Here is a 112,572-nt window from a genome sequence, read left to right on the forward strand (position 1 = left end):
AGGGCATAGAGAAGTCGGAACATCCCCCGACCTAGTCGCCCCGACCGGCCCCAATCAAGCGAAAGCGTTCATCATTCTTAACAAAACACTAACGCTGTGATGTTTCCCACGCAGGATTGATCCAAGGCGCATCATTGGCAGGCGGCAACGGATGCCGCTGCAGCACATGATCGGCCACCTTTTCGCCCACCATGATCGAGGGCGCGTTCAGATTGCCATTGGTGATACGCGGAAAGACCGAACTGTCGGCAACACGCAGCCCATCAACGCCAATCACCCGCGCCTGAGGGTCAACAACAGCCATCGGATCATCCGCGCGCCCCATTTTACAGGTGCCGCATGGGTGATAAGCGCTTTCGACATGCTGCCGGATGAACGCGTCAAGCGCCTCATCGCTTTGCGCCGCATCGCCCGGCTGGATTTCATGACCCCGATAAGGATCAAAGGCAGGCTGGGCAAAAATTTCGCGTGTCAGCCGGATACAGGTGCGAAAATCGGCCCAATCCTGCGGGTCGGACATATAATTAAACTGGATCCGAGGCGGCGCATTTGGATCAGCCGCGCGCAGCGTGACCTGCCCCCGCGAGGCGGATCGCATGGGACCGACATGGGCCTGAAACCCGTGTCCTTCAGGGGCCACCTTGCCATCATAACTGACGGCGATGGGCAGAAAATGGAACTGGATATCGGGGTAGTCGACCCCGGAACGCGACCGGATGAAACCTGCGCTTTCAAACTGGTTTGAACTGCCCAGACCCGTTTTCCAAAGCAGCCATTCGGCCCCAATCCGGGCCTTGCCGCGTAGGTTCCAATAGGAAAACAGGGTGACGGGCTTGGTCGCTGCCTGCTGGATGTAAAGCTCTAGATGGTCTTGCAGGTTCTGACCAACGCCCGGGCGATCCGAAATCACGTCGATCCCATGTTCGGCCAGATGGGCAGCAGGACCGATGCCAGACAGCATCAGCAGCTTTGGCGAATTGAGCGAGGATGCAGCGACGATCACCTCGGTATTTGCGCCGATAATCTCGGTCTTGCCGCCGCGGCTGATCTCAACCCCGGTGGCGCGGCCATCCTCGATGATCACCCGGCGCGCAAAGGCGCGGATCAGATTGCAATTGGGCCGTCGCAAGGCCGGACGCAGATAGGCGCTGGCCGCTGACCAACGCCGCCCTTTGTAGATTGTCGCATCAAAAGGGCCGAAGCCTTCTTGCTGTTCGCCGTTGTAATCACCGGTGATCGGATAGCCCGCTTCGGCGCCTGCGGCGACAAAGGCACGGGTCAGCGGGTTGGTGCGCGGGCCGCGCGTGACATGCAGCGGGCCGTCATTGCCGCGCCAATCAGGGTTGCCGCCATGCCCGCCATCATGCCAATGCTCCATCCGTTTGAAATAGGGCAGCACATCGGCATAAGACCAACCCTGCGCCCCCATCTCTGCCCAATGATCAAAATCGCGGGCATGACCGCGCACATAGATCATCCCGTTGATTGAAGACGACCCCCCAATGACCTTACCGCGCGGCGTAACCAGCTGGCGGCCGTCCAAATGCGGCTCGGGTTCGGTTTTGAGCCCCCAATCATAGCGCTTCATATTCATCGGATAAGACAGCGCGGCGGGCATCTGAATGAACGGGCCGCGATCGGACCCGCCATATTCAATCACCAAAACCTGCTTGCCCGCCTCGGCAAGGCGGTAAGCCATCGCGCAGCCTGCCGATCCGGCACCGATGATCACATAGTCTGCGCGCAACTAGAACGGTGCCTCCAGATCGCCCATGCGCACGTAAACACCCTTGATCTGGCTGTAATGTTCAATCGCCGCCTTTGAGTTTTCACGCCCGACGCCCGATAGTTTTGAGCCCCCAAAGGGCGCTTCGACCGGCGCATCATTATAGGTGTTGATATAGCATGTCCCGGCCTCAAACCCAGCAGCCATCCGGTGGGCGCGGGTCAGATCGCTGGTAAAGACCCCGGCGGCCAGGCCAAAGGCGGTATCATTGGCGCGGCGCAGCGCCTCTTCCTCGGTTTCGAAATCCAGAACGGACATCACCGGACCAAAGATTTCATCCGTCGCGATGGTCATATCGTCGGTGACATCGGCAAAGACGGTTGGCTGCAAAAAGAACCCGTCCCCGTCCACGCGTTGCCCGCCTGTGACCAAGGTCGCGCCCTCTTCCTGACCTTTGGCGATAAAGCCTTCGACGATATCGCGCTGGCGTTCGGATACCATGGGGCCAAAATTGACCTCGGGGTCTTGCGGATCGCCCATTTTCACATCGGCCAGACGTTCGGCAAGTCGCTTCAGGAACGCATCCTTGATCCCTTTTTGCACAAAGACACGAGTCCCGTTTGAGCAAACCTGCCCAGACGAATAGAAATTGCCCAAGATCGCACCCGATACGGCATTTTCCAGATCGGCGTCATCAAAAATGACAAGGGGCGATTTGCCGCCCAGCTCCATCGTGACATGACGCACGCCATCGGCTGCGGCCGCATAGACCTTGCGGCCCGTTGGGACTGACCCAGTCAGGGACACTTTGTCGACGCGCGCATCCGTGATCAGCGAGGCGCCCACCGCACCATAACCCTGGACGACGTTGTAAACCCCTGCAGGCGCACCGGCCTCATGCAGGATTTCGGCCACTTTCAAGGCGCAAAGGGGCGTAGTCTCAGAAGGCTTAAAGATCATCGCATTCCCGCAAGCCAGCGCAGGCGCGCCTTTCCAGCATGCGATCTGGGTCGGGTAGTTCCATGCGCCGATCCCAACGCAGACCCCTAAAGGTTCGCGCCGAGTATAGACGAAATCCTCGCCCAGCGGGATATGTTCGCCGGTCACGCTGGCGATCAAGCCGCCGAAATATTCCAGTGAATCCGCCCCCGATGTCGCGTCAACGACGCTGGTTTCCTGATAGGGTTTGCCGGTGTCGTATGTTTCAAGCACGGACAGATCATGGTTCCGCTCGCGCATGATCTGGGCGGCACGGCGCAAGACGCGCCCGCGTTCGGTGGGGGACCAGGCCGCCCATTCTTTTTGCGCCCGCTGGGCACTGGCCAGCGCCTGCTCAAGGATTGCCGGGGTCGCCGCATGCAGCGTGGCAATCACTGCACCGGTCGCGGGATAGATCACCTCAATGAGCTCTCCGGCGGTGTCTTCGACATAGTCGCCATCGATGAAATGGCTGGCTTTGGGCTGTGTGTTCATGGGTCGGATGCCTTTAGCGATAGTGGGGCGGATAGGTGAATGATTATTCCCCGCGGGGGAAGCGTTGGTTTTCCTCAACCACGTTGAGATCCATGTGATTGCGCATGTAACGTTCAGAAGCCTTTTGCAAGGGTTGGTAATCCCATGGATAGTAATTGCCGTTGCGCAAGGCCTCATAGACAACCCAGCGGCAGGCCTGGCTATGCCGGATATCAGCGTCAAACTGGGCCAGATCCCAACGGGCTTCGGATTTGGCACGCAGCTGGGTCACGGTGCCTTGATGGGCAGGGACATCTGCCAGATTTGTCAGCTCTGCCGGATCAGCCTCAAGATCGAACAGTTGATCGGGGTCCAGCGCGCAGCGGTTATATTTCCACTTGCCGTAACGCAGCGACACCAGCGGGGCATAAGACCCCTCGGCGGCGTATTCCATCGCAACGGGCGTATCGCGGCTGCCGCCTTGGCCCAATGGCACAAGGGTTTCGCCTTGGGTCCAAGGCATGACCTCCGCCATATCGATGCCGGCCAAGTCGCATAAGGTCGGCGCCACATCAATTGTGCTGACGGGCGTATCCACCCGCCCTGGGGCCATGCCCGGTGCCGCGATCATCAGCGGCACGCGCGATGATCCTTCATAGAAGGACATCTTGAACCACAACCCCCGTTCCCCCAGCATATCGCCGTGATCGGACACGAACATGATGATCGGCTCCTGCCCGGTATCTTTCAGCACCTGCAACAGCTGCGCCACCTTGTCATCAAGGTAAGAAATATTGGCAAAATAGGCATGGCGGGCACGTTTCACCTGATCTTCGGTGATCGTGAAATTCTCATGATCATTCGCATCCAGAATGCGCTGGGAATGGGGGTCTTGGTCTGCATAGGGGATCGGGCCAACCTGCGGCAGCAGTTGATCGCAGTCTTCATAAAGGTCCCAATATTTCCGGCGTGCGACGTAAGGATCATGCGGATGGGTAAAACTGACGGTCAGACACCAGGGCCGCGCGTCATGCCCGCGCGCCAGATCATAAAGCTTGGCGCAGGCGTGATGGGCGACATCGTCATCATATTCCATCTGGTTGGTGATCTCGGCCAGGCCCGCCCCGGTGACCGAGCCCATATTGTGATACCACCAATCAATCCGCTCGCCCGGTTTGCGATAATCGGGGGTCCAACCGAAATCAGCGGGGTAGATATCGGTGGTCAGACGCTCTTCGAAGCCATGCAGCTGATCGGGGCCGACAAAGTGCATCTTGCCCGACAGGCAGGTCTGATAGCCCGCACGGCGCAGGTGATGGGCGTAGGTGGGGATGCTGGATGCAAATTCCGCCGCATTGTCATAGACGCCGGTGCGCGATGGCAATTGACCCGACATAAACGCAGCGCGGCCAGGCGCGCAGAGCGGTGACGCCGTGTAGGCATTGGCAAAACGGGTCGACCGGGCCGCGAGCGCCTTCAGATGCGGGGCATGCAGCCAATCCGCCGGACCATCAGGAAACAGGGTACCGTTCAGCTGGTCCACCATGATGATCAGGATATTCGGCTTAGACATCATGCGCCCCAATGGATGCGCCGCAACCGCTGATGGACCGGGCCGGGACAATCGTGGCTTTCACAAAGGCCGCGCGCCGGATAGGCTCTTTTCCAAGCTCGGGCATTTCATCCTCTTCACGGTCCGCTCTGAGCAGATAAATCGTTCTGTTATTGACTCGTCAATCATCAAAAGAAATCGGAGCCTTAAATGACATTTAAACCGACAATATCCGCCCTCGCCCTATGCGCCGCCGCCCCTGTATGGGCTGATTGCGACACCGTGACGTTTTCTGACGTGGGCTGGACAGATATCACCGCCACAACCGCCGCAACCAGCGTCGTGCTTGAGGCGCTTGGCTATGAGACCGATATCAAAGTGCTCTCGGTCCCGGTGACCTATATTTCATTGGCCGAAGGGGATGTGGATGTGTTCCTGGGTAACTGGATGCCCACGATGGAGGCCGATATCGCCCCCTACCGCGACGCGGGCACGGTCGACACTGTGCGCGCCAATCTGGAAGGGGCCAAATATACGCTTGCCGTGAATAAGGCGGCGGCGGACATGGGCATCGCTGACTTTGCGGATCTGGCCGCAAATGCGGATGCGTTGGATGGCAAAATCTACGGGATTGAGCCGGGCAATGATGGCAACCGCCTGATCATGGATATGATTGCCGAAAATGCCTTTGGTCTGGAAGATTTCGAAGTTGTCGAAAGCTCTGAGCAAGGGATGCTTGCGCAAGTTGACCGGGCCTCCGGCCGGGATGAGCCGATCGTCTTTCTGGGGTGGGAGCCGCACCCGATGAATGCCAATTTTGACATGGCTTATCTGACGGGTGGTGATGATTGGTTTGGCCCGAACCTTGGCGGAGCGACTGTTTACACCAACACTGCCGCAGGCTTTGCCGACAGCTGCCCGAACCTGGGCCAGCTACTGAACAATCTGGAATTTTCGCTGGCCATGGAAAATGAGATCATGGGCGCGATCCTCAATGACGGGGAAGATCCGGCTGATGCGGCCAGCGCATGGCTTGCGGGCAATCCAGACAGTTTTACGGCCTGGCTTGACGGGGTCACCACCAAAGATGGCGGCGATGCCGTCGCGGCGGTCAAAACAGCGCTTGGGCAATAGGTGATCTGGCGGGGGCAGCCCCCCGCCTTTTCGGGCAAAGGATAGCGCTGCATGGATTGGTTGACCGACAACAAGATCCCGGTCGGAGATGTCGCCGAAACCGTTTTCGATTGGATGAATGACAATCTGGCCGTCCTGTTTGACTGGCTGTCAAACGTGATGGAGGCGCTGATTGACGCGATCCTTTGGGTGCTTGAAACCCCGCATCCTTTCCTGGTGATCGCGGCTTTTGCCGGGCTGACATGGGCGTTGCAGCGTAGCTGGAAGACCACGGGTTTTGTGGTCTTGGGCTTTTTGTTCATCATCAATCAAGACTACTGGGAAGAAACGATGCAGTCACTGACGTTGGTCTTGTCGGCCTGCGTTGTGTGCATGGGGATCGGTGTGCCCATCGGGATTGCAGCCGCGCACCGGCCCCGGCTTTACCGCGCCATGGTGCCGGTGCTTGATCTGATGCAAACGCTGCCCACATTCGTCTATCTGATCCCAGCAATTGTCTTTTTCGGGATCGGTATGGTGCCGGGGCTGATCGCCACCGTGATTTTTGTGCTGCCCGCCCCTATCCGGCTGACCTATCTGGGGATCGCATCAACGCCCACAGCATTGCTGGAAGCCGCCGAGGCTTTCGGGGCAAGTAAACGGCAAGTGCTGTTCAAAGTTGAACTGCCATCGGCGTTGCCGCAGATCATGGCGGGGCTGAACCAGACGATCATGCTGTCGCTATCGATGGTGGTGATCGCCGCGCTGGTCGGGGCTAGTGGGCTTGGTGTGCCAGTGATCCGGGCGCTGAACACCGTGAACACATCTTTGGGGTTTGAAAGCGGTTTTGTGATCGTGGTCGTGGCGATCATGCTGGACCGCATGTTGAGGGTCAGACAAAAATGATCAATGGGCGCTGCCATTGCGGCAAAGTAGAATTCACCGTGCAATTGTCAGACGGGATCGCCAGCGCGCGGCGCTGTGATTGCTCGCTCTGTTTACGGCGGGGGGCGGTCGCGGTTACGGCGGCCAAAGACGCCATCACATATACCGCTGGCGAAGAATTCCTGACGCTCTATCAATTTGGGACCGGCGTGGCGAAGCATTATTTCTGCAAAATCTGCGGGATTTACACGCATCACAACCGGCGCTCGAACCCCGATGAGATCGGCGTGAACCTGGCATGCCTTGACGGGCAAACCCCGCTTTTGCCCGAAATCATCGTCAATGACGGACAAAACCACCCCACTGATGTCGGGTATAATGGCACGGTCGGGGTTCTGCGCTTTGTCGCGGAAAAAGGCACCGAATGAGCGCTGTTGCCTTCGATAACGTTTCGATCGTGTTTGGCGACGCGCCTAAAAAGGCACTGCCACTGATGGATCAAGGATTGGACCGGGGGGCGATTCAATTGCAAACGGGCCAAGTCCTGGGGGTGCATGATTGCACGCTCAGCGTTGATACGGGTGAGATTTTGGTGCTGATGGGCCTGTCAGGTTCGGGCAAATCCACGCTTTTGCGGGCGGTCAACGGGCTGAACCCGGTCATCCGCGGGGATATCCGCATCAATGACGGTGATTGGCAGTGCAATATCGCAAACTGCACCGCATCTGATTTGCAGCGGGTGCGGCGCGAATGCGTCTCGATGGTGTTTCAGCAATTCGGGCTTCTGCCCTGGCGCAGCGTGCGCGAAAATGTTGGGCTGGGGCTTGAGCTGGCCGGCATGGACAAGGCCGCGCGGCGCAAACGGGTTGATCAAGAACTGGACATGGTCGGCCTTGCGGACCGGGCCGATGCGCTGGTGGGCGAGCTGTCGGGCGGGATGCAACAGCGGGTCGGGCTGGCGCGGGCTTTTGCGACGGATGCGCCAATCCTGTTGATGGATGAGCCCTTCTCGGCGCTCGATCCGTTGATCCGCACGCGGCTGCAGGATGAGCTGCTGGATCTGCAAAAACAGCGGGGCCGGACGATCATCTTTGTCAGCCACGATCTGGACGAGGCGTTCAAGATCGGCAACCGGATCGCGATCATGGAGGGCGGCCGGATCGTGCAAACTGGAACCCCGCGCCAGATCTTCACAAACCCGGTCAACAATTATGTGGCTGACTTTGTGGCACATATGAACCCGCTGGGCGTACTAACCGCTCGGGATGTCATGACCAGCGGCGGTGCAACCGGCCCTCGTGTAGACGCCGAAACACCGGTCCAAGACATCTTGAAACAGATCGGAAATGGCACGCTTCAGGTGATCGAGAACGGCGCGCTTATTGGGCGCGTCACACAGGCATCTTTACTGGCACGGCTAACCCCATCCAGCGCTGTTGAAAGTGATGAGCAGATCACATGATAAATAGCGACATGCTGTCCTTACATAGTCAATCAAAGGCCTATGTTTAACGCTTTTCTATTCATTCGCCTTTAGCTATCCTCTTTGACATGACGCTGTATTGGACCTGCCTGCTGATCTTTGGATTGTTAACCTTGGTCTTTGCACTACCCAGCGTCGCTGGATTATCTATCGTTTGGACATTTGGATTAGCATTTTTTGCTATTCTCATCGTGGTACACTTATTTGTCGTCTTATTTTTGTTCCTGCCGTTGGCACTTGCTCCGGAGGGATGGAAGATAGCAGGGTTTCTGGCAAGCTTGGCGCTGATTGGCACCTACGCATTCGTTCCCGCACTGATCGGAAAACGTCAAAGCGCGCAACTTCTTGCGATGGTCAGCGAACTTGATATCCCGTCTGCAGCCCAACCATCAGACGCACGTAGCTTCGAATTGGTGTTCAGCAATGCGGCGCCCGCCAACCCGCGCTCGCGGGCGGTTTACGCACTTTTGGTTGGCGGTGACGCAGATTGGGTCCGCATCGTATATTCCAACAATAAAAGCTACACTTTCGAATTAGACGCAGACGCGGAAGAACCAACAACGGTGATCGTTTCCCCAACTGATCAACAGGCCGATATTATTGTATCCGTGATGCCGTTTGAGGATGACGCCCTATCAGAAACCGTTGAAAACAGTCCTTTCATTGATCGTCTCATCGTCCATGACGCGCAGGTCAGAACACATTCTGAAACCTTGTATCGTAGGGTTGCCTTGCAGATCGATAGCCCAACTACCCCAACTCTGCTGCATCCTGATGTTGAAAATTTAATGGTCAATGCCGCACGGTATGTTGACCATGGCTATTTGATCTCAAAGGCGCGTATCGGCACGTCCGGCATCACGCATTTGGATGCATTGCAGGCTATGGGATGGGGCATGGAAAAATAGGCCTTTACGATTTCCGCAGATTGCACGTCACGGGGTATTGATACCCGGCACGAAAAAGGATCCGTCGATAGTTAGGCTTTTTGGTGCTTCTTCATCGCCTGGAATGGCCGCCTGAAAGTGGCACGCCAAACAAGTTCGATATTTGCTTAGTCACCCGTCGGTTCGGACATCCAATCGCATGTCATCGCACCTTCTCGATCCAGTCTATACCGGGTGGCCGAACTGCCCTGTTCGACCAAAGATGAACCATAGAACGCGTTTGTACAATTATTGTCGGAAAGACGGAACCTATTCGTCTCAATCACTATGCTTTCAAAGTCGCTTTCGATGACATCAAAGCCGCCGCCATCACAATCCAAGTTAAATCTTTGCGACACGTCGTAATTGACTGCGTTCACAGCAAATTCTGACATCTGCGCCCCACCAAAGCCGTCGCGTCTGGCGTGCCCCTGATTTGCGAAGAGAACCCGAACCGCCGCCGTAATAATGCCATCTCTGTGAATGAATAGGATACTCATTTTATCCACAACCTGCTCAGGGTTTTGTGCTAGATGCGCATCCGAATAATCTCTTGTGTAACACCCCATCGGAACATGTTGTGCAATCGCAGATGTTGCTGTCGTAAGAATGATAGCAAGCACCGGGATGTACCGCATTTTCCACTCAAATACTGATCTGTTTGAAAAAACGCCTGTTCGGTCAGAAAACATATTTTACGGCCCCGCCCCCTAATCAAACCTTCGTTGCAGACACAACCGGGGTCACTGACCGCCGGGCGACGGCTTCGCGCCAGGTGATGAAGGTCACTGATCCCAGGATCACCGCGCCGCCCAATACCACCCAGCCATCCACTGGTTCGCCGAAAACGACAGCGCCTAGGATCACCGCCCATACCAGCTGCAGAAAAGTCACTGGTTGAGTCACGGTCAAGGGCGCCGCGGCAAAGGCCAGTGTCATCGTGTAATGCCCCGCCGTTGCAAAGCAGGCCACCAGGAACAACCAACCAAGCTGAGGTAGGGTGGGTGTAACCCACACGGCCCAAGCAAAAGGGGAAAGCCCGATTGTGACCGTGATCGACAACATGCCAACCACCACAGCCGCGCTGACCTCGCCCGATAGCTGCTTGGCAATCAGATAGCCCGCAGCAAAGAACAACGCCGTGCCCAACATGGCGATATGACCAATCTCAATCGCCTTCATGCCCGGGCGCAGGATGATCAGGGCGCCGATCAGCGCGACAATGACAGCGGCAAGGCGGCGCGGCGGTAGCCTTTCGCCCATGAACAGTGCCGCCCCGATCGTGATATAAACGGGCGATAGGTAATTCATGGCCGTTACCTCGGCGATGGGAATGCGCGCCATGGCAAAGAACCACAAGATAACCGCGAGCGTATGCACCGCCCCGCGCAGGCCAAAAAGCCTGATCTGCCGGCCCGTCAGCCGGGCTGCCACAATGGGGCGGATCATCGGGATCAGAAAAACAAGCCCCAGCACATAGCGCAAAAATGCGGCCTGCGCGGCAGGCACCCCGTCACCCACATGTTTGACCACGGCGGTGACTGCAACAAACATCACCCCGGTCAGGGCCATCCAAAGAATGCCCGCTAAAGGGCGCGATGCTTGGGGAGATTGCATGCGCCATGGGTGGCACCAAGCGCAGGTCAGGTCCACCCCTTTTTGCACAATTTACCGATCACTCAAGCAGGCGGCCCAAACCTGAGCAGGCCGGGTAGCCATAGCCCCACCGCCAAGGCAGCCCCGTACAAGGCCGCCCGCCAAGGCGGACTGCCGCAAACATCCCCCCCGCAATCCGTTCATACGCCCAAGCGATCTGATCCGGGGTCAGATTGTAAGTCGCGGCCAATTCATCGCGCCGGGTCGCCTGGGTGGCCATCACACAAGCCTCTAATGCGCGGTCAGCGGCAAGACGGGCGTCAAAGCTAGCGCTGATATCCGCTGCGCTGCCCGCATTGTGATAGGCCCGATCATGGGTAACGCAGCAGCTTTCCCATGGCGGGGCCGCCTGATGCGCGGCAGCGAAGGCCGGGAACCGGGCAGACACGACACGCCATGCGCCGGATAAACCGCCGCTGCATCCGTCCGTTTCAAACGGAGCCAAAGCGCTGCCCGGTTCGGCAATGCGGCTCATCAACGCCTCATGACCGGGTTCTTCAAGCCATCGCATCAAGTCCCAATCCTGCGCCTGCCCGGCGCTTCCACATAGGATCAAGGCCAAAACCAGCCGTATCTGTCGGATCGTGCTTCTCATGACCAGAGGCTAGCATCAGACGGGGCGGCCAACAACGCGCCTGCACATCCGGTGGGCATCCCGCTCATTTTGACGCGCATCGCAACGACATAGGCGTTTTCGCTCTGGCGTCATCTTGAGCAAGCGCATACCACGGGATCTATGAAAATACTCTTTCTTGGCGATGTCATGGGCCGCGCAGGCCGGGCTGCAATCACAAACCACCTGCCCCGCTTGCGGACAGAATGGAAGCTCGATTTTGTGGTGGTGAACGGGGAAAACGCGACCTCAGGGATGGGGCTATCGGGGGATCACGCACAACTGATCCTGGATGCGGGGGCCGATGTGATCACCCTTGGCGATCACGCGTTTGACCAAAAAGACATGCTGAAATTCATCGCCCAGGAACCCCGGGTGATCCGACCGATCAATTTCTCAAAGGCCGCCCCCGGCGTTGGCGCACGGGTTTTCAATGCGCCAGGCGGGCGCAAAGTGCTCGTGGCGCAGGTGCTCGGCCAAGTCTTCATGAAACGGCCCTTTGACGACCCGTTCTCAGCGCTGGACGGCGTACTGAAACAATACCCGATGGGCGGGCAAGTACAGGCCAGCCTGATCGATATCCACTGCGAGGCCACATCCGAGAAAATGGCCACCGGCCATTTCTGCGACGGGCGGGCCAGCATCGTTGTTGGGACACATACGCATGTGCCGACCGCCGATGCGATGATCTTGCCGGGCGGGACGGCCTATCAATCAGACGCCGGCATGTGCGGCGACTACAATTCGGTGATCGGCATGGAGAAAACCGAACCGCTGCGCCGGTTCATCACCGGGATGCCCAAAGCACGGTTCACGCCCGCCACTGAGGAGGCCACACTCTCGGGTTTATACGTCGAAACCGACAACATGACGGGCAAAGCCACGCGGGTTGAGATGGTGCGCCAAGGCGGCAGGCTTGCGCCTGCAGGACCTGCATGATCACAGAACGGGTACGGCTGACCTGCACCTTGATCCTGCTGGGCGCAGGCTGGGGGCTCACCCAACCGCTGATCAAAATCACCGTCAGCGCAGGCTACCAGCCTTTCGGACTGATCTTTTGGCAAATGCTGATCGGGACTGTGGTGCTGGGCGCGCTGCGTTGGCGAACGCTGGGTCGGCTGCCCGTGCATGGCAAAACAATCGGCGTCTGGCTGATGATCGCGAGCATTGGAACATTGATCCCCAGCGCGACCAGCTATAAAGCCGCGTTCCACTTGCCCGCAGGGGTCATGTCCATCGTGATCGCCACGATCCCGATGATGGCCTTTCCCATTGCGCTGGCACTTGGGAATGACAGGTTTTCGCTGCGACGGCTGGCGGGGCTGTCAATCGGGCTGATCGGGGTCGGGTTCATCGCCCTGCCCGACAGCAGCCTGCCCGACCGGGGGATGATCGCCTTTCTGCCTTTGGCGCTGATCGCCCCTTTCTGCTACGCCATCGAAGGGAACGTGGTGGCCAAATGGGGGACGGCGGGGCTGGACCCGGTGCAAGTGCTCTTCGGAGCCTCGGCCATCGGCACGATCATCGCCCTGCCCCTCGCACTGGGCAGCGGGCATTTCTTTGTACCACGCCCACCATTCATTTTGGCAAACCTGGCGTTCCTGCTTAGCTCGGCCATCCATGTGCTTGTCTACACCGGCTACGTCTGGCTGATCGGGCGGGCGGGGGCCGTTTTCGCAGGGCAAATTAGCTATCTGGTGACCGGAACAGGGGTGCTCTGGGCGATGCTGCTTTTGGGGGAAAGCTACAGCTTGTGGATTTGGATAGCGCTTCTGTGCATGGGGTTCGGGCTGATGCTGGTCCAACCCCGCCATGCAAATGCCGAAATATCAAATGCAGAAAATGCGACCGCTGGCCTTTGAATGCAAGCTTTACGGGCGTAGCATTGAGATCGCAGACAGAGAGCGTTTCATAGACCTGATCTCTGACGAAGATATCGCACCATTTATGGAGCGCTTCTTTTCACAATCAGTCGAAAATTTCTTGGCGATTTATGACGCTGAACAGCTGGCTGCGATGGCCGGACTTTTGCGGTCATTCGAGGACGTTCCCGCAAATGCCAATTTCCGAAACGGACGAACCAATCGAAATCGCTGCGAAGGAACTGATCGCGCAAATGGACGCCTTTGTGACCTTTATGGATGTCTATGGCACAGAACGATTTGCGCAGGATTTCGTGGCTGGTCTCGGGATATTGTTTGCCCTCATCGCCTATGACCACGAGATTGCCGAGCTACGACCCGCACCCGACAATCCGGTCACCCTATCTGCCATACAGGCGGACGGCATTTTGCAATTTGCCAATCGCGTGCAGCAACAAACCTTGCTAGTGGAATTGCAGGGCTCGGACGACACCGATTTCACGAACAACACGGGCGGCATACGCTTCATCAGGCCCCCAGCACGAGATCGATAAAACCATTTGCAAGAGGGCTGCATTTTGGAACAGGGAGCATCGCCATCGCGCGCTCAACAGCTGTGCCCATGAATCCTATCAACCCGGCGCGGTCATCGTAGTTCGCGTAATCCGGCCTTAGCGACGTTGTTTTTATTCGGCCGCTTTGCCGCACAAAGCCGATATTTATGCTATAGTGAGGTTACGAGATGGAGGTTCACATGGCGCAGTTCAGGTACCTGGTGTCAGATGTCGACGAAGCGGTAGGTTTTTATCGCGACAAACTTGGACTTCAATTGGTCGAACAATACGGTCCTGCCATGGCAATCCTACGTACGGGTGATCTTGACTTGTGGGTCGCTGGCCCGATGGCATCTGCGTCTAAGCCAATGCCAGATGGAACAAAGCCTTCCCCTGGCGGGTGGAATAGATGTGTGTTGACCGTCACAAATCTGGTTGAGAAAGTTGCGACCCTTCAAGGAGAAAATGTCCATTTTCGGAATGAAATCGTCGAGGGGCCCGGTGGTAAGCAAATACTCTGTGAAGATCCTTCAGGAAATGTCATCGAGCTGTTCGAACCCTCCTGAATAAAGAAATAGTTTGAAAATTCTGGTGCGTTAAGGGCTTATTGCCGTCATGCGCTATATCTCTCCTCAATGACCACTTCCCGGCTGCGCGCTGTATTTGTGCACCCCGTCTTGTTGGCATTGCGCACCTGCAACGCGCGCGCGGCGGGTGCATTCATGGGTTGCCCATTCGGGCCCGGTCGGCAAGATTGCCCCTATGGGTGATCTGTTCCAGCTAACACAAACACAACAAGCCGTGCTGACCATGTTCGTCGTGCTGGGCATGTTCGCCATGTTCCTGCGCGAGGTCTACCCGACCGAGGTTGTGGCCATGATCGGCGTGTCGGTTCTGCTGGTCACGGGGGTGCTGCCCTATGACGCGGCCGTTATGGCACTGGCCAACCCCGCCCCTTGGACGATTGCCGCGATGTTCATCATCGTCGGGGCGTTGGTGCGGACTGGCGCGCTGAATGCGATGACACAAATCGCGGAAAAACAGGCGCGCAAAAGCCCTGCGCGGGCTATCGGCGGTGGGCTCGTTTTTGTGGCCTTCGCCAGCGCGATCATGAACAACACACCGCTGGTGGTCGTGATGATCCCGGTCTTTGTGCAATTGGCACGGACCTTGGGCACCTCGGCCTCTAAACTGTTGATCCCGCTCTCTTATGCAGCCATCGTCGGGGGTACGATGACGCTGCTGGGAACCTCAACAAACCTCCTGGTGGATGGGGTAGCACGATCGTCGGGTATGGCGCCTTTTGGTATCCTGGAAATCATGCCCGTTGGGATCGTGGTGGTCAGCTGGACCTTCGCCTATCTCTATTTTGCGGGACCGCGCCTGCTGCCCGACCGGTCAAGCATGGCGACAATGCTGTCGGACCGGTCCAAAAAGAAATTCTTCTCCGAGGCGGTCATCCCCCCCGATAGCAACCTGATCGGGCGGGAAGCCACGGACGTGAAACTGTTCCAGCGCGACGGGGTGCGGCTGATTGATGTGGTGCGCGGGGATACGTCCCTGCGGCGAAACCTTAAGGCTGTGACGCTGCAGGTGGGCGACCGGGTTGTGCTGCGGACCGAGATGACCGAACTACTCTCCCTGCAAAACAACAAAGAACTGCGGCGGGTTGATCAACTGTCTGCCGTGGAAACCTCAACGGTCGAAGTGCTGATCACACCCAACTGCAAGATGGTCGGACGCCGAATGGGCGCAATGCGGCTACGGCGGCGCTATGCGGTCTATCCGCTGGCCGTACACCGGCGGGATGCGAACCTGAGCAAGCAAATCGACGACATCACGGTGCGGGTTGGAGATACGCTGCTACTCGAAGGGGCCCCCGAAGACATCCAGCGCTTAGGCGAAGACATGAACCTTGGCGACGTGTCGACACCATCGCAACGGGCCTATCGGCGCGGGCATGCGCCCGTGGCACTGCTCGTGCTGCTGGGGGTTGTGACACTGGCAGCACTTGGGATCGCGCCGATCCTGATGCTGGCAATGATCGGGGTCACAATCGTGCTGATGACCGGCTGCATCGACGCGGATGAGGCATTTTCCTACGTCGATGGCCGCCTGCTGGCGCTGATCTTCGCGATGCTTGGGGTGGGGTCCGCGCTGCAATCCTCGGGCGCTGTGGGGATCATCGCAGACACGCTGTCGCCCATCATGCTGGTGCTGCCGCCGTTCTTCGTGGTGCTGTCGGTTTACCTGCTTTCCAGCGTCCTGACAGAACTGGTGTCCAACAACGCAGTGGCCGTGGTGATGACACCCATCGCCATCGGCTTGGGCACAGCCCTCGGAGTCGACCCGCGCCCGCTTGTCGTTGCGGTGATGGTGGCGGCCAGCGCAAGCTTCGCGACCCCCATCGGCTACCAAACGAACACGCTGGTTTACGGGCCGGGCGGGTATAAATTCTCAGACTTTCTGCGCTTTGGGATCCCACTGAACCTGTCGCTTGCGCCCATCGTGTCCTTTGTCATCCCGTTCATCTGGCCTCTGTAGGAACAGCGGCCTGACCGGTAATCAACAACGCAGCACCCGACGCGGGCTTGCAGCCTGAACCGCGCTTGCCTTATAGAGGCGCAGATTGACACGCACGCAGACGAGGTTTGACGATGGCCGGCCACTCCAAATGGGCAAATATTCAGCACCGCAAAGGGCGGCAGGACAAGCTGCGCTCCAAGCTGTTTTCCAAGCTGGCCAAGGAAATCACAGTCGCTGCCAAAATGGGGGACCCGGACCCCGACAAAAACCCGCGCCTGCGGCTGGCCGTGAAAGAGGCCAAGTCAAATTCAGTCCCTAAGGATGTGATCGAACGGGCGATCAAGAAATCGCAAGGCGGGGATGCGGAAAACTACGATGAAATCCGTTATGAAGGCTATGGGCCGGGCGGGGTTGCTGTGATCGTCGAAGCGATGACCGACAACCGGAACCGGACGGCCTCAACCGTGCGGTCCACCTTTTCCAAAAACGGTGGCAGCCTGGGGGAAACCGGCTCAGTCGGGTATATGTTCGACCGCAAAGGCGAGGTGGTTTATCCCGGCGCGGTTGGGGATGCGGACACCGTGATGATGGCCGCAATCGAAGCCGGCGCGGAAGACGTACAAAGCGATGAAGACAATCATGTGATCTACTGCGCAGATACCGACCTGAACGAAGTGTCAAACGCGCTAGAAGCGGATTTAGGCGAATCCGACTCGACCAAGCTGATCTGGAAGCCGAACATGACCACCGAGGTGGACGCCGAAGGGCTGACCAAGCTGATGAAGCTGCTGGACACGCTGGAAGAAGACGACGACGTACAGCGGGTGACGACCAATTTTGAAGCATCAGACGAAGTTATGGCGGCGTTTGCTGAGGAATAGACCGACAGCGCGATCCCCTGCCAGCGGTCCTTGGCGCAGACAGCCGCGAAAGGCAGCTTTAAGCCCATCTTGACGGATTTCTGCATCGCGGCGAAAGTCAGCTGTATTGTGGGATATCCACTCGTGAGGCGATCAGATGATACTCGACTTATTTGCGACAACCTTTGTGGCAGGGCTTTTGTATGTCTTCATTCCGGGGCCAGCGACGCTAGCGGCTCTGAGCCTTTCCGCAGGTCCTGGACGCATGGCTTGCGCGGTTTTCTTGTCATGTCATTTGCTTGGTGATCTGGCTTGGACGATACTCGCAATCTCGGCGATCATCGGCGTTTCACAGGCTGGACCTTTGCTCTTCGATGTATTGGGACTCGCCTGCGGGGCCTATCTCATCTGGCTTGGCGTCAAGGCGCTTCGCGGTCACGGCGCGAACGGAGCCGCCATTGTAGATGTGCCCTGGAAATCAGGACTCATCTTTGGATTCACAAACCCCAAAGCGTATCCGTTCGCACTGGCGATGTTTGCGGCCGTTTTTGCAAGGTTCGAAGACGCTATGGCCTTCCAGAATGTGGTCCCTCTCGTGCTTGCTGCATTCCTTGGATACTGCGCGGCGACTGTGGGCGTCGTGTTTTGGACGGGTCTGCCCGTTACACGACGTTTTTTCGGGCGACACAGCCGTTTGATCACACGCGCAATCGGTGTGATTTTCATTGCAGCAGGCGCAAAGTCGGTAGGTGGGGCTTTGAGTAACATGCGACTGCGCGCTTAATGCATAGTCACTCCTGCAAGCTTCTGACCTCAGAGTAACGACATGACATCATATCTACCTTTGAAAAACGAAACCGTTTTGGTTACCGGCGCGACGGGCGGGATTGGTCGTGCAATCGTTCTTCGCGTTGCAGAACTGGGTGGTCATCCAATCCTCCACTACCGTAGCAATGAAGGTGACGCGCAAGCTCTCTTGGAGGCGATAGATGGCCATGGAACCCTGGTTAGGGCCGATCTGGCCGAAGAGCATGGCGCAAAAGATCTTTGGGAGGCTGCGGAAAACAGCGTCGGTCGCATCGGGTCGCTGGTGAATAACGCAGGTATCCGCGCGACAACGCGGATCGAAGATGATTTCGATGAGTGGTCGCAGGCTTGGGAGGCTGATTTACGGGTCAATCTTCGCGCGCCTGCTGATCTGTGCCGCATGGCCATCAAACACTTTCGCGCACATGACGGTGACGCATCATCAACATCGCCAGCCGCGCGGCGCCAAGGGGCTACACCGCCGATCACATGCCTTACGGTGCGTCCAAGGCAGGCCTGCTAAATTTGACCAAGACGATTGCTCGCTCGTTCGGCGGTGAGGGCATTATCGCGATCGGTATTGCGCCGGGCTTTGTACGAACCGAAATGGCTGAGGATTTCATTCGCGCCAAGGGCAAGGATGCCGCCGTTGGAGATATCCCGATCGGAGAAATGGTAGAACCTAGTGAAGTTGCAGAACTGGTATGCTTCGCCCTTCGGCCAGATCAAAGGTCACTCAGTGGTGCAACACTGGACATAAATGGTGCGAGCTATGTCAGATAACCGATAGCTGCCATTGAAGATGCTTGCGTGTGCGACCGCTAGGTCCGCACTCCCGTCGTTGCGGTATTATCTAACGAATGGCAAGCCTGCATTTGAAACGACGAAATACAATTGTAGCAAGCAACACTGATCGCCGACCGGTGGGGCGGGACGACAATCACACCAGCGCCTGCGGCTTGCTTCCGGTCTGTAGCAGCACGTACGTACCCACTCTGTACAAGTTCTGTACGCATTCCATATCGCGATTTCAGCCATCCGAGGTAATCACGCCATGTTCTGTCACGACCAGATCGAGCGGCTGATCTGTCGGCTCTAAAGGCAGATTTGGGTCCTCTTGCGCCGCATAGGCAAAGCCGATGGCCAGGGTCGGACGCGCCGCGCGCAGCTGCTGCAATGTCCGGTCATAAAACCCGCCGCCATAGCCCAGCCGGCCCCCGGACCGGTCAAAGGCAACCAGCGGCACGATGACGATTTCCGGGGTCATTTCGACGCCTGTCTCGGGGATCATGGCCCCGAATTCACCGGTGATCAGAGAGCATCCTGGTTCCCATGTCCGAAACGTCAAAGGCTGCCCCTTGCCCATGATCACAGGCACCCCGACAGGGCCGTGGGCGGCGGCTTCTTCCATGGCGGCGATCGGGTCGATCTCGGTCCGCATGGCCATGTAACCGCTTAGCGGCACACCGCGATAACCGGCCAGAACCTCGCTCAGATATCCTGAATTGCCGTGGCCCAAAGCATGCGCGTCTTTGCGTCTGGCAAAAGCGGCTTTGCGGGCGGCAGATTTATCCATCACAACAGCCAGACCGCTGCCAGCCCCAAAAAGGCAAAGAAACCAACAATATCCGTGACGGTCGTGACAAATGCACCCGAGGCCAGCGCCGGGTCCACGCCGGTCTTTTCCAGCAAAACCGGGATCACCGTGCCCGCCAACCCGGCCACAACCATGTTGATCACCATCGCCACTGCGATCACGACGCCCAACATGGGCGATCCAAACCAGACCAGCCCAACCGCGCCCATGACAACAGCAAAGATCAACCCGTTGATCAGACCCACCAGCACCTCGCGCCGGATCACGCGCCACATATTGGCCGTTGTCAAATCGCGGGTCGCCAAAGCGCGCACGGCCACCGTTAGCGATTGCGTGCCCGCATTACCGCCCATGGACGCCACAATGGGCATCAGAACCGCAAGCGCCACAAGCCCGGCGATGGTTTCCTCAAACAATGCGATGACCAGCGACGCCAAAATTGCCGTGATCAGGTTGACCGCGAGCCAGGGAAAGCGCCGTTTGGTCGTGTCGATCACCTTATCCGACAAACGCCCCTCGCCTACACCAGCCAAGCGCAAAATATCTTCCTCGGCCTCTTCTTCGAGAAAGACCATCGCGTCATCAATCGTGATCACCCCAACGACCCGGTCGTCATCATCAACCACGGGGGCGGTGATCATGTGATAGTGGTTGATCGCCTGCGCGACCTCTTCGACATCCTGTGCGACGTGAAAGGTGCGAAACGTCGGCTCGGTCAGCTCATTCAACGGCATATCACGCGGATGGCTGAGGATACGACCCAGGGTCACGTAACCCACCGCCTTCAGGCGCGGATCGACAAGGATGATGTGGTAAAACTGGTCGGGCAGCACCACGTCAGAGCGCAGATAGTCAATGGCATCGCCCACGGTCCAATGTTCCGGCGCGCGCACCAGTTCCGATTGCATATGGCGGCCGGCCGATTCCTCGGGATAGGTCAGCGCCTGTTCGACAACGACCCGGTCACCGGCATCAAGCGCCTCAAGCACGGCCTCTTGCTGGGGTTCATCAAGATATTCGACCAGATCGACAACATCGTCACTGTCCAGCTCGCGCACCGCCTCGGCCAGTTCTTCGGGGGCGAGCTGTTCGATAACCTCTTCGCGCAGGCTTTCGTCAAGCTCGGACAGCACATCGCCTTCCAGCCCGCCGGACCACAGCGACAGAACATCCGGGCGGTATTTACCATCGATCTGTTCGAGCAAATGGGCCACGTCCGCCGGATGCAGCGGATCAAGAAGCCGGTCCAGATTAGCGCTTGAACGCGCTTTGACGGCCTCAAGGACATCAGCAAGCAATCGGTCGGTGATACCAAACGCTTCTTCGGTGTTGTCTAATGTTTCTGCCATAATGCGCCCTCGCTTAATCGCAACATAATGGATCGGTGCGGTTCTACAACGCGCATTCACCGATTTACCCCACCATAAGGGCACCATATGGTAAGCGCATGACAAAACAGCTTCTTTTGGGCCAGACCCTTGGTTTTTCCGGCAATCCATTGACCACTGAATGGGCCGATGTGACAGAGCATGACAGTGCAGGCGGCGTGTTGATCGCGGACGGCCGGATTGCGGCCACTGGAAATGGTGCGGCCCTGCGTTCGGCCCATCCTGATGCAACCGTTACAGATTATGGGGACGCGCTGATCAGCCCGGGTTTTGTGGATGCCCATATGCATTATCCGCAAACCGGCATTATCGCCAGCTGGGGCAAGCAGCTGATTGACTGGCTGAACAGCTATACATTCCCAGAAGAGGCCCGCTTTGCCGATCAAGGCTATGCCCGCCAGATAGCGGGCCAGACATTGGACCTTGCCCTCGCCCATGGCACGACCACGCTGACCAGCTTTTGCACGATCCACCCGGGCAGTGTGACCGCTTTCTTTGAAGCCGCTGCCACCCGCAATATGGCCGTTATCGCAGGCAAGACCTGCATGGATCGCAATGCCCCTGATGATCTGCATGACACGGCGCAATCGGCCTATGATGACAGCAAGGCCTTGCTTGACGAATGGCATGGCAAGGGACGGGCAAACTATGCGATCACGCCGCGCTTTTCACCGACCTCAACACCTGCGCAGCTTGAGGCACTGGGGGCGCTTTGGGCCGAAAACCCCGGCATACTGATGCAAACCCATCTGAGCGAACAGCTGCCCGAAATCGCCTGGGTAAAAGAGCTGTTCCCCCAGTCCCGCGATTATCTGGATACTTATGAAGCCTTTGGTCTGCTTGGACCTGGCGGGCTTTATGGCCACGCGATCCATCTGGAACAGCGCGAGATTGACCGCCTGTCCGAAATTGATGCCAGTGTCGTGCATTGTCCGACCTCAAATACCTTTATCGGCTCGGGTCTGTTTGATCTGATGGGGCTGGCGCAGGCGGGTCTGCGCATTGGCCTGGCCACCGATACGGGCGGCGGGTCGTCCTTTTCCATGCTGCGCGTGATGGCTGCCGCTTATGAAATTGGCCAGTTGCGCGGGACTGCGCTGCACCCTGCCCAATTGATGTGGTTGGCCACGGAGGGATCGGCACAATCGCTGCATATGGGCGGACAAATCGGGCATCTGGGTGCCGGCGCCATGGCGGACATCACCGTGCTTGATCTGGCCTCTACCCCGGCGATTGCCCAGCGTCATGGGCTCGCCCGCGATATTTGGGACGCCCTGTTTCCAACGATCATGATGGGCGATGATCGCGCGATCAAAGATGTTTGGGTGGCTGGACAGCGCGTGGACGCTTAGCAGCCCCGCGACAGGACCAGCACCCAGGTATTACCGCTGCGCCCTAGCCCGTAGCCATCATATTGTGCGCCAAGCATATTGCGCCGGTGCCCTGACGAATCCTGCCAAGAGCTGAACACTTGTGCCTCGGATGTTTGTCCGCGCGCGATGTTTTCAGCCACGGCCCGATATTGGCAACCGGTGGCGGCAACCCGCGCCGCCATATCATTGCCGTTCGGACCACCCGGGGATTGATGCGAGAAGTAGCCGCGCTGGTTCATATCTTCGGCGTGCAATTGCGCGGCCTGGCGCAACAGGGCGTTCGGCTGCACCGCGCCCCGTCCTTGGGCGGCACGAAATGCGTTCAGATCAGCGCCAAAGCTGCCGGTCAGACCGACGGACGGGCTGCCGCCCCCTGATGTGACCTGTGTCGCACTGCCTGTCGATTGGCATGCCGTCAGCAGGCAAAGCCCTGCAGCGAGAAGAAAGCGTTTCATTGCGGCTCCGGTTATTACGTCTCAATCCGGGGTTATCAGCGCAATGGGTGATCATGAAGGCAGCTTTTGGGCGATTGGCGGCAGGCCGCGCCTTATTCGGCCAATCTTTGCGCAAGTGTGTTTTGCCGGGCAATCAGCTGGGCCGTATCGATGGTTGTCATCTGCCCGTCACGCACGATCTGTCGCCCTTCGACAATCAGGTCTCTGACCTTCAATGGCCCCGCCAGCAAGAGGGCAGCCGGATCCCATGACCCCGCATTTTCAATGGCTTGCGTATCCCACAGCGCGATATCAGCCCGTTTACCAACTGCGATCTGACCGCAATCATCGCGGCCCAACACCGCCGCGCCGCCGCGTGTTGCGATCTCAAGCGCTTCGCGGGCGGACATGGCATCGGCCCCGTTTTGCACCCGTTGCATCAGCATGGCCTGCCGTGCCTCGCCGACCAGATTACCCACATCATTCGAGGCAGAACCATCAACACCTAGCCCAACGGGAACCCCGGCATCGCGCATCGCGCGCACAGGCGCGATCCCCGATCCAAGTCTGCAATTGGAACAGGGGCAATGCGCCACGCCCGTATGGGTCCGGGCGAAAAGATCGATTTCCTGACCATCAAGTTTCACACAATGCGCGTGCCAGACGTCATCACCTGTCCAGCCCAGATCCTCGGCATATTGGCCGGGGCGGCAGCCGAACTTTTCCAATGAATATGCGATGTCTTCGTCATTTTCGGCCAGATGTGTATGCATCATCACCCCCTTATCGCGGGCCAAAACAGCCGCGTCGCGCATCAGATCCCGGCTGACCGAAAAGGGGCTACATGGTGCAACGCCAACGCGGACCATCGCACCGGGCGCAGGATTATGGAAAGTGTCAATCACCCGGATACTGTCGTTCAGGATCGCGGCTTCATCTTCAACCAGCGCATCTGGCGGCAGGCCGCCATCGCTTTCACCAATGCTCATCGCGCCGCGCGTGGCATGAAAGCGCAGCCCCACTTCGGATGCGGCCGCGATCGTGTCATCCAGACGGGCGCCGTTGGGATACAGATACAAATGATCCGAGGTCATCGTGCAGCCGGACAAAGCCAGCTCAACCAGACCAACCTGGGCTGAGACAAACATCTCTTCGGGCCCAAAAAGTGCCCAGATCGGGTAGAGCCGCTGCAACCACCCAAAAAGCAACGCATCCTGTGCCCCAGGCACAGCGCGGGTCAAGGTTTGATAAAGGTGATGATGGGTGTTGATCAGCCCCGGCGTGACCACCGTACGGCGCGCATCAATGATCGTGGCGTTGTCTGGTGCAAGGCCAGAGCCGATCTGCGCAATCACCCCGTCCTGCAAAAGCAGGTCGGTATCCTCAAGCTCGCGCCGGGTATCATCCATCGTCAGGATGTGACGGGCATTTTTGATCAGAATATTAACCATGCAGACTATCTTGCAGGATTTCCATCGCAGCGGCATGCAGCGCCGGCGTGGCCGCTGCGAGCGCCCGGCCGCCGTTATGCACGGGACCGCCTTGCCAATCGGTGACGATCCCACCTGCCGCAGTGATCACCGCAATCGGGGCTTGGATATCGTAGGCATTCAGGCCCGCCTCGATCACCAGATCGACCTGACCAGCGGCGAGCAGCGCATAACCGTAGCAGTCCATGCCATAGCGGGTCAGTTTTGCTTGGGATGCGACGGCGTGAAAAGCACGCCCTTCAGCCTTGCTGCCAACTTCAGGAAAGGTGGTCAAAACCGTCGCATCAGCCAGGTCGCGCCCGCTGCGGCAGGCCAAATCGCGGGTCCCTTGTGGGCCTGTGACAGTTGCCTGGCCAAACCCACCGGCAAAACGTTCTGAAATGTAAGGTTGATCAATGATCCCGTATTTTGGCCCGGTCTTGTCAGCGACCGAGATCAGGACACCCCAAGTCGGCGTGCCGCTGATATACCCCCGGGTGCCATCGATGGGATCCAGCACCCAAGTCAAACCCGTTGTGCCGGGCTTATGGCCGTATTCTTCGCCCAATATCGCGTCATCTGGACGCTCGCGGGCCAAAACAGTGCGCATGGCCTGTTCGGCCGCACGATCAGCGACCGTGACCGGATCAAATGCCCCATCGCCCTTGTCATCTGCGACAAGGGCTGGCGCACGAAAATGCATGAGTGTTTCAGGCCTGGCTGCATCAGCCAGAAGATGGGCCACCCGGATCAACTCTGCCTGGCCCGTCGCATCGATCATCATGTGCAAATCCCAATCTGCGCCGCATTCACATTCTGCGGTAACGCGGTGCAGTCAGGCGGGTCAAGGCCGGATCAGGCGGCCTCGCTCAATACGCGGGCAAGGTCAAAAAGGCGGCGACGCTGATTTTCAGGGATCGCATAATAGGACCGGAGCAGTTCCAGCGCCTCTTTATCGGTCAGGATGTCGCCCGGCATGTCGCCCTGAGCGCTATCAGCCGAAGGTTGAGCATCCAAACCTTCAAAGAAGAAGGATACAGGCACCTGCAGCACGTTTGCGATGTCCCAAAGACGGGATGCGCTGACGCGGTTCATGCCTGTTTCGTATTTTTGAATCTGCTGAAATTTGATCCCAACATTTTCAGCCAGCTGTTGCTGCGTCGTTCCATTCATCCAACGGCGATGGCGAATACGCTTGCCTACATGGACGTCTACCGGATGTTTCATTTTCTTTTCCTCAGTTTCAAAGTCCACAGCAGATCATCTGCTGGGTCTCATAGCAGTTCTGACCACTTGCTTCTGAAAAGACCAAGTGTTGTCCCGCCAGAGGTGCATGACACTGATCGCACATAACACGCAACGGTTGCAGTCGCAGACCTGACCTTTAAGACAGGTTCTGATGCCGGATTTTTCACAAAACGACCAAAAGAACGGCATTTTTGCCCTATCGGATCATGTCACGATAAAGGTTAATAAAGTCATACTATAAAGGAATCGTGTAAAATGCGTGCATTTCAGGTCACCGACTTCAACGCGCCCCCTAACCTTGCGCGTGTAGAGCTGCCCACACCCAAAACCGGCGAAGTTTTGCTTGAAATTGCCGCATGCGGGCTGAATTTCGCCGATCTTTTGATGGCCGATGGGACATATCAAGACACCCCCGCGCCGCCGTTCACCCTGGGGATGGAGGTCTGCGGCACCGTCATCGCCCATGGCCCGGATGTGACTGCCCCCGCCATCGGCACCCGTGTTGCCGTCTTTGGCGGTCAGGGCGGGATGGCCGACAAGGGGGTTTTTCCAGCCGCGCTTTGCAGGCCTGTCCCAGATCAAATGCCTGCCGAAACGGCCGCCGGTTTCATGGTCGCCTATGGAACATCGCATTTGGCGTTGACCCGCCGCGCGCAACTTAAAGCAGGCGAAACGCTTCTTGTTTTGGGGGCTGCTGGCGGCGTTGGATTGACCGCTGTTGAGATCGGCAAAGCCATGGGTGCCACTGTCATCGCCGTCGCCCGCGGCGCCGATAAGCTGGCCGTTGCACGGGCCGCAGGCGCAGATCATCTGATCGACAGTCACACCGAGGATGTCAAAGCCGCCGTCAAAGCACTGGGCGGTGCGGATGTGGTCTATGACCCCGTTGGCGGCGCATTGTTCAAAGCAGCGCTTGGCGCTTGCAATCGCGAAGCCCGCATCATTGTGATTGGCTTTGCCAGCGGCGATATCCCCCAGATCCCGGCCAATATCGTCTTGGTGAAGAACATCACCGTGATCGGGTTTTATTGGGGCGGCTATCTGGGTTTTAACCGCAAAGCGCTGACCGACAGCCTGGCCGAGCTGATGGCATGGTATGCAGCGGGACGATTGAAGCCGCATATCAGCCATGTGATCCCGCTTGAAAATGCCGCCGATGCGCTTGCGCTGATGCGCACCCGTCAATCGACGGGCAAAGTGGTCATTACGCCGTAACCGGCGCCTTCAAGGCATGAAACCCATCGCGAATGAAGCGTGACAGATCGGACACAACCGGGCCATCATCAAGATTAGCTTGATAAATATTCACGCTCATGCGGCGAAGTTCTGGCAGATTGCCGCCATGGGCAATCTGTTCGAAATGTCGCGGCTCGGTACCCTCAAGCATCGTGTGAACAGCCAAATCCGCGCTGACGGTCGCCTCAATCGTGCGCGTGGAATCGCTTTCAACGGCCATTTCCCAAGGCACACCGGCCTCATCCAGTCGCCGTTGGACGAATTGACGAAAAATGCAACGCTGCTCATAAGCCAGACGCAAAGGGCGCTGTTTCCAGGCTTGCCCATCAGGTGCACCGACCCAGACGAGCGGGATCTCGGCGATCGTCTCGCCGCCGACACCAACACGATCTTCTGTCGTTAGGATCACATCAATTTCGCCGCGATTGAATTCCTCAATCAGTTTGCGCGTAAATGACGACACAAGATGAACACGCATCCGTGGATAGGCGGCCGCAAAGCGGCGCAGCACCTGCGGAATAACCGGATAAACAATGTCATGAGGCACACCCAGCGTGACCTCGCCCTCAAATTCGCGGGCGGTCAGCTTGCCATAGATTTCGTCATTTAAGATCAGCATCCGGCGCGCATAGCTGAGCAGCTGCTCACCCTGCGAAGTCAGCGCAATGGTCCGCGCGGACCGATCCAGCAATACCGCATTCAGCGATTCCTCCAGCCGTTTGAGCTGCATGGAAACCGCTGATTGGGTCAGGTTCAGCAAACCTGCCGCCTTTGTCACGCCGCCGGTATCGGCCACGGCAACAAAAGACCGCAGAGCTGTCATGTCGAGATTTCTAGCCATCACAATCCTTGATGTTTCACTTTCCAAACATTCATTTTCATAATGATATACATCCCCCTACATATCAAGCATCAAAATGAATCAACGCGAATACATCACGAAAGGATATGAAATGACCATTTCAGTCAGCCACGCGCAAACATCATGCCTTGCGCCTCGCGCAGATCACCCGACCCTGTTGCAGCGGATCGCCAACATGGCCTCAGTTTACCGGCAGCGCAAAGCCCTGCGCAGCTTGGAGCCTCATCTGCTTGCAGATATCGGGATCACGCAAACCGAGGCCGCCCAAGAAAGCGCAAAACCGGTTTGGAATGTGCCTGCACATTGGTCGCATTAAGCGGCCAATCGTGCAGCCTGCGACAATCCCGCCCGAAACAATTGGAAAACCCCGATTTTCGCGATCACGCACTTGAAAATCCGGCCATACCTGCCAATATCAGCCACTAAGGATGCCGTTTTGCGGCGCCGCTGTTTTAACTGGAGGTTTCAATGGCTCAATATGAGGCAATAAGAACGGTCGGCGGGGTCCGCACGGCCGAAATCGACGAAGGGCTTCGCGCCCACATGAACAAAGTCTACGGCACAATGTCTGTAGGTATGTTCATTACATTCGCTGCGGCTTGGGCGATTTCCGGGTTGGCCGTCAGCAATGGCCAGATTACCGCACTGGGTGAGGCAATTTATTTCTCGCCGTTGAGATGGGTGATCATGTTCGCGCCTTTGGCGTTTGTGTTTGGCCTGTCGGCAATGATCAACCGCATGTCTGCGGCAACGGCGCAGTTTGTGTTCTACTCATTTGCAGCCGTCATGGGGCTTTCGCTTAGCTCGATCTTCCTGATCTACACCGGCGTGTCGATTATTCAGGTCTTCCTGATCACATCGATTGCCTTCGCTGGCCTGTCGATTTGGGGCTACACAACCAAGAAAGACATCTCAGGTTGGGGTTCATTCCTGATCATGGGCGTGATCGGTCTGATCGTGGCATCAATCGTTAACCTGTTCATGCAGTCCGAAGCAATCATGTATGCGATTTCGATGATTGGTGTTCTGATCTTTGCTGGCCTGACAGCGTATGACACGCAAAAGATCAAGACTGACTACATTGCGCATGCGGCGCATGGCGATAGCGAATGGCTTGGGAAGGCCGCGATTATGGGTGCGTTGAACCTGTATCTGGACTTCATCAACATGTTCATCTTTCTGCTGCAACTGTTCGGCAGCCGCGAATAATAATTTCGCACAGAAAATCTGATTGGGCCCCATGCAACGATATTGCATGGGGTTCTTTTTTTGCCCGGTACGGTTATCAATTGCCCTGATGCGTGGCTTTCAATTTAATTATTGAACAATGTTCAATTTATTGATAACTTGGGTCAAGAGGAGAAGATCATCTTGACTGTTCTGGACAGCGCCACAGCCCCGCTCACAACGCTTGAACGCCCGGACCTGAAACATATTCCAGGGCCCAGGACACTGCCGTTCATCGGTAAGACAATCAGTTTCGCGCTTGACCCTTACGGCACTTATTTTGATCAAGTCGCACGCTTTGGTGATGTCTTTCGTATGACCGTGTTCGGGGAAACCTGGGCCGTTTTGGCAGGCCCTGATGCGCTTGCACATGTCTACCTGAACCGCGAAAACATCTTTTCGGCGCAGAACGGGTTGAAAGCCTTTGCGCCCATTTTTTCGGGCGGCCTGTTACATCGGGACGACCTTGATCATCGGGCCCATCGCCGTGTGATGCAGGCGGCATTTCGGGCCCCTGCCCTTCGCAATTATCTGGACCTGATGAATGGCGAAATCACCCGCCGGCTGGACGCATGGCCCATCAATGAAAAGATGAAATTCGGCCCCAGCGTCAAAGAACTGACACTCCGCCTTGGCGCACATGTTTTCATGGGCGTCACCGATGAGGCAGAGGTGGCACAGATCAATGCGCTTTTTGTCAAAGAGGTCGCGGCAACAAGCGCTGTGATCCGCAGACCGCTGCCATTTACAAAAATGGGGCGCGGTGTCGCCGCACGCGCAGCGCTAGCCGATCACTTCCGCCGCCTGATTGCCAAACGCAAGGCAACCGGGGGCGATGATTTCTTTTCGCAGCTTTGCATCGCCGAAGATGAAGAAGGGAAAGTTTGGTCAGATCAAGATATCGTTGATCACTTTAATTTCTTGCTAGTTGCCGCCCACGACGCTGTCACCGGTGGATTGACGGCGATGATCTGGGCATTGGCACAGGATGCCGAACTGCAAGAGCGCCTGCATGCTGAAATCGGCCAACTGCCCGAAGGGCCATTGCAATATGATCGTCTTGACCAGCTGGATCTGACCGATCGGATTTACCGCGAAGCTTTGCGCCGCTTCACCCCATCTGCTTTCACCGCACGCGCCGTGATGGCCGATACCAAATGGCAAGGGCACCATCTGCCGCGTGGGACGAATGTGGTGATTTGCCCGGGTCCGGTGATGATGACACCAGAGATCTTTCCGGACCCGCAACGCTTTGACCCGGGCCGCTACACGCCCGAACGCGCCGAAGATCGCCGCCACAAATTTGCATGGTCACCGTTCGGCGGCGGGGCTCATAAATGTATCGGGCTGCATTTTGCATCGATTCAGGTAAAGGCCTTCATGGTCCAATTGATCCAGCGTTACAGGATCGAAATGGCCCCAACCGACCTGCCCAAATGGCGCCATATCCCAACCCCTGTCCCGACAAACGGCTTGCCTGTCACACTGCGCTTGCGCCAAGCTGCCGCACAGAAACAATAACCGGATCACACCGATGCATGGATTGAAAACCGTGATACCGGCGCATTTTATCGGAGCCTTTTCGTGACCATTCCCACCCATGTTCAAGCGATGCTCGCGCGGATACGCGAAAAATTCACGCCCGAAAAACTACGGGCGCAAATGGCGGCACGCGACGCGCCATTTCGCACGCTTCGCCCTGTGCGCCATGCCTCGGAACAAACCGTGCTGCGCTATTGGAAGCGCCTGATCGGCCCGGCAACAACGGCTGATCGCGACTTAATTGCGGACCCGGCCAGCCTTGCCGCGGCCGAAAGCTATTCGGGCAATATTGAAAACTACATCGGCACGGTAAAAGTGCCGGTGGGCGTGATCGGTCCGCTGCGGGTGAACGGGATCAATGCCGCACGCGACTACCATATCCCCCTTGCCACGACCGAAGCGGCGCTGGTGGCATCTTATGGGCGCGGCGCATTTGCAGCGACCAAGGCCGGTGGCATCAGCACCGCCGTATTATACGAGGGGGTCATACGCACCCCCGCCTTCACCTTTGAGAACATCCTGAATGCCGGGCTGTTTGTCGAATGGGTGGTGCAGAATATTGATCGCTTGCGCGCTGCCGCCGAAAGCACCACCCGGCATGGCAAACTGGTCTCAGTCGAACCTGTGATCGACAATGACGTCGTGTTCTTGATCTGCCGCTACACAACAGGGGATGCATCGGGGCAGAACATGGTGACGATCGCAACCCATGCGCTGTGCGAAAAGATCGCGGCAGATTGCAGCGTGCCGATCGGGCGCTGGTATATTGAGGGAAATTTCTCTGGCGACAAAAAAGCCTCTGCGCTTGGCCTGATGACAGGCCGGGGGCGCAAGGTCAGCGCATCTGTCGTGCTGCCAGCCAAGGTGATCGAAACCGTGCTTGGCACAACGGCGCAAGACATGCTTGCCTATGGGCGGATCGCCGATCTGGGGTCTAAACTTTCGGGGCAAATGGGGGCACAAGCCCATTATGCCAACGGTTTGGCAGCGCTCTATATCGCAACCGGCCAAGATGCGGCTTGCGTTGCGGAAAGTGCCATGGGCTTTACGCGGATGGAAGCACGAGGCGACGATCTTTTCTGTTCCGTCACGATGCCGAATATCCTGGTCGGTTCGGTCGGCGGGGGCACAAATCTGGCCAGCCAAGGCGCCGGTTTGAACATTCTGGGGCTCAAAGGGGCAGGCAATGGCGCCGCACTGGCCGAGGTGACAGCTGCCTTGTGCCTTTGCGGTGAGATTTCCATCGTGGCGGCCATCGCAGCGGGTGACTTTACCCGGGCGCATGAAAATCTGGCGCGGCTCAGATGACACTCGCCCAGCGTCTTTGGATCTATCAATCCGAACGGTTCCCTTTGGCGAAAACACTACCGCTGCTGGCCTGTTTTTCCGCCGCTTCAATCACGATCTCCGCTGTGCTTGCAAATCGTCCCTTGCCCGGCCTTGCCGCTTATGGCGTCGGGTTCCTACTTGTCTTCATCCTGTTCTTCCAGCTGCGTGTCGCCGATGAAATAAAAGACGCCGAGGATGACGCCAAATATCGCCCCGAGCGGCCCATACCACGCGGATTGGTCACGTTAAGACTGATCGTCTGGCTGGGGATCGGAACCATCCCAATTGGGGTCTTGTTGGCCTTGGCGCACGGTGCGGGCCTGATATGGCTGCTGCTGCTGACCTGGGGCTGGCTGGCGGCAATGAGCTTTGAATTCGGTGTACCAAAATGGCTCAAGGCGCGCCCGACGCTTTATCTTTTGTCGCATATGGCGATCATGCCACTGATCGACCTGTTGCTGACCGGGATCGAGTGGTTGCCGCATGGCGCCGCCGCGCCTGGCCTGTGGCTTTTCATTGCGCTTTCATTCGCCAACGGATGTGTGCTGGAAATTGGGCGCAAGCTTTGGGCGCCTGAGAATGAGCGTGTCGGCGTTCAGACATATTCTGGTCTATGGGGGCCACGACGGGCGGCGCATGTCTGGCTTGTTTTCGTGGGCATTGCTGCGCTGCTTTTGGTTGGTGTTGGCGTTGCGACAGGGTTCGCCCTGGCCTTCAGCCTGATCGCGGCTGTTGGTTTTGCCATTTGCCTGCGGGCGGCGCGGGGCTATGCAAATGCCCCTAGCCCGGCGGCGGAAAAACAGATCGATACACTTGCGGGCCTGTGGGTGTTTGGATGTTATGCGACGGCTGGCTTTCTCCCCCTCGCCCTAGGAGCGTTATCATGATCCTGTTCGACAATACCGATCCCGCGAAGGCTGGCGGTAAGGGCGCGTCGCTTGCCAAACTGGCCGCGCAGGGTTTCAACCCACCTGCGTTTTTCGTGATCAAGGCGGACGCAATTGTTGATGGAACGCCGAAACGCGGGCTGAAAAGCGCCGTTGCCAAAGCGCTCAAAACCATCGGACCGGGGCCCTATGCTGTGCGCTCATCAGGGCAGGCAGAGGATGGCACCGATCACAGCCATGCCGGTCAATTTGATACGTTTCTTAATATCAAAGTGGGCGATGTTGTTGATATGGCCGCCAAGGTCTGGGCGTCGGGCTTTGGCGAAACGGTGGCCACCTACCGCGCGATGAAAACCGGCGGTCAGGCCGCAGCCCCGGCCATTGTTGTCCAGCGGATGATCGATGCGCGCATCTCGGGTGTGGCCTTCAGCGCAGATCCCGTCAGCGGGCGGCGTGACTGTGTGGTAATCTCAGCCGTTGAGGGGCTTGGCGATGCGCTGGTCAGCGGTGAGGTTGACGGGCAAAGCTGGGTTGTCGCCGATACGATCACCGGGCCGGACGATCCGATTTTGTCGGCTGATGACATTCAAAACATTGCGGCATTGGCCCGAAAAGCTGAAGCCGCTTTTGGCGCGCCGCAAGATATTGAGTGGGCCATTGACGCAGGCGGGCTGCACATCCTGCAATCCCGCCCGATTACAACTGCACTCAAGGCCACTGCAACGCCCGATGAAACGCTGACGATTTTTGACAATTCAAACATCGTCGAAAGCTATCCGGGCCTGGTGTCGCCCCTGACATATAGCTTTGCGGTCCATGTCTATAACCGGGTCTATCAGTCCTTTGTCCGGCTGCTTGGGGTCAGAGAAACGACAATCGCTGACAATGCCGCTGTCTTCCGGAATATGCTGGGCCGCGTGGATGGGCGGGTCTACTATAATCTGGTGAACTGGTACCGGGCACTGGCGCTTCTGCCGGGGTTTTCGCTGAACCGCGCCTATATGGAAACCATGATGGGTGTGGACACCCCCATGCCTAAGGAAGTGACCAACTCCATTGGCCCGCCCCCGGCCACAGGCATCAGGAAAGTCCTGGAATACGGCAAGCTCGCCCGTGTCGCTCTGCGGCTTGTTTTTGAAGCCACGCGCCTGCCCCGCACCCGCCGGCAGTTTCATAAACGCCTGAATGCGGCCTTGGACAGTGATCTTGATTTGAACACGGCCAACCCCACCCAGCTCGCCGCCGAATACCGGCGCATCGAAAGCACATTGCTTGATCGCTGGGATGCCCCGTTGGTCAACGATTTTTTGTGCATGATTGCCTTTGGCGCATCGCGGAACCTGCTTGAAAAATGGCTGGGGGACAGCGGGCTGATCTTGCACAACGATGTCATGATCGGACAAGGCGATATCGTATCTGCCGAACCCGCGCAGCGGATCGCAAAAATGGGCCAGATCGTCGCGGCACATGACATCCCGGACGACCAGATTGAGACACACCCAGCCCTGCAGGACGAATGGTCTGCCTATCTGGCAAAATTCGGCGATCGTTGCACCGAAGAGCTCAAGCTGGAATCCATTCCGTTGACCGAGGATGCATCGCAGCTGCGTGCCGCGATTGCAGCCAGTGCAAAACGTCCACCTGCCACACATCAGGCCGCATCAGAACCCGATTGGGGCGCAATTTTTCAAGGACAACCGATCAAGGCCCGGTTGGCAAAATGGGTCGTGACATGGACCAAAGCCCGGGTGCGTGATCGCGAAAACCTGCGCTTCGAACGCACCCGGTTGTTTGGCCGGGCGCGCCAGGTCTTTCTGGCCTTGGGCCGCGAATTCGCCGCCCGCGATCTGATCGATACGCCCCGGGATATCTTTTATCTGACCGTGACCGAAATCATGGGCGCGGTTGAGGGGTTTGGCCTGTCTCCAAACCTGCGCGGCATCGCCCAGATGCGCAAGGCCGAGGATACCGCATCAACGCATCGACCAGACCCACCAGAACGGATCGAACTGCGCGGCCCCGCAATCGTGCCGCATACGGCGCAGCATGTGATGGCACCTACCGAAGAAACCGGTGATACGCGCAGTGCGACGGGCTGTTCAGCGGGGCAGATCACAGCCAAAGCCCGCGTCATACGCGACCCGCGCACCCAAAGCCTGACCCCCGGCGATATCCTTGTCGCTCGCCATACCGACCCTGGTTGGATCGCTGTCTTTTCAAACGCCAGCGCCATTGTGGTTGAACGCGGCTCGCTGTTGTCCCATTCCGCGATTGTGGCGCGCGAACTGGGTATACCTTGCGTCGTGGGCTTGAAGGGCGCCACGCAATGGGTCAACGACGGGGATGTACTAGAGGTCGATGGCGCGACAGGGATGGTTCGGAAACATGACGCAGGGCTCTGAAATCGCGGGTAAAGCCAGCTTTGAACATATCCGCTATGCGCAGCTATGGGAGGATGCAGATGTGCTCTGCGCGGCCCTGCCGCAAGAGCCCGGCAAAACGCTGGTGTCAATTTGCGCCGCAGGCGACAACGCGCTGGCAATGCTGACGCTTGATCCGGCGCGGGTTGTTGTTGTGGACTTATCCCGGGCACAAATCGCCTGTCTGCACCTGCGGGTCGGGGCATATCGCAGTTTATCACACCCCGAATTCCTTGAGCTGATGGGATCGCGCCCAAGCGATCAACGCGGCGCATTGCTTGACCGCGCCATCGCAGATTTGGATGAAGAAACCCGCGCATTCTGGCAGGCCCGCCGCGCAGATGTCATCACATATGGAGCGGGCGGCGTTGGCAAGTTCGAACGGTATTTCCGCATTTTCCGCACCAAATTGCTGCCATTCGTGCATTCAAAGAAGACCATTGATGATATCTTCGTGCCCCGCAGCAAGGCAGAGCGGCAGGTATTCTTGGACACGCGCTTTAACACCTGGCGTTGGCGGCTTTTACTTAACCTATTCTTTTCACGGCGCGTCATGGGGCGGATGGGACGGGATAAGGCGTTTTTTGATCATGTCGAAGGCTCGGTCGCGCAGCATGTGGCCCGGCGCATCAAACATGCGGCAGTTGATTGTGACCCATCCCAGAACCCCTATCTGCATTGGATCATGACAGGCACACATAACGACGCGCTGCCAATGCCGTGGCGGGCCGAACATTATGAGACAATCCGTAACCGCCTCGACCGGCTCGATATTCGGCACGGCGCGCTTGAAGCATTTATCGATGATGGCGACAAAGCAGACGGCTTTAACCTGTCGGACATTTTCGAATACATGTCGCCCGATATTTTCAGCAAAGTATACGGGCAAATCCTGTCGGCGGCGCAGCCAAAAGCGCGGCTTGTCTATTGGAACATGATGGCGCCCCGGCGGGTCCCCCCTGCCTTTGACGGGTCAATCACAACATGCACGGATCAGGAAAACCGCCTGAAAGCGGAAGACAAAGCGTTTTTCTATTCCGATTTTGTGATTGAGGAATTCCAGGGATGAGCGCGGCTTTGCAAATCGCGATTGCGTTTGCATCCATCGCTGTGCTTCTGGGGCTGATGGCCCTGGTCAAGGGCCTTGCGCGGGCCAAGGATATCTCGGCCGAGGTGCAGCGCAAGCTGGTCCATATGGGCACCGGGCTATACGCGTTAACGCTGCCCTGGCTTTTTGCAGATAGGTGGCCAGTCTTTATGCTGGTTGGGCTGACACTGCTGGTGATGGCGGTCTTGCGGCTTCCAGCCATGGCCAAGGGCGGTATCGGCGAAACGCTGCACGGGGTTGAACGTCAGTCTTATGGCGATATCCTCTTGGCTTTGGCGGTCGGGACGGTGTTTTTATTGGCAGATGGCAACGCTCTTTTGTATGTCTTGCCGATTGCGACGCTCACCCTGGCAGATGCGGCCGCCGCGCTTACGGGCAGCCATTACGGGCGCAAGTTCTTCACGGTTGAGGACGGACAAAAATCGGTCGAGGGATCGACGGCCTTTTTCATGGTCACGCTAGTTCTGTCGATGATCTGTCTGCTGCTTCTCTCGGACGTATCGCGGCCCAATGTGATCTTGCTTGGGGCTATGGTGGCGGCATTCGGCACGCTTGTCGAAGCCGATAGCTGGCGAGGCTTTGACAATTTCTTCCTACCAACCGGCCTGATGGTGTTTCTGGCCATGCATATGGACAGCTCATGGCAAGAACTGCTGGGCTTGATTGGTATGTTCGTTATGACACTCGCATTGTTCTTGCGGCTGGCGCCGCGGCTGGGCGTGACGAAACATGCCGCACGCGTCTATACGATCGCCGCCTTCCTGCTGATATCAGTGACAGCGTTGCAAAATACAGTTTTGCCGCTTCTGGTGTTCGTCATTCACGCCATCGCGCACCGCACGAACCCCTGTAAGGCAGCCTACCCGGCGCTTGATATTGTGGCCGCCATCGCATTGGCCAGCTTTGGATGGTTGGCCGCCGGATTGGTGGCAGAGGCAAACGCCCTGATGTTTTACGGGTTGATGTCTGTCGGCCTTTCGGTCGGCTTGTTCGGGGTGGCGTTGGGCAAGTCTACACTTGGCATCCGCATCGGGGCCGCAACAGCGTTAGGGATCGGACTATACGGCCTTTATAGCATTTTGATGCAGTACAATCCCGCCTTTGTGAAATGGCCGGGCGATATGCGCCTGACCGGAATTTTGGTGATCGGCCTGGTCGTGACTGCCGTGTCGTTCAAACCGGGTGCGTTTAACACATATCGGGCGGCAAAACTGACACTTCTTGCACTGGTCGTACCAGGGCTAAGCTATGGCATGGGGGTGATACAATCATGACAACAGAGCAGATCAAGACAGGCGATGGACAGGTCACGGTTTGGCTTGATGGGCCTGCATGGGACGATCATGCAAAAACCGCAACAATCGGCAAATGCAAATTCAACTCGGCCGAAGCAGGTACACGGCTTCTGGATAAAGCGGCAGCCCTTGCCAAATCGCACGGTGCAACAGCGCTTATCGGCCCGATGGAGGGCGACACCTGGCATAGCTACCGCCTGATATCAGAGCGCGGGACAGTGCCCCCATTCCTGATGGAACCGGGCAGCGCAGATCACGACAAAGCCGCGTTTCTAGATGCCGGTTTCAACGTAATCGCATCCTATTTTTCGGCCTCGGCCGCACTTTCAGACCTGCCAGGACCCAAACCGCAAGACACCGACATATTCAGTATTGAAACTTGGGACGGCACCGATCCCGATGGGCTATTTACACAGGTACACGCGCTCTCTTGCGAAGCGTTTGCCAAAAACCCATTCTACAAACCGATATCGCTTGATGATTTTCTGGCGATGTACCGCCCTGTTGTATCGCTTCTGAAACAAGAACTGATCTTGTTCGCCCGTGACAGCAAAGGGGATTTGGTTGGCTTTCTCTTTGGCATTCCGAATTACGCCGAAGGGCCGGCGCCTGCCTCGGTGATCCTGAAAACCTATGCATCCCTGCAAAAAGGGGCCGGGCACTGGCTGTCCTACCAGTTCTACGTCAATGCCAAGGCGATGGGGTTTGAAACGGCTATCCACGCGTTGATGCATGATGACAATCTTTCGGCGGTGCGATCAGGACTAAACGGTGCGGATGTTTTCCGCCGCTATTCTTTGATGGGGCGCAGCCTGTGACAACATTGACCGCCGCCTTTGCGCAGGCTGCAGCCAAATACCATGACCGCACCGCATTGATTGACGCGGATGGGACAGCCTACCGCTTTGCGCAGCTGCAGGGACGCGCAGATGCCTATGCGGCGGCTTGGCATAACAAAGGCGTCCGGCCCGGTGACAGGGTATTGCTGGCAATGGGTATAGGGGTTGATCTTTATGCTTCACTGGCCGCGCTTTGGTCGCTGGGGGCAAGTGTTGTGTTGCCCGAACCGGCAATGGGCCTAGCAGGCGTCAAAACCGCCATCGCGGCCACACAGCCCAAATTTCTTTGCGCGGCAGGGCCTTATCGGTGGATCAAATTGTTGCTGCCGGGCCTCTGGCGCACGAAGCTGCTGACGCCCGGGCAATCCGGCACGGGCGATGTGCCGATGCCCGTGACAGAACCCGATAGCATTGCCCTGATCTCATTCACATCCGGCACCACTGGCACACCTAAGGCGATCCCCAGAAGCCATGCCTTTCTGATGGCCCAATGGAAAGCTGTTGCGCCTCTTTTGCAAAGCGACCGGGATGAGACCGACCTTGTGACATTCCCGGTCTTTGTGCTGATCAATCTCGCCGAGGGACGCATGTCGGTCCTCCCAAATTGGAACATGTCCAAACTGGGCGCCGTCGCGCCGCAAGCGCTTGTTGATTGGATATCACAAAACAACTGCACACGCGCATTGCTGCCTCCGGTGCTTTGCGAAAAACTGTTAGAGGCGCGGCATACCGGAACACTACGGCATATTTTGACGGGGGGCGGTCCTGTCTTCCCGGACATCGTGCAGGGCTTGCAAAAGACCACACAAGGATTGTCCGTGACAACCGTATACGGATCAACCGAGGCCGAACCGATTGCCCATGCCCATCACACGGAACAGGGACATGGCCTGTACGTGGGACACCCGGTTGACGCTGTGCAGCTGCGGATTGTTGATGACGAAATCCAGGTCGCCGGGGATCATGTCAACAGCGGTTATCTTGATCCGGCGCGCGATGCGGAAACAAAAATCCGCGACGGCGACACAATATGGCACCGCACCGGCGATGCAGGCCGCTTGGACGAAGACGGGCAGCTTTGGCTGCTTGGCCGGATCGGCGAACAGGTGCGCACGGAAAATGGCGTGCAATATCCTTTCGCCGTTGAAACCACCGCCCGCTTGTGGCCGGGCGTGATCCGCGCCGCCCTGATAGAATTGAATGACCGCGCGACCCTGATTGTCGAAGGAGACGCCAGCCAATGCGTCAGATGGCAGACCGCCGCGCAAGATCTCGGCATCAGCGACGTCAGGCATATCGCGGCGATCCCGCGCGACAAACGCCACCACTCCAAAATCGACCGTAACGCGTTACGCGCATTGCTAAAGTAGCACCAAGGCGCTTTGGGGCGCGTGCCCCCGCTTAAACCGTGCCGCCCAATGATCCTTCCAGCGTGGCCAGCTCTTGCCCGCCCGCCATCATATCCTGCAGGGCCTCTGGCGTGATCTCGCCGCGCACAGCTGTGCCGAGCGTCTTGCCGCGGTTAAGCACCGTGAACCGATCACCCACAGCCATCGCATGGCGGACGTTATGCGTGATGAACACCACCGCAACACCCTGCTTGCGCACCTTATCAATCGTGGCCAGCACGTTTGAGGTCTGCCGCACACCAAGCGCCGATGTCGGCTCATCCAAGATCAGCACCTTTGCGCCAAAATGAACGGCGCGCGAAATCGCGACAGTCTGCCGCTCGCCCCCTGACAAAGTGCCGACAGCCTGATCGGGCCCGCGCAGATTGATGCCCATCTTCTTCATCTCGGTCATGGTGACCTGATTAGCATAATCATGGTCAAAGAAACTAAGGCCGGCGATCTTTTTTACCGGCTCATTACCCATGAAAAAGTTACGGCTGACAGACATCAACGGGATCATGGCCAGATGCTGGTGCACGGTGGCAATCCCAGCCTCAATCGCATCGCGCGGATCGTTGAAAGCCAAGGGCGTCCCTTCAAAAAAGATCTCGCCAGCGGTGGGTTTATGCACACCGGACATGGTCTTGATAAAGGTCGACTTGCCCGCGCCATTATCGCCCAGCAGGCAATGGCATTCACCCGGATAAACATCAACGGAAACACCCGCCAGGGCAATCACCGATCCGAAATGCTTTTCGATATCGACCATACGAATGATAGGTTCAGCAGTCATCTTAACGCTCTCCGGTGATGATACGGCGGATATAGGTGTTCAGGATCACAGCAAAGAGCAGGATAACCCCCAGAAACACCCGGAACAGCGAACTTTCGACACCGGCAAAGAACAGGCCCTGCTGGACGACACCAAAGATCAACGCCCCAAGGGCCGCCCCCAGAACTGATCCATAACCGCCCGTCAAAAGGGCACCACCAATGACAACGGCAATGATCGCCTCAAACTCTTTCAGCAGACCGCGATCCGCGCCTGCCGAACCGAATTCCATCACCTGGCAGGTGGCGAAAATCGTGGCGCAAAAGGCGGTAAACATGAACATCAAGATCTTGACGCGGTTGACGGGCACACCGGAATTGCGGGCCGCTTCGGCATCACCGCCCGCTGCATAGATCCAGTTGCCAAATTTGGTCTTGGTCAGCAAAATATGGCCAAAGATGACCAGCGCGATGGCCCAGATGATCAGCATCGGAATGCCGTCAACAACAGGCTCGCCCATGCGGCTACCCCGGGAAAATGTAGCGATCAGCCCCATGTCACCGAGCCAGACAAACAAGCCTTGAAAGATCTTTCCGCCAAAGGCCACGGCCAACCAATCACCTTCGGCAACATCTTTAATACCGCCAATAATGGTTTTGCGTTCAATCGTTTGCGGCAGGAAGATCGTGAAGCCACGCAGAATGAACAAAAACGCCAAGGTGACGATAAAACTGGGCAAACCGGTGCGGATCACGATGTAGCCGTTCATGGCGCCAATGGCGATGCAGATCACAAATGTGACAAGGATGGCCATCCAAACCGGCCAAGACAACGTGACCGCGAAAATCGCAATCAGCATGCCCGCAAAGCCAATCATGGATCCAACAGACAGGTCAAACTCACCTGCGATCATCAACAGGCAAGCGCCCACAGCGATGATCATGAACTGCGCGGAAACAATGGACCAGTTCATCACGCCTTGGCTGTTAAACATGCCGCTATCGAAGGCGAAAAGCAGGAAAAAGGTAAAGACGGCCACCGTCCCAACCATCCCGCCAAGTTCGGGCCGGATCAGCGCCTTGCGCAGGCGTGAAATATCCTTGACCCGTTCATCGCCACTATCGGTCGCTTGCGCTGTGCCGCTCATTTTGTTCCCCCCTCGGCGCTTGACAACTCCCAGCGGCACGGGCGCAGCCAAGGCGCCCGTGCCAAAGGTCTTAGCGGTACTCGCCCGCAAATTCCTCGATCTTAGTCAGACCGTCAGCGGTCACAAAACCGGGGCCAGAGTTGATGTTGTTACCCGGCAAAACCCCGTAACGGTGGTAGTTGGCCATCACAACAACAGGCAGATAGGCCTGCAAGAAGGGCTGCTGATCGATACCCCATTCAATGGTGCCATCCTTGATCCCTTTGACGATCTCACCGCCCAGATCAAACGTGCCGAAATAGATATCACCAGCCATGCCGTTTTCTTCCAGCGCCAGCAAGGTGGGATCAGCCGATACCGGGCCCAGCGTCAGAACCGCATCCGTATCAGGGTTGGCCGACAGATAGGCCAGCACCCGGTTCTTGATTTCGGCAGGGTCTTGGCCTGCGTCGATCATCTGATCACCCAGATCGATCCCCAGACCGTCAGCAAAGCCCTGGCAACGTTCTTGGCTGGAAGGCTGTACAATATAGTGGTTCACACAAAGGAATGATCCGATCCCATCAGATTTAGCGCGCAAACCTGCCGCATAGCCTGCGTCATATTCAGGCTGGCCCACATACATCAGCGCCCCAACCTCGCGGGCTTTTTCCGGCGTGCCGGTATTCATGATGATGACATCCACACCCGAATCCACCGCGGCCCGGATCGGACCCTCGAGGATATCAGGATCGGCAAGCGTAGTGATAATCCCATCGGGGCCAGATGCAGCCGCTTGCTCAATGATCCGGGCCATATCGGCCAAGTCACCTGTGGGCGGGTTACGATATTCGACTTCGACATCCATCTGCTCACCGGCCAATGCGATACCGTTCTTGATCGTATTCCACCAGCTATCGCTATCGGGGGCGTGGCTAACGAGAATATAGCGCTCGCCTTCTGCAGATGCGGTTGTCGTGGTGACGAATGGCGCGGCGGCCACTGCGGCGGCAAGCGCAAAGCTCTTCAACTTCATTGTCATGGTTTCCTCCCAGAAATTCCTGTTCGTGACGGGCAAAGGCGGACAGAAATCGCCTCCCTCCGCGTAGCAAAACACGAAGTCAGACTTTTTGCAACCGGTTGCAAAAAATCATCTTCAATCAGATACTGCATGGATAAAGAAGTTGGGGTATGACTTCTAAAGTTTGAAAAGGGACAACAGACGGATCTATGGCTGCCACACTTAAGGAAGTTGCCGAACGCGCGGGCGTATCACGCTCGGCTGTCTCAAGAACCTTCACCGATGGCGCGTCGGTTTCAGTCAAGATGCGCCGCAAGGTCGAAAAGGCCGCGCAAGAGCTGGGCTATAGTCCAAATTTCCTTGCACGCAGCCTGACAACACGCCGTACCAAACTGATCGGCTTGATCTCAAACAACTTCCACAACCCTATTTTTCTTGAGGTTTTTGATCTCTTTACCCGCAAATTGCAGGATAGCGGATTACGTCCGTTGCTGGTGAACCTGTCGGATGAAACGGATCCGCAAAACTCGGTGCGTATGTTGCAGCAATACTCGGTTGATGGGGTTGTTGTTGCCTCGTCGACATTGCCGCCAGAATTCTCCAAGGCTTTCCGCGACGCAGGCGTTCCGGTCGTCAACAGCTTTGGCCGCTACTCTGCCGCGCCGCAGGTGCATGTGGTGGGGATCGACAACGCCGAATGTGGACGGATGGCCGCGCGCCAGCTGGTGAAGCGTGGCTACAAACAGCTGGCTTTTCTCGGCGGACCCGAATCGGCGACCTCGACTCAGGACCGGCTTGCCGGTTTTGTCGAAGAGCTGCGCAAGCACCCCGAGGTTCGCGTTTCACAGTCTTTCGCCGATGCATATTCATTTGAGGCAGGCCGCAAAGAAATGCGGCGCCTGCTGGATGCCGGAACCCCGGCTGAGGCCTATTTTTGCGGGGATGACGTCTTGTCCATCGGCGTGCTCAGCGCAATCGAAGATGCAGGATTGCAGGTGCCTGATAACATCGGCATTATCGGTTTGAATGATATGGAAATGGCTGGGTGGGAAAGCATTAATTTGACCACTATCCGCCAACCGATTGCACAAATCATTAACTCATCGGTCGAACTGATGGTCGCGATGCTGGACGAGCCGGACCGCTATCCCGAGGCCCGGCTTTTTTCCTGTAAAATCATTGAGCGCGGGACCCTACGCCCCATTCCGTAAGATGGGTTTAAACCCATCCTACGTAAACATCGGCGGTCGCGCGTCTAACCACTTTCCATCGGCTTTGCCCGACTCTGCCACCGCATAAACCGCCGCCATCGACCGCAATCCATCTTCAGCCCGTGGATACAGATTGGCCGCCGGATCCATCACGCGGCCCTCTTTGCGGGCCGTGATTGCCTCGGCCAAATCTGTGTAGATATTGGCGAAAGCCAGCGGCATGCCTTCAGCGTGGCCGATGGTGACGCGAGTTGTCCGGTCGGCCTCGGGGGACAGGTTCGCCTCGCCCCTTTCAATGATCTGCAAACGCTCGCCCAGCGGCATGTAGAACAGTTGATTTGGCTGCTCTTGCGACCAGCGCAGACCGCCCGTTTCGCCGAAGACCTGGATCGTCAAACCGTGCTGCCGCCCAATCGCGATGGAGCTGGTCCAGAGCCGCCCCACGGCCCCGCCATCCATCCGGAAGTTGACCATCGCATCATCTTCCAGCGTCCGCACATCGATGCAAGACACTGTATCTGCTGACAATTTCTCGACCTCCTGCCCAGTCACAAAACTCGCCATATGCATCGCGTGGATGCCGCAGTCGGCGAATTGGGCGGAGACGCCGGCCTGTGCAGGGTCATAGCGCCAGCGGACGCGCGGGTTGTCTGCATCTGTGGCGTCGGCGTGGTGCCCGTGCGCGAATTCGGCGTTGACCAGGCGGACCTGCCCGATGTCGCCGCGCGCGATCATTGCCTTCATGTGCCGCACCAGTGAATAGCCGGTGTAGCCGTAGTTCACCGCACAAATGTTGCCGGTCTTTTTGGCGATCTCAACAATCGCTTCGCCTTCTTCAACGGTCATCGTCATCGGCTTTTCGCAAAGCACGTGAAAACCGTTTTCCAAGAAGGACTTAGTGATCTCAAAATGGGTGGAATTCGGTGTCGCGACAGTGACCAAATCGACCTTGTCGCTGCGCTTTTTCTCGGCTTGCAGCATCTCTTCCCAGCCGCCGTAGGCCCGGTCGCCCAAGCCCAGTCGTTGGCCATAATCCACACCGTATTCAGGCCGGTGATCCAGCGCGCCAGCGGTAAATTCAAAGAGCCCATCAAGCCCCGCGCCCAGCCTGTGGGCCGGTCCGATCTGGCTGCCTTCGCCGCCGCCGATCATGCCCCATTGTAGTTTTGTCATAGCGTTTTCTCGTATATGTTTTGCGTACAGACGGCGTACATACAGCGTATGTACAAGTCCTGATTTAGAACCCAATGCTTTCCAGATAGGTCCGGTTGGCGGCGGCATCCTCTAGCGGGGTGCCGGGTATGGATGGATCGCAGTCCTGTTCAACCGTGCACCAGCCTTCAAATCCGGCGTTCAGCAGAACCTGTCGGACCGCCCCGAAATCAACGTCGCCTTGTCCGAGGTTGCAGAAGATCCCCTGCCCGCAGGCTTTGTAGAAATCGGTGCGGTTGGTGACCACATCGGCCTTCACCGCAGGGTCGATATCCTTGAAATGCATATAGCTGATCCGGTCGATGTGCCGCTTCATGAAAGCCACCGGATCATAGCCTGCGTAAGAGTGATGTCCGGTGTCGAAACAGATTTTCAGGATGCTTTCGTCGACTTCATCCAACAGCCGTTCCAACTCGGGCTCAAAATCCATGAACCCCGCCGCATGGGCGTGGATGCCGACGGTCAGCCCGTAGTCTTCGGTCCCCATTTTGGCGATGGTGGCGATCCGGTCGCGGAAGGCGGCCCATTCGGCGTTGTCCATCTGTTCGGCCTCATCGGCGCGTCCTGCGCTGGGCGCGCGGCGTGGTGAGATGCTGTCGATCAGCACCAGATGTTCAGCGCCATGGGCGACCAGCGCTTTGCAGGTCCGCGCGGAGGCGTCCAGCACCTCATCCCATTTTGCCGCATCATGGAAAGGCCGGAAGACAACGCCGCCGATGATCGACAGGTCGTGTTTTGCCAGTTCATCTGACAGGATCGCAGGGTCTTCGGGCATGTAGCCAATGGGCCCCAGCTCTATCCCCTTATAGCCCGCACCCGCGCATTGCTGCAGCACGGATTGCCATGTGGGATAGGCCGGGTCGGATGGGAATTCGATGCCCCAGGAACAGGGCGCGTTGCCGATACGGATCGTCATAGGCGTGCTTTCACTTAAAAATCGTTGATGATTTGCCAGGCTTTTGCATCATTGGATGCATGGGCTGCGGCGATGATTTGGTTGACTTCCATCCCGTCGCGGAATGTGGGCCAGATGTTTTTGCCAGCCTCAATCGCATGCAGGAAATCCCGCGCTTCGATGATGATCTGGTCTTGATAACCGGTGCCGTGGCCCGGCCCCTGGCAGAAAGGTTCATAGTTTGGATGGGCCGGGCCTGTCAGGATTTTCGTGAAGCCGCGCTGCGCCTCTGGCCCGGACATCTTGTAAAGGTGGAGCGCGTTTTGATCTTCCTGATCAAAGCGGATCGCGCCTTTTGTGCCTGTGATTTCGTAGGCATAGCCCATCTTGCGCCCTGTCGCGACACGGCTGGCGTAGATCGAGCCAAGCACACCGCTTTCAAACCGGCAGAGGATATGGGCGTGATCGTCATTGGTCACCTTGCCGCCCGGGCGTTCAGGGTAAACCGTCTCAATCTCGGCCAGCAGGCTTTTGATGGGGCCCATCAGCCGCAAAGCGCAATTGATCGGATGCGGTGACAAATCGCCCATCATGCCGTTGGCTTTGCCTGTCGTGCGCCACGTGGCGGGGGCGTTCGGATCGGCCAGAAAATCCTCGGTATGTTCGCCGCGAAAGCCGGTGATTTCGCCGATCTCACCCGACTGGATCAGATCATAGGCATATTGGCTGGCGGGTGTGCGGATATAATTGAAACCGGTCATGTTGATATGACCGGCGGCGGCGGCAACCATGGCGCGGCTGTCGGCCACGTCCTGCCCCAGCGGCTTTTCGCAGAAGACGGATTTATTCAGCGCAAAGGCGGCCTCGGCGATGGGCCGATGCATGTTTTGCGGGGTCGCGATGATGATCGCTTCGACCTTTGGGTCATTCACCAGCGCCTGCCAATCATCGGTGCCGCGCGCGAAACCATAGGCCGTGCGGTATTTCTCGGCTGACGCCGCAGTGGACGCGCAGACCATTTCCAGCCGGGGCCGCAGGGCAGTGTTAAACACAGCACCAACGGCGGACATGGCCACAGCATGAGCCTTGCCCATATAGCCACCACCGAGGATTCCGATCCCGATCTGTGTCATTGATGCTCCTCCCCGGAAAATACGTTTGCAACCGGTTGCAAAATTTGTATCCTTGGATTCGAAGTCACGCAAGCCGCAAAAATCGCGGTCGTGCGTTTTAGGGGGGAGCCGATCAATGACAGACGCCACCATTCGCCTGACCACGGCGCAGGCGATCATCCGTTATTTGGACAATCAGTATATTGTCATTGATGGCGCTGAAATGCGCCTATGCGGTGGCGGCTTTGGCATCTTTGGTCATGGCAATGTCACCTGCCTGGGTGAGGCCCTATACACGCATCGCGACACCTTGCCCCTATATAGGGGCCAGAATGAACAGGGCATGGGTTTTGCCGCAGCCGCCTATGCCAAGCAGTGGCTGCGCCAGCGCTTTATGTTTTGCACGGCCAGCGCAGGGCCGGGTACGGCGAACCTGTTGACCAGCGCTGCCTTGGCCCATGCGAACCGTTTGCCTGTCTTGATGCTGTGCGGCGATACCTTTCAGACCCGCCTGCCCGATCCGGTCTTGCAACAGCTGGAGCATTTCGGAAACCCGACATTTGGCGTGAATGATGCCTTCAAAGCCGTCAGCCGCTATTGGGATCGCATCACCCATCCTGCGCAGATCATGCAATCCTTGCCTGCCGCTTTGTCCACCATGCTGGACCCCGCAGATTGTGGCCCTGCGTTCATTGGCCTACCACAGGATGTGCAGGGCTGGACCTATGATTATCCGCAGGCGTTTTTTGAAAAGCGCGTGCATCGTATCCGACGTCAGTCCCCCGACATGGCAGAGGTGATCGATGCCGTGATGCTATTGGAGAATGCCAAACGCCCGATGATTATTGCCGGTGGTGGCGTCCAATATTCAGGTGCCGTCGCTGAACTGACAGCGTTTGCTGAACAGGCCGGCATCCCGATTGTCGAAACCATCGCGGGCCGCGCCAATATGTTGGCCACCCATCCGTTGAACATTGGCCCGATCGGCGTCACTGGGTCGGACAGTGCCAATACGATTGCCGAACAGGCGGATGTCATCCTTGCGGTCGGCACCCGTTTACAAGATTTCACCACGGGGTCTTGGACCGCCTTTGCCAAGGATGCCAAGATCATTGGTTTGAATGTCGGGCGCCATGACGCGTCCAAACACATGTCGACCACTGTTGTCGGCGATGCCTTGCTGGGCCTTGAAATGCTCACCCCCGGATTGGCGCAATACAAAGCCCCTGCCGATTGGACCGCCTTCGCGCAGGCGGAACGGGCAAAGTGGGATGCTTATGTTGCTGGCAACGTGGCCCATGGCAATCGTCCGAATTCCTATGCGCAGGCCATCGGCGTTGTGAATGATCTTTGCCATCCCCGTGACCGCGTTGTTGCTGCCGCCGGGGGCTTGCCCGCCGAGGTCACCGCCAACTGGCGCACCCTGGGTATCGGCACGGTGGATGTGGAATTCGGTTTTTCCTGCATGGGCTATGAGATTGCGGGCGGCTGGGGTGCCCGCATTGCCCAGGCCGAGCGTGAGCCGGATAGCGATACCATCGTCTTTACCGGCGATGGCTCTTATTTGCTGATGAACTCGGATGTGTATTCGTCGGTTTTGACAGACAAAAAGCTAATCATTCTTGTGCTGGATAATGGCGGCTTTGCTGTCATCAACAAGCTGCAGAACAACACCGGGAACGAAAGCTTCAACAACCTGATCGCAGATACGCCGACGGCGACAGCCCCCTTTGCAGTCGATTTTGAAGCTCATGCCACGGCTATGGGAGCCACGGCGGAAACGGTCGCGAACCCAGTGGAACTGGGCGCGGCGTTCAAACGCGCCAAGGCCAGCGACAAGACTTATGTGATTTGCATGCAGGTTGACCCCTATGAGGGCTGGACCACTGAAGGCCATGCTTGGTGGGAGGTCGGCACGCCCCATATATCCGGCAGCGCCCGCGTCACCCAGGCCCATGAAGATTGGGAAGCCAGCCGCCCCAAGCAGCGTAAAGGCATCTGATGAAGACTTTGCGCGGCATCCAAAAGAACAACTTTCTGGTCATGGGGCGGGTCGGCATGGATCTGTTTCCAGACCCACCTGGCATGGATATCGAACATGCCACGACGCTTAACGTGGATATGGGCGGCTCTTCGGCCAATATCGCTGCCGGTATCGTTAAGCTGGGCGGAAAGGCTGCATTGCTAACATGCGTATCAGATGATGCGGTTGGACGGGCCTGCACCCGGATGCTGAAGAAATACGGGATCGACGATTGCTATATTCGCACAGTCGGCGGAGAGGCCCGCAATTCACTGGCCCTTTATGAAAGCCGGGTCGTGGACCATCAATCAGTCATTTACCGCAATGGCGCGGCCGATTTCGAGATGGGTATCGCTGATGTCGAGGCTGTGGATTACAGCCAATTTGGCGCGCTGATCACGGCCGGAACCGTCTTTGCCGCTGAGCCATCACGAAGCGCCGCCTTTCATGCCTTTACGTTGGCCCGTGCGGCGGGTCTGCCGATCATCTTTGATGTAGATTATCGGCCCTACTCCTGGCCTTCGCCGGAAATTGCGGCCGATGTGCTGTCCCGCGCGGGCGCGATGTCAGACCTGATTGTCGGAAATGATGAAGAATTCGGCTTTATGGCGGGCGGCGTCGAAAAAGGGCTGGCGCAGGCCAAAATACTGGCAGAGACCACCGCCGATCTGGTGATTTACAAAATGGGCGAAAAAGGCGCGATCACCTTTGATGGCGCAAGTGCCCAGCGGACGGGGATCTACCCTGTCAAAGCGCTGAAACCCACCGGCGCGGGGGATAGTTTCATGGCCGGGCTTTTGACCGGCATTGCCGATGGATTGACCCTAGCCCAGGCCATTTTGCGCGGCTCTGCCTGCGCGGCGATTGTGGTGGGCAAGCCTGGCTGCGCCCCGGCGATGCCCTATCCCGCTGACCTTGAAGAATTTCTGGCCAATCATCCTGGCCCGACTGATCCTTGACCCGACTGATCCTTGAAAGGACCAATCCGATGCATATTGCCCCTCATGACAATCAGAACAAACCGATCGTGGATGCAGATGACCCAACAGTGCCGCTGAACTATTTTAACATTGTTAAACTGACCAAAGGGCAAAGCTTTGACTATCAAGTCCCTGGTTATGAAACCTGCATTGTCCCGGCCACAGGGACGGTCGATGTGCACGTAGAAGGCATGGATTTCCCCAAACTGGGCAACCGCGTCGCGGATGTCTGGGATGGAGAGCCCGAGGGGGTTTACATCCCGGTTGGGGCCAAGGTGACGATCAACTGCCTTTCAGATGAGACCGAGACGTTTATCGCCGGTGCGCGGTATGACAAGGTGCTTGACCCCTTTGATGTGCGGGTACCCGACAAGGTGCAATATGGATCGGATGACACCAAGACCCACCGGAAGATCAAACATATCCTGGGCCAGAAAGAGCATGACAAGGTCGGCCGATTACTGGTCTCGGAACTTTTTACGGTGGGTCAAGGCGGTTGGTCCGGCTTTCCGGCCCACAAGCATGACACGGACAATCTGCCCCATGAGACCCGCCACGATGAAACCTATAATTTCAGGTTCAGGCCAAAACACGGGTCGGGCGTACAAATCTTGCAGCGCGAAGAGGGCAAGCCGGGGGATGCGTATCAATTGATGGATGGCTCAACCATCATGATCGACAAAGGGTATCATCCTTGTGCGGTGATGCCGGGGTACGAGATGTATTATTTTACCATTCTGGGCGGCCTAAGCCAGCGTAGCCTAGTGCAATTCTTTCAACCGACCCATGCTTATCAGGTCGAGACCATTCCGGGCATCAAAGACATGGTCGCCAAGTTCAAATGAAGCGCGGGGTCAGATCAAATTTCTAGAAATTTGATCGCCGCACCCTTGGGAAATTGGGGACATTATGCCACTTGTCACGCTCGCCGATATTTTACAGCCCGCATTGCGGAACGGCTATGCCGTGGCTGGTTTAGTCACGCTGGGTTGGGAGGACATGCGCGCCTATGTCGCCGCCGCAGAGGCTGAAAACTGCCCTGTAATCCTACAAGCAGGACCATCCTGCCGCGCCCATACCCCCCTGCCTATCTTGGGCAAGATGTTTTCCCATTTGGCCGAAAACGCCAGCGTGCCTGTCGTTGCCCATCTCGACCATGGTTACACAACGGACGAATGCCGCGAAGCGCTTGAAAGCGGCTTTACCTCATTGATGTTTGACGGCTCACGCAAACCGCTGGCCGAGAATATTGCCGAAACCGCCGCGATCGCCGAAATGGCCCATGCCGCAGGTGTGTCCTGCGAGGGCGAGATCGGATTTGTCGGTTACGCAGATGGCGAAAACTCTGCCGGGACAGACCCTGATGAGGCCGCGAAATTTGCCCGCGAAACAGGTGTCGACGCGATGGCGATCTCGGTTGGCAATGTCCATTTGCAACAGGATCAACAGGGCGGGCTGGACCTGCCGCGCATTCGCGCAATTGAGGCCGTCACGGATGTGCCTTTGGTTATTCATGGCGGCTCGGGCGTGCCGATCGATCAGCGCCGCGCCCTTGCCGCGGGATCGAAGATTTGCAAATTCAACATCGGCACCGAACTGCGCATGGCCTTTGGTGCGGCCCTGCGTGATGCGGTCGACCAAGATCCAAACCGATTTGACCGGGTCCAAATTCTGAAAGACACCCATGCCCCGGTTGTTGCCGCCGCACGCCAGGTCCTACGCGCCTTCAAAGGATAAGCAGATGATCAATATTGGTATTTTGGGTTGCGGCCGGATCGGGCAGGTGCATGCCCGGGCCATTGCGGGGCTGCCAAATGCCCGGTTGGTCGCGGTCGCAGATGCGTTTCCTGACGCCGCAATCGCCCTTTCCGAGGCAACGGGCGCCGACATACGCAACAGCGCTGCGATCATTGCCGCCCCCGATATCGATGCCATCATCATCGGCACACCGACCGATACCCATTACGATCTGATCCATCGTGCCGCTGCCGCCGGTAAGGCCATTTTCTGCGAAAAGCCGGTTGATCTATCCGCTGACCGCATCCGCGATTGCATACGCGCCATTGACGCATCCGGCGTGCCGTTTTTCACTGCCTTTAACCGCCGTTTTGATCCCAACTTCGCCCAGATCAAAGCCCGTATCACCGCCGGAGAGATCGGCGATGTTGAGATCATCACGATCCTGTCGCGTGATCCCGCCCCGCCGCCAATCAGCTATATTGCGGGTTCGGGCGGTATTTTTCGCGACATGATGATCCATGATTTTGACATGGCCCGCTTTCTGCTTGCTGAAGAACCTGTGCAGGTCTTTGCCGTGGGCTCTGCCCTTGTTGATCCAGCCATTGCCGCCGCGGGCGATGTTGATACGGCCGCTGTCACCCTGACCACGGCCAGCGGCAAGATTTGCCAGATTTCAAATTCCCGCCGTGCTGCGTACGGGTATGATCAGCGTCTTGAGGTTCATGGCTCAAAGGGCATGCTACGGGCCGAAAATAGGTTGGAAAACGCGGTTGAGGTCGCCACTGAAGCTGGTTTTCAGCGCGCGCCCGCCATGCATTTCTTTCTCGAGCGTTACGCCGAAGCCTATGCCGCTGAGATGGTTCACTTTGTGGCGGCGTTAGAGGCAGGCACCGCGCCTGCCCCGGGCATCACCGATGGGTTGCAAGCCCAGCTTTTGGCCGATGCGGCCGCAGAATCATTGGCTACCGGCGTGCCGGTCCTGCTCTGACGGCTGGCGGCGCTTGTAATCCCGGCCGATCCTGTCAGGGTTGTATCCAATCCGACCGCCGTTCAGGAGATCCCCTTGCCCGATATCACGCTTCCGATCACCAGCCTGGCCGCTCTGGTGCTGGGCTGTACCCATCTTTTGCTAACCATTCGCGTTATTCGCATTCGCCGCCGCGATGGTGTCGTTTTGGGCGAAAATGAGGACCGGGTGCTGACCAAGGCGATCCGCGGGCAGGCCAATGCGTCCGAGCAGATGCCGCTGGGGCTGATCATGCTAGCCTTGTGTGAGCTGCAGGGCGGGCCTGCTGCGCTGCTATGGCTGTTGGCGCTGGCTTTAATGGCGGGCCGGGGCATACATGCCGTTTATTTTGGGATACATGGCACGCATTGGCGTTTGCGCGTTTTGGGGATGTTACTGACCCTGATTGCGCAGACCGGTCTGCTTGCCAGTCTGGCCTTTGTGCTGATCACATGACACACGAAAAGGCCGCGCGAATTGCACGGCCTTGCCTGCGTTAAGGAGGCGGATCAATTACTTGATCTTACCTTCTTTATATTCAACATGCTTGCGCACAACGGGGTCGTATTTTTTGATGACCATTTTCTCGGTCATGGTACGTGCATTCTTTTTCGTCACGTAGAAATGCCCGGTCCCCGCGGTGGAGTTCAGGCGGATCTTGATGGTGGTTGGCTTCGCCATGTCTCATCTCTCCTGCTGCGGGCCTAGGGTCAGGCGCATCGCATAAAAACCATTGAAGCTGCCTTTTACGCCTGCGTGGGCGCGAGTCAACCACAAAGGACGTCAAAGCAGGCCCAAGCTGGTTATTCCTGCGCGATATCCCGCGAAACCACCAGCACCGAGGTCGGCACCCCATCAACGCCCGGCACTGCCGAGAGCGTTACGGCCCATGTTTTGGGATCACTGCGCCCCATAGCACCCTGCAGCCGAAATTCCTGCACGTCCCCGGCAAGCGCTGCATCAAAGCGTTGCCGGATCAAATCACGCTGGTCTGCGGCCCAGAAATCCCACCAGGCCTTGCCCACCACATCTGAGAGACTGTCGAGAGCCATAGTCCGCAAACCCTGCTCGCCCATGAAACTGATCCGCCCCGCCCGATTGAGCAATTTCACGCAGTCAGGGCTGTCACGAAGCGCCGAGAGAGGTTTTGCCATCGTTTCTTTCACCTTGCGCTGTTCAATCTTTGGGTGGATAGGCCCCAACAATTAAACCTCAGGTGGTGCGTGGCTGCAATATACAAGCGTGAATTTCTTACCTGTTTTTGCATTAATACTATCAACGGTGTTTGCCTGAGCTTTGTCTGCCCTGAGCCGCCGGTTCTAATTTGGTTAAAACTGCTCGTAGCCCGAGGCAGGCCTTGTTCTTCTCACTAAACGGCCGATCGCGACATCAATTCGCATTGTGATAAAGCATCGAAGCATTCCTACCGTTTCTATGGTGCCCAGTAGATCAGCGTTTGAGTGCCTGTTCGCATTACTCCGCCAATAACTGTCGATCCAGTATTGCTGGTTGTTCGTAATCTCGGTTTGAACTAGCTTTTTCTTGCTGAAGTGAACAGCATAGTGAGAGTGCCAAAAATGGGCGCTGAATCCTCGTTGCTATTGGCAACAAGGCAAACATGGAGAGACAAATGACAAAATTTTTGAGTGAAAAAGGTGTAGGCTTTAACCCACCACGTGTTGTTGAGAACGGTCAGACAGAAACAGGCGCAGGCCTTAATCCACCACGCGTCGTCAAGAACGGCCAGACAGAAACAGGCTCAGGCCTTAACCCACCACGCGTCGTCAAGAACGGCCAGACAGAAACAGGTGGAAGCTTCAATCCACCGCGTGTTATCAAGAACGGCCAAACAGAAACAGGCGGAGGCTTCAATCCACCACGTGTTGTCAAGAACGGCCAGACAGAAACAGGTGGAGGCTTCAATCCACCGCGCGTTATCAAGACACGCTAACATTCCTTCTCACCGTCAGAAGAATGCCAGTTTCACGCTTTTGACTGGTTAGCGAATTGGCACCACCGTATTGATCGGTGGTGCTTTTATTGGACATTTGACCAAATGCACAACGAAAGCCACGCCTAAAATGAGCGGAAACATCGTCAAGTTTTTCAAGGTTTATCCACATGCGACGACGCCACTGATCGCTGATACGTCAGCCTTGGGCAACAACCCAACCGGAGCCTTTCAATACTGCGAACCCCTACGTAAGGCATCGGCATTCGGGTGGTATGTGTTTCCTGCAAAGCAGGCAGAGGTGATTTTTGACGGCACCGATCTTTACTATGCAGATGATGGGCAGTGGCAGCCGTTGCAAAACGTCACGTTGGGGCAAGAGTTTTTAGATGATTGGCAAAGCAAGGCACCCGAAGCCGCGAAGGGTTTTGCGCCATCATTTATGCAGGCGGCCTTTGTACCCGGCGTATTGCAGGTTTGGTCAGGCATTTTGGTTTCCACGAAAGAAGATTGGATCAGCCTTGTTCGTCCTGTTGCTAACGCGAATTTCTATGGAGCATTACAGTGTTACGATGGCGTGGTTGAGACCGACGCGTATGGACCTTGGCCGCTATTTATTAATGTCAGAGTGACCAAATCAGATGTTCCGATTATTCTGGACCCAAATAGGCCTTTGTTTCAACTACAGGTTTTGCCCCGCACGGCCTTTGAAGCGCAAACACGACAGGCCGATATTGCGGATGAGGAAGCTGTAGGCCTCGGACTGACTTCTGCAGAATGGGACGGGTTCACAGGAACAGTCCGAAAGGCCGATTTTCGCGAAAACAAGGGCCGACGCGTCGGGGAATACGCCATCAACGCCCGGAAGTCCGACAAAAACAAGCGATGATGCACTATGCGTATAGTTGGCGAATCGAAGCCCCCTATTTGCGCGGATGGCCTGTAAGCCGGATTCTGTCATAGGTGGCCGAAGCCACCCGAGATGACCATTCATCTAAGACGCCTGTTGCCAGACGCCCTCTAGCTGCCAACCCGGATCTGCTCGGGCTCAAGCCGCCCTGTCTTGCGACGCGCGATCCCTATTTGGCATTGCTCCCGGTGGGGCTTGCCGTGCCGCTTGCGTTGCCGCTCGCGCGGTGGGCTCTTACCCCACCGTTTCACCTTTACCTTGCATGCAAGGTAGTCTGTTCTCTGTGGCGCTTTCCCTGGGGTTGCCCCCGCCGGGTGTTACCCGGCACCGTGCTTTTTGGAGTCCGGACTTTCCTCGACATCACTGCCGCAGCCATCCAGCCATCCGCGCAGATGCGGCATTAGGCCCAAGTCGTGTTTAGGTCAACGGGGAAACGGCGAAAGAGGTTATACATCATGCCCGCATCGGTCGTATCAACAGGCCCCTTGGTCGATGGCCTAAACCGTAGCCGAAACACTTTCAGCAGCAGGTCTTCATCATCGGTGGCCGTATATCCGAATCCCCGCATCATCGAGACAAAGGCCGCATCGTCTTCGGCCGCCCAATTCTCTGGCCAGACCGCCAGCCCCTCGCGTGCCAATCGCCGCCAGTCAAAACGCGGGCCCGGATCGATTTTGCGCCCCGGGGCCATGTCCGAATGTCCGATCACCCGTTCCGGTCTGATATCCCAGCGCGCTTTGATCCCTCGCAGCAGATCTGTCAGCGCATCCATCTGCGCCGCCGCAAAGGGGCTGACCCCGTTATTGGCCAGTTCGATCCCGATTGAGCGGCTGTTGACGTCTGTCGTAGCCCCCCAGCGCCCCACACCTGCGTGCCAGGCGCGCAGGGCCTCTGGCACCAGTGACAAGACCTCGCCATCCTCGGCGATCAGATAGTGCGCTGATACTTCGGTGGCAGGATCACACAGCGTCTTGAGCGCGGCTTTGGCCGACGTCATGGCCGTGTAGTGGATCACAACCATATCAGGCCGCGCGCCATCCCGGCGGGGCCCGCAATTGGGTGAGGGGTGGCTGGTCAGTTTCAGTTTTGGAACGCCGCGATAAACGGGGCTGGATCCCATCCGCAGGCAAACCCATCCCCATCGGGGTCAATCCCCAGCCGGTCACGCTCTGGCCCGCCCCGCGACATGAAGTCCCGCTGCGCGTCATCGGGCGTGGCATACGCTGCACAGTTCCGCTGGAAACGGCTTTCGCCCGACAGGATTGACCGGCTGTACCATTCCTGCCCCTTCACGTTGGGCGCATTCAGCGCATACTCAACGATGTTCGGCCCTGTATTGCTAGGCCGTGATGGCAGTGCTGTTGGTTCGATTTGCTCGCGCGCCGCCGCTTGGGCTGCCCGTCGTTCCGCATCGCTTTCGATCGTTTCACGCCCAGAGACAGCGTCAAAGCTTTGCTCATCCGAGATCCCGGGATTGTCCGTCACCAAGGTTGGCGCGGCATTGGTGGGCGATGCATCAACCCCTAGCACCCGGTTTGGATCAAGGCTGGTATCGGTTCCGATGCCCGCAGCCGCCAATTCGCTTGATGGGATCGCCTGATCTGTCCCGGAGCTATCAATCGTGTTGATCTGCGGCGCGGGGACAATCGACTGGCTTTGCCCAGACAGCGCAGCCTCGCGCCGGGCCCGTTCGAGTTCGTAATTGGAAAAATCGTCGAACCCGACGCCCCGCGCTGGCGGCACGCGTGGCCCGCAAGCTGTCAGCGCAATGGCCGCAAAAGCGCAAAGAAAACCCGATTTTGTCACGTATCACCTGTCAGACTGCTGAACTCTTTTGACGATACTTACCACCACTTGCCCGGTTTGGCCACAAAACCTGCCGATTGCTCGAGGCTATAGGCCACGTTCAGCAAATCGGCCTCTTCCCAGGGCCGCCCGATCAGCTGTAGGCCCAGCGGGAGTCCTTGTTGATCCAGCCCCGTTGGTACTGCGATCCCGGGCAGACCTGCGAGGTTCACGGTGACCGTGAAGACATCGTTGAGGTACATTTCAATTGGGTCCATATCCTCGCCCAGCCCAAAGGCTGCTGACGGCGTGGCAGGCGTCAGGATCGCATCGACCCCATCCGCAAAGACCGTATCGAAGTCCTGTTTGATCAACGTGCGCACCCGTCGCGCCCGGTTGTAATAGGCGTCATAGAAACCTGCGGACAGCACATAGGTGCCAACCATGACCCGGCGCTGCACTTCCGGGCCGAACCCTTGGGCGCGTGTCTTTTCATACATCTCGGTGATGCCGTCACCCGCATCCAGCTTGGCCCGGTTGCCAAAGCGCACACCATCATAGCGTGCGAGGTTGGATGAGGCTTCGGCTGGGGCGATTACATAGTAAGCAGGCAGCGCGTATTTCGTGTGCGGCAGGCTGATGTCGACGATCTTAGCGCCCGCATCTTTCAGCATTGTGGTGCCGTCGGCCCAGAGCTTTTCGATGTCGCTGGGCATACCGTCCATCCGGTATTCTTTGGGAATGCCGATGGTTTTACCTTTGATGTCGCCGGTCAGCGCCGCCTCAAAATCCGGCACGGGCAGATCAGCGCTGGTGCTGTCTTTGGCGTCGTGTCCGCACATGGCCTGCAGCATGATCGCCGCATCGCGCACGTCTTTGGTCATTGGTCCCGCCTGATCCAGCGATGACGCAAAAGCCACGATCCCCCAACGCGAGACGCGTCCATAGGTCGGTTTTAGCCCAGTGATCCCCGTGAATGCCGCAGGCTGACGGATTGATCCGCCGGTGTCGGTTCCCGTTGCCGCGAGGCACAGATCAGCGGCCACCGCGCTTGCTGACCCGCCCGAAGACCCACCGGGCGTCAGTGCTTTGTCGCCCAGTTTCCAGGGGTTGACCGCATTACCATAAACGGAGGTTTCATTGGACGAGCCCATGGCAAATTCGTCCATGTTCAGCTTGCCCAGCATCACCGCCCCTGCATCAAACAGCTGGCTGGTCACGGTGGATTCGTATTCCGGCTTAAACCCTTCGAGGATGCCCGATGCCGCTTGCGAGGGTACACCTTTGGTGCAGAACAGATCCTTAATCCCCAGCGGGATGCCGCACATGGCGGGCGCATCGCCAGCTTTGATTCGCGTATCAGCGGCCTCGGCCTGCGCGGTCGCGATCTGGGGTGTGTTATGCACAAATGCGCCCAGCGCATCGGCCCCTTCAATGGCTGTCAGGCAAGCCTTGGTGATTTCGGCGCTTGTCGTTTCGCCTTTGCGCATGGCGTCACGGGCCTGCGCAATCGTCAGTTTTGTCAGATCAGTCATTATTCCACCACCTTCGGCACGGCAAAGAACCCTTCGCGGGCGTCGGGCGCGTTGGCCAGCACGGCCTCTTGTTGGCTGCCATCGGTAACGACGTCTTCACGCCGTTTCAGCCGCTGCGGTGTCACGGAGGTCATGGGTTCGACCCCTTCCACATCAACTTCGTTCAGTTGCTCGATGAACCCAAGGATCGCGTTGAATTCGCCCGCAAGCGCGGGCAAGGCATCATCTTCCACCTTGATGCGGGCCAGTTTGGCCACGCGGCGGGCGGTTTCGGTGTCGATCGACATGTGGGTAAATCTCCGGGTCTGTCTGTTGTCTCGCGTTTACAACCCAGCGCCCCGGCCCGCAAGCATATGCCTGCGGTAAACCGCGATCATCCAGCCCAGCATGACCGCATTCAGGCAATGCCAAAGAAAATGGGTGCCCAACGGAAGCTGCGCGCACCACAGCTCATCCACTGAGCGCAGCGTGATCGACAGGCACAATACCCCTGCCCCAATGGCAAAGCCGCGGGCCAGCCCGGTGCCTTTTGGCAGGAACGGCACATAGGCCAGAATCAGGATCGGGACCGTCCAGTAAAAGTTGGAGATCGCCAGAAAGGGCACACGGTTCAAAACCGGCACAGCGATATAGGCGTAAGGCAGGAACGCCAATGTCCCCAGCAGCGCCGCCCACCATGACCACCCCAGCACATCGCGGTTGATCACGAAGATATAGGCCAGAATGAAAAGCCCGATTGGCGCCACATCTGCCAGAAGCGCCCAGCCGGTGGCATGGGTGTGGAACAGGTAGCTGCCAGACCCGATTGCAAACAGGATCCCGCAAAGCACACGCGCCGATACCAGCCCGGCGGACCTGCGCCACATGATGACCGCTGCAATGATAAATGCCAGATTGGTCAGCGCATTGATCGGCTCGGACCAATAGGTGAAATCTGTTCGCTCACAATAGCCATCGAAATGATCGAACCAATGCATCGGTCGCTAACTTCCCCGCCGCTGCGTAAAGAAGGATTTCAAGAGCGCCTCGCAGGCTGTCGCATCAATATCGCTGTAGATTTCCGGCACATGATGACATTGCGCATGGCTGAAGATGCGCGGTCCTTGCCCAACCCCGCCGGATTTCGGATCAGACGCGCCATAATACAGCCGCCCGATACGCGCATTGCTGATGGCGGCCGCGCACATCGGGCAAGGCTCGAGCGTGACATAGAGATCGCAGCCAGTAAGCCGCTCTTGCCCCAGTGCCGCGCAGGCCGCGCGGATCGCAAGCATTTCGGCATGGGCCGTCGGATCGTTCAGCTCGCGCGTGCGGTTTCCTGCGCTGCCGATCACCTTTCCTGCATGGATAATCACGGCCCCCACGGGCACTTCGGACCTATGTGCTGCGGCCCGCGCCTCATTCAGGGCGATATCCATGTAAGATCGGAACTTCATGACCCAGTCATGCCTGCTGCCACATACTTGAGCAAGGCCTGTTAACCTGTCATCCACCCGTTCGCTTTATTTGTTTCTTTTCAATTAGATCACGAAAAGGACAACCGTTTTTGATGTGGTGCGTGCCAGCAGGCAAATCATTAACAAAAAATTAAGACCCTCAAAACATGTTAAGAAAGATGCGTTCCTCCTTTAACAAAACCGAATGGTCTGTTGTTGTCCTTGTCGGTACCCTGCTGGTGTGCCTGATTGCACTTGCTGGCCAGTCAAGCCGCGCGCGTGATGACGTCATTGAACGCGCTTTTGAGAATGCCGAGATCTTGGCCGATTTTTTCAGAATCACGCAGGAGCATTACACCGAGAGCATCAGCGGTGTTCCGGGCGTGCGGTTTACGATCTATCCCGATGCTGAACCTGATGCTTTGATGTATCCGGCGACGCTGGGCCGTCGTTATACCCAAAGCTTTAACCGCAACCACGCCGACACGCAGTTCAAAATCTACAGCAATTACCCGTTCGTAACCAGCTTAGGCAGCGAGTTAGACAATTTCGCCCAGCAGGCCCTAGATCAACTGCAATCAAGTGAAGACGCCCCAATACGCTATGTCGAAACCCTACCAGATAACCGGCGCCGCGTCCGCTACGCCGTTCCGATTGTCATGCAGGAAGGCTGTGTGAACTGCCATAACAGTAATCAATGGGAATTGGTCCGTCGCAACTGGGAGGTTGGTGATGTGCGCGGTGTGCGCGAGGTGTCGATCACCTTGATGCCCCCCGATTTGTACAGCCGCACCGAAGCCTCGTTGCTTCTGGTCCTGATGTTCAGCGCCAGCATTTTGGGTGTTTTTGTCGTATTCCCGGCTGTCCGCCGCGAAGTGAAACACCGCGTTCTGTTCCATGAGATGAGCATTCGTGCCGAACACGAGGCAAAAACAAACCTGGCCGCCGCAACAACCGATGCGTTGACCCAGATCGGCAATCGCCGCTTTTTCGACGCGGAAATCGCTGCCATGATCAAAGCCCATCGTGAGGCGGGCGATCCTTTGTCCCTGTTGATGCTGGATATCGACCATTTCAAAGAGGTGAATGATCAATTTGGCCATGATACCGGCGATTATGCGATCCAGGCCATTGCCAGAATTCTCAAAGACGTCACACGGCCTGTTGACCGTGTGGCCCGCTATGGCGGCGAGGAATTTGCGGTTTTGGTGACAGGGCTTGATGCCGATGGCGTGCTGTCCATCGCCGAGCGTATCAGGCGCAACATTGCCGCACATGATTTCAGCCATGCCGGACATGACATTCGCCTGACGATCAGTATTGGCGCAACGATGCTGCAGCCTGCCGATGAGGTGGACGCCTTTATCAAGCGAGCCGATACACTGTTGTATCGCGCCAAGGAAAGTGGCCGTGATCAGGTTTGCGGTGATTTCGCCACCGCTGCGCAATAGCGCCTTGGGGCGCCGTTAGCCGATCACCCCCTTGGTCAGAAGGATATTGCCGTAAAGCCGCCTTTCGCCGGTTTGCACAACCGCAAAAGCCGTTTTGGCCTTTGTGTAGAAAGCAAAACGTTCCAGCGATTGAATGGCCCTGGGCGCGTCGGCCACTGTGTTGATGATCTGTTGAAAATCCGCCACAGCCTCGGGGGTGGTCTGGGGCGCATCCACAACCTGCATACAAATCGCCGGATCGTCGCAATAGGTATCCAGCGGCATCACCGTTAATACCGCTTGCAAAAGCGCGCTTGCATTTGCCCCGTCGGCGCGCAGACAACGTGGCCCCAGCCCTTCGGCTGGAAAATTCGCATCAACGATTGCGATCATATCACCATGCCCCATCGCGCGCAGCACATATAAAAGATCGGGCGACAAAAGCGGGGGGATGTTGCGGAGCACGGAGCGGGCCTCTTGATCTGTCATCAGATCCCATAGTGCTAACAAGCCTGTCCACCAAAAGCCATTGCCGATCAGGATTGCGCCAGCGCCCCCTTGCCCTTACACGCGAGGTTATGACTGATACCCCTTCTGCGGGCGACCGCATTGCCAAGACCCTGTCCCGCGCGGGCATTGCAAGCCGCCGCGAAGCCGAGCGGATGATTGCCGCAGGCCGTGTGGCCGTAAATGGCAAGACCATCGACAGCCCCGCGCTAAATGTCACCGCCGCCGACCGGATTACCGTGGATGGCAAACAGGTGGGCGAGCCTGACCCCCCGCGGTTATGGCTTTATCACAAGCCTGCGGGCCTTGTGACAACCGAACGGGATGAAAAGGACCGCCCGACCGTTTTTGCCGCGCTCCCCGCAGATATGCCCCGGGTGATGTCTGTCGGACGCCTTGACCTGAATTCCGAAGGGCTGCTGCTGCTGACAAATGATGGCGGGGTGAAACGCAGGCTTGAGCTGCCCAGCACCGGCTGGCTGCGCCGGTACCGCGTTCGCATCAACGGATCGGTCAGCGAACAAAAGCTGGATTTGCTGCGTGCCGGTATCACCGTTGAAGGCATCAAGTATCAGCCCATGACCGTAACCTTTGACCGCCAGCAAGGGGCCAATGCCTGGCTGACCGTGTCATTGCGCGAGGGCAAGAATCGCGAAATTCGCCGGGCCATGTCCGAGATCGGTGTCACCGTGAACCGCCTGATCCGCGTCAGCTATGGCCCGTTTCAGCTGGCTGAACTTGCGGCGGGCGCCGTCGAAGAAATTAAACAGCGCGTCGTCCGCGATCAGCTGGGACTTTCGGATAAACCCAAGCCCATCCGGACCCGCAAACAGCCGCGCCGCCCCATAAGGGGGAAAAACCGTAGCAGTTGAACCTTGTTCTGTTACGTCCGTTGTGCATTCTTATAAAAAACTGACTTTCGGGGGACCCTGCATTGGCCGATTTGCTAACGCTTGAAAACGCAACCAACCTTATAATGCTGTGCTTTTTGCAGGCTGTTTTGGGGTTTGATAACCTTCTTTATATCTCAATTGAGAGCCAACGCGCCCCTGTGGCCCAGCAAAAGGCTGTGCGAACCTGGGGGATTATCATCGCCGTCGCGCTGCGTGTTGTCCTGCTTTTCACCATGATCCAGCTGATCGATGCCTTGGCCGAGCCGTTCTACGTCTTCGACTGGGTTGGCGTGATTGAGGGCGGCGTGAATTTTGCCACTGTTGTCTTTGTCTTCGGCGGTGTGTTCATCATGTACACTGCGGTCAAGGAAATCGCCCATATGCTATCCATGGACGATTTAGGCCATGATATTGCAGGTAAATCCGGCAAATCAGCGACACAGGTTGTGATCTTGATTGTTGTTATGAACTTGATTTTCTCGTTCGATAGTGTGCTTTCGGCCTTGGCGATTACCGATGTTTTCCCGATCCTGGCCGCAGCGATCATCCTGTCTGGCCTTGCCATGCTGCTGTTGGCCGATGGTGTGACCCGCTTTTTGGAAAAGAACCGCATGTATGAGGTTCTGGGCCTGTTTATCCTGCTGATCGTTGGTGTTGTTCTGCTGGGTGAGGCTGGCCCTGCCGCTGCCCATGCCGTTCATGATGACAGCTTGCAGATCAAAGTGTTCGGTCAGGACATTATTCCGATGTCCAAATCCACATTCTACTTCTCGGTCATCGTACTGGTCGCTGTCGAAATTATCCAATCTGGTTATAGCCGAAAACTTGCCGCCGAGCGCACTGCACGCCAGAAACATTCGTAAACCGGCCTTTCTTTACCTATCTTAATGGCAAAGAAAGTGAACGGAGTGACGGAATATGATGCGTTTGATCCTTATGCTGGCCTTTGTTGCCCTATTGGCCTTTGCCGCCATGGCAATGCTTGGCATGGTTCAAACCGTCATCCGAACGGCTGTTGGAAAGGACGAAGACATAATGCCTAACACCTTCAAGAAGGTTGCCTTTGGCGCGCTTGTCATCTTGCTGCTTGGTCTGAGCACCGGCCTGCTGGGAGGGCTGTAGGTTGGCCAAGCGCTTTGGTGGAAAATTCAGCCCCGGCGGGGTCGCAACGCCTGCATCGCAAGACGCACCGGCCATAAAGGCGCCGTCAGCCGCAACCGGCCTGTTGTTCCTGCCTGCGGTTATTTTGGTCTTTACCTCGCTTGGGGAAAGCCCCGCCTATCTGGTGCTGGGTCTGATCGGCGCTGGCATTTTGGCCACTGCCGCCTGGATGCTACGTGAAGGTCTGAAGGCCGAAGCCGCCTATGACGCCCGCAAGGTTGCCCGCCGTCCTGCCGTACCACGTAAAATGATGGCATCGTGCCTGACCGGCATCGGGGCCGCCTTGGCCGCTTATACCGGCGATAGCGGCATCATCGGCTCGGTCCTTTATGGGATTGCCGCCCTGGGCCTGCATGTTGCGGCCTTTGGCCTTGATCCAATGCGTGACAAACGCATGGAAGGCATCGACACCCGCCAACAAGACCGCGTTGCCCGTGTTGTTGATCAGGCCGAAGCCCATCTGGATGTCATGAAATCGCAGATTGAAGTCCTGAAAGATCGCAAGCTGACGGGCCGTGTCACCGCTTTTCAAGACGTCGCCCGGCGCATGATCCGCACCGTAGAAGAGGACCCCCGCGACCTGACCGCTGCCCGTAAATTTCTGGGCGTCTATCTGATGGGTGCCCGCGATGCGACGGTGAAGTTTGTGGATCTCTACGGCCGCAACAAGGCCGAAGACGCCCGCAGCAGCTATGAGGCGCTGCTGGATGATCTGGAACAAAACTTTGCCTCTAAGACCGAAAAGATGCTGCTGGATGACCGCAGCGATATGGATATCGAAATCAACGTGTTGCGCGACCGCTTGCAGCGCGAGGGCGTGAGCCTGAATATGAAAGGAAACGAATAATGTCTGACACGATCCGCCAAAAGGCTGAGGCGACATTGGCTGATGTCGAAAAAATCACCGCAGTCGTTTTGCCAGAGCCCAAGGGCGAGCTGGTCACGCTTGAGGCCGCAGATGCCCCAACCTCGGCCCAGATCACCAAACGTATGGCCGAGATTGATATCGAAGACACCAATTCGATTGTGGCTTTCGGATCGTCCGCCCAAGCCGAGTTGCAGGAAATTTCCCAGTCCATGCTGGCTGGCGTCCGCAATAAGGATGTGGGCCCTGCCGGTGACAGCCTGCGCAATATCGTCACCACGATCCGCGGATTTTCGATTTCCGAACTGGATGTTCGCCGCAAGCAAAGCTGGTGGGAAAAGCTGCTGGGCCGTGCCGCCCCGATGGCTAAATTTGCCGCCAAGTTTGAAGAGGTGCAGGGCCAGATCGATATGATCACCGATGATCTGCTACAGCATGAGCATGTGCTGCTGAAGGATATCGAAAGCCTTGATGTTCTCTATGACAAAACCCTGAGCTTTTATGATGAGCTGGGTCTTTATATCGCCGCAGGCGAGGCCAAAGTCGCCGAGCTCGATGCAAAAACCATCCCCGCAAAAGAAGCTGAAGTTGAAGCGGCTGCCGAGGATGAGGCCGTTATGAAAGCCCAAGAGCTGCGCGACATTCGTGCCGCCCGCGACGATCTGGAGCGCCGCGTCCACGATCTTAAACTGACCCGTCAGGTCACGATGCAATCCCTGCCTTCAATCCGGCTGGTTCAGGAAAATGACAAGTCGCTCGTCACCAAGATCAACTCGACCTTGGTGAACACTGTGCCCCTTTGGGAGACTCAGCTGGCGCAAGCCGTCACGATCCAGCGCTCATCCGAGGCCGCCGAAGCCGTACGCGATGCCAATGATCTGACCAATGAGTTGCTGCAGGCCAATGCCGAGAACCTGCGTCAGGCCAACCGCACGATCCGCGAGGAAATGGAACGCGGTGTCTTTGATATCGACGCTGTCAAAGCTGCCAATGAGAACCTGATCGCCACCATCAATGAAAGCCTTGAAATTGCCGATGAAGGCAAGCGCAAACGCGCCGAGGCCGAGGTTGAGCTGCAAAAGATGGAAGGCGAGCTGAAAGAAACGCTCGCCGCGGCCAAAGCCCGGGAAACTGGTTCAGGCGATACAATCGGCACCTCTGCTGATCGCTGATTGATGCGGTACGGGGGCAACATGCGGCGCGGCTTTTTGCTTGTCCTTGTGACGGGTCTCATGGCCTGCGATCAATTTGTTGCCCCCGCCCCCGCACCGCCGCCTCCGCCGATTGAAGACCCTGCCCCCGATCCTGAACCGGTTGTTCAGCCCCCCAGCCAGGTCAGCCGCGATCTGGCCCGCTATTACACCCGTTTGCAAAATGATCTGCTGACCCAAGATTTGATGCGCGGCGATGGCGGGGGCACGGATACCCCTTTTACGCCAACCATCCTGGCCCGTAATTTTGTCCGTATCGCCCTGTTTAACGAATATCGTGACGACAGCGATTTTTCCCGCCCCCAAGCGACAGTGTCGAAGCTGCGCCGATGGGATAAACCTATCCGCATGTCCATCGAATTCGGCAGTACGGTTCCGCTGGATCAACGCGCAATGGATGTGGCCAGCGTCAGCGCCTATGCCGCCCGCCTGTCCCGCGCAACCCGTGTTCCGATCACCCTGACGGATGAAGACCCCAATTTCCGTGTCCTTTTTCTGGGCGAGGATGACCGCCGCGCCTATGGCGACCGTCTGCGCGAGCTGATCCCGATGATCTCTGACGCGACGCTGAATGCATTTGTGAACCTGCCCCGCGACCAGCTTTGCGTTGTGATTGGCACCTTTGTGCCGGGCCAATCAAGCTATTCGCAGGCCATTGCCCTGATCCGCGCTGAACATCCCAACCTGATGCGCAGCGCCTGTATCCACGAAGAATTGGCCCAAGGCATGGGCCTTGCCAATGACAGCCCTGATGCCCGCCCATCGATTTTTAACGATGACGAAGAGTTTGCCCTGTTGACGGGCCATGATGAGCTGCTTTTGCGCATGCTCTATGATCCGAGGTTAGAAACAGGAATGAGCCCGGCCGCTGCAGCCCCGATTGCCCGCGAGATTGCCCGCGATTACCTGGCGGATGGATCTTCATGAAATGGATTGTCCCCCTGGTCGTCACCGCAATGCCTGCCAATGCAGAAAGCGCGCTGGAATGGCTGACCACCCGCAGCGCGCCCGCGATTGTCGCAGAAGCAGGCACTTGGACCACGCCATCCGGCATCGCCTATGCCATAGATCCTTTGACACTTTTCGGGGGTGATAACCCGATTGCGGATTTACCCCAGACAGCCGCCACGATCGTCGGGTTTCACCCGCTTGATGTCACAGATCGGGTCAGTCTGATGGCCTTGATCTGGTCAGATCAGCCTGTCCTTTGCGGGGATGATGTCGCGACTATTGGTGTCGATACCGGTCTTGCTGCTTTTGTGGGCCCATCCGATCTTCCTGTTTTGGAAAACTATGGCGCGCAATGGGAAACCCTTTATGCGGGTCCCTATGCCGAACAGATCGACGCATTCTACCCCGGACCCATCCTGATCGACCTGCCGGGCGCATCTGGTTTCCCCCTTTCCGGCAGCGGATGGGGCGATGGCGGTTATCCGGTGGCCACACTGAAAGACGCTGAAGGGCGCGTGACAGCGCTATATACACAATTTATCACAGCCGAAGGGGAAGACTGGCTCTTGCCATCGCCCTGTGCTGACGGCACATCCTAGACTGAAGGAGACAGCTCATGGGTATTTTTGATTTTCTGACGGGCGAATTTATCGACGTCATCCATTGGACCGACGATACACGCGACACAATGGTCTGGCGTTTTGAGCGCGAAGACCATGAGATCAAATATGGTGCCAAGCTGACCGTCCGCGAAGGCCAGTCCGCCGTTTTTGTCCATGAGGGCCAATTGGCTGATGTGTTCACCCCCGGGCTGTATATGCTTGAGACGAACAACATGCCGATCATGACCACGCTTCAGCATTGGCATCACGGCTTCCAAAGCCCTTTCAAGTCCGAGATTTATTTCGTTAACACCACACGGTTTGCCAATCTCAAATGGGGCACCAAAAACCCTATCATGCTGCGCGATCCTGAATTCGGCCCAACCCGCCTGCGCGCCTTTGGGACCTACACGATCAAGGTTGCCGATCCGGCGCTGTTCCTGCGCGAGATCGTTGGCACCGATGGTGAATTTACCAGCGACGAAATCAGCTTTCAGATCCGCAACATCATCGTGCAGGAGTTTTCGCGGGTGATCGCCAAATCTGGCATTCCCGTCCTGGATATGGCCGCAAATACTGCCGATGTCGGCAAGCTGATCGCAGATGCCATTGATCCTGTGATGCAGCAATACGGGCTTAGCGTGCCCGAGCTTTACATCGAGAATATCAGCCTACCCCCCGCTGTCGAAAAGGCATTGGATGAGCGTACATCCCGCGGTCTTGCAGGGAACCTGGACGACCATATGAAATGGAAAGCTGCCGAGGCGATGACCGCTGATGGGTCTGGCGCGAGCGATGCGATGGGTATGGGCATGGGCGCCGGTCTGGGCATGCAGATGGGCAATATGATGATGCAGCAATCCCCTGTAGCCCCGGCTGCGGCGCCCGTCGCGCCCCCCCGCCCCCGGTTGAACATGTTTGGCATATCGCCGATGCAGGTGAGGTCACGGGCCCATTCTCAAAAGCCGCGCTTGGCCGGATGGTTACGGATGGCAAATTGACCCGGGCCAGCATGGTCTGGACCCAGGGCCAGGATGGCTGGATGAAGGCCGAGGATGTCACCGAATTGGCCCATCTTTTCACCGTCATGCCCCCGCCACCCCCACCGCCTGGCGCATAAGCGGCGGCCATGGACGCACCTGCCTCACCTGCTGCCGAGCATCGGTTCCCCTGTGATGCTTGCGGATCGGACCTGCGCTTTGATCCGGGCGATCATCAGTTGATCTGTGATCACTGCGGTAATGTGCAGCCCATCGCAGAGGATGGCCCATGGACCGGTGCGATCAAAGAGTTGGATTTCAAGCGCGGCGTTGATCAAGAGCTTTCAAGCGCGGAAATCGAAGAAACCCGCGTGGTCACCTGCCCCAATTGTGGGGCACAGACCGAATTTGACAGCGACCTGCACGCCGCAGAATGCCCGTTTTGTGCAACCCCTGTCGTGACCGATACGGGCACGCACCGGCATATCAAGCCGCGCGGTCTGCTTCCGTTTGAGTTGGAAGAGGACCGCGCCCGCGATGCAGTGACCGATTGGTTGGGCCGTCTTTGGTTCGCCCCAAACGGATTGACCGAATATGCCCGCAAGGGTCGCAAGATGAACGGTATCTATGTGCCCTACTGGACCTTCGATGCCGATACCAAAAGTCGCTACACAGGCCAGCGCGGCACCCATTATTATGAAACCAAAACCGTCATGCGTGACGGCAAACGCCAAAAGGTCCGCGTGCGCAAAACCCGTTGGCGCAATGTCTCTGGGCGGGTGGCCCGCTTTTTCGATGACGTTCTGGTTCTGGCGTCCAAATCGCTGCCCAAACGCTACACGGATGGGCTCGAACCCTGGGATCTGTCCGCCCTTGAACCCTATAAGCCCGAATATCTGGCGGGTTTTCGCGCAGAGGGCTATCAGGTTGAACTGGTCGACGGTTTTGATGAGGCCCGCGCCTATATGGACCGGATGATCCGCCGCGATATCAAATATGATATCGGCGGGGATGATCAGCGGATTGGCTCGGTAAATACAGCGGTTTCAGACGTCACGTTCAAGCATATCCTGCTACCGGTTTGGCTGGCCGCGTACAAATACCGCGGCAAAACTTATCGCTTTGTCGTCAACGGTCGCACTGGCCGGGTCCAGGGCGAGCGGCCATATTCGGCATGGAAAATCGCGATTGCCGTTATATTGGGGCTAATCCTTGCGCTTGGCGCAGGATTTGTTATCGCTAACAGTCAATAATTTCTGGAGTTCTGCGATGATTCTGTGCTGCGGCGAAGCCCTGATTGACATGTTGCCCCGCCAAAGCGAAAGCGGCGAAAAATGCTTTGCCCCTCATCCAGGCGGATCGGTTTTCAACACCGCCGTTGCTTTGGGTCGTTTGGGGGCCCCGGCCCAGTTTTTTTCGGGCATCGCCACTGACCTTTTTGGAGATATGCTGCGCGCTCAACTAGATGCCTCTGGCGTTGACAGCAGCCCCTCTGCACTTTGCCATCGCCCCTGCACATTGGCCTTTGTCACATTGACGGACGGTCATGCCTCTTACGCGTTTTACGATGAGAATACGGCGGGCCGGATGCTCTCGCCACGCGATCTGCCCGAAGAGACCCCGCAAGCTTTGTTCTTTGGCGGCATCAGCCTGGTGGTTGAGCCTTGCGGCGCGGCGTATGAGACGCTGATGCTGCGCGAGGCCCCTCATAAGCTGACAATGGTTGATCCCAATATTCGGCCCGATTTCGTCAAAGACGAAACCGCCTATCGCGCCCGCCTGACCCGGATGTTGGCGGCGGCTGATATTATCAAGACCTCTGATGAGGATCTGGAATGGATCACCGGCGGCACCGATGTCGCAACCCTGTTTGAGAATAGCAGCACGCAGGTTGTCCTGCTCACGCGTGGCAGTGCAGGTGTGACTGTTTACACCCCGCAAGGCTCATTTGATGTACCTGCCGTAAAGGCCGACGTTGTGGACACGGTTGGTGCTGGCGATACCTTTAGCGCTGGTTTTCTTGCGCAGATGGAACGGTCTGGCCATTTGACCAAAGAAACGCTTGGCGATGCTGCCGATGATGATCTGCGCGCAGCAGCCGCTTTTGGCGCGAAAGTCGCTGCGATCACTGTCAGCCGTGCGGGGGCCAACCCGCCTTGGGCCTTTGAATTGTGAGAGCGCTTTTACAGCGCGTCACCGAGGCTGCGGTCCGCGTTGATGGCGAGGTCATCGGCGAAATTGGCCAGGGCCTGCTAATCCTAGTTTGTGCCATGCAGGGTGACGGCTCTGCTCAATCAGCCGCATTGGCCGCCAAGATCAGCAAGTTACGTATTTTTGCGGATGACGCGGGCAAAATGAACCTGTCGCTGCGCGATATCGGCGGGCAGGCCTTGATCATTAGCCAGTTTACCCTGGCCGCGGACACCGCCCGCGGCAACCGCCCAGGGTTTTCGCAAGCCGCAAATCCGCAAGATGGGCGCGCCCTTTATGAGACATTTATCGCAGATATGGCCGCGCTTGGGATCAAAACCGCGACCGGTCGGTTTGGCGCCGATATGGCTGTGTCACTGGTGAATGATGGCCCGGTCACGATCTGGCTGGACCAATAGCCTGCTCAGCACTGTTTGCCGACAACCAGCACCCAATAAGGCCCTTTGGGTCCTTGCGTGATCCCAATACCAAATTCTTCGATCCGGGGATGCATCATGTTGCGCCGGTGCCCTGCCGAGTTCATCCAGCCTGTGATGATCTGAGCGGGCTGCGGGTAACCCCAGGCGATGTTTTCGGCCACGATGCAATCATCATAGCCCGCCGCACGCACCCGTCGTTGCGAATTTGATCCGTCCGATCCACGATGATCGAAAAAATCATGCACCTGCATATCGCAGGCATGTACCATCGCCGCCTGACCCAGCCGTCGATTGAAACGCAAAGGTGCCTCACCCGCTGCCCGGCGGTTCGCATTGACGCCTGCTGCAATTTCGGTCGCCAACGCATTTACATTGTCAGGTGCCACGCAATCCCGGGTCGCGGCTGACCCGGTGGTTGCAAGAAGACTTAGCGCCAAAGCAGCTGCGAAACGGATCAAACATGTCATGCCGGTGTCCCTTTTTCCGGTATTCATATGATACGGTTTCGCCTCTGATCGGGGCAACGCTATGGCGCGCGCCGGACGTTGTAGCGGCAATTACGTGCCCAACCTGCGCAATTCACCGCCAATTTTCCCCGAGTGCCTTAAAAGTCGGTTGGTGCACCGCCGGCCGCCTTACGCCGCGCTACAAAATCAGCCAGCCCCGCGCGCGCGTCTTCATCCATAGGCGGCGTTTCGAAGCTGGACAGGATATCCTTGTAAACCCGGTGCGCCCGTTCAGCAGTCCAGGTTCCCCCGGATGCCTCCCATGCTTCAAAATTTCGCCAGTCGGAAAGGAAAGGTTGATAAAACGCGGTCTGATAACGTTCTTGCGTATGGGCCGTGCCGAAATAATGGCCATTTGGTCCAACCTCTTTGATCGCATCCACCGCTATGTCACCAGGCGTTGTCGCTGTGATCGCGGGTTCCATATAGCGCTGGATCATCTGGATCACCTCGCAATCCATGACAAATTTCTCAGGCGAAGCGATCAGCCCTCCTTCAAGCCAGCCAGCCGCATGATAGACGATATTGGTGCCCGATTGCACCGCCGACCAAAGCGCATTTGATGTCTCCCACATGGCCTGCCCATCGGGAACATTCGCCGCGCATGACCCAGATGCGCGCAGAGGGATGCCGTAAAACCGTGCCATTTGCCCGGTCATTTGCGTCGCCCGCATATATTCGGGCGTTCCAAAGGCAGGCGCACCGGATTTCATATCGACATTGCTAGTGAATGTCCCAATCACGCATGGCGTTCCGGGCCGCACATATTGAAAAAGCGCGATGGCGCTGAGGGCCTCGGCGATTGATAATGTCACCGCCCCGGCCATTGTGACCGGCGCCATGGCCCCGGCCAATGTAAATGGCGTGACGATAATCGCCTGCCCCCGCCGGGCGCAGCGCAGACAACCATCGATCATCAGGTCATCATGTTTCAGCGGCGAAGTAGAGTTTATATTGGTATACATATGCGGCTTGGCTGCGAAGTCTTCTTCGCTGAGCCCGCCTGCGATCTTGACCATCTCAATCACATCCTCGACCCGCTCTTTTCCCAAAGAATAGGCGTGTACGACTTTGTCGGTCAGCGTCAGCTTGTCATAGGTGATATCCAGATGCCGAACCGAGGCGTGCAGATCAACCGCCTCAACCGGGTAGCCGCCAGCAAAGTGGATACAGTTGAAATACTGCGTAAGCTTGAGCAGATTGGCGCATTGCGCCCGTGTGCCCGATACTTTCTTGCCGATCTCAAGATCGAAATAATTGGGCGGTGATGACACATTACCAAACAGGATATGCCCCCCGCCGAGCGTGATTTTGCGGCTCGGGTTGCGCGGCGTGATATCAAATTGAGCGGGCGCATGCCCCAACATTTCTGTCACCCAATCGCGCCCCATGCGCACATTGGTACCATCCACCTTGCACCCCGCCTCGCGAAACAACGCCAAGGCCTCATCATGCAGAAATTCGATCCCGATTTCCTCAAGCACCCGCATTGCCCCATCATGGATCGCCGCAACACCGGCGTCATCCAGCGGCTCTGTCGGCCGGTCGGTGTTGATGGGGATGCGCCATGGCATCTGATCGATACCTGCCGCTGCCCGCCGGTGCGCATTTCCAGCACGTCCGCCACCGCGGCGGCGCGATTTGCCTGGCTGTTTCATGACGAAACCTCACATTGCCTGAACCAAGGATGCCTTGGGTTCAGTGCTGGCTCCGCATGATTTGCGACAGAACATGTCGGAAATGGACCGTCAAAGGCCTGCCGCCCCCCGCGCACCCTGACCTGTCGCGGCCTTAGATTGCGCCCATTTACAAGGCCTCAGCGTCCATCCAGCCGGGCAAATCGCCGATATTTTGAAGCACCACATCTGCAAAGGGGGCAAGTTCAGCCGCTGGCGCGGGGCCCGTCAGCACCCCCACCGCCCGCATCCCTGCATCTTTCCCAGCGGTCAAATCATGGGTGCTGTCGCCCACCATCACGCAGTCTGGCGCCACAAGCCCCGTCTGCTGGCAAAAGGCGCGCAGCTGCCCGGTCTCGGGCTTGCCGCCATATCCGCTGTCATATCCCGCAATGAAATCAAAATGGTCTTTGATCCCTGCACTTTGCAGATTGGCGATTGCGGGCGCTTCGGCGTCGTTGGTTGCTATCCCCAGCTTCAGACCGCGCGCTTTCAGATCATCAAAATAGGGGATCAGAGGCACTGCCTGCACCTGCGGCAGTGCAGCGGCCGCTGCATTCATCCGCGGGATAAGTGTTTGCAGCGTTTCGCCAACCAATACGTTCAGCATCACCTGCGCCGTTTGCTCAACCGTTGCTGCGATCACCACGCTACAGGGCAGAAAGCGTTCGGCCTTCATGTCATAGCCCATCGCATCGGCCAAAGCCGCCGCTTTCCCGGCATCCCCACGCGTTTCTTGCCGGATCATCATCCCCGCCCAAGCGCCCCAGGTTGCGTTGAAATCGAACAATGTCCCGTCTTTGTCGAAAATAATCCCTTTGATCATGCTGCCTCTCTGATCATTGACAGTGCCGCGCCTCACGTCGAACCTGCCGGAATGCGCAAGTTTCGTTCCTACCGATCCCGCCCCATGCATCTTGGCCCGTTTCCACTGGAAAAGCTGGCCCGCCAAGGGGCGGTTGATCTATCCGCCCTGCCGCCCTTTCGCCCGTTGGTTTTTCGTCGCCCTGATGGTCCGCTCAGCATTGTGAACGCAATGCAGGACTATCAAGCGATGTTAGATGCGACCCGCGATGGTCTGGTCAAGCGCGAACAGGCCGAAATCCCTGAGGATCTGCAAGAGCGTGCCAATCACCTCAAAGCGTTTGGCTATTATTGTGACGCAGGCATGGTGGGGATTTGTGCCATCCCCGAAAAAGCTTGGTTGCCGGAGCCTGTCCGCAATCCCGATGTAGACCGCCTGGCCGAGAAGCTACACAAGATGCAGCCCAATTCCTTGGCCGCCGGGATTGATGTGATCATGGCCGGACTGCGTGACAGCATGGCTGCGCCGCCGACCGATTGTCAGCACCATACCCATGCCGTTGTTTTCCTGTACGATCACCCCCGTCCGCCCCGCCCAGATGAGCCCGGTACGGATTGGATCAAGGATGCATTGCCACAACGCAGCTGTCTGCGCGGCATGGAAACGGCCGTCACTTTGGCCAATTACATTCGTCTTTTAGGGTTTGAGGCCCGCGCCCATTCCATGGCTGCATCTGACGTGCATCTTGGCGCACTCGCCGCGCAAGCAGGTCTTGTTGCATTGGAAGATGGCCACCTGACAAACCCGTTTACCGGGGATCGTTTTGGTCTGGCCGCCATTACGACCAACCTGCCCATGGCGACGGATCTGCCCCTTGCCCCCGGGCAGGCCGCCCCGCTGAGTTACCGCAGCGGCCTTGGCACACATGCCCATTCGGCCCGCACCCGCGATCCGTTTGCCGGTCGCGACTTCGCGCAGGGCCCTTATCCGTTCGAAACCTTGCGCCGCGTTGATACGCCGACCACCTATATCGACCGCCCCAATGTCGCCCGTGTTCCCAAAAGGGCGAACATGTTCGCCCGCGCCCTGTTTGGCGATCTGGGCGCACAGGTGCAGCAGGCCACAAAAAACGGCAATTACGTGCGCAAATCAGCGACTGCCTTTGCGTTTCGTCCCTCGCTGGGGGCCTTTACCTTGTTGCAAGATGGCGATCCGGTGGGGCCACCCCAGGACTTCAGTGCCGCGAGCAATGCTGCGAACATCAAGGGTGCCCTCTACTTTCTGGGTGTCGATGCGGTGGGGCTGTCAGACTGTCCCGACTGGGCCTATTACAGCCATGATGCAGCCGGCGCGCCGATTACGCCGTACCATACGAACGCCATTTCCATGATCATCGATCAGGGCCACGAAACCATGGAGGGCGCCTCGGGCGATGATTGGATCGCCTGTGCCCAATCCATGCGCGCCTATTTGCGCTTTTCGCTTTTGGGCGGTGTACTGGCGCAGCACCTGCGCAACCTTGGCTACACGGCCCGCGTCCATTCGGTGATGGATGATGAGGTGCTGCATCCCCCGCTATTGCTCTTGTCCGGGCTGGGTGAGGTCAGCCGCATTGGTGAGGTCATTCTCAACCCGTTCCTGGGCCCTCGGCTGAAATCGGGTATTGTGACGACAAACATGCCGATGCGCCATGACAAGCCTATTGATTTCGGTCTGCAGAAGTTCTGCGATGCCTGCAACAAATGCGCCCGCGAATGTCCATCAGGCGCGATTACAGCCGGGCCGAAGCTGATGTTCAACGGCTATGAGATTTGGAAATCGGACAGTCAGAAATGCACATCCTATCGCGTGGCCCAAAAGAATGGTGCCATGTGCGGGCGCTGCATGAAAACCTGTCCTTGGAACCTTGAAGGCTTGTTTGCCGAAGCCCCGTTTCGCAAGCTGGCCATGACGGTGCCCAAGGCCGCCAAGACCCTTGCGAAATTGGATGATTTTTTGGGGAACGGCGCTATCAACCCGGTGAAAAAATGGTGGTGGGATCTTGAGATGGAGGATGATGGCGCCTACCGCCCGTCGCCCCATCCGGTCAATAAGCGCAGGCTGCAGAAGGGGCTTGATCTGCGCCATGCCGATCAAACGCTTGCCGTCTATCCAGCCCCTCTGGCCCCGCCGCCCCATCCCTGGCCTGCACCGATGGACCGCGAGGCAGGTATCACCGCCTATCAGGCCATGATCCCCGCCAAGGAACATCGCAAAAGGCGGGCCAAAGGACTGCCGCCCGAACACATCTACCAAGCTGACGCCGGTGATACCCCTGTTATCCAAGTTGTCATCAGCAAGGTAACAAAGATGACTGAAGCGGTGACAAAATATGAATTTTCCAGGACTGATGGCGATGACTTACCCCGGGCAACCGCAGGCGCGCATATCGATGTTGTCGTGGCGCCAGAGTTCTTTCGCCAATATTCCCTGTCAGGTGATCCATCGGATCGGTCCCGCTATCAGATCGCCGTACAGCGCGAGGATAAGGGACGCGGCGGATCGCAGCTTTTACATCGCATCTTTACGGAAGGGCGGCGTGTATTTATCTCGCCCCCCATCAATCATTTTCCCTTAGAGGAAACTGCCCGCATGACCTATTTGATGGGCGGTGGCATTGGCGTGACGCCCATGATTGCGATGGGCCATCGCCTGCACATAATCGGTGCTGATTTCGCGTTACATTACAGCGTCAAAACCCGCGCCGATGCGGGTTTTCTTGATGACCTGGCACAGTTTCCTTGGGCGTCAAAGGTCAAGTTACATGTCAGTGCAGAGGGCGCGCGCGCGGATTTAGACGAGGTGCTGCAATACCAGCCCGGTGCACATGTCTATGCTTGCGGCCCTGCAAATTACATGTCTGCCGTGATGGATGCTGCTGCGACAAAGGGCTTTCCTGAAGAGGCCCGGCATCTGGAATATTTCGCCGCCCCCGCACAGCCGGAATATGAAAACCACCCGTTTCAATTGCAGTTAAAGGATGGCCGCAAGGTGCCTGTGGCCGCGGACCAATCGGCATCATCTGCGCTTATCGCCGCTGGTGTCCCGGTGAATATCAAATGTGCTGACGGCCTTTGCGGCGTCTGTAAATGCGGTGTGATCAGCGGCGAGATCGAGCATCGCGATTTTGTTCTGTCAAAGGCTCAGCGCACCAAAAGCATGATCCTTTGCCAAAGCCGCGCAGCACAAGAGGACGCGACGATCACCCTGGATTTGTAGCGACCTGCGCAGGCTTACGTCCAGTGCACGTTTTCCGATTCTGGCAACGCATATCTGGCACGCATGGGTTGATCGTATTTCAGGTCATTTGCATCGCAGAATGCCATGACCCAATTGTCATCCATTGTGATGAATTCAAGCACCGAAGCCTGAAAAACCGGGTCCCCTGCCCGGCCCCGCAAGTCATCGGCCGAACCGCCTGAAGACCCAAGGAATATTGGGCAAAGCTCTTCATTTCCGACCAGCCAAGCCAGGGCTTTTAATGCGATGATCTGTGCCTGTTCACGTTCCATTCAAAATCCCTAAATCAGCAGAAACCGTTTTTTAACCAATCCATTTCAATTTGTCCGCATCAATGTCACCTAGGCCCACTGAGGATACAATATGTCCGGTCGCATCCTGATCATCGATACCGTTCCAACCAACCGCATTGTCCTGAAGGTCAAGATGGTGACGGCCCAATTTAGTGTTGATGCCTGCTCTACCCAGTTAGAGGCCCAAGCGATCATCGCAACCCGCCGCCCGGATCTGATTTTGATCAATCTGTCAGATCCGGTCGAAGATCATCATGATTTTTGCACCGCTTTGCGTGCGGACCCCGAAACAGCCTCAATCGCGATTATCGCCGTCGGGGTCGCCGACACGGCCAAAGCCCGGTTTGCCGCCCTTGATGCTGGCGCCGACGATGTGCTGCCCCGCCCGATGAGTGATACCTTGCTTCTGGCCCGTATCCGCAGCCTTCTGCGTGTACGTAGCGCCAATGAAGAACTGCTTTTGCGCGACAGCACCAGCCGCGCCTTGGGCTTTGACGAAGCAAGCGCCCGCTTTGAAACGGCCGCGCATGTGGCGTTGTTGTCCGCCGACGAAGCCCCGAATGCCCATTTCCTGAAAACCCTGACCGACGGGTTGCGCCAGCCTATTCGCACATTAGAGCCATGCCGCGTTCTGAAACGGACAGAGGTCACGCCAGTGCCAGATCTTTTTGTGATCGACGCGACCCATGTCACAGGTCCCGATAGCAAGTTTTTCGGCCTTGTTTCAGATTTGCGCTGCCGCGCGGAGTCCCGTCTTGCCACCCAATTGGTGATCGTGCCGGATAATACGCCAGAAGTCGCCGCAATGTTTCTTGATCTTGGCGCCGATGATGTCACCAGCGCCAGTATTTCCGCCAGTGAAATGACCTTGCGTGCCAAGGCGCTGATTCAACGCAAGCAGCGCCATGATCGCCTGCGTGACACAGTCCGCGATGGTCTGCATGCCGCGATCACCGACCCGCTGACCGGCCTTTACAATCGCCGCTACATGGAGCCGCATTTGGCCCGGATGGCCGAGCAGGCCAGCACGGACGGCTTGGAGCTTGCTGTTATGATGCTGGATATTGATCACTTCAAGACCGTGAATGACACCTATGGCCATGCTGCTGGCGACCGTGTGTTGGTCCAAATGGCAGACCGTTTGCGCGAAAACCTGCGGGCGATCGATCTGGTCGCCCGGGTCGGCGGCGAAGAGTTTATGGTCGCCATGCCCCGCACCAGTGCCGTGCAGGCCCGCCGTGCGGCCAACCGGTTGCGCCGCATGGTCAATTGCCGCCCCTTTGATCTGGGCGAGATCCATCCGAAACTGCGTATTACGGTGTCCGTTGGGGTGGCTGTTGGCGGCCCTGACGGGATGGAGCAGATCAAACTGGGCCAGATGTGCGACGAAGCTGATGCCGCACTATATGCCGCCAAATCTGCTGGCCGCGACCAAGTCGCAATGAGCCAATCAGCCGCCTGAGCCGTGATCGCGCTGTGGCGGTGGCGGACGGTTGCGGGACATGTCTTCGCGTAGTTCTGCTGCGAATGCCGCCCGCCGCTCTGGCGTCATATCGGCAATGATTTGCAACAGGCCGTTCTGCACATTTCGTTGTAATTGCGTGGTTTTGTCCAGCTGATCGGCCAGCAAATCTGTCATGACATCTGGGTCATAAGGGTCCGCTTCAATCGCCGTGATCATCTGTTCCAGCCGCCCGCGCAAATTCAGCCGCCGCATGGACCCGTCGCTCAGAAGGCTGCGCCGCACCTCACGTCTTTCATCATTATCAAGCGCCCGCCCGATCGGCCCGAGCCCGATATCAAAATTTGGCGCAGGCCCGTCTGACAACCGCCCCGATGCCATTGATCCGACAAAAAGCCCGGCAACCGCCAGGTTCAGTGCCAGCGAAATGACCAAAACGATACGCATCAACCGTGATGCGCCGGTTGTTTTGTTTGGAAGATCAGCCATCGATGAAGGTTCCAATATCAAAATCCAGATCGTCGGCAAAAACGCCGATTGTCACGGTATCGCCAAATGCCGTTGCGGTGAAATCCTCAATCGAGGCAGGCGGTGCGATACCCACCCAAACCCCTGTGATCGTCGCGGCCACAAGTCCCCCGACCGAGGGCCAGCCGCCCACAAGGTCCAGCAAACCAGCAAAAAGCCCGCTTTTGGCAGGAACCGGCGCAGGCATAGGCGCAGCGACCTGGGCGCCCGCAGCATCTGCAAGCACACGGGCCATAAGCCCATCCGACGGTTCAGGCGCGATTGCACGTGCCTCGGCGAACAGATCGTCCAGCATATCGTTTTTTGGGTCAGTCATCATCATACCCCAGTTCTGCCTTTCGCCCTGCCAATATATCAGCAAGAGCCCGTTTCCCGCGTGCTGTCAGACTTTCCACGGACCGCACGCTAATGTCCATGATTTGCGCGATTTCAGGGTTTGAAAGCCCTTCAAGATGGCGGAGCGATACCGCCTGCGCCTGCCGTTCTGGCAGTTCAGCCAGCGCATTTGACAAGGCTTGAAGCCGCGTCTGCGCCTGAATTTGATCAGCCACGCTTGGCGCGCTGTCCTCAGGTTCGGCCACTTGATCAAGCGACACCCCGCCGCGCCGTTTGCGCAGGCGATCCGTGCAAAGGTTCGCCACAACGCGGTAAAGCCAGGTACTGACCTGTGCTTCGCCCTGCCGCCAGTCCGGCGCTATTTTCCAAAGCCGCATCATGGCGTCTTGCGCCACATCGTCGGCTTCGCCCGCATTGCCGAGCATCCGGGTGGCTTGCGCCAAGACCCGAGGCAGCAGCCGCGCGGTCAAATTGCGCGCCGCATCCGGATCGCCGTTGGCAAACGCCACCAGTAAGGCGGCGTCCGATGCACCGGCAAAGGACTCTGACGTCGTATTCATGTGCTGTCGTGCTACCCCGATCACCCAGCCAACGCAATCGGCAGAGGGACAAATCCTGCCCCCTGCCGAAGCGTTGGTTAGCCCCGATCAGTACGCCGTTCACGGTTGCCCATTGTTTCTTGCGCCGCGTCAAACTCTGCCTGCGTAATCATCCCATCGCCGTCGGCATCGACACGTTCGAACATCCGCGCCGCACGATCACCGTCGCGCTGTGGCAATTCGGCTTGTTGCAGCAGGCCGTCTTCGTTTTCGTCAAACCGTTCTAGCATTCGCGTCGCACGTTCTGCATTGCGGCCTTCTGCCGCTGCGATCAGTTCTTCTGCGGAAAATGCCCCGTCACCATCGGTGTCGGTCTGGGTAAACCGATCAGCGCTGCGCGCCTCAATTTCGGCCAGGGTAATGCTGCCATCGCCATCGGTATCCATGGCACTGAAATCCGGCCGCTTGCGCCCTTCTTGGGCCGCTGCTGCTGTCATTACCAAGCCTGCCATCAGGGCAGCTGTCAAAATCTTCGTCTTCATTGCTCTTCCTATTTTTGTTTTTGCAGCTTTCTTGCTGCTGACCCCTTTTCAACGCCACCGCTTCGTGTTTCCGTCGCTTGGCCTGCAATTTTCTTTGCAAAACATCCTCATTCCCCTTTTCCAAAAGGGAATGCGCCCCATCTAGGGAAGAGATTGGAAAACGATATGTCTGACCTAACCGCCCAAATGCCGGATCGGCCCGCCCGTCCTGCAATGATCAATGGCCTCAAGTGTCGCTGCCCGAAATGCGGTGAGGCCCCGCTATACAGCGGCTTTCTGAAGGTCACGCATACCTGCCCGAATTGTCACGAAGAGCTGCATCATCATCGCGCAGATGATGGCCCCGCTTATCTGACCATTCTGATCGTGGCCCATATTGTCGGCTTTGCAATGCATATCATGTGGGTGGCGATCCGGCCGGACCCGCTGATGATGGCCCTGGTGATCACTTTTGGCGCAGTGGGGCTGTCGCTATTGATGCTTCCACGCGTCAAAGGTTTGATCGTCGCTATTCAATGGGCACGCCGAATGCATGGCTTTGGCCATACGGCGCACCAATAGAAAGACCCCGATGGAGACCGCCCCCCCAATTCGTGACGCCGCAACTGTAATCGTACTGCGCAACGCGCAGACCAAGCCCTCTGTTCTGATGGGGCAACGCGGTGCCTCTGCCGCATTCATGCCGGGCAAATTCGTTTTTCCCGGTGGCGCCGTTGATCAAAACGATCATCATGTGCCGCTGACCCCGCTTTCTGGCACGGACGAAACCCGGCTTGCCGAAGAAAGCGCGTTACCGCCTGCCGCCATCGTCGCCGCAGGCATCCGCGAGTTGTGGGAAGAAACCGGGCAAATCCTAGGAGCGGCTGCAAATTGGCCCGACGCCCCGCAGGGCTGGCGCGGTTTTGCGGCGACCGGCCATCAACCTAATGGCACCGCGTGCCGTTTTGTTTTTCGCGCCGTCACCCCCCAAGGCCGCCCGCGCCGTTTTGATGCCCGTTTTCTTTTGGCCGATGCTGCCGATCTTGTGACCGACCCGGATGATTTTTCCCGGGCCGAAAATGAGCTGGACCATCTGCAATGGGTCCGGCTTGATGACGCGCGCAGCTTTGATCTGCCTTTTATTACCCAGGTTGTACTGGCCGAACTGATCACCAATCTTGACCGCAATTGCCCCCCTACCGCCATTCCGTTTTTTCGCAATGATGATGAGGCCCACCTGATCAGCCGTCTTGGCGGCAAGGCCATCCTTTAAAGATCAGGTCACCAGTACCAGCAGGACAATGCTACCCGTCAACAGGCCCAACCCCTGCCATTCGCGCGCGCTGACCCTTTCCCCAAAGACAAATGCACCGATGATTAGCGAAAACAGCAGCTCTACCTGCCCAACTGCATTCACATAAGCTGCGTTTTGCATGGTGAAAGCCGTGAACCAGAAGATCGATCCGATCATGCTGGTTAGTCCCACCAGTCCTGCGACCCGCCAAGACCGCAGGACAGAGGTAATCTGCCCCCGTTCCCGCCAAGCCAGCCATAATGCCATGCCAATAGTCTGAAATGCTGTCACGCAGGCCAGCGTGATGATCGCCCGGTAAAACACATCACCGTCACCCAAGGACAAGGATGCCCCCCGATAGCCATTGCCGGAAATCCCAAACAGAATACCCGCCCCAATGCCCAGCGCTGTGGCCCGGTTGAAGATCCGCTGATGCCATGGCCCGGTTCCCCCCGGAGGATCAGACAGCAGCAGAACCCCTGCCAGCCCGACGCACATTGCGAAGATAGCCCAGAAGGTGAACATATCCCCCAAGATGACAAAGCCGAACAAAGCGCTCAGCAGGACTTCGGTCTTTTTGAATGTGATCCCAACCGCAAAATTGCGATGCGCGAACAGCGAAACAACACACATCGTCGCCAAAATCTGTGAGGTCCCACCGATCAGGACATATGGCCAGAACTGCGCGGGGATTTGCGGCGCACCCTGCCCGCTATAAAGCGCATAGCAGGTTGCGATCACCGCCACCAAAGGCGAGGAATAGATGAACCGTGCAAAGGTCGCCCCCGCCGTCGACAGCGCCATGGATTTCAACTGTTTTTGCAACATAAAACGCAGTGTTTGCGCGCCCGCTGCCGCAAGTGTGATCAGTATCCAGGGTTCCATGCGCACCCTATGCCTGCAATTGGCTATCTGCGCCAGAGCGGATGCGCGACCGGGTCTTTGGCCTTCCAGAAATACTGCCGCATGATTGCCCCGTAAGACCGATACAGATAACCGCCATTGCGCCGTTGATAGTAGTCCTTCCGCGCAAGATATAGATCAGGCAGCGCGTACCAGGGCACCTTGGGATGCATATGATGGACCACGTGCAGGTTATTGTTCAGAAACAAGAAAGCGAAGAAACCGCGATCTTCGATAATGACGCTCCGCCCGCCAGCGCATTGGTGCGCCTGATGTTCCAGAAACGTGCGTAGTTTCAGCAGGGCCAATCCCAAATAAACCGCAATCAGATAGGCCCACATTGGAAAAGATGCGGCCTGAATGACAAAAAGCACCGCAAGAACGCCTGGAATATGCCAAAGCCATCCACGCGCAATGGTGGGCGTCCGCTGTTGCCATTCCATGCGCATAAATCCGATGACGCCAATCACCGGCCCCAGCACTAACCGGCCCAAAAGCGTGTTATTGAACAATAGTATTTTGCGCAGGGCCCGGGGCAGGCCTTGCCATTCTGCGGGGTCCAGAAAGTTGGACTCTGGGTCGTCAAAAGGGTCTGTCAGGCGGATATCACTGTGATGCGCCAAATGGGTCGCTTTGAACCGCAAATAGGGAATGAAAAGCGCCAGGGGCGCGGCAACCAACGCATCATTGAGCCCTTGCCAGCGAAAGGGATGACCGTGGATCGCCTCATGTTGCAATGACGCATGAAAGGCGATCAGCACCCCAAGGCACGGGATCGCGAGTGTTGTTGGCAGCCACCACATGGCGGCGCCCCAAAGCCCGTAGCAGGTTGTAATAAGGATGAATGTTGGCCATTCAACGATGGCCCTTGGCGTGATTTTTTTCTGATCCATGGCCAAGGTCTACGTCACCGCGGCGCGGTTGCGTATTCTGAGAATAGTTCACAAAATGCAATTTTGGTGCTATTTTCACCTGATGGTGATAAAAATAAACAAACTGGATCGCGCTGCGTTGTTTCGTGACAGGCTATCAGCCGCGATGGCCAAAACCGGTATCTCGCAGACTGCGCTTGCACGCGATGCAGGGGTCGACCGTTCGACACTCTCACAGCTTCTCAAAGACACGGGCGCACGCCTTCCAAATGCGCAATTGGTGGCAGAGGTTGCTGCTGTGCTTGGCGTTAGTGCCGACTGGCTGTTGGGGCTTTCAGATCGCCCTGAGCAGGCTGCCGATCTTGTCGCGACGGCCATTTCAATGACCGAAGCCTCACGTACCATGGTTGATGACAAGATCTTTGCCTGGCATCAGGAAGCCGCTGGCTACAAGATACGACATGTGCCCTCTGGCTTGCCGGATATGTTGAAAACGCCGGATATGCTGCGCTGGGAATATGCGCCGTCTCTTGGAAAAACGATTGATCAAGCCATTGGGGCCAGCACCGATAGGCTGAACTGGATGCGCGGCGCCCAGTCGGATTATGAGATCGCGATCCCTTTGGCCGAACTTGACGCATTTTCCCGGGCCGAGGGCAATTACACCGGTCTACCCGCCCCCACCCGCCTTGCGCAGTTGCATCAGTTCCGCGATCTGCATCAGCAGCTGTACCCGTCGCTGCGGCTTCATCTTTTTGATCAACGCCAGCTTTATTCTGCCCCGGTCACCGTTTTCGGCCCGCTGCTTGCTGCGATCTATATTGGGCAAAACTATCTGGTTTTTCGCGACACCGAGCGGGTGATGGCAATCACCCGGCATTTTGATCAACTGGTAAGGGCCGCCAAGATCGGCCAACGGGATATGGCCACCTATTTTGATGATCTTATCGCATTGGTGGATTAACGGCTGCCAACCGCCTTGCCTGCCCCTTCGGGCAGCGGCAGCGCCGCATGCGCCGTTGCGATCTGCCCAAGCGTCCGCGCGATATGCCCTGCCGGGTCCGAAGCCCGCCGTGTTTCCAGACTGACATGGATCAGCATATGCTCACCCGTGGCCAATCCACGGTCCCCATCAAACATCCGGTGAAACAGATGCATCTTCTTGCCAGCGCCCGCCAATACTTGCGTTTCGATCCTGATCTGGGTGCCTGCATGGACTTCATCAAGATGCCGGATATGGGTCTCAGCAGTGAAGTAGCTGGCGCCCGTTGCGATGTAAGACGGTAACGCCACATCAGACAGTCCAGGCAAAGATATGCGCGCATTCGCGATCACTTCGCCGATTTGCGCGCGGCCTCCGGGTCAGGATCAAAGACCCTGACATCCCACCCCATCAACAAGAACCGGGCCGCCCAGCCCCCGCCGATAACAGCTGCGACGTGCCCGGTCGTGGGGCTAGGTTGCCGCGTTGGACGGGTTGTTAAACTCATCCACCGGCTGCGGCTCGCCCCGGACAGATGGATCGCAGGCGATCATTGACGTATTTGCATCGCGAATAATGAGCCCGCCGCGCGAACGACAATCTTCAAAAGTCATACGTCCGCCGATCACCATAAATTCCTGGGCGCCGCTGCCACCGCCAAACCCGCCACCTTCACATGCGGATAGGACCATCACAAACCCAAAAGCCAATCTTTTCATTGGGAAACCTCCTCTAAGCGGCTCAGATCGTAGCCGTTGAATTCCAAAACATCCCGGGCTGCGTCCAGACGATCCCGCCGGATTGTCGGGGCCCGGTTCAATATCCAGCCAGACCGCCCATTCGGCGTGCCCACAACGGCTGTGTTATAATCTTCATCGGTCCACAAGACCCAATAATCCGCAGCCACAAAGGGGACCGAGGCAAAACGCACCTTCAGGCGCCCCGGGCCGACAATTTCAGCCGTGCCCGTGATGCGCGATTTTTCTGCCCCATCCGCGTCGCGGCAGATATTCAGAACCGATAACAGCCCGTCCTCGCGCAGTTGATATTCGGCTGTAACGCCCACGCAGCCCGCCTCAAACGGGACAGGAAAACGGGCGACCTCATACCAAACGCCGACATAGCGTTCGGGTTCGAAAAGTGCTTTGGACGCGATCGGCGTTTCAGTGTCGCGGTAGACTTCAAAGGTCCCGCAACCGGCGAGCAGCAGCAAAGCGACGAAAACAGCTCTCATGCCGTCACCTGCGCTTGCTTTTGCAGTCCAAGCTTGGCGCGCACCCGATCGGGGCCATCTGCGGGCGCCCCAGAGCCGGTTACGGCGCAGGTGATAAAGACCTCACGGTTCATCTGTAGTGGCATCAACGTGCTCCCCTTACCTCGTGGTCAATAGATCGGTCTTCGGGTGAAATCCAGACCCCACGCAAACGACAATCCTTGACAGCAGCGCGGTATCTCTGGCATCGGAAAGCGCATGAGCCACTTGATACAAATATCACCGGTTTATTTTACCAGCGCCATATAACGGCGGCTGGTTCTTTCACGACATCCAAAACAAACAGCCGCCCGCAAGGGCCTGTTGTTTTTACGTGTTCTTGCCGGGCAAACGCAAGGACATGACATGACGGAAATTTCAGTTGATCTGGCAACCCCGCGCGATCTGCCGCGTATCCAGACGCTTATACGCGCATTATCAGCCTTTCACGGCGATGATGCCCAAGTCACACTTGAGCAATTGCAGGCCGTGTTCTTTGGCACGCCTGCGCCCGCAATCGCCTTCGCCGCCAGACACAATGGACAGATCATCGGCTATGCAGGCGTGCTGAAAAAACTGTAAATTCACTCGGGCAGGCCCGGTTTTGACATTCAGCATCTTTACGTATGCGAAACCTATCGGGCACGCGGGGTGGGTCAGGCTTTGATCGCGGCGGTAAAAACCCATGTAGCAGCCGCAGGGGCCAAAGGTGTCACCATCGGCACCGCCCCGGACAATAAATCAGCCCAGGCAGCCTATCGCGCGATGGGCCTGGAAGAAATCACAGATGCAGGGCCCCGGTTTTGGATTGAGATATCCTAGGGTCAATACGGCATGGGGTGCGCTTTGTGCAGGACATCGATCTGCGCAATCACCTCATCCGACAAATGCAGGTCTTTGCCCGCCAAAATATGCGCCAGTTGATCCGATGTTGTTGCCCCAAAGATCGCAGAGACTGGGAACGGCCGCGTCCGTTGCCAGGCCATGGCCATATGGACCGGGTCCAGTCCATGTTGCGCGGCCAGATCAAGATAGGCTTGTGTCACTGGCAAGGTCCGCGCGTTCATCCGCCCGCCCAGCTCGTTATTAAGCGACATGCGGCTGCCATCTGGGATCACGCCGCCTTGGTATTTGCCAGTCAGCAGACCGCAGGCGAGCGGTGAGAAGGACAAGAGCGTGACATCCTCATTCACCGCCATCTCGGCCATGTCAGTGTCATAAAGGCGGCAAAGCAATGAGTATTCGTTCTGTACAGAAACCATACGCGGCAGGCCCGCAGCCTCTGCCTGATCAATCCATTTGATCATGCCCCAAGCACTTTCGTTCGACATCCCAATCGCACGGATCTTGCCTGCTTGCTGCGCCTCGCCCAGCGCCTCAAGCACGTCCATCATGTGATCGAGCGTATGTTGCCGGTTCTGGGCCGATGGATCGTAGCTCCAGTTCTGTCGGAACATATAAGAGCCGCGTACCGGCCAATGCATTTGGTAAAGATCAATAATATCTGTTTGCAGCCGCTTGAGCGAGGCATCGACAGTTTCGCGAATGACATCCCCATCATAGCCGCGCCCGTCGCGCACCCAGCCGGGGTTGTTGCCAGAAACTTTGGTGGCAATCACGATATCGTCGCGCCGTCCGGTCTTGGCGATCCAATTGCCGATCACTTGTTCGGACAGGCCCACAGTTTCGGCGCTGATTGGATTTACCGGATACATCTCGGCGGTATCAAGAAAGTTGATCCCTGCATCCAGCGCCATATCGATCTGGCTGTGCGCATCATCTTCAGGGGTTTGGTTGCCATAGGTCATCGTGCCCAAGCACCATTCACTGACCATGATACCCGAGCGGCCAAGGGGAAGTTTTTGCATCTGTCTGCCTCAAAAAACGATTTTCTCGAAACTAACGCGCAAAAACAGACTGGCAAGGACCCATTGTGCCATTGAATGGCAGTCCTTACATCCTGCCAAGAACAACGGCGAAAGATGACCGACTGATTATGATAAACGCGATTTGGCACCATAAGACGTCAATTTTTGCAGCCATCGCGTTTACCGTTGCCTTGATCTTCATGGTCAAACCACCCGGCGCTGCCTCTTATGCATATGCGACTGTCGGGCAACCTCTTAAGACACATATCGTGGGATCTCGGTCGTCTGCATCGACAACCCATTGGCGCATCATGCTACGCGAACAAGATGTGACAATAAAAGCCATCACTTTGACGCGGCCCATATCGACTGGGGACACTATTTGTGTCGCGTACTCAGATTATTGGCCAGAGGGGTTAAAGGCGCTGTATCAAGCTGATGAAGCAGACTGCGAAAACACTTGATATTGTTAAGCCAAGACTGCGCATTTGAATTCAAAAATCATAAAACAACCCAACCCGCGTCGTCGTCACCGCCGCCGTAAATGTGTTATCCATGATATCCCGGATCAGTTCGCCCCGCACGGTCAGCGTGTCGGTGACCGCCCGCTCTGCGCCGAAACCGAAATTGAAGCCGCCTGATGTGTCATCGCTAAAATAGTACTCGGTCACGCCGCCGCCAGCATGGAAGCTGTAGCCAAGCCAATCATAGCTGGCCAACATCCGCACCCGCGCGGTGTCATAGTCATTTTCGCCAGCGACCTGCACCCCGTATTCGGCCTCCGCCGTTAATGCAAAAGGGCCAGAAGATACGCCGAAGCCGCCGATGATCGACCCGGCGGTTTGCGCGTCCCCCGAATGCGGGAACATGTAATCAAGGCTACCGCCCAAATAGAGATCTTGCGCCATAGCGCCAGTACCAAGACTTGCGGCCAGAATGGCGGGGAATAGTGATTTCATCGGCTCTCTCCTGCTGGGAACGGGAATTAACCCCCATTTAGGCCTCTGAAAGCGAAAACGCCAGCCACGCGGCATCTGGTCAGCGCCGCCCGGCCCCGTTACATAGGCGCAAATCTGACAGGACACCCCCATGGCACGCCATCTGATCACATCCGCAATTCCCTATATCAACGGGATCAAACATCTTGGAAATTTGGTGGGCAGCCAATTGCCCGCCGATCTTTACGCCCGTTATCTGCGCCAGCGCGGGCATGAGGTGCTGTTTCTTTGCGCCACCGACGAGCACGGCACCCCTGCCGAACTTGCCGCGGCCAAGGCCGAGAAGCCGGTGGATGTCTATTGCGCGGAAATGCATGATGTGCAGGCCAAAATTGCGGATGGGTTTCGGCTGTCGTTTGATCATTTCGGGCGCTCTTCCAGCCCGCAAAACCACAAGCTGACCCAAGCCTTCGCCACCCGCCTGGCCGAGGTCGGGCTGATAAAAGAAGTGACCGAGAAACAGGTATATTCCATCGCTGATGGTCGCTTCCTGCCAGATCGATATATTGAAGGCACCTGCCCCAACTGCGATTTTGACAGCGCCCGGGGCGATCAATGCGACAATTGTGGCAAGCTGTTGGACCCGACCGATCTGATCAATCCATATTCGACGATTTCTGGCTCAACCGAGCTTGAGGTGCGCGAAACCAAACATCTTTATCTATGCCAATCCGCGTTGAAAGATGATCTGGCCACGTGGATCGACAGCAAAAAAGACTGGCCCATCCTGACCACCTCAATCGCCAAGAAATGGTTGAATGACGGGGATGGGTTGCAAGACCGCGGGATCACCCGGGATCTCGATTGGGGTGTTGCGGTCAAACAAGGCGATCAGACTTGGCCCGGCATGGAGGGCAAGGTGTTCTATGTCTGGTTCGACGCGCCCATCGAATACATCGCCTGCGCCCAAGAATGGGAAGACGCGGGCAAAGGGACCGATTGGGAACGCTGGTGGCGCACTGATAAAGGTGCGGATGACGTGACCTACACACAATTCATGGGCAAGGATAATGTCCCCTTCCACACATTGTCATTCCCAGCCACCATTTTGGGCTCGCAGGAGCCTTGGAAACTGGTCGATTACATCAAGTCCTTTAACTACCTGAACTATGATGGTGGCCAGTTCAGCACATCGCGCGGGCGCGGCGTGTTCATGGACCAAGCACTTGAGATTTTACCCCCAGACTATTGGCGTTGGTGGCTTTTATCGCATGCGCCTGAATCGTCGGATGCTGAATTTACATGGGAAAGCTTCCAGCAAGACGTTAATAAAGACCTCTCTGACGTGCTGGGCAACTTTGTTAGCCGGATCACTAAGTTTTGCCGGTCGAAGTTCAGCGAAGCTGTACCAGAGGGCGGCAGCCACGGTCCCGCCGAGACCCAGTTGATCGCCGATTTGACGACGCGCATCCGCGCATTCGAAGGCCATATGGACACGATTGAAGTGCGCAAAGCAGCAGCCGAACTGCGCGCTATTTGGGTGCTTGGGAATGAATATCTGCAAGCCAATGCGCCATGGTCAACCTTTAAAACTGACCCTGAAACGGCCGCGATGCAGGTCCGTTTGGCACTGAACCTTGTCCGGATTTACGCGGTTCTTTCGGCAGCCTTTATCCCTGGTACATCGTCCACGATGATTGCGGCGATGCAGACCGATGATCAAAGCTGGCCTGACGATGTCGCAGCCGCACTGGATACACTGCCCGCAGGCCACACCTTTACCGTGCCCGACAACCTGTTCGACAAGATCACCGATGAGCAACGCGAAGACTGGGCCGCCCGTTTCGCGGGCAAGCGGGACTAAAGCTCAATCTCGCAGCTACTGCGAAAGAACATTGCTTGCGACAGCGCCGACTTCACCTGTTCGGCGCTGTAGGGTTTGGTCATCACAAAAGCTGGCTCTGGGCGTTCGCCGGTCAGCAGATATTCGGGAAAAGCAGTGATAAAGATGACCGGTATATCGCCAAACCCGGTCAGAATTTCAGCAACCGCATCGATCCCGGATGATCCATCGCCCAGTTGGATATCCGACAGGATAAGATCAGGTTTGGTGCTTTGCGCCAATGTGATGGCTTGGCTATGGGTCGCGGCCATGCCGGTGACAGAATGGCCCATTTCCTCAACAATGTCCTGCAAGTCCATTGCGATCATCGCCTCATCTTCGATGACCAAGATCCGGCCTGCGATGCTTTTGGCTATTTCGGCATGGGCGTCGCTGATCAAGCGCTGCACTTCACTGTCTGGCCGGGCCATGATCTGGGCGATTTCGGGTATGCTGAATTGCTCAATCGAATGAAGCAAAAGCGCATGGCGCGAATCTGGCGTTAGCAAACGCAGATGTTGTTGAGCGTCGCTGACCGTTGGATCATCACTGGCGGTTATGGGATGGGTCTGCGCATCCCAAGCCTGAAAAAATACGCCAAATAAGCCAACCTTTAGCGAGGCTGCATCTTGCACCAAATCGGGTTTCTGCAGGATTGATTCGAGCGTGGCCAGCGCGAATTGATCCCCATTATCCTGATCACCGGTCAGGGCGCGGGCGTGACGGCGCAGGGCAGGCACGAAAGATGACAATTGGTTGGATAAGGGCTCTGGCTGTGAAATTTGCGACATCAAGTTCGTCTTTATTGCGTGATCTGACACCTGAAATACAACTTTGTGGTGTTCTTTGTCGATATCCTATACGGTCCAACCAGTAAGAGGTCGATAACCAATGTCGCGAAAGCCGCTCAAACAACAGGTCGAACGCGAAATTGATGAAAATCTGCGTCGGGCCTATCAACGCATCCTCGAACAAGAGGTTCCTGACCGGTTTCTCGAACTGCTTGACCGTTTGAAGGATCAGGAACAGGGCCCGGAGCCCAGCAAATGAATCGCATCGACGGCGATGAGGATCCGCGTGACGAGATCATAACGCATCTGGCGCAGTTGCGTGCGTTTGCCGTCAGCCTGACACGCAACCCTGTTGCCGCCGATGATTTGGTCCAGGACACAATTGTGAAGGCCTGGAAAGGGTTTCATCGCTATCAGCCCGGCACAAACCTGCGGGCCTGGCTATTCACCATTCTGCGCAATACGTTCTATTCCGACTTGCGCAAAGCACAGCGCGAACAGGTTTCATCCGAAAATGAAATAGCCGAATTGGTCACAACGCCTGATCACGGCGATGATCGGATCGCATTGATCGATTTTGAACGCGCATTGGGCTTGCTGCCCCCCGAACAACGCGAGGCCCTGGTTCTTGTTGGGGCCAGCGGCCTTTCCTATCAAGACGCTGCAATGACCTGCGGTGTGGCCGTTGGCACAATTAAAAGCCGCATAAATCGCGGCCGTGCCAAGCTTGCCGAAATTCTTGAACGCGAAGTTGCCTCCCCTTCACAAGAGGGCTGAGGCACTGCAAACCCGGCGATATTGACCATGGCCGCTTGCTGGTACACACCCAACGCGCAGTACGAAGGAGATACAGCATGATCATCGGGCATATTGGCGCGCGGGCAGGCAGCAAAGGTGTTCCAAACAAGAATTTCCGCATGTTGCATGGCAAGCCGCTGATCGATTGGTCTCTCGATCAGCTTTTTACGTCAGAGCGGGTTGATCACGTTGTTGTCTCAACCGATTCCGAAGAAATCTACACCCATGCGCTGGCGCGCGGATCTCTGGATATCGGCCTACGCCCCGCCGCGCTGGCGACCGATACAGCGGCAAAATGGGATGTCTGGCAACACGCCCTTGGGGAGGTCGAAAAACAAACCGGGCCTGCCGATGCTTTCTTAGATCTTGATTGCACCTCCCCCCTTAGGCTGCCCCAAGACATCGACGCTGGTCTGGATCTGTTCGCAGCTGAAAGCCCCGATATGGTAATGTCTTGCTGCGAAAGCCGCAAAAATCCGTATTTCAACATGCTTGAAAAGGATGCAGCGGGGGCGCTTCACGTGTCAAAGCCGCTGCCGCATGGGGTGGTTGCCCGCCAACAGGCCCCGATGGTCTATGATCATGTGGGCTTAGTTTACGTCGTAAAGCCAAGTTATCTGCGTCAGGCGTCCCGGCTTTTTGAGGGGCATGTCATCCCCTTGATCGTGCCGAATGAACGGGGATTGGACGTCGATAGTCCTTTTGACTGGGACGTAATCGAATTCCTTCTTGGAAAGCAGATTTCAGAAGGAGTACGGGCGCCCGCAGCCTAGATCAAATTTCGCGAAATTTGATCGCCCCGCCCTAACGCCACCCCTGCCAGGGTTTCAATGCGGCCTGCTTCGCCGCAAAGCTCTCAGTCAGAGTATCGGCATCATATTCGGTCTTGATCCATGCATCTATTGTGATCGGACTTTGCGCCGCACGCGCGGCATAGCATTCCAGAAAATGGTCCAAAATACCTGTCGATGTTTTTTTGATATGCAGATAGCGAAAGCTCAATTGCTTTTTCGCCACATCCAAAGGGGCGTTCTCATATAGCATGACATAAAGCGCCGCAGCCAGCCCCGTGCGATCAGCACCTGACTTGCAATGCATCAAAAAGGGGCGTTCCATCGTTTCAAACGTGTCCAGAAGTTTAATCAATTCCTTGCGCTTGGGTGCTCGCCGTGCAGCCATCTGGCAGGTGACAAGGGTCAGTCCCAGCTTTTCGCAGCTTTCCACCTCAAACAGGTAATGGGGCTGCTTTGCGGGGCCCCGCAGGTTCAGGACGGTTTTGATCCCCATTCCAGCATAGCGCGCAAAGCGCTTATGATTGGGATGGTTCGACCGATAAGCCCCTGGTGCGATCTTGGCGAAGTTATGCCACCATATCCGCAGTACCCCGTGATCGAGCCAATTGAAATGCCATAAGGACCGCTTCCGCTCTTTGGGATCGGTGATATCGTGCCCAAAGGAATTTCGCAGTTCGCGCTCCTTACGGCCCAGATATTCATAAAAAAAACGGATCATGCGCAAACCATGGCAAAAAGACTGAAGCCCCCACTTGCCGTATGTCCCGCCCCATTGCAATGGTCCCGGCCCGATTGCCTGACCGGGGCAAACCCCCTAGAACCGTCCCAACACGAGCGTAAAGGAAACCATCATGGATATCGCAGGCCGCAAAATCGGACCCGAGCACCCGCCTCTTGTGATCGCAGACATCGGCATCAACCACGGTGGCGATCTGGCCGTGGCCAAGCAAATGGTCCGGCATGCCGCAGGCGCCGGATGCGAAATGATCAAGCATCAGACGCATTTCATCGAAGATGAGATGACAGAGGAAGCCAAACAGATTTTCCCGCCAAATGCCGATGTGTCAATCTGGGATGTCATGGCCACTTGCGCCTTGTCCCGCGAAGATGAGGCCGAGCTAAAGCGATACACCGAAAGCCTTGGCATGATCTGGATTTCGACCCCATTCAGTCGGGCCGCCGCCAACTTTCTGAATGATCTGGACGTTCCCGCCTTCAAAATTGGTTCTGGCGAAGCAGATAATCTACCACTGATCCGGCACATTGCCCGGATGGGCAAGCCGGTGATCATGTCTACGGGGATGCAAAGTATCGACACGATCCGCGCCTCGGTCGACATTTTGGATCAGGCCGGGATCGATTATGCTTTGCTTGAATGCACCAACCTCTACCCGTCGCCGCCAGAAATCGTCTCTTTGCAAGGTGTGACTGATCTCAAAAAAGCTTTTCCAAACGCCATTGTCGGTTTTTCCGATCATTCCATTGGGCCGGATATGGCGCTCGCCTCGGTCGCGCTGGGTGCTTGTATCCTTGAGCGTCATTACACCGATACCCGGTATCGCAAAGGCCCAGACATTATCAATTCCATGGATCCCGCCGAGCTGCGCCATCTGATTGACCGCTCGCGCGAGATACATATCGCGCTGCATAACCCAAAACAGCGCACCACCGCCGAGGAAGACGTCTACCGCTTTGCCCGCGCCAGCGTCGTTGCGGATAAGGACCTGCCCGCCGGCCATGTGATTACAGAGTCCGATATCTGGGCCCGTCGCCCCGGATCAGGCGAGATTGCTGGTTATGATTTTGACAGGGTCGTCGGCAAGACCCTGACCCGCGCCGTCACCCGCAACACGCAACTAACTTGGAGCGACCTGGATGGTTGAACGCTTTACGCGCGACGATCTGGGGATCTGGCTGATCAATCTGGATAAAGACGTAGATCGCCTGGCCCAGATGCAATCCCAGCTTGACGGAATGGGACTGAATTACACACGTTTTCCGGCCATCTATGGCAAGGATCACCTTGACACTCTCTCCAAACGTGCCGATGCCGCAGCCTATGCCCGCAACATGGGCAGCCCGATTTTACCGGGTAAGATGGGATGCTATGCCAGCCATGTCGCAGTGTGGGAGGCCTTTATCGCCTCGGACCACAAGATCGCCTTGATCCTCGAAGACGATGTTGTCTTTCATGATGATTTTTTAGCGAGCCTCGATCTGGCCCTGTCCGGGGCCGCACATTGGGATACGCTGCGCTTCAACTGCATCCGCGCGAAAATGCCCGTCAGCCAGGGCATGTTAGGTCCCTACCGGTTGAACAACTATATCGGCCCCTTCACCGGCAATGCGACTTATTTGTTGAAAAAGGACGTCGCAAAAAGGCTTTTACCAAACTTGTGGCCCCAGACCCGGGCCTTTGATCACGAACTAAATCGGTTTTTCCGACATGACTTTCGGCAATGCGGGCTCGAGCCATTTTCCAGCCATGTCGATGATGGAAATGTCAGCTCGATCACCGGAACGGGTTTTGGTTTGGTCAAAAAATTCAAATGGTACAACCGCTTGCCGCATTACCGCTTGAAGGCCGCTAACTATTTCCGCCGGATCGGATGGTTGGTGAAGACAGGGCGCATTTTACCATCGCGTAGGGTGCTCGATTGAAAAGTACGATTCACAAGCTGTCCAGTATAACAGCACCCAAGCACAGCTTTGGCACACGTGGTCTACCGCCTCAGACGAAGATTAATGATCCAAAATTTTGGGACATGTATGACAATGACACATTGATTTTCGACTGTGTCTGGCAGGCAAAGCAAGGTCGCCTACGCCTTTTTGTTCCGAAACTATTCGGGTTCAAAAAGAAACTGATGGCGTCCAAATTTGTACTGGATGGCACCTCGTCTCCAAAGCCTAAACTACGTCAGTATCGCCAGTGCGATATCCTGGAATTCCAAGTGTCAGAGCCTGTCAAGGAACTGGCAATCTGTGCAGATGACGAAATGCTGACGGTGCCAGTCCATCAAACAACGCCAGATCGTTTTGCAGGCAAGAATGTCATTTACACCAAAGTGCAAAATGATGACCTGAGTTGGATATATGATTGGGGCCTTGCACATCACCGCAATCACGGCGCCGATGCGGTATTGGTCACAAATAACGCAAGCACCGCTTATACGAGCGATGAATTGCGCGCGACTTTGGCCTCAATTCCCGGCATGACCGTCGCTGACGTATTGGAGAGCCCGCAAAGGCACGGACCTGTAGGTAATGTCTGTCGCGGCACGGGTTGGGCGAAATTTCAACAAGTACTTTGCCTGAACGTCTGCCGTGATCGTTTCTTTGGCGAAGCGCGGGCTGTGTTGGCCATTGACGTGGACGAACTGGTCGCCTCGCGAGATGGCACATCCATTTTTGACGCCACCATGCAGGCACGCATGAAATATATCCGGTTTGGAGGCGAATGGCGCTATGCATCCTTAACCGAAGCTGACTTACGTCATGCGGATCATATCCTGACCGACGATGCGCAAGTACCCTGCAATAGCAAGTATTGTATTGTGCCCGACAGCTTTCTTGGCCGGACCCTATGGTCTGTACATAGCCTCGAGCACGTCAACCGCCGCGTTTTTTCGCCGCATAAGAATTTTTACATGCTGCATTGCCACGGTATCAATACGTCATGGAAAAAAGATCGCAGTGGCTTATCGCATCGGGCCGGACCACCAGACCCCGAGACAAAAGCCTTCATGGAAACCAGCTTCGCACACCCCTCAATAGGAACAAAGCAGTGAAGTCACCGCCCAATTCTTAGGTAAACCACCACCTGATCGCCCAATATTTAATCACCCACCCAAGGTGTACGCCTTGCCGAGCAGATGCACCTCACCTTCCAGATCGTCTCTGATAGCCCTGCCCCATGGACACCGCCCTAAAAATCCTTGTTGTCGAAGCTGATCAATCGCGTGCGCGTGACATCATTGATGCACTCAAGGATGGAGGCTGGGCCAATGTTATGGTGGTTGGCGACATTTCGGCGCTTGGGCGCAGCCTGACCGAGATCGACCCGGATATCGTCTTGATCGACATCGCCCACCCTGACCGCGACACGTTGGAACATGTCAGTCATGTCTCCGATGCCCAATCGCGCCCGGTGGCCATGTTCGTCGATCATTCCGATACCGACCTGACCCAAGCCGCAATTGGCGCGGGCCTGAGCGCTTATGTCGTGGACGGCCTGCAGAAGAACCGGATCAAACCTGTGCTTGAAACCGCAATCGCGCGATTCAAGATGATGGTGCAGATGCGGTCTGAACTGGATGCCGCCAAACAAGCGCTGAGTGATCGCAAGACAATCGACCGGGCCAAAGGCTTGTTAATGAATGCGCGCAAAATCAGCGAGGAAGACGCCTATAATCTCTTGCGCAAAACCGCCATGGATCAGGGCCGCAAAGTCATTGACGTGGCTCAGGCCCTTGTCACAGCAACGGATCTATTAGGATGAGCCCGCGCGAGGTCACATGCGGCTTTGTCCCGCTCGTCGATGCAGCCCCGCTGGTCATTGCGCAGGAATTACGCTTTGCGGCTGATGAGGGGATCAGGCTGAACCTAGTCAAGCAGCCGTCTTGGTCTGCACTGCGCGATATGCTGGCATTGGGTCATCTGGACGTCGCCCATATGCTATCGCCAATGCCGATCGCCATGACACTTGGGGTCAGCGGTATGCAGACCCGTGTTGATGCGCTGATGGTGCTTTCGATCAATGGCACCGTGATTGGCGTATCCAAGGCGCTGGCGCAGAAGATGCGGGCAACCGGCTGGCAAACCGATTTCAACGATCCTGCGGCCGCGGCAAAAGCGGTCTTTGCGACGCAACCTGACAAACTGCGCATTGGCGTGCCGTTTCCATTTTCCATGCACCGGATGCTGCTTGAACATTGGCTGGCCGCCCATCCAGGTTTTGACCCCAATCAAGTCGATATCATTACAGTGCCGCCGCCACGCATGGCCCAGGCTGTCGCTGATGGTCTGCTCGATATGTTCTGCGTTGGTGAACCATGGGGCACCGTAGCGCTGGAAACCGATGTGGCCGAGCTGATCTTGCCGGGCGCGTCAATTTGGCAATGCGCCCCGGAAAAGGTGCTGGGCGCGCGGCATGATTGGATTGATGGGAATGCGCAAACCACCAACGCGTTGATGCGCGCAGTCTTTCGCGCCACCCATTGGCTGGATGCACCAAAAAACAAACCTTTGGCGACGGAAATACTGGCGCGCAGTGTGCATCTGCATCTGCCAGACAACGCGATTGATCCGGCGATTGCCGGTCACATCACTGATCAAAAAGGCCATGTGCCGACGCATATCGCCAATTTCCTGATGTTTCATCAAAATGCAGCAAACTTTCCCTGGCGCAGTCAGGCGGCGTGGATTGGCAGCCAGATCGCGCGCTGGCACGCGCTGGATCCGGCAAAGGTACTGCCCACGGCGCAGGAATGTTTCCGCAGCGATATCTATCGCGCGAATCTGGGCCCGCTTGGCGTTGATCTGCCGGGTGCATCGGCCAAGATTGAAGGCGCCCTGACGCAAGAGACGCCAGTTTCGTCAACAAATGGTGAAATGATTCTGGGACCGGATGCATTTTTTGATGGCGCAGTTTTCGACTTTGCCATGTCTGAGTGATGAATAATTAGGCACTCTTCTGCATCGCAGCATTGAGGCACGGTCAGCGCCCCCGCATTGCTTGAGGCTCCGGCAAACTCTGCGATGTTGAGATCAACAGAGGCGATGATGTCTCTTCCCATCGCTTCCGATGTTCGGAAGCAACTACATTAGAGCAAAGCCGCTCGACAGAACCGCGCCTCCTCCTCCCGCGTGGTCTTGTCGGGCGGTTTTTTTATTTTGCAGCGCAACGCCGAAAAGGATCGCAGCCCATGAAGACAACCTTCCACCTGGCACTGGCCACAACCATGCTGACAAGCACAACTGCCATGGCGCAGTCGCTTGATCTTGAGATCGAAGACCTGACCTTTGGCTTCATCAAGCTGACAGACATGGCGCCTTTGGCGATTGCCTATGAAAACGGTTATTTCGAAGACGAAGGCCTTTACGTCACCCTGGAAGCGCAGGCGAACTGGAAAGTTCTGCTGGACGGCGTGATCTCGGGCGAGCTGGACGGCGCGCATATGCTGGCTGGTCAGCCTTTGGCGGCTACCATCGGCTACGGCACCGAGGCGCACATCATCACCCCATTCTCAATGGACTTGAACGGTAACGGCATCACCGTTTCCAACGAAATCTGGGAAGAGATGAAGCCAAACGTGCCATTGATGGAAGATGGCCGCCCACAGCACCCGATCAGCGCCGAAGCGTTGGCGCCTGTTGTCGAGGACTACAAAGACCAAGGCTTGCCTTTCAACATGGGCATGGTATTCCCAGTCTCCACGCACAACTATGAAATCCGTTACTGGCTGGCCGCTGGCGGTCTGGAGCCGGGTTACTATTCTCCACAAGATATTTCTGGCCAAATCGGCGCTGATGTTCTGCTTTCCGTGACGCCTCCGCCGCAGATGCCTGCGACAATGGAAGCCGGCACAATCTACGGCTACGCTGTGGGTGAGCCTTGGAACCAGCAGGCCGTGTTCAAAGGCATCGGTGTTCCTGTGATCACTGACTACGACATGTGGAAGAACAACCCTGAAAAGGTCTTCGGCATCACCGATGAATTCGCCGCTGAAAACCCAAACACCACGCTGGCCATCACCAAGGCGCTGATCCGTGCGGCTCAGTGGCTGGATGAAAACGACAACGCCAACCGTCCCGAGGCTGTGGAAATACTGTCCCGCTCTGAATATGTGGGCGCGGATTATGACGTGATCGCCAACTCGATGACTGGCTTCTTTGAATTCGAAAAAGGCGATCGCCGCGAAGCACCCGATTTCAACGTGTTCTTCCGCTACAACGCGACCTACCCGTTCTACTCAGATGCGATCTGGTATCTGACACAAATGCGCCGCTGGGGCCAAATCCCCGAGCAGATGTCGGATGAGTGGTATTTTGAGACCGCCGAAAAAGTCTACCGCCCAGACATCTATCTGGAAGCTGCCCGTATGCTGGTTGACGAAGGTCTGGCCAACGAAGCGGACTTCCCTTGGGATAGCGATGGCTTCAAAGAGCCGACACCAGCTGCCGATATCATTGACGGTGTGCCCTACGACGGACGTCAGCCCAACGCCTATATCGACAGCCTGCCGATTGGCTTGAAAGGCGAACAGATCGTCGTTGGTAACGAAATCCAAGGCTAAGCAACAAACGAAGATGCGCCTCATGGCGCATCTTCCCCACCCTTCTTCACAGCGAGCATACAAAGGCGAGCCCGATGACTGCCATTGACCCAGAAACACTCGACGCAGAAGCCCGCCGCGCGCGGCTTTTCACCCGGATCAACAAGGCCGATGCATGGTTTCAAGTGCTGGGCCTCGCTTGGCTAACGCCCATCCTGAAGGCTGCCGCGGGTGACAACCCAAAGACCCAAATGGGCGAAATCTGGCGTCTGCTGGGTGTTCCCCTGCTCGCCATATCTCTCTTTCTGATCGCTTGGGGCACGCTGGCGCCCAAGGTGCAGACATCGCTTGGCGCTGTGCCCGGCCCGCTTGAGGTTTGGGAACAAGTCGGCGCGTTGCATGAAGATGCACAGCGCGAAGCGGAAAAAGAAACCGCCTTTTATGAGCGCCAAGAGGCGCGCAATGCCGAACATATCGCCAATGGCGAACCCGATAAGGTTCGCGACCGCGCCTACACGGGCAAACCGACCTACTACAATCAGATCTGGACCAGCATCCTAACCGTTTTCTTCGGCTTCCTACTGGCCTCTGTCGTGGCAATACCATTGGGGATCATGGCCGGGCTCAGCGCGACTGCAAATGCCGCTCTAAACCCCCTCATCCAGATTTTTAAGCCTGTTTCACCGTTGGCTTGGCTGCCTATTGTGACCATGATCGTCTCGGCAACATACGCGAATGACGGCTTCTTCGCGAAATCATTCCTCGTATCGGCAATCACTGTGACCCTCTGTTCGCTCTGGCCCACGCTAATCAACACTGCTTTGGGCGTAGCGAGTATCGACAAGGATCTGGTGAACGTTTCTAAAGTTCTGAAAATGAACACCTATACCAAGATCACCAAGCTGGTGCTGCCATCGGCCCTGCCACTGATCTTCACTGGTCTGCGCCTGTCGCTGGGTGTTGGCTGGATGGTGCTGATCGCCGCGGAAATGTTGGCGCAAAACCCCGGTCTGGGCAAATTCGTCTGGGATGAGTTCCAGAACGGGTCCTCCCAGTCGCTGGCCCGCATCATGGTGGCTGTGCTGACCATCGGGATCATCGGTTTCATCCTCGACCGGATCATGTATGCGCTTCAGTCGCTCTTTACCTTCACGAATAACCGGTGAGCGTCATGAGCATTCTGAAACTTGATAACGTCACAAAAAGCTTTGGTGAGGGCACCCGTGCCACCACCGTTCTCAAAGACATCAATCTTGAGGTCGCCGAAGGGGAATTCCTCGTCCTGCTGGGCTTCTCGGGCACCGGGAAAACCACGCTGATCAACATGCTGGCGGGGATTGATACCCCCAGCAAAGGCAGCGCGACCTTCAAGGGAAAACCCATCACCGGGCCGGGGCCAGAGCGTGGGGTGATCTTTCAAAGCTACTCACTCATGCCTTGGCTGACGGTCTCTGGGAACGTTGGTCTGGCTGTGGACACGGTTTTTCCAAAACTGTCCAAGGCCGAACGGGCCGAAAAAGTCGCCCATTACGTCAATATGGTGGGGCTCAGCCACGCGGCCACGCGCCGTCCGGCCGAACTGTCCGGCGGGATGCGTCAACGTGTGAACGTCGCCCGCGCCCTGGCGATGAACCCCGAGGTTTTGCTGCTGGATGAGCCGCTTTCTGCGCTTGATGCGCTGACCCGCGCCAATCTGGCCGATGAGATCGAAGGCATCTGGGACGCGGACAAAAAGACCTGCGTTCTGATCACAAATGATGTTGATGAGGCGATCATCCTGGCTGACCGTATCATCGCGCTGAACCCCGATGGGTCTTTGGGCGATGAGTTCAAAGTCAGCATCCCACGTCCGCGCGACCGGATGGAGATGAACAATAACGAGACCTTCAAGCGTCTGCGCGCCGAGGTCACCAGTTACCTGATGGATGTCGGGATCGAGGCCAAGGTCGAAGGCACACGCATGCTGCCCGACGTCACGCCGATCCACGGTGTGCCCGCCGCTGTTGCTGAAGCTCAGGAAGGGATGATCGACAATCGCTTCCTCGATTTTAGTCAATTGCACAAGGTCTACCCTACCCCCAAAGGCCCGCTGACGGTTGTTGAAGACTTCGATCTCAAGATCAATCGCGGTGAGTTTATTTCGCTTATCGGGCACTCTGGCTGCGGGAAATCGACTGTTCTGACGATGGCCGCCGGCCTGAACGAGATTTCCAAAGGGGCGATCAAACTCGATGGTCGCCATGTCGAAGGGGCCGACCCTGAACGCGCCGTTGTCTTTCAATCCCCCAACCTCTTTCCCTGGCTGACAGCCAAGGAAAACGTGGCGATCGGGGTCGACAAGGTCTATCCGCGCGCGAGCCAAGCAGAGCGCCAGGATGTGGTTGAATATTATCTTGAACGTGTCGGTCTGGCTGATGCGATGGACAAAGGCGCCGCCGATCTATCGAACGGTATGAAACAGCGCGTTGGTATCGCCCGGGCCTTTGCCCTGTCCCCTAAGCTTTTGTTGCTGGATGAGCCCTTCGGGATGCTCGACAGCCTAACGCGCTGGGAACTGCAAGAGGTGCTGATGGAGGTCTGGTCGCGCACCAAAGTCACCGCGATCTGCGTGACCCATGACGTGGACGAGGCGATTTTGCTGGCCGACCGCGTGGTCATGATGACAAACGGGCCGCAAGCGACCATCGGCAAAATCACCGAAGTTGACCTGCCGCGACCGCGCACGCGCAAAGCGCTGCTGGAGCACCCCGATTACTACACTTACCGCCAAGAAGTGCTTGATTTCCTAGAGGAATACGAACACGGCGCGAAACCCAACCCAAAGCCAAAAGCCATCGCAGCAGAGTAAGCCACATGACCCCAGACCAAATCACTTTGATCCAGGATAGTTTCGCCAAAGTCGCCCCGATCAGCGACGCCGCAGCCGAGATCTTCTACGCCCGCCTTTTCGAAATCGCACCCGAGGTCAAACCCTACTTCACAAACGACATGACCGAACAAGGGGCAAAACTGATGGCCACGCTTGGCGTTGTGGTCAAAGGGCTGCGTGACCTCGACAAAATCGTGCCTGTCGCACAGCAACTGGCAGTCAAACATGTGGATTACGGGGTCAAGGCTGAGGATTACGCCCCCGTGGGCGCATCACTGATCTACACGCTGGAAAAAGGTCTGGGTGACGATTTCACCCCAGATCTGAAAGACGCCTGGACTGAAGCCTACACCGTGCTGTCAGGCGTGATGATCGAAGCGGCCTACGGCCAAGCCGCCGCAGAATGAGCCCTGACAACTTGAATATATCGGTCCCGTACCGGAGACTATCGATGGAAACAGAACATCAACAAAGTTATGCGAGGCTCTGCGAAACAGCGCAGGAGCTTTGGCATGACTCCCAACCAAATCGAAACGGTCAAGGACAGTTTCCAGCAGATTTCGCAGGATACGAACGCGTTCTCATTGACCTTCTACAACGAGCTGTTTCGCATGGCGCCCAGCCTGCGCGGGCATTTCCCAACCGACATGGAAGATCAACGCATCAAACTGGCCGAAACGCTCGGCGCGGTTGTGCTGCATATGCATCGGCTTCACCTGCTGGAGGACACCATCATGGGGCTCGCGCGGCGGCATTTGGACTACGGAGCGAAACCGCAGCACTTCGCACCCGTGGGCGCTGCGTTGATTTTCGCATTGAACCAACACACACCCAACGGGCTTACCCCGATCCAGGCCGAAGCCTGGGCCACAGCCTATGGGGCAATCAGCGATCTGATGATCGAGGCGATGGTCAACGCCGCCGCCTAGCGGGCCCAGCGCCCCAAGCCAAAGGGGGCGCAAATGTCTAAGAAACTCATCGTCATCGGGGCCGGTATGGCCAGCGGGCGTGCGCTCGAACATCTGTTCGATGAAGGGGCCGACTATGACGTCACGCTCTTTAACGCCGAACCGCGCGGTAACTACAACCGCATCATGCTTTCGCCGGTTCTGTCCGGCGAAAAGACCTACGCCGAAATCGTCACCCACGATGCCGATTGGTACGCGGCGAACGGGGTGACCTGCCGCTTTGGCGAAAAGATCACCGCGATTGACCGGGCAGCTAAAACGGTCACTGCCGACAATGGCGACGTGCTGGCCTATGACAAACTGATGTTTGGTACCGGGTCCAACCCGTTCATCATCCCGCTGCCCGGGCATGATCTGGACGGGGTGATCGCCTACCGCGATCTGGAAGACACCGAATTGATGATGTCGATGGGCGCAGACAACAAGGTGGTCGTCATCGGCGGCGGGCTATTGGGGCTTGAGGCGGCAGCCGGGATGGCCGCGCGCGGCGCTGATGTCACCGTTGTGCACATCATGGGCCATCTGATGGAGCGGCAGCTGGACGAGGCGGCGGGTTATCTGCTGCGCAAAGCGCTGGTGGACAAGGGTATCACCGTCAAATGCTCGGCCAATTCCAAGGAAATCCTGGGCGAAAACGGCAAAGTCCGTGCGTTGCTTTTGGATGACGGCACAGAGCTGCCCTGTGACCTTCTGGTCATGGCGGTTGGCATCCGGCCCAACATCGCCTTGGGGCAAGAGGCAGGGCTGGCCGTTGGGCGGGGCATCCATGTGGATGACCAGATGATCACATCTGACCCTGACATCGTCGCCGTTGGCGAATGCGTTGAACATGACGGTGCCGTCTTCGGGCTGGTTGCACCGCTTTATGATCAGGCGAAAGTTGTCGCGCAAACCCTGATGGGTAATGAGGCGCAGTTTGTTCAGAAAGAGATATCGACCAAGCTGAAGGTCACCGGTTGTGACCTCTTCAGCGCGGGCGATTTTGCCGATGGGGACGGACGCGAAGACATCGTCTTCCGCGATCCAGCACGCGGTGTCTACCGCCGCCTTGTGATCGAAAACAACGTGGTCATCGGGGCCGTCATGTATGGCGACACCGCAGACAGCAACTGGTTCTTCGGGCTGATCAAAGACAAAACCGACATCGCCGAGATGCGCGATACGCTGATCTTTGGGCCGGCCTATCAGGGGGGAACCCCCATGGACCCGTTAGCAGCCGTTGCAGCCTTACCGCGTGATGCGGAAATCTGCGGGTGCAACGGCATTTGCAAAGGACAGATTGAGGATGCAATCGCTGCCGGTCACACCGACCTGGGCGCGATCAAGGCAACAACCAAGGCGTCGGCCTCTTGCGGAACATGCACCGGACTTGTCGAACAGGTACTAGCGGTCACGCTGGGCGATGATTTTGTCATGCCAGCGGCGCAGTCCGTCTGCGGCTGCACCGACATGACGCATGAAGACCTGCGGCGCATGATCAAATCGCAGAAACTGACGTCGATGCAGGCGGTGTTTCAGGAATGCGGCTGGAAAACATCCTGCGGCTGCCACGTCTGCCGCCCGGCACTGAATTTCTATCTTCTGGCCGATTGGCCGATCGAATATCAAGACGATCCGCAGTCGCGTTTCATCAACGAACGCAAGCACGCCAATATCCAAAAGGACGGCACATTCAGCGTCGTTCCGCGCATGTGGGGCGGCATCACCACCCCGGATGAGCTGCGGGCCATCGCCGATGCCGCCGACAAATACATGGTGCCTACGGTCAAAGTGACCGGCGGCCAGCGCATCGACCTTCTGGGTGTCAAAGGTGAGGATCTGCCTGCAATCTGGAAGGATCTGAACGATGCGGGCATGGTCTCTGGCTATGCTTATTCCAAGGGGCTGCGGACGGTAAAAACCTGCGTCGGGACGGATCACTGCCGCTTCGGCACCCAAGACAGCACCGGCCTCGGGATCAAGCTTGAAAAGACGCTGCACGGGTCTTGGACACCGCATAAGCTGAAGCTCGGCGTTTCTGGCTGTCCGCGCAACTGCGCCGAAGCAACGTGCAAGGATATCGGTATCGTATGCGTCGACAGTGGATATCAGGTCAGCATTGGCGGTGCCGCAGGTATGGACGTCAAAGAGACTGAATTGCTGATCCAGGTCCCGACCGAGGACGAAACGATCCTGGTGATCAAGGCCGTCACGCAGCTTTACCGCGAAAATGCCAAATATCTCGACCGTATCTATAAATGGCTGGCCAAGGTCGGCATGGATTGGGTGAAAGACCAGATCGAGGATCTGGACAACCGGCAAGCGCTGGTGGACCGGTTCGAACTGTCTCAATCTGTTTACCGGCACGATCCTTGGGCACGGCATGTTGATGAACAGGCCGAGACATACCAACCCCTCGCAAATCTCTCTATGGAGGCCGCAGAATGAGCGACTGGATCGATATCGCCCCGCTCGAGGCCATCCAGCCGCGCGGTGCCCGGCTGATTAAAACGGCCCATGGCTGCGTGGCCGTGTTCCGCACCGCCGAGGATGAGGTTTACGCCCTCGACAACGCCTGCCCCCACAAACAGGGGCCGCTGGCCGAAGGGATCGTGCATGGCAAGGCCGTGACCTGCCCGCTGCATAATTGGGTGATCAGCCTTGAGACCGGGATGGTGCAAGGGGCCGACGAAGGTCAGGTGTCGACCTATCCGGCGCGGGTCGAAGATGGGCGTATCCTGTTGGACGTGGCATTTATCAGGTCACGGTCCGCGGCATGAAAACGGTCTGCACGACCTGCCCCTATTGCGGCGTTGGTTGTGGGGTGATTGCCTCATCCGACGGCACGATCAAGGGCGACCCGGATCATCCGGCCAACTTTGGGCGGCTTTGTTCCAAAGGCTCGGCTTTGGGTGAAACCATCGGGCTTGAAGGCCGGCTTCTGGCCCCCAAGGTGCTTGGCCATGATGCCAGCTGGGATAACGCGCTTGATTTGGTCGCCACCAAATTCAGCAAGGCGATCCGTGATTACGGACCCGATAGCGTGGCCTTCTACGGGTCTGGCCAATTACTGACCGAGGATTACTACGTCGCCAACAAGCTCATGAAGGGCTATTTTGGTTCGGCCAATATCGACACCAATTCGCGCCTTTGCATGGCCTCGTCAGTGGCTGGTCACAAACGGGCCTTCGGGACGGACACGGTACCCGGCACCTATGAAGATCTCGAACAGGCGGATCTGATCGTCTTGGTGGGTTCCAACCTGGCTTGGTGCCACCCTGTGCTGTTCCAGCGGATCGCAGCTGCCAAGGCCGCACGGCCGAACATGCGCGTGATCAATATCGACCCGCGTATCACCGCAACCTCTGATCTTGCTGACCTGCATCTGCAAGTGCGGGCCGATAGCGACGTGGCCCTGTTCAACGGATTGCTGGCCCATCTGGCAGATGCGGGCAAATGCGACGATGATTATGTGACTCGCCATGTGAACGGGTACACACAGGCATTGGACGCGGCCCGTCAAAGCAACGCCAGCGATACCGGGCTCAGCGATGCGGAACTGCAGCAATTCTACGCGATGTGGGCAGCCACCGAAAAGGTCGTTACCGTCTATTCACAAGGGGTGAACCAATCCACCTCAGGGACCGATAAGGTCAACGCGATCATCAATTGCCACCTGGCCACGGGGCGGATCGGCAAGCCCGGTATGGGACCGTTTAGCGCCACAGGCCAGCCCAACGCCATGGGCGGGCGCGAGGTTGGCGGGCTGGCCAATATGCTGGCCGCGCATCTGGACATTGAAAACCCCGATCACCGGGACGCGCTGCAGGCTGCCTGGAATAGCCCAACAATGTGCACGACAGCGGGGCTTAAAGCAGTTGATCTGTTTCAGGCCTGTGCCAACGGGCAGATCAAGGCGCTGTGGGTGATGTCGACGAACCCTGCCGTCAGCCTGCCTGACGCAGATGGGGTGGCCGAAGCAATCCGTAATGTCCCTTTCACAGTGGTATCCGACATCATGGCGCGCACAGATACGGGCGATCTGGCCGACGTGCTGTTACCGGCTGCAGGCTGGGGCGAAAAAAACGGCACTGTCACGAACTCCGAGCGGCGGGTGTCGCGGCAGCGGGCCTTCCTGCCCGCGCCTGGTCAGGCACGGCCGGATTGGCAGATTATCTCGGGCGTGGCGCAGCGGATGGGTTTTGACGGGTTCGACTACGAAAGCCCCGAAGAGATTTTCAAAGAATATGCCGCACTGACCGCGCTCAGCCAGAAATTCGCGAAGGATTTGGACCTGACAGATCTGGCAGATGCCGATTATGACGGTCTCGGCCCGGTGCAATGGCCGGTGGGTGGCACAGACCGGTTCTTTGCAAATGGCGGTTTCTTTCATGCCGATGGCAAAGCGAAAATGCTGCCTTTGGCCGCCCCGGCGCTTGAAACCGGCAAATTCCGGTTGAATACTGGGCGCATTCGTGACCAATGGCACACAATGACACGGACCGGGAAATCGGCAAAGCTGGGTGCGCATCTGGCAGAGCCTTACGTGGAAATGCACCCCGCTGACGCAGCCACACTTGGGGTGAGCGCAGCCGAATTGGTGCGCCTTGATCAAAAGGGGATTTTCCGGGTCCTGATCAGCGAAAACATCGCAGCGGGCACGTTATTTGCACCGCTGCATTGGACGCGGCAAACCTCATCCGCCGGAACGGTCAATAGCGCCGTCAATGTGGGCACCGATCCGTTCTCGGGCCAACCTGCCTTGAAATCGGCGGATGTCAGCGCGGAAAAATTCGGCGCGGGCTGGTACGGGTTTGCCGTCAGCGCGGTGCCGATGACACCCTCCCGGCCCTATCACGCGATCGCCAAGACCCAGACCGGCTGGCAGGCAGAATGCGCCGGCGTCAAAACCCCCACCGATTGGGAACTTGAGGCGCGCAACATCACCGGCATGCAAAGCGGACCAGCGGCAACCCTGTACGATATCAGCACTGGCCAGACCCGCGTTGCGATTATCGATGATAACAAGATCGCCGCCCTTTTCTTTGCCAGCCCCGACCCAGTTGTCGTAGCGCGTCAACATGCGGCCAATCTGATCGGACAAGAGGTCAGCAGCCTCAGCGCGCTTGCAGGCAGGGCCGCTGCGGATCAACCCGATCCCGGGCCGACTGTCTGCGCCTGTTTTCAGGTCGGCGCAAATACGCTGCGCGATGCGATCATCGCGGGGGCCAATTCGGTCGACACGTTGGGCGCCAAGACCTGTGCAGGCACCAATTGCGGATCGTGCAAACCCGAACTTGCTGCAATGATCAGCCAGTTCAAACTTCCCGTGGCCGCAGAATGAGCCTGCGGCCCTTTGTCCAGATCGTCGCGCGCGGACAGGGGCGGGCCAGGCCCCTGACGCAAGACGAAGCCTTTGAGGCCATGCAGGTCATGCTGTCGGGTGATTTTGACCCCGAAGCATTGGGCGCCCTGCTGATGGTCATGCGCCTGCGCGGCGAAACCGCTGATGAAATCGCTGGGTTCACGGCGGCCATGCGGGCCCATTCAGCGCTTGAGATGACGGCCGATCTTGATTGGCCCAGCTATGCCGCAGGACGCAGCCGGGGTGCACCGCTTTTCCTTTTGTCGGCCCTGCTTGTGGCGCAGGCGGGCTTTAAGATCTGCCTGCACGGCTGGAATTCGCATCAACAGTCACACGCATCTGTGCGGGACGCGCTGGACCCGCTGGGCATTCCAATGGACGCGCGCACCGCACCAATCACCTATTTGCCTGTTGAACAGATCGCACCCAACGCGTTTTCGCTGTTGAAACTGCGCGACAAGCTTGGGCTGCGCTCTTGCGTCAATACAGTGCTGCGCATGTGGAACCCAACGCATGCGGCGGCAACCGTCCAGGGGGTGTTCCACCCGTCTTATCGCGGTTTACAGGCGCAGGCTGCGCGCAAACTGGACCAACGGGCGCTGACCGTCATCAAAGGCGGTGGCGGAGAATTTGAACGTAACCCGTCTAAGGATATCCAAGTCTTCGGATTGCGGGACGGCGCGCATCATCAGGCTGTTGCGGGACCGATCATTCGTGAAACCCGCAAACTGCATGAACCTGAAAACCCCGTCGATATGATCGCGCTGTGGAAAGGGCAGGTGCATGACGATTTTGCAGCAGCAACCGTGATCAGCACCGCCGGTCTGGCCCTGTGGACGCTGGGGGCCGCGCCGGGCATCCGCGAGGCTGATGCGATGGCCGCGAACCTTTGGGTCGGAAGACACGCTGAGAGAAGGATATCAGCATGAAAACATTCCCCATGTTCCTGACGATGGCCGGACGCCGGGTGGTTATCGCAGGCGGCGGCGAACAAGCGGCGCAAAAATGTCGGCTTATCCTGAAAACCCAAGCCAAGATCACCCTGCTCGCGACGGAACTTGACCCCGAACTGGCCGATCTTCACAGCCAAGGCCGGATCCATTGGGACGCCAGCCCGATCACCGCTGCACATTTTGCGGATACGGCCCTTGTCTTTATCGCGACAGGTTGCCCCGGGATCGATGCAGCACTGCATGCGGTGGCCAAGGCTGCCGGGGCCACAGTCAACGTTGTTGACCGGCCCGATCTTTGCGATGCGATAACCCCGTCTATCGTAGATCGCGACCCTGTTGTGGTGGCCATCGGCACCGAAGGCACAGCCCCTGTCTTGGCCCGGCAGATCAAAACCCGGATGGAGGAACTGCTTGAGCCGCGCCTGGGCGATCTGGCGGCACTTGCAGGGCGTTTGCGGGATCGGGCCGCGCAGCGGCTGCAACCGCGCAAGCGGCGTGATCTGTGGCGTTGGGTCTTTAACGGCCCCGTCCGCGACATCCATGCGCGCAGCGCCGAACGCGACGCCGCCCAGATGATCAAGGATGCGATCCAAACCGGCACATTTGGCGATGCCGGGCCGAGCCCTGTTGCGCTTGTCGGCGCGGGGCCGGGTGCAAAGGACTTGATCACACTGCGCGGCGTTCAACGGCTGCAAGAGGCGGATATCATCTTTTACGACCGGCTGGTCGATCCTGAAATCCTCGAACTGGCGCGACGCGACGCCGAGCGGGTGTATGTTGGCAAAGCCCCAGGCGCGCATAGTCTGCCGCAGGACAAGATCAGTGGTTTGCTGGTTGCAGCTGCACGGCAAGGCAAACGGGTGGTCCGGCTGAAATGCGGCGACCCGGGCATTTTTGCACGCGGCGCCGAAGAGGCCGACGCGCTGAAAGCCGCCGATATCCCCTATGAAATCGTGCCAGGCGTGACAGCCGCCAGCGCCGCTTCAGCTGCGATGGGTGGCTTTTTGACCGAACGCGGGACTTGCGACACACTGATCCTGACCACCGGCAGATCCGAAGATGAACAAAGCTCAGCCGATTGGGTGAACCTATTGCAAGAGGGTCGCCGGGTGGCGGTCTATATGGGCGTCGGCACGGCTGACCAGATCGAAAGCACCCTATCACAGGCAGGGCTGGCAAACCGGATCGACGTCGACATCGTTGGAAACGCGCAATTGCCAACGCAAAAGATCGCATC

118 protein-coding genes, 1 other RNA gene and 3 pseudogenes (2 of these 122 cut by a window edge) are annotated in these 112,572 nt (G+C 57.3%); 73 read left to right on the forward strand and 49 right to left on the reverse strand.

What is annotated here, in order from left to right; genetic code table 11:
• The 4 genes from AABB29_RS00545 to betC all read right to left on the reverse strand — a co-directional run.
• On the reverse strand, positions 1-23 hold the 5' portion of the coding sequence (locus AABB29_RS00545; protein WP_341368796.1) for a thermonuclease family protein. The gene continues 628 nt to the left of window position 1, outside the view; the window shows 23 of its 651 coding nt (coding positions 1-23); it begins with the start codon at positions 21-23; its stop codon lies off the left edge, out of view.
• A gap of 65 nt (positions 24-88) precedes the next feature.
• Positions 89-1,747, reverse strand: a complete 1,659-nt coding sequence (gene betA / locus AABB29_RS00550; protein WP_341368795.1) for a choline dehydrogenase — start codon at positions 1,745-1,747, stop codon at positions 89-91.
• Complete coding sequence (gene betB, locus AABB29_RS00555; RefSeq protein ID WP_341368794.1) at positions 1,748-3,199, reverse strand: betaine-aldehyde dehydrogenase; 1,452 nt, start codon at positions 3,197-3,199, stop codon at positions 1,748-1,750.
• Between the two features lie 43 nt (positions 3,200-3,242).
• Positions 3,243-4,751: a choline-sulfatase gene (gene betC, locus AABB29_RS00560; protein WP_341369034.1), complete on the reverse strand. Its 1,509-nt coding sequence runs from the start codon at positions 4,749-4,751 to the stop codon at positions 3,243-3,245.
• Between the two features lie 189 nt (positions 4,752-4,940).
• Between betC and choX the strand changes: the two genes are divergently transcribed.
• From choX to AABB29_RS00585, 5 genes are all read left to right on the forward strand, one after another.
• Positions 4,941-5,864, forward strand: coding sequence for a choline ABC transporter substrate-binding protein (choX, locus tag AABB29_RS00565; RefSeq protein ID WP_341368793.1), 924 nt, complete (start codon positions 4,941-4,943; stop codon positions 5,862-5,864).
• 51 nt (positions 5,865-5,915) lie between these two features.
• The gene (gene choW, locus AABB29_RS00570; protein WP_341368792.1) at positions 5,916-6,749 is read left to right on the forward strand and encodes a choline ABC transporter permease subunit; all 834 of its coding nucleotides are present in this window, start codon (positions 5,916-5,918) and stop codon (positions 6,747-6,749) included.
• Complete coding sequence (locus AABB29_RS00575; protein WP_373636712.1) at positions 6,746-7,156, forward strand: GFA family protein; 411 nt, start codon at positions 6,746-6,748, stop codon at positions 7,154-7,156. Before choW ends, AABB29_RS00575 begins: the two co-directional genes overlap by 4 nt.
• Positions 7,153-8,190 carry a choline ABC transporter ATP-binding protein gene (gene choV, locus AABB29_RS00580; protein ID WP_373636713.1) on the forward strand — a complete coding sequence of 346 codons (1,038 nt, stop codon included), beginning with the start codon at positions 7,153-7,155 and terminating at the stop codon, positions 8,188-8,190. Before AABB29_RS00575 ends, choV begins: the two co-directional genes overlap by 4 nt.
• 89 nt (positions 8,191-8,279) lie before the next feature.
• Positions 8,280-9,119: a hypothetical protein gene (locus AABB29_RS00585; RefSeq protein WP_341368791.1), complete on the forward strand. Its 840-nt coding sequence runs from the start codon at positions 8,280-8,282 to the stop codon at positions 9,117-9,119.
• Between the two features lie 146 nt (positions 9,120-9,265).
• Here AABB29_RS00585 and AABB29_RS00590 read toward each other — a convergent pair whose 3' ends face one another.
• From AABB29_RS00590 to AABB29_RS00600, 3 genes are all read right to left on the reverse strand, one after another.
• Positions 9,266-9,637, reverse strand: coding sequence for a hypothetical protein (locus AABB29_RS00590; protein WP_341368790.1), 372 nt, complete (start codon positions 9,635-9,637; stop codon positions 9,266-9,268).
• A gap of 214 nt (positions 9,638-9,851) precedes the next feature.
• Positions 9,852-10,754 carry a DMT family transporter gene (locus AABB29_RS00595; RefSeq protein WP_341368789.1) on the reverse strand — a complete coding sequence of 301 codons (903 nt, stop codon included), beginning with the start codon at positions 10,752-10,754 and terminating at the stop codon, positions 9,852-9,854.
• 58 nt (positions 10,755-10,812) lie between these two features.
• Complete coding sequence (locus AABB29_RS00600; protein ID WP_373636714.1) at positions 10,813-11,388, reverse strand: hypothetical protein; 576 nt, start codon at positions 11,386-11,388, stop codon at positions 10,813-10,815.
• 141 nt (positions 11,389-11,529) lie between these two features.
• Here AABB29_RS00600 and AABB29_RS00605 point away from each other — a divergent pair, with 141 nt between their 5' ends.
• The 9 genes from AABB29_RS00605 to AABB29_RS00645 all read left to right on the forward strand — a co-directional run bounded on the left by AABB29_RS00605 (position 11,530) and on the right by AABB29_RS00645 (position 18,798).
• A complete protein-coding gene (locus AABB29_RS00605; protein ID WP_341368787.1) occupies positions 11,530-12,345 on the forward strand; it encodes a TIGR00282 family metallophosphoesterase in 816 nt (271 codons plus the stop codon).
• The gene (locus AABB29_RS00610) at positions 12,342-13,268 is read left to right on the forward strand and encodes a DMT family transporter (protein WP_341368786.1); all 927 of its coding nucleotides are present in this window, start codon (positions 12,342-12,344) and stop codon (positions 13,266-13,268) included. Before AABB29_RS00605 ends, AABB29_RS00610 begins: the two co-directional genes overlap by 4 nt.
• Positions 13,269-13,399: 131 nt before the next feature.
• On the forward strand, positions 13,400-13,822 hold the full coding sequence (locus tag AABB29_RS00615; protein WP_341368785.1) for a hypothetical protein: 423 nt from the start codon (positions 13,400-13,402) through the stop codon (positions 13,820-13,822).
• Between the two features lie 200 nt (positions 13,823-14,022).
• Complete coding sequence (locus AABB29_RS00620) at positions 14,023-14,388, forward strand: VOC family protein (RefSeq protein WP_341368784.1); 366 nt, start codon at positions 14,023-14,025, stop codon at positions 14,386-14,388.
• A 196-nt stretch (positions 14,389-14,584) separates the two neighbouring features.
• The gene (locus AABB29_RS00625; protein WP_341368783.1) at positions 14,585-16,366 is read left to right on the forward strand and encodes an SLC13 family permease; all 1,782 of its coding nucleotides are present in this window, start codon (positions 14,585-14,587) and stop codon (positions 16,364-16,366) included.
• 113 nt (positions 16,367-16,479) lie between these two features.
• On the forward strand, positions 16,480-17,229 hold the full coding sequence (locus AABB29_RS00630) for a YebC/PmpR family DNA-binding transcriptional regulator (protein ID WP_341368782.1): 750 nt from the start codon (positions 16,480-16,482) through the stop codon (positions 17,227-17,229).
• Positions 17,230-17,365: 136 nt separating this feature from the next.
• Positions 17,366-17,992 carry a LysE family translocator gene (locus AABB29_RS00635; RefSeq protein WP_341368781.1) on the forward strand — a complete coding sequence of 209 codons (627 nt, stop codon included), beginning with the start codon at positions 17,366-17,368 and terminating at the stop codon, positions 17,990-17,992.
• 42 nt (positions 17,993-18,034) lie between these two features.
• Positions 18,035-18,538 (forward strand): SDR family NAD(P)-dependent oxidoreductase, encoded by a 504-nt coding sequence (locus AABB29_RS00640; protein ID WP_341368780.1) that lies wholly within the window; start codon positions 18,035-18,037, stop codon positions 18,536-18,538.
• Positions 18,505-18,798 carry an SDR family oxidoreductase gene (locus AABB29_RS00645; RefSeq protein WP_341368779.1) on the forward strand — a complete coding sequence of 98 codons (294 nt, stop codon included), beginning with the start codon at positions 18,505-18,507 and terminating at the stop codon, positions 18,796-18,798. Before AABB29_RS00640 ends, AABB29_RS00645 begins: the two co-directional genes overlap by 34 nt.
• Positions 18,799-19,045: 247 nt before the next feature.
• On the opposite strand, the gene AABB29_RS00650 is transcribed toward AABB29_RS00645, so the two are convergent.
• Positions 19,046-19,591 carry a 5-formyltetrahydrofolate cyclo-ligase gene (locus tag AABB29_RS00650; RefSeq protein ID WP_341368778.1) on the reverse strand — a complete coding sequence of 182 codons (546 nt, stop codon included), beginning with the start codon at positions 19,589-19,591 and terminating at the stop codon, positions 19,046-19,048.
• On the reverse strand, positions 19,591-20,961 hold the full coding sequence (gene mgtE, locus AABB29_RS00655) for a magnesium transporter (RefSeq protein ID WP_341368777.1): 1,371 nt from the start codon (positions 20,959-20,961) through the stop codon (positions 19,591-19,593). The genes AABB29_RS00650 and mgtE overlap by 1 nt, the downstream gene beginning before the upstream one ends.
• A 98-nt stretch (positions 20,962-21,059) precedes the next feature.
• Between mgtE and guaD the strand changes: the two genes are divergently transcribed.
• Positions 21,060-22,352, forward strand: coding sequence for a guanine deaminase (guaD, locus tag AABB29_RS00660; RefSeq protein WP_341368776.1), 1,293 nt, complete (start codon positions 21,060-21,062; stop codon positions 22,350-22,352).
• Here guaD and AABB29_RS00665 read toward each other — a convergent pair.
• The 4 genes from AABB29_RS00665 to AABB29_RS00680 form a co-directional block, all read right to left on the reverse strand.
• Positions 22,349-22,828, reverse strand: coding sequence for a CAP domain-containing protein (locus AABB29_RS00665; RefSeq protein ID WP_341368775.1), 480 nt, complete (start codon positions 22,826-22,828; stop codon positions 22,349-22,351). The genes guaD and AABB29_RS00665 overlap by 4 nt on opposite strands.
• Positions 22,829-22,920: 92 nt before the next feature.
• On the reverse strand, positions 22,921-24,258 hold the full coding sequence (locus tag AABB29_RS00670) for an 8-oxoguanine deaminase (RefSeq protein WP_341368774.1): 1,338 nt from the start codon (positions 24,256-24,258) through the stop codon (positions 22,921-22,923).
• On the reverse strand, positions 24,251-25,060 hold the full coding sequence (locus AABB29_RS00675) for an inositol monophosphatase family protein (protein ID WP_373636715.1): 810 nt from the start codon (positions 25,058-25,060) through the stop codon (positions 24,251-24,253). Before AABB29_RS00675 ends, AABB29_RS00670 begins: the two co-directional genes overlap by 8 nt.
• Before the next feature lie 71 nt (positions 25,061-25,131).
• On the reverse strand, positions 25,132-25,503 hold the full coding sequence (locus AABB29_RS00680) for a helix-turn-helix transcriptional regulator (RefSeq protein WP_341368773.1): 372 nt from the start codon (positions 25,501-25,503) through the stop codon (positions 25,132-25,134).
• A 276-nt stretch (positions 25,504-25,779) separates the two neighbouring features.
• Between AABB29_RS00680 and AABB29_RS00685 the strand changes: the two genes are divergently transcribed.
• On the forward strand, positions 25,780-26,739 hold the full coding sequence (locus tag AABB29_RS00685) for an NADPH:quinone oxidoreductase family protein (RefSeq protein WP_341368772.1): 960 nt from the start codon (positions 25,780-25,782) through the stop codon (positions 26,737-26,739).
• On the opposite strand, the gene AABB29_RS00690 is transcribed toward AABB29_RS00685, so the two are convergent.
• Entirely contained in the window at positions 26,729-27,601 is an 873-nt protein-coding gene (locus AABB29_RS00690; RefSeq protein WP_341368771.1) for a LysR family transcriptional regulator, read from the reverse strand. The genes AABB29_RS00685 and AABB29_RS00690 overlap by 11 nt on opposite strands.
• Before the next feature lie 112 nt (positions 27,602-27,713).
• Between AABB29_RS00690 and AABB29_RS00695 the strand changes: the two genes are divergently transcribed.
• The 10 genes from AABB29_RS00695 to AABB29_RS00740 all read left to right on the forward strand — a co-directional run bounded on the left by AABB29_RS00695 (position 27,714) and on the right by AABB29_RS00740 (position 39,639).
• On the forward strand, positions 27,714-27,938 hold the full coding sequence (locus AABB29_RS00695; RefSeq protein ID WP_341368770.1) for a DUF1127 domain-containing protein: 225 nt from the start codon (positions 27,714-27,716) through the stop codon (positions 27,936-27,938).
• A gap of 152 nt (positions 27,939-28,090) precedes the next feature.
• Positions 28,091-28,831, forward strand: a complete 741-nt coding sequence (locus AABB29_RS00700) for a Bax inhibitor-1/YccA family protein (RefSeq protein WP_341368769.1) — start codon at positions 28,091-28,093, stop codon at positions 28,829-28,831.
• A 162-nt stretch (positions 28,832-28,993) separates the two neighbouring features.
• The gene (locus tag AABB29_RS00705; protein ID WP_341368768.1) at positions 28,994-30,370 is read left to right on the forward strand and encodes a cytochrome P450; all 1,377 of its coding nucleotides are present in this window, start codon (positions 28,994-28,996) and stop codon (positions 30,368-30,370) included.
• Positions 30,371-30,433: 63 nt separating this feature from the next.
• Positions 30,434-31,699 carry a hydroxymethylglutaryl-CoA reductase gene (locus AABB29_RS00710; protein WP_341368767.1) on the forward strand — a complete coding sequence of 422 codons (1,266 nt, stop codon included), beginning with the start codon at positions 30,434-30,436 and terminating at the stop codon, positions 31,697-31,699.
• The gene (locus tag AABB29_RS00715) at positions 31,696-32,607 is read left to right on the forward strand and encodes a UbiA family prenyltransferase (protein ID WP_341368766.1); all 912 of its coding nucleotides are present in this window, start codon (positions 31,696-31,698) and stop codon (positions 32,605-32,607) included. Before AABB29_RS00710 ends, AABB29_RS00715 begins: the two co-directional genes overlap by 4 nt.
• Positions 32,604-35,009 (forward strand): PEP/pyruvate-binding domain-containing protein, encoded by a 2,406-nt coding sequence (locus tag AABB29_RS00720; protein ID WP_341368765.1) that lies wholly within the window; start codon positions 32,604-32,606, stop codon positions 35,007-35,009. Before AABB29_RS00715 ends, AABB29_RS00720 begins: the two co-directional genes overlap by 4 nt.
• A complete protein-coding gene (locus tag AABB29_RS00725) occupies positions 34,993-36,096 on the forward strand; it encodes a DUF3419 family protein (RefSeq protein WP_373636716.1) in 1,104 nt (367 codons plus the stop codon). Before AABB29_RS00720 ends, AABB29_RS00725 begins: the two co-directional genes overlap by 17 nt.
• Entirely contained in the window at positions 36,093-37,409 is a 1,317-nt protein-coding gene (locus tag AABB29_RS00730) for a hypothetical protein (RefSeq protein WP_341368763.1), read from the forward strand. The genes AABB29_RS00725 and AABB29_RS00730 overlap by 4 nt, the downstream gene beginning before the upstream one ends.
• A complete protein-coding gene (locus tag AABB29_RS00735) occupies positions 37,406-38,248 on the forward strand; it encodes a hypothetical protein (RefSeq protein WP_341368762.1) in 843 nt (280 codons plus the stop codon). Before AABB29_RS00730 ends, AABB29_RS00735 begins: the two co-directional genes overlap by 4 nt.
• The gene (locus AABB29_RS00740; protein ID WP_341368761.1) at positions 38,245-39,639 is read left to right on the forward strand and encodes an AMP-binding protein; all 1,395 of its coding nucleotides are present in this window, start codon (positions 38,245-38,247) and stop codon (positions 39,637-39,639) included. Before AABB29_RS00735 ends, AABB29_RS00740 begins: the two co-directional genes overlap by 4 nt.
• Positions 39,640-39,670: 31 nt before the next feature.
• Here AABB29_RS00740 and AABB29_RS00745 read toward each other — a convergent pair whose 3' ends face one another.
• The 3 genes from AABB29_RS00745 to AABB29_RS00755 all read right to left on the reverse strand — a co-directional run bounded on the left by AABB29_RS00745 (position 39,671) and on the right by AABB29_RS00755 (position 42,600).
• Positions 39,671-40,453 carry an ATP-binding cassette domain-containing protein gene (locus AABB29_RS00745; RefSeq protein ID WP_341368760.1) on the reverse strand — a complete coding sequence of 261 codons (783 nt, stop codon included), beginning with the start codon at positions 40,451-40,453 and terminating at the stop codon, positions 39,671-39,673.
• A 1-nt stretch (position 40,454) separates the two neighbouring features.
• Complete coding sequence (locus tag AABB29_RS00750) at positions 40,455-41,579, reverse strand: ABC transporter permease (protein ID WP_341368759.1); 1,125 nt, start codon at positions 41,577-41,579, stop codon at positions 40,455-40,457.
• A gap of 70 nt (positions 41,580-41,649) precedes the next feature.
• Positions 41,650-42,600, reverse strand: a complete 951-nt coding sequence (locus AABB29_RS00755; RefSeq protein ID WP_341368758.1) for a sugar ABC transporter substrate-binding protein — start codon at positions 42,598-42,600, stop codon at positions 41,650-41,652.
• Between the two features lie 188 nt (positions 42,601-42,788).
• Here AABB29_RS00755 and AABB29_RS00760 point away from each other — a divergent pair, with 188 nt between their 5' ends.
• Positions 42,789-43,790 carry a LacI family DNA-binding transcriptional regulator gene (locus AABB29_RS00760; RefSeq protein ID WP_341368757.1) on the forward strand — a complete coding sequence of 334 codons (1,002 nt, stop codon included), beginning with the start codon at positions 42,789-42,791 and terminating at the stop codon, positions 43,788-43,790.
• 18 nt (positions 43,791-43,808) lie between these two features.
• Here AABB29_RS00760 and AABB29_RS00765 read toward each other — a convergent pair whose 3' ends face one another.
• The 3 genes from AABB29_RS00765 to AABB29_RS00775 all read right to left on the reverse strand — a co-directional run bounded on the left by AABB29_RS00765 (position 43,809) and on the right by AABB29_RS00775 (position 47,030).
• Positions 43,809-44,963, reverse strand: coding sequence for a Gfo/Idh/MocA family oxidoreductase (locus tag AABB29_RS00765; RefSeq protein WP_341368756.1), 1,155 nt, complete (start codon positions 44,961-44,963; stop codon positions 43,809-43,811).
• A gap of 64 nt (positions 44,964-45,027) precedes the next feature.
• Complete coding sequence (locus AABB29_RS00770; protein ID WP_341368755.1) at positions 45,028-45,918, reverse strand: TIM barrel protein; 891 nt, start codon at positions 45,916-45,918, stop codon at positions 45,028-45,030.
• Between the two features lie 14 nt (positions 45,919-45,932).
• A complete protein-coding gene (locus AABB29_RS00775) occupies positions 45,933-47,030 on the reverse strand; it encodes a Gfo/Idh/MocA family oxidoreductase (RefSeq protein WP_341368754.1) in 1,098 nt (365 codons plus the stop codon).
• Between the two features lie 115 nt (positions 47,031-47,145).
• On the opposite strand from AABB29_RS00775, the gene iolD reads away from it, so the two are divergent.
• The 6 genes from iolD to AABB29_RS00805 all read left to right on the forward strand — a co-directional run bounded on the left by iolD (position 47,146) and on the right by AABB29_RS00805 (position 53,214).
• Positions 47,146-49,011 carry a 3D-(3,5/4)-trihydroxycyclohexane-1,2-dione acylhydrolase (decyclizing) gene (gene iolD / locus AABB29_RS00780; protein ID WP_341368753.1) on the forward strand — a complete coding sequence of 622 codons (1,866 nt, stop codon included), beginning with the start codon at positions 47,146-47,148 and terminating at the stop codon, positions 49,009-49,011.
• Complete coding sequence (gene iolC / locus AABB29_RS00785) at positions 49,011-49,991, forward strand: 5-dehydro-2-deoxygluconokinase (protein ID WP_341368752.1); 981 nt, start codon at positions 49,011-49,013, stop codon at positions 49,989-49,991. The genes iolD and iolC overlap by 1 nt, the downstream gene beginning before the upstream one ends.
• Before the next feature lie 29 nt (positions 49,992-50,020).
• Positions 50,021-50,857: a 5-deoxy-glucuronate isomerase gene (locus AABB29_RS00790; RefSeq protein ID WP_341368751.1), complete on the forward strand. Its 837-nt coding sequence runs from the start codon at positions 50,021-50,023 to the stop codon at positions 50,855-50,857.
• Positions 50,858-50,921: 64 nt separating this feature from the next.
• A complete protein-coding gene (locus AABB29_RS00795) occupies positions 50,922-51,749 on the forward strand; it encodes a class II fructose-bisphosphate aldolase (protein WP_341368750.1) in 828 nt (275 codons plus the stop codon).
• A gap of 4 nt (positions 51,750-51,753) precedes the next feature.
• Positions 51,754-52,740 (forward strand): inositol 2-dehydrogenase, encoded by a 987-nt coding sequence (gene iolG, locus AABB29_RS00800; RefSeq protein ID WP_341368749.1) that lies wholly within the window; start codon positions 51,754-51,756, stop codon positions 52,738-52,740.
• 75 nt (positions 52,741-52,815) lie between these two features.
• Positions 52,816-53,214 (forward strand): MAPEG family protein, encoded by a 399-nt coding sequence (locus AABB29_RS00805; protein WP_341368748.1) that lies wholly within the window; start codon positions 52,816-52,818, stop codon positions 53,212-53,214.
• A 57-nt stretch (positions 53,215-53,271) separates the two neighbouring features.
• Here the strand turns inward: AABB29_RS00805 and rpmG are convergent, their stop codons facing one another.
• Positions 53,272-53,439, reverse strand: coding sequence for a 50S ribosomal protein L33 (gene rpmG / locus AABB29_RS00810; RefSeq protein WP_008233681.1), 168 nt, complete (start codon positions 53,437-53,439; stop codon positions 53,272-53,274).
• A gap of 122 nt (positions 53,440-53,561) precedes the next feature.
• The gene (locus tag AABB29_RS00815) at positions 53,562-53,912 is read right to left on the reverse strand and encodes a PAS domain-containing protein (protein WP_341368747.1); all 351 of its coding nucleotides are present in this window, start codon (positions 53,910-53,912) and stop codon (positions 53,562-53,564) included.
• A gap of 476 nt (positions 53,913-54,388) precedes the next feature.
• Here AABB29_RS00815 and AABB29_RS00820 point away from each other — a divergent pair, with 476 nt between their 5' ends.
• Positions 54,389-54,709 (forward strand): hypothetical protein, encoded by a 321-nt coding sequence (locus tag AABB29_RS00820; RefSeq protein WP_341368746.1) that lies wholly within the window; start codon positions 54,389-54,391, stop codon positions 54,707-54,709.
• 70 nt (positions 54,710-54,779) lie between these two features.
• Positions 54,780-55,598 (forward strand): DUF6065 family protein, encoded by an 819-nt coding sequence (locus AABB29_RS00825; protein WP_341368745.1) that lies wholly within the window; start codon positions 54,780-54,782, stop codon positions 55,596-55,598.
• A 38-nt stretch (positions 55,599-55,636) separates the two neighbouring features.
• Here the strand turns inward: AABB29_RS00825 and rnpB are convergent.
• The 7 genes from rnpB to AABB29_RS00860 all read right to left on the reverse strand — a co-directional run bounded on the left by rnpB (position 55,637) and on the right by AABB29_RS00860 (position 60,375).
• An RNA gene (rnpB, locus tag AABB29_RS00830) (RNase P RNA component class A) lies at positions 55,637-56,007 on the reverse strand.
• 12 nt (positions 56,008-56,019) lie between these two features.
• Positions 56,020-56,640, reverse strand: coding sequence for an N-acetylmuramoyl-L-alanine amidase (locus AABB29_RS00835; protein ID WP_341369033.1), 621 nt, complete (start codon positions 56,638-56,640; stop codon positions 56,020-56,022).
• A gap of 59 nt (positions 56,641-56,699) precedes the next feature.
• A complete protein-coding gene (locus AABB29_RS00840; protein ID WP_341368744.1) occupies positions 56,700-57,425 on the reverse strand; it encodes a hypothetical protein in 726 nt (241 codons plus the stop codon).
• A 38-nt stretch (positions 57,426-57,463) separates the two neighbouring features.
• Positions 57,464-58,939 (reverse strand): Asp-tRNA(Asn)/Glu-tRNA(Gln) amidotransferase subunit GatA, encoded by a 1,476-nt coding sequence (gatA, locus tag AABB29_RS00845; protein WP_373636717.1) that lies wholly within the window; start codon positions 58,937-58,939, stop codon positions 57,464-57,466.
• Positions 58,939-59,226 (reverse strand): Asp-tRNA(Asn)/Glu-tRNA(Gln) amidotransferase subunit GatC, encoded by a 288-nt coding sequence (gene gatC, locus AABB29_RS00850; protein ID WP_341368743.1) that lies wholly within the window; start codon positions 59,224-59,226, stop codon positions 58,939-58,941. The genes gatA and gatC overlap by 1 nt, the downstream gene beginning before the upstream one ends.
• 36 nt (positions 59,227-59,262) lie before the next feature.
• Complete coding sequence (locus AABB29_RS00855) at positions 59,263-59,916, reverse strand: hypothetical protein (protein WP_341368742.1); 654 nt, start codon at positions 59,914-59,916, stop codon at positions 59,263-59,265.
• Positions 59,917-59,922: 6 nt separating this feature from the next.
• Positions 59,923-60,375 carry a nucleoside deaminase gene (locus tag AABB29_RS00860; RefSeq protein WP_341368741.1) on the reverse strand — a complete coding sequence of 151 codons (453 nt, stop codon included), beginning with the start codon at positions 60,373-60,375 and terminating at the stop codon, positions 59,923-59,925.
• Between the two features lie 179 nt (positions 60,376-60,554).
• Between AABB29_RS00860 and AABB29_RS00865 the strand changes: the two genes are divergently transcribed.
• A complete protein-coding gene (locus AABB29_RS00865; RefSeq protein ID WP_341368740.1) occupies positions 60,555-61,826 on the forward strand; it encodes a diguanylate cyclase in 1,272 nt (423 codons plus the stop codon).
• Positions 61,827-61,841: 15 nt separating this feature from the next.
• Here the strand turns inward: AABB29_RS00865 and AABB29_RS00870 are convergent, their stop codons facing one another.
• On the reverse strand, positions 61,842-62,294 hold the full coding sequence (locus AABB29_RS00870; RefSeq protein ID WP_341368739.1) for an RbsD/FucU domain-containing protein: 453 nt from the start codon (positions 62,292-62,294) through the stop codon (positions 61,842-61,844).
• Between the two features lie 89 nt (positions 62,295-62,383).
• Here AABB29_RS00870 and AABB29_RS00875 point away from each other — a divergent pair, with 89 nt between their 5' ends.
• The 11 genes and pseudogenes from AABB29_RS00875 (at position 62,384) to dtd (ending at position 71,584) form a co-directional block, all read left to right on the forward strand.
• Complete coding sequence (locus AABB29_RS00875) at positions 62,384-63,184, forward strand: pseudouridine synthase (protein ID WP_373636718.1); 801 nt, start codon at positions 62,384-62,386, stop codon at positions 63,182-63,184.
• Positions 63,185-63,246: 62 nt separating this feature from the next.
• The gene (locus AABB29_RS00880; protein ID WP_341368738.1) at positions 63,247-64,068 is read left to right on the forward strand and encodes a tellurium resistance protein TerC; all 822 of its coding nucleotides are present in this window, start codon (positions 63,247-63,249) and stop codon (positions 64,066-64,068) included.
• Between the two features lie 55 nt (positions 64,069-64,123).
• Positions 64,124-64,327, forward strand: a complete 204-nt coding sequence (locus AABB29_RS00885; protein WP_341368737.1) for a hypothetical protein — start codon at positions 64,124-64,126, stop codon at positions 64,325-64,327.
• Between the two features lies 1 nt (position 64,328).
• Positions 64,329-65,213 (forward strand): 5-bromo-4-chloroindolyl phosphate hydrolysis family protein, encoded by an 885-nt coding sequence (locus AABB29_RS00890; RefSeq protein ID WP_341368736.1) that lies wholly within the window; start codon positions 64,329-64,331, stop codon positions 65,211-65,213.
• Complete coding sequence (locus AABB29_RS00895) at positions 65,213-66,403, forward strand: toxic anion resistance protein (protein WP_341368735.1); 1,191 nt, start codon at positions 65,213-65,215, stop codon at positions 66,401-66,403. The genes AABB29_RS00890 and AABB29_RS00895 overlap by 1 nt, the downstream gene beginning before the upstream one ends.
• A gap of 21 nt (positions 66,404-66,424) precedes the next feature.
• The gene (locus tag AABB29_RS00900; protein ID WP_341368734.1) at positions 66,425-67,369 is read left to right on the forward strand and encodes a DUF2927 domain-containing protein; all 945 of its coding nucleotides are present in this window, start codon (positions 66,425-66,427) and stop codon (positions 67,367-67,369) included.
• A complete protein-coding gene (locus AABB29_RS00905; RefSeq protein ID WP_373636719.1) occupies positions 67,366-67,992 on the forward strand; it encodes a hypothetical protein in 627 nt (208 codons plus the stop codon). The genes AABB29_RS00900 and AABB29_RS00905 overlap by 4 nt, the downstream gene beginning before the upstream one ends.
• A 17-nt stretch (positions 67,993-68,009) precedes the next feature.
• A pseudogene (locus AABB29_RS00910) lies at positions 68,010-69,115 on the forward strand (SPFH domain-containing protein).
• Between the two features lie 9 nt (positions 69,116-69,124).
• On the forward strand, positions 69,125-70,228 hold the full coding sequence (locus AABB29_RS00915) for a TFIIB-type zinc finger domain-containing protein (protein ID WP_341368732.1): 1,104 nt from the start codon (positions 69,125-69,127) through the stop codon (positions 70,226-70,228).
• Between the two features lie 16 nt (positions 70,229-70,244).
• The gene (locus AABB29_RS00920) at positions 70,245-71,150 is read left to right on the forward strand and encodes a carbohydrate kinase (RefSeq protein ID WP_373636720.1); all 906 of its coding nucleotides are present in this window, start codon (positions 70,245-70,247) and stop codon (positions 71,148-71,150) included.
• Entirely contained in the window at positions 71,147-71,584 is a 438-nt protein-coding gene (dtd, locus tag AABB29_RS00925) for a D-aminoacyl-tRNA deacylase (protein ID WP_341368731.1), read from the forward strand. Before AABB29_RS00920 ends, dtd begins: the two co-directional genes overlap by 4 nt.
• A 5-nt stretch (positions 71,585-71,589) precedes the next feature.
• Here dtd and AABB29_RS00930 read toward each other — a convergent pair whose 3' ends face one another.
• The 3 genes from AABB29_RS00930 to AABB29_RS00940 all read right to left on the reverse strand — a co-directional run bounded on the left by AABB29_RS00930 (position 71,590) and on the right by AABB29_RS00940 (position 74,613).
• Positions 71,590-72,072, reverse strand: coding sequence for a CAP domain-containing protein (locus AABB29_RS00930; protein ID WP_341368730.1), 483 nt, complete (start codon positions 72,070-72,072; stop codon positions 71,590-71,592).
• A 137-nt stretch (positions 72,073-72,209) separates the two neighbouring features.
• Positions 72,210-73,769 (reverse strand): trimethylamine methyltransferase family protein, encoded by a 1,560-nt coding sequence (locus tag AABB29_RS00935; RefSeq protein WP_341368729.1) that lies wholly within the window; start codon positions 73,767-73,769, stop codon positions 72,210-72,212.
• 148 nt (positions 73,770-73,917) lie between these two features.
• The gene (locus AABB29_RS00940) at positions 73,918-74,613 is read right to left on the reverse strand and encodes an HAD family hydrolase (protein WP_373636721.1); all 696 of its coding nucleotides are present in this window, start codon (positions 74,611-74,613) and stop codon (positions 73,918-73,920) included.
• 51 nt (positions 74,614-74,664) lie between these two features.
• Here AABB29_RS00940 and AABB29_RS00945 point away from each other — a divergent pair, with 51 nt between their 5' ends.
• Complete coding sequence (locus AABB29_RS00945) at positions 74,665-77,850, forward strand: reductive dehalogenase (protein WP_341368727.1); 3,186 nt, start codon at positions 74,665-74,667, stop codon at positions 77,848-77,850.
• A 14-nt stretch (positions 77,851-77,864) separates the two neighbouring features.
• Here the strand turns inward: AABB29_RS00945 and AABB29_RS00950 are convergent, their stop codons facing one another.
• A complete protein-coding gene (locus AABB29_RS00950; RefSeq protein ID WP_341368726.1) occupies positions 77,865-78,143 on the reverse strand; it encodes a DUF3572 domain-containing protein in 279 nt (92 codons plus the stop codon).
• Positions 78,144-78,234: 91 nt separating this feature from the next.
• On the opposite strand from AABB29_RS00950, the gene AABB29_RS00955 reads away from it, so the two are divergent.
• Positions 78,235-79,626 carry a diguanylate cyclase gene (locus tag AABB29_RS00955; protein ID WP_341368725.1) on the forward strand — a complete coding sequence of 464 codons (1,392 nt, stop codon included), beginning with the start codon at positions 78,235-78,237 and terminating at the stop codon, positions 79,624-79,626.
• Here AABB29_RS00955 and AABB29_RS00960 read toward each other — a convergent pair.
• The 4 genes from AABB29_RS00960 to AABB29_RS00975 all read right to left on the reverse strand — a co-directional run bounded on the left by AABB29_RS00960 (position 79,615) and on the right by AABB29_RS00975 (position 81,571).
• Entirely contained in the window at positions 79,615-80,115 is a 501-nt protein-coding gene (locus tag AABB29_RS00960; protein WP_341368724.1) for a periplasmic heavy metal sensor, read from the reverse strand. The two genes, AABB29_RS00955 and AABB29_RS00960, sit on opposite strands and share 12 nt — an antisense overlap.
• Positions 80,108-80,476, reverse strand: a complete 369-nt coding sequence (locus AABB29_RS00965) for a hypothetical protein (RefSeq protein WP_373636722.1) — start codon at positions 80,474-80,476, stop codon at positions 80,108-80,110. Before AABB29_RS00965 ends, AABB29_RS00960 begins: the two co-directional genes overlap by 8 nt.
• Entirely contained in the window at positions 80,463-81,050 is a 588-nt protein-coding gene (locus AABB29_RS00970) for an RNA polymerase sigma factor (protein ID WP_341368722.1), read from the reverse strand. The genes AABB29_RS00965 and AABB29_RS00970 overlap by 14 nt, the downstream gene beginning before the upstream one ends.
• A 77-nt stretch (positions 81,051-81,127) precedes the next feature.
• Positions 81,128-81,571 carry a calcium-binding protein gene (locus tag AABB29_RS00975; RefSeq protein ID WP_341368721.1) on the reverse strand — a complete coding sequence of 148 codons (444 nt, stop codon included), beginning with the start codon at positions 81,569-81,571 and terminating at the stop codon, positions 81,128-81,130.
• A gap of 165 nt (positions 81,572-81,736) precedes the next feature.
• Between AABB29_RS00975 and AABB29_RS00980 the strand changes: the two genes are divergently transcribed.
• Together AABB29_RS00980 and AABB29_RS00985 are read left to right on the forward strand one after the other, a co-directional pair.
• The gene (locus tag AABB29_RS00980) at positions 81,737-82,132 is read left to right on the forward strand and encodes a DUF983 domain-containing protein (RefSeq protein WP_341368720.1); all 396 of its coding nucleotides are present in this window, start codon (positions 81,737-81,739) and stop codon (positions 82,130-82,132) included.
• A gap of 10 nt (positions 82,133-82,142) precedes the next feature.
• Positions 82,143-82,823, forward strand: coding sequence for a DNA mismatch repair protein MutT (locus AABB29_RS00985; protein ID WP_373636723.1), 681 nt, complete (start codon positions 82,143-82,145; stop codon positions 82,821-82,823).
• A gap of 3 nt (positions 82,824-82,826) precedes the next feature.
• Here the strand turns inward: AABB29_RS00985 and AABB29_RS00990 are convergent, their stop codons facing one another.
• Positions 82,827-83,729 (reverse strand): DMT family transporter, encoded by a 903-nt coding sequence (locus AABB29_RS00990; protein ID WP_341368718.1) that lies wholly within the window; start codon positions 83,727-83,729, stop codon positions 82,827-82,829.
• 23 nt (positions 83,730-83,752) lie between these two features.
• Positions 83,753-84,640, reverse strand: coding sequence for a fatty acid desaturase (locus AABB29_RS00995; protein ID WP_341368717.1), 888 nt, complete (start codon positions 84,638-84,640; stop codon positions 83,753-83,755).
• Between the two features lie 82 nt (positions 84,641-84,722).
• Between AABB29_RS00995 and AABB29_RS01000 the strand changes: the two genes are divergently transcribed.
• On the forward strand, positions 84,723-85,583 hold the full coding sequence (locus AABB29_RS01000; RefSeq protein ID WP_341369031.1) for a helix-turn-helix transcriptional regulator: 861 nt from the start codon (positions 84,723-84,725) through the stop codon (positions 85,581-85,583).
• Here AABB29_RS01000 and AABB29_RS01005 read toward each other — a convergent pair.
• The 5 genes and pseudogenes from AABB29_RS01005 to AABB29_RS01025 all read right to left on the reverse strand — a co-directional run.
• Positions 85,580-85,900 (reverse strand): annotated as a pseudogene (locus AABB29_RS01005) (thioesterase family protein); the annotation flags it as partial. The gene AABB29_RS01000 and the pseudogene AABB29_RS01005 sit on opposite strands and share 4 nt — an antisense overlap.
• Positions 85,898-86,109: pseudogene (locus AABB29_RS01010) on the reverse strand (hypothetical protein); the annotation flags it as partial. The pseudogenes AABB29_RS01010 and AABB29_RS01005, both read right to left, overlap by 3 nt.
• Positions 86,075-86,320: a hypothetical protein gene (locus AABB29_RS01015; RefSeq protein WP_341368716.1), complete on the reverse strand. Its 246-nt coding sequence runs from the start codon at positions 86,318-86,320 to the stop codon at positions 86,075-86,077. The gene AABB29_RS01015 and the pseudogene AABB29_RS01010, both read right to left, overlap by 35 nt.
• On the reverse strand, positions 86,317-86,835 hold the full coding sequence (locus AABB29_RS01020) for a lipocalin family protein (RefSeq protein WP_341368715.1): 519 nt from the start codon (positions 86,833-86,835) through the stop codon (positions 86,317-86,319). The genes AABB29_RS01015 and AABB29_RS01020 overlap by 4 nt, the downstream gene beginning before the upstream one ends.
• Positions 86,832-86,960 carry a hypothetical protein gene (locus tag AABB29_RS01025; protein ID WP_341368714.1) on the reverse strand — a complete coding sequence of 43 codons (129 nt, stop codon included), beginning with the start codon at positions 86,958-86,960 and terminating at the stop codon, positions 86,832-86,834. Before AABB29_RS01025 ends, AABB29_RS01020 begins: the two co-directional genes overlap by 4 nt.
• A gap of 259 nt (positions 86,961-87,219) precedes the next feature.
• Here AABB29_RS01025 and AABB29_RS01030 point away from each other — a divergent pair, with 259 nt between their 5' ends.
• Both AABB29_RS01030 and AABB29_RS01035 read left to right on the forward strand, forming a co-directional pair.
• Complete coding sequence (locus AABB29_RS01030) at positions 87,220-87,435, forward strand: hypothetical protein (RefSeq protein ID WP_341368713.1); 216 nt, start codon at positions 87,220-87,222, stop codon at positions 87,433-87,435.
• A gap of 27 nt (positions 87,436-87,462) precedes the next feature.
• Positions 87,463-87,675: a GNAT family N-acetyltransferase gene (locus tag AABB29_RS01035; protein ID WP_373636897.1), complete on the forward strand. Its 213-nt coding sequence runs from the start codon at positions 87,463-87,465 to the stop codon at positions 87,673-87,675.
• Positions 87,676-87,677: 2 nt separating this feature from the next.
• Here AABB29_RS01035 and AABB29_RS01040 read toward each other — a convergent pair whose 3' ends face one another.
• Both AABB29_RS01040 and AABB29_RS01045 read right to left on the reverse strand, forming a co-directional pair.
• On the reverse strand, positions 87,678-88,721 hold the full coding sequence (locus AABB29_RS01040; protein WP_341368712.1) for an aldo/keto reductase: 1,044 nt from the start codon (positions 88,719-88,721) through the stop codon (positions 87,678-87,680).
• A 494-nt stretch (positions 88,722-89,215) separates the two neighbouring features.
• Positions 89,216-89,680, reverse strand: a complete 465-nt coding sequence (locus AABB29_RS01045) for a hypothetical protein (protein ID WP_341368711.1) — start codon at positions 89,678-89,680, stop codon at positions 89,216-89,218.
• 130 nt (positions 89,681-89,810) lie between these two features.
• Here AABB29_RS01045 and metG point away from each other — a divergent pair, with 130 nt between their 5' ends.
• Positions 89,811-91,523 carry a methionine--tRNA ligase gene (metG, locus tag AABB29_RS01050; protein WP_341368710.1) on the forward strand — a complete coding sequence of 571 codons (1,713 nt, stop codon included), beginning with the start codon at positions 89,811-89,813 and terminating at the stop codon, positions 91,521-91,523.
• On the opposite strand, the gene AABB29_RS01055 is transcribed toward metG, so the two are convergent.
• Positions 91,520-92,332, reverse strand: coding sequence for a response regulator (locus AABB29_RS01055; protein ID WP_373636724.1), 813 nt, complete (start codon positions 92,330-92,332; stop codon positions 91,520-91,522). The two genes, metG and AABB29_RS01055, sit on opposite strands and share 4 nt — an antisense overlap.
• Before the next feature lie 100 nt (positions 92,333-92,432).
• Here AABB29_RS01055 and AABB29_RS01060 point away from each other — a divergent pair, with 100 nt between their 5' ends.
• The 3 genes from AABB29_RS01060 to AABB29_RS01070 all read left to right on the forward strand — a co-directional run bounded on the left by AABB29_RS01060 (position 92,433) and on the right by AABB29_RS01070 (position 93,903).
• Positions 92,433-92,591 (forward strand): NepR family anti-sigma factor, encoded by a 159-nt coding sequence (locus tag AABB29_RS01060; RefSeq protein ID WP_341368708.1) that lies wholly within the window; start codon positions 92,433-92,435, stop codon positions 92,589-92,591.
• A complete protein-coding gene (locus tag AABB29_RS01065) occupies positions 92,588-93,109 on the forward strand; it encodes a sigma-70 family RNA polymerase sigma factor (RefSeq protein ID WP_341368707.1) in 522 nt (173 codons plus the stop codon). The genes AABB29_RS01060 and AABB29_RS01065 overlap by 4 nt, the downstream gene beginning before the upstream one ends.
• 77 nt (positions 93,110-93,186) lie before the next feature.
• A complete protein-coding gene (locus tag AABB29_RS01070) occupies positions 93,187-93,903 on the forward strand; it encodes an acylneuraminate cytidylyltransferase family protein (RefSeq protein ID WP_373636725.1) in 717 nt (238 codons plus the stop codon).
• 31 nt (positions 93,904-93,934) lie between these two features.
• Here AABB29_RS01070 and AABB29_RS01075 read toward each other — a convergent pair whose 3' ends face one another.
• Positions 93,935-94,642, reverse strand: coding sequence for a tyrosine-protein phosphatase (locus AABB29_RS01075; RefSeq protein ID WP_341368704.1), 708 nt, complete (start codon positions 94,640-94,642; stop codon positions 93,935-93,937).
• Between the two features lie 133 nt (positions 94,643-94,775).
• On the opposite strand from AABB29_RS01075, the gene AABB29_RS01080 reads away from it, so the two are divergent.
• The 15 genes from AABB29_RS01080 to cysG all read left to right on the forward strand — a co-directional run.
• Positions 94,776-95,807, forward strand: a complete 1,032-nt coding sequence (locus tag AABB29_RS01080; protein WP_373636726.1) for an N-acetylneuraminate synthase family protein — start codon at positions 94,776-94,778, stop codon at positions 95,805-95,807.
• Entirely contained in the window at positions 95,800-96,585 is a 786-nt protein-coding gene (locus AABB29_RS01085; RefSeq protein ID WP_341368702.1) for a glycosyltransferase family 25 protein, read from the forward strand. The genes AABB29_RS01080 and AABB29_RS01085 overlap by 8 nt, the downstream gene beginning before the upstream one ends.
• The gene (locus tag AABB29_RS01090; RefSeq protein ID WP_341368701.1) at positions 96,582-97,715 is read left to right on the forward strand and encodes a hypothetical protein; all 1,134 of its coding nucleotides are present in this window, start codon (positions 96,582-96,584) and stop codon (positions 97,713-97,715) included. Before AABB29_RS01085 ends, AABB29_RS01090 begins: the two co-directional genes overlap by 4 nt.
• A gap of 125 nt (positions 97,716-97,840) precedes the next feature.
• Positions 97,841-98,425: an ANTAR domain-containing protein gene (locus tag AABB29_RS01095; RefSeq protein ID WP_341368700.1), complete on the forward strand. Its 585-nt coding sequence runs from the start codon at positions 97,841-97,843 to the stop codon at positions 98,423-98,425.
• Positions 98,422-99,600 carry a CmpA/NrtA family ABC transporter substrate-binding protein gene (locus tag AABB29_RS01100; protein WP_373636727.1) on the forward strand — a complete coding sequence of 393 codons (1,179 nt, stop codon included), beginning with the start codon at positions 98,422-98,424 and terminating at the stop codon, positions 99,598-99,600. Before AABB29_RS01095 ends, AABB29_RS01100 begins: the two co-directional genes overlap by 4 nt.
• 251 nt (positions 99,601-99,851) lie before the next feature.
• Entirely contained in the window at positions 99,852-101,222 is a 1,371-nt protein-coding gene (locus AABB29_RS01105) for a CmpA/NrtA family ABC transporter substrate-binding protein (protein ID WP_341368697.1), read from the forward strand.
• Between the two features lie 74 nt (positions 101,223-101,296).
• Positions 101,297-102,367, forward strand: coding sequence for an ABC transporter permease (locus tag AABB29_RS01110; protein ID WP_341368696.1), 1,071 nt, complete (start codon positions 101,297-101,299; stop codon positions 102,365-102,367).
• A gap of 5 nt (positions 102,368-102,372) precedes the next feature.
• Positions 102,373-104,049: an ABC transporter ATP-binding protein gene (locus AABB29_RS01115; protein WP_341368695.1), complete on the forward strand. Its 1,677-nt coding sequence runs from the start codon at positions 102,373-102,375 to the stop codon at positions 104,047-104,049.
• A gap of 5 nt (positions 104,050-104,054) precedes the next feature.
• Complete coding sequence (locus AABB29_RS01120) at positions 104,055-104,477, forward strand: globin family protein (protein ID WP_341368694.1); 423 nt, start codon at positions 104,055-104,057, stop codon at positions 104,475-104,477.
• A 105-nt stretch (positions 104,478-104,582) separates the two neighbouring features.
• The gene (locus AABB29_RS01125; protein WP_341368693.1) at positions 104,583-104,999 is read left to right on the forward strand and encodes a globin domain-containing protein; all 417 of its coding nucleotides are present in this window, start codon (positions 104,583-104,585) and stop codon (positions 104,997-104,999) included.
• A 33-nt stretch (positions 105,000-105,032) separates the two neighbouring features.
• Entirely contained in the window at positions 105,033-107,465 is a 2,433-nt protein-coding gene (nirB, locus tag AABB29_RS01130; protein ID WP_341368692.1) for a nitrite reductase large subunit NirB, read from the forward strand.
• Positions 107,462-107,797, forward strand: a complete 336-nt coding sequence (gene nirD / locus AABB29_RS01135; protein WP_341368691.1) for a nitrite reductase small subunit NirD — start codon at positions 107,462-107,464, stop codon at positions 107,795-107,797. Before nirB ends, nirD begins: the two co-directional genes overlap by 4 nt.
• A complete protein-coding gene (locus AABB29_RS01140; RefSeq protein ID WP_341368690.1) occupies positions 107,794-110,361 on the forward strand; it encodes a molybdopterin-dependent oxidoreductase in 2,568 nt (855 codons plus the stop codon). Before nirD ends, AABB29_RS01140 begins: the two co-directional genes overlap by 4 nt.
• The gene (locus AABB29_RS01145; protein WP_341368689.1) at positions 110,358-111,311 is read left to right on the forward strand and encodes a glycosyl transferase family protein; all 954 of its coding nucleotides are present in this window, start codon (positions 110,358-110,360) and stop codon (positions 111,309-111,311) included. Before AABB29_RS01140 ends, AABB29_RS01145 begins: the two co-directional genes overlap by 4 nt.
• A protein-coding gene (gene cysG, locus AABB29_RS01150; RefSeq protein WP_341368688.1) for a siroheme synthase CysG crosses the window boundary here: on the forward strand, positions 111,308-112,572 show its 5' portion. It continues 121 nt past the right edge of the window; only the first 1,265 of its 1,386 coding nucleotides appear in the window; the start codon lies at positions 111,308-111,310; its stop codon lies beyond the right edge, outside the window. Before AABB29_RS01145 ends, cysG begins: the two co-directional genes overlap by 4 nt.

It is taken from the genome of Yoonia sp. BS5-3, assembly GCF_038069655.2.
In the GTDB taxonomy this organism is placed as follows: domain Bacteria; phylum Pseudomonadota; class Alphaproteobacteria; order Rhodobacterales; family Rhodobacteraceae; genus Yoonia; species Yoonia phaeophyticola.

Bases quoted from the DNA above. Each gene is read 5' to 3' on its own strand.
- AABB29_RS00650 (WP_341368778.1), bottom strand. From the start codon at position 19,591: ATGGATAAATCTGCCGCCCGCAAAGCCGCTTTTGCCAGACGCAAAGAC.
- AABB29_RS00770 (WP_341368755.1), bottom strand. From the start codon at position 45,918: ATGACGATCCGTATCGGCAACGCGCCCTGTTCCTGGGGCATCGAATTC.
- AABB29_RS00715 (WP_341368766.1), top strand. From the start codon at position 31,696: ATGACACTCGCCCAGCGTCTTTGGATCTATCAATCCGAACGGTTCCCT.
- AABB29_RS00645 (WP_341368779.1), top strand. From the start codon at position 18,505: ATGCCTTACGGTGCGTCCAAGGCAGGCCTGCTAAATTTGACCAAGACG.
- AABB29_RS00640 (WP_341368780.1), top strand. From the start codon at position 18,035: ATGACATCATATCTACCTTTGAAAAACGAAACCGTTTTGGTTACCGGC.
- betC (WP_341369034.1), bottom strand. From the start codon at position 4,751: ATGTCTAAGCCGAATATCCTGATCATCATGGTGGACCAGCTGAACGGT.
- AABB29_RS00665 (WP_341368775.1), bottom strand. From the start codon at position 22,828: ATGAAACGCTTTCTTCTCGCTGCAGGGCTTTGCCTGCTGACGGCATGC.
- AABB29_RS00795 (WP_341368750.1), top strand. From the start codon at position 50,922: ATGCCACTTGTCACGCTCGCCGATATTTTACAGCCCGCATTGCGGAAC.
- nirB (WP_341368692.1), top strand. From the start codon at position 105,033: ATGTCTAAGAAACTCATCGTCATCGGGGCCGGTATGGCCAGCGGGCGT.
- AABB29_RS00625 (WP_341368783.1), top strand. From the start codon at position 14,585: ATGGGTGATCTGTTCCAGCTAACACAAACACAACAAGCCGTGCTGACC.
- AABB29_RS00595 (WP_341368789.1), bottom strand. From the start codon at position 10,754: ATGCAATCTCCCCAAGCATCGCGCCCTTTAGCGGGCATTCTTTGGATG.
- AABB29_RS00575 (WP_373636712.1), top strand. From the start codon at position 6,746: ATGATCAATGGGCGCTGCCATTGCGGCAAAGTAGAATTCACCGTGCAA.
- AABB29_RS00725 (WP_373636716.1), top strand. From the start codon at position 34,993: ATGACGCAGGGCTCTGAAATCGCGGGTAAAGCCAGCTTTGAACATATC.
- AABB29_RS01045 (WP_341368711.1), bottom strand. From the start codon at position 89,680: ATGAAATCACTATTCCCCGCCATTCTGGCCGCAAGTCTTGGTACTGGC.
- AABB29_RS01080 (WP_373636726.1), top strand. From the start codon at position 94,776: ATGGATATCGCAGGCCGCAAAATCGGACCCGAGCACCCGCCTCTTGTG.
- AABB29_RS00870 (WP_341368739.1), bottom strand. From the start codon at position 62,294: ATGACAGATCAAGAGGCCCGCTCCGTGCTCCGCAACATCCCCCCGCTT.
- AABB29_RS01060 (WP_341368708.1), top strand. From the start codon at position 92,433: ATGTCGCGAAAGCCGCTCAAACAACAGGTCGAACGCGAAATTGATGAA.
- AABB29_RS01105 (WP_341368697.1), top strand. From the start codon at position 99,852: ATGAAGACAACCTTCCACCTGGCACTGGCCACAACCATGCTGACAAGC.
- AABB29_RS00745 (WP_341368760.1), bottom strand. From the start codon at position 40,453: ATGACTGCTGAACCTATCATTCGTATGGTCGATATCGAAAAGCATTTC.
- AABB29_RS01120 (WP_341368694.1), top strand. From the start codon at position 104,055: ATGACCCCAGACCAAATCACTTTGATCCAGGATAGTTTCGCCAAAGTC.
- AABB29_RS00815 (WP_341368747.1), bottom strand. From the start codon at position 53,912: ATGGCAAAACCTCTCTCGGCGCTTCGTGACAGCCCTGACTGCGTGAAA.
- AABB29_RS01030 (WP_341368713.1), top strand. From the start codon at position 87,220: ATGACGGAAATTTCAGTTGATCTGGCAACCCCGCGCGATCTGCCGCGT.
- AABB29_RS00990 (WP_341368718.1), bottom strand. From the start codon at position 83,729: ATGGAACCCTGGATACTGATCACACTTGCGGCAGCGGGCGCGCAAACA.
- AABB29_RS00675 (WP_373636715.1), bottom strand. From the start codon at position 25,060: ATGATGATCGATGCGACGGGCCAGGCAGAGTTGATCCGGGTGGCCCAT.
- iolG (WP_341368749.1), top strand. From the start codon at position 51,754: ATGATCAATATTGGTATTTTGGGTTGCGGCCGGATCGGGCAGGTGCAT.
- AABB29_RS00885 (WP_341368737.1), top strand. From the start codon at position 64,124: ATGATGCGTTTGATCCTTATGCTGGCCTTTGTTGCCCTATTGGCCTTT.
- AABB29_RS00940 (WP_373636721.1), bottom strand. From the start codon at position 74,613: ATGATCAAAGGGATTATTTTCGACAAAGACGGGACATTGTTCGATTTC.
- AABB29_RS00620 (WP_341368784.1), top strand. From the start codon at position 14,023: ATGGCGCAGTTCAGGTACCTGGTGTCAGATGTCGACGAAGCGGTAGGT.
- AABB29_RS00985 (WP_373636723.1), top strand. From the start codon at position 82,143: ATGGAGACCGCCCCCCCAATTCGTGACGCCGCAACTGTAATCGTACTG.
- AABB29_RS01125 (WP_341368693.1), top strand. From the start codon at position 104,583: ATGACTCCCAACCAAATCGAAACGGTCAAGGACAGTTTCCAGCAGATT.
- AABB29_RS00995 (WP_341368717.1), bottom strand. From the start codon at position 84,640: ATGGATCAGAAAAAAATCACGCCAAGGGCCATCGTTGAATGGCCAACA.
- AABB29_RS00755 (WP_341368758.1), bottom strand. From the start codon at position 42,600: ATGACAATGAAGTTGAAGAGCTTTGCGCTTGCCGCCGCAGTGGCCGCC.
- AABB29_RS00920 (WP_373636720.1), top strand. From the start codon at position 70,245: ATGATTCTGTGCTGCGGCGAAGCCCTGATTGACATGTTGCCCCGCCAA.
- AABB29_RS01025 (WP_341368714.1), bottom strand. From the start codon at position 86,960: ATGCCACTACAGATGAACCGTGAGGTCTTTATCACCTGCGCCGTAACC.
- guaD (WP_341368776.1), top strand. From the start codon at position 21,060: ATGACAAAACAGCTTCTTTTGGGCCAGACCCTTGGTTTTTCCGGCAAT.
- AABB29_RS00905 (WP_373636719.1), top strand. From the start codon at position 67,366: ATGAAATGGATTGTCCCCCTGGTCGTCACCGCAATGCCTGCCAATGCA.
- AABB29_RS00895 (WP_341368735.1), top strand. From the start codon at position 65,213: ATGTCTGACACGATCCGCCAAAAGGCTGAGGCGACATTGGCTGATGTC.
- iolD (WP_341368753.1), top strand. From the start codon at position 47,146: ATGACAGACGCCACCATTCGCCTGACCACGGCGCAGGCGATCATCCGT.
- AABB29_RS00600 (WP_373636714.1), bottom strand. From the start codon at position 11,388: ATGAGAAGCACGATCCGACAGATACGGCTGGTTTTGGCCTTGATCCTA.
- AABB29_RS01000 (WP_341369031.1), top strand. From the start codon at position 84,723: ATGGTGATAAAAATAAACAAACTGGATCGCGCTGCGTTGTTTCGTGAC.
- AABB29_RS00670 (WP_341368774.1), bottom strand. From the start codon at position 24,258: ATGGTTAATATTCTGATCAAAAATGCCCGTCACATCCTGACGATGGAT.
- AABB29_RS00935 (WP_341368729.1), bottom strand. From the start codon at position 73,769: ATGAAACAGCCAGGCAAATCGCGCCGCCGCGGTGGCGGACGTGCTGGA.
- AABB29_RS00930 (WP_341368730.1), bottom strand. From the start codon at position 72,072: ATGACATGTTTGATCCGTTTCGCAGCTGCTTTGGCGCTAAGTCTTCTT.
- AABB29_RS01110 (WP_341368696.1), top strand. From the start codon at position 101,297: ATGACTGCCATTGACCCAGAAACACTCGACGCAGAAGCCCGCCGCGCG.
- choX (WP_341368793.1), top strand. From the start codon at position 4,941: ATGACATTTAAACCGACAATATCCGCCCTCGCCCTATGCGCCGCCGCC.
- AABB29_RS00975 (WP_341368721.1), bottom strand. From the start codon at position 81,571: ATGAAGACGAAGATTTTGACAGCTGCCCTGATGGCAGGCTTGGTAATG.
- AABB29_RS00680 (WP_341368773.1), bottom strand. From the start codon at position 25,503: ATGAAACATCCGGTAGACGTCCATGTAGGCAAGCGTATTCGCCATCGC.
- metG (WP_341368710.1), top strand. From the start codon at position 89,811: ATGGCACGCCATCTGATCACATCCGCAATTCCCTATATCAACGGGATC.
- AABB29_RS00775 (WP_341368754.1), bottom strand. From the start codon at position 47,030: ATGACACAGATCGGGATCGGAATCCTCGGTGGTGGCTATATGGGCAAG.
- AABB29_RS01040 (WP_341368712.1), bottom strand. From the start codon at position 88,721: ATGCAAAAACTTCCCCTTGGCCGCTCGGGTATCATGGTCAGTGAATGG.
- AABB29_RS00700 (WP_341368769.1), top strand. From the start codon at position 28,091: ATGGCTCAATATGAGGCAATAAGAACGGTCGGCGGGGTCCGCACGGCC.
- AABB29_RS01020 (WP_341368715.1), bottom strand. From the start codon at position 86,835: ATGAGAGCTGTTTTCGTCGCTTTGCTGCTGCTCGCCGGTTGCGGGACC.
- AABB29_RS00790 (WP_341368751.1), top strand. From the start codon at position 50,021: ATGCATATTGCCCCTCATGACAATCAGAACAAACCGATCGTGGATGCA.
- AABB29_RS00635 (WP_341368781.1), top strand. From the start codon at position 17,366: ATGATACTCGACTTATTTGCGACAACCTTTGTGGCAGGGCTTTTGTAT.
- nirD (WP_341368691.1), top strand. From the start codon at position 107,462: ATGAGCGACTGGATCGATATCGCCCCGCTCGAGGCCATCCAGCCGCGC.
- AABB29_RS00585 (WP_341368791.1), top strand. From the start codon at position 8,280: ATGACGCTGTATTGGACCTGCCTGCTGATCTTTGGATTGTTAACCTTG.
- AABB29_RS00950 (WP_341368726.1), bottom strand. From the start codon at position 78,143: ATGGAACGTGAACAGGCACAGATCATCGCATTAAAAGCCCTGGCTTGG.
- AABB29_RS01055 (WP_373636724.1), bottom strand. From the start codon at position 92,332: ATGTCGCAAATTTCACAGCCAGAGCCCTTATCCAACCAATTGTCATCT.
- AABB29_RS00630 (WP_341368782.1), top strand. From the start codon at position 16,480: ATGGCCGGCCACTCCAAATGGGCAAATATTCAGCACCGCAAAGGGCGG.
- AABB29_RS01075 (WP_341368704.1), bottom strand. From the start codon at position 94,642: ATGATCCGTTTTTTTTATGAATATCTGGGCCGTAAGGAGCGCGAACTG.
- AABB29_RS00760 (WP_341368757.1), top strand. From the start codon at position 42,789: ATGGCTGCCACACTTAAGGAAGTTGCCGAACGCGCGGGCGTATCACGC.
- AABB29_RS00955 (WP_341368725.1), top strand. From the start codon at position 78,235: ATGTCCGGTCGCATCCTGATCATCGATACCGTTCCAACCAACCGCATT.
- AABB29_RS01095 (WP_341368700.1), top strand. From the start codon at position 97,841: ATGGACACCGCCCTAAAAATCCTTGTTGTCGAAGCTGATCAATCGCGT.
- AABB29_RS00685 (WP_341368772.1), top strand. From the start codon at position 25,780: ATGCGTGCATTTCAGGTCACCGACTTCAACGCGCCCCCTAACCTTGCG.
- AABB29_RS01065 (WP_341368707.1), top strand. From the start codon at position 92,588: ATGAATCGCATCGACGGCGATGAGGATCCGCGTGACGAGATCATAACG.
- AABB29_RS00690 (WP_341368771.1), bottom strand. From the start codon at position 27,601: ATGGCTAGAAATCTCGACATGACAGCTCTGCGGTCTTTTGTTGCCGTG.
- AABB29_RS00855 (WP_341368742.1), bottom strand. From the start codon at position 59,916: ATGCATTGGTTCGATCATTTCGATGGCTATTGTGAGCGAACAGATTTC.
- rpmG (WP_008233681.1), bottom strand. From the start codon at position 53,439: ATGGCGAAGCCAACCACCATCAAGATCCGCCTGAACTCCACCGCGGGG.
- mgtE (WP_341368777.1), bottom strand. From the start codon at position 20,961: ATGGCAGAAACATTAGACAACACCGAAGAAGCGTTTGGTATCACCGAC.
- AABB29_RS00735 (WP_341368762.1), top strand. From the start codon at position 37,406: ATGACAACAGAGCAGATCAAGACAGGCGATGGACAGGTCACGGTTTGG.
- AABB29_RS01085 (WP_341368702.1), top strand. From the start codon at position 95,800: ATGGTTGAACGCTTTACGCGCGACGATCTGGGGATCTGGCTGATCAAT.
- AABB29_RS00730 (WP_341368763.1), top strand. From the start codon at position 36,093: ATGAGCGCGGCTTTGCAAATCGCGATTGCGTTTGCATCCATCGCTGTG.
- AABB29_RS00605 (WP_341368787.1), top strand. From the start codon at position 11,530: ATGAAAATACTCTTTCTTGGCGATGTCATGGGCCGCGCAGGCCGGGCT.
- AABB29_RS00945 (WP_341368727.1), top strand. From the start codon at position 74,665: ATGCGCAAGTTTCGTTCCTACCGATCCCGCCCCATGCATCTTGGCCCG.
- AABB29_RS00720 (WP_341368765.1), top strand. From the start codon at position 32,604: ATGATCCTGTTCGACAATACCGATCCCGCGAAGGCTGGCGGTAAGGGC.
- AABB29_RS00960 (WP_341368724.1), bottom strand. From the start codon at position 80,115: ATGGCTGATCTTCCAAACAAAACAACCGGCGCATCACGGTTGATGCGT.
- AABB29_RS00915 (WP_341368732.1), top strand. From the start codon at position 69,125: ATGGACGCACCTGCCTCACCTGCTGCCGAGCATCGGTTCCCCTGTGAT.
- iolC (WP_341368752.1), top strand. From the start codon at position 49,011: ATGAAGACTTTGCGCGGCATCCAAAAGAACAACTTTCTGGTCATGGGG.
- AABB29_RS00980 (WP_341368720.1), top strand. From the start codon at position 81,737: ATGTCTGACCTAACCGCCCAAATGCCGGATCGGCCCGCCCGTCCTGCA.
- AABB29_RS00590 (WP_341368790.1), bottom strand. From the start codon at position 9,637: ATGAGTATCCTATTCATTCACAGAGATGGCATTATTACGGCGGCGGTT.
- AABB29_RS00865 (WP_341368740.1), top strand. From the start codon at position 60,555: ATGCGTTCCTCCTTTAACAAAACCGAATGGTCTGTTGTTGTCCTTGTC.
- gatA (WP_373636717.1), bottom strand. From the start codon at position 58,939: ATGACTGATCTGACAAAACTGACGATTGCGCAGGCCCGTGACGCCATG.
- AABB29_RS00835 (WP_341369033.1), bottom strand. From the start codon at position 56,640: ATGGTTGTGATCCACTACACGGCCATGACGTCGGCCAAAGCCGCGCTC.
- AABB29_RS00765 (WP_341368756.1), bottom strand. From the start codon at position 44,963: ATGACAAAACTACAATGGGGCATGATCGGCGGCGGCGAAGGCAGCCAG.
- AABB29_RS00875 (WP_373636718.1), top strand. From the start codon at position 62,384: ATGACTGATACCCCTTCTGCGGGCGACCGCATTGCCAAGACCCTGTCC.
- AABB29_RS01140 (WP_341368690.1), top strand. From the start codon at position 107,794: ATGAAAACGGTCTGCACGACCTGCCCCTATTGCGGCGTTGGTTGTGGG.
- AABB29_RS00750 (WP_341368759.1), bottom strand. From the start codon at position 41,579: ATGAGCGGCACAGCGCAAGCGACCGATAGTGGCGATGAACGGGTCAAG.
- choV (WP_373636713.1), top strand. From the start codon at position 7,153: ATGAGCGCTGTTGCCTTCGATAACGTTTCGATCGTGTTTGGCGACGCG.
- choW (WP_341368792.1), top strand. From the start codon at position 5,916: ATGGATTGGTTGACCGACAACAAGATCCCGGTCGGAGATGTCGCCGAA.
- AABB29_RS00695 (WP_341368770.1), top strand. From the start codon at position 27,714: ATGACCATTTCAGTCAGCCACGCGCAAACATCATGCCTTGCGCCTCGC.
- AABB29_RS01015 (WP_341368716.1), bottom strand. From the start codon at position 86,320: ATGAAAAGATTGGCTTTTGGGTTTGTGATGGTCCTATCCGCATGTGAA.
- AABB29_RS01115 (WP_341368695.1), top strand. From the start codon at position 102,373: ATGAGCATTCTGAAACTTGATAACGTCACAAAAAGCTTTGGTGAGGGC.
- AABB29_RS00860 (WP_341368741.1), bottom strand. From the start codon at position 60,375: ATGAAGTTCCGATCTTACATGGATATCGCCCTGAATGAGGCGCGGGCC.
- AABB29_RS00900 (WP_341368734.1), top strand. From the start codon at position 66,425: ATGCGGCGCGGCTTTTTGCTTGTCCTTGTGACGGGTCTCATGGCCTGC.
- gatC (WP_341368743.1), bottom strand. From the start codon at position 59,226: ATGTCGATCGACACCGAAACCGCCCGCCGCGTGGCCAAACTGGCCCGC.
- AABB29_RS00615 (WP_341368785.1), top strand. From the start codon at position 13,400: ATGACGCTGAACAGCTGGCTGCGATGGCCGGACTTTTGCGGTCATTCG.
- AABB29_RS00965 (WP_373636722.1), bottom strand. From the start codon at position 80,476: ATGATGATGACTGACCCAAAAAACGATATGCTGGACGATCTGTTCGCC.
- AABB29_RS00970 (WP_341368722.1), bottom strand. From the start codon at position 81,050: ATGAATACGACGTCAGAGTCCTTTGCCGGTGCATCGGACGCCGCCTTA.
- AABB29_RS01070 (WP_373636725.1), top strand. From the start codon at position 93,187: ATGATCATCGGGCATATTGGCGCGCGGGCAGGCAGCAAAGGTGTTCCA.
- AABB29_RS00820 (WP_341368746.1), top strand. From the start codon at position 54,389: ATGACAAAATTTTTGAGTGAAAAAGGTGTAGGCTTTAACCCACCACGT.
- AABB29_RS00610 (WP_341368786.1), top strand. From the start codon at position 12,342: ATGATCACAGAACGGGTACGGCTGACCTGCACCTTGATCCTGCTGGGC.
- AABB29_RS01100 (WP_373636727.1), top strand. From the start codon at position 98,422: ATGAGCCCGCGCGAGGTCACATGCGGCTTTGTCCCGCTCGTCGATGCA.
- betB (WP_341368794.1), bottom strand. From the start codon at position 3,199: ATGAACACACAGCCCAAAGCCAGCCATTTCATCGATGGCGACTATGTC.
- AABB29_RS01145 (WP_341368689.1), top strand. From the start codon at position 110,358: ATGAGCCTGCGGCCCTTTGTCCAGATCGTCGCGCGCGGACAGGGGCGG.